This window comes from Pseudomonas sp. Tun-23181, from assembly GCF_057415455.1.
The window spans coordinates 3,875,434-3,987,041 of record NZ_CM171630.1 but is presented as its reverse complement, the minus strand read 5'-3'; the positions used below and the strand labels follow the sequence as shown (position 1 = coordinate 3,987,041).

The window sequence follows — 111,608 nt, the reverse complement described above, 5'->3', positions numbered from 1 at the left end:
CTTGATGCTGGCCGAGCTCGGCATCGACCGCCAGAACCCGGACTGGGCCGCCCTCTCCTTGGGCAACCAGATCCTTGGCGGCGGCGCCTTCGGCACCCGCCTGATGAGCGAGGTCCGCGAGAAACGTGGCCTGACCTATGGCGTCTATTCGGTGTTCAGCCCGATGCAGGTGCGCGGGCCATTCATGATCAACCTGCAGACCCGCGCCGAATTGAGCGAAGGCACCCTCAAGCTGGTCCAGGATATCCTCGCCGACTACCTGGAACATGGCCCGACCCAGCAAGAGCTGGACGACGCCAAGCGCGAACTGGCCGGCAGCTTCCCGCTGTCCAATGCCAGCAACGCCAGTATCGTCGGTCAACTGGGGGCGATAGGCTTCTACAACCTGCCGCTGACCTGGCTCGAGGACTTCATGCAGCAATCCCAGGACCTGACCGTCGAGCAGGTCAAGGCGGCCATGAACAAGCACCTGTCGGCAGACAAGCTGGTGATCGTCACGGCCGGCCCGAAGGTGCCGCAGAAACCGCTGCCACCGCCCACTGACAAACCCGCCGAGCAACCGCTCGGCGTACCGGAGCACTAATGGCCAAGCCATCCAGACCCGCCCACCCGGGCCAAGGGCCCAGCAAGGGCCCGGGCCACCTGCGCATCATCGCCGGCGAGTGGCGCAGCCGCCGCCTGACGGTACCCGAAGGAGACGGCCTGCGCCCGACCCCCGACCGGGTCCGCGAAACCCTGTTCAACTGGCTGGCACCGTATATCGAGGGCGCCCAGGTGCTGGATGCCTTCACCGGCAGCGGGGCGCTGGTCCTGGAGGCCCTGTCGCGTGGAGCCGAGGACGCTGTGGCCCTGGACAGCAACCCGGCAGCGATCGCCAACCTCAAGCACAACCTGGAGGTCTTGCGCTGCCCCCGCGGCCAGATCCTGCAGACCGACGCGCTGCGCTACCTGCAAGGGCCGGCCAAGCAGCGGTTCGACGTGGTATTCCTCGACCCGCCTTTCCATCAGGACTTGCTGGCCAACACCTGCAACCTGCTCGAAGACGGCCAGTGGCTGCGTGAACAGGCCTGGATCTACACCGAGAGCGAAGCTGCGCCCTCTACCCTGCCGATGCCTGGCAACTGGCGCCTGCACCGGGAAAAGAAGACCGGCCAGGTGCACTACGCGCTCTGGCAGCGCGGCTGACGTCCAGCGGCAGGCACGGCTGCGACCAATAGCGCAGGTACAGTGGCGACGATTCATGTCAAGCTAGGCAGGCACAACAGGGGTCACCCAGCATGCCTAGCCTCAACGCCACTTTCCGTCCGGCCACCGGCCTGTCCAACCCCCACCTGCAGACCCTGTGGGGGCCGCTGTGGCGCAAGCTCCCCGACCTGCAGCGCACCCGCGAGCGCCTGTGGCTGGCCGATGGCGACTTCCTCGACCTGGACTGGCATGGCCCACACCAGCCCGCCGCCCCGCTGGTGCTGGTGCTGCACGGCCTGACTGGCTCGTCCGCCTCCCCCTACGTCAAAGGCCTGCAGCAGGCGCTGCAGGCCCGTGGCTGGGCCAGCGTCGCCGTCAACTGGCGCGGTTGCTCCGGCGAGCCGAACCTGCTGCCGCGCAGCTACCACTCCGGCGCCAGCGAAGACCTGGCCGAGACCATTCGCCACCTGCGCGCCCAGCGCCCGCTGGCGCCGCTGTATGCGGTCGGTTATTCGCTGGGCGGCAATGTGCTGCTCAAGTACCTGGGCGAGAGCGGTACGACCAGCCAACTGGAGGCCGCGGTGGCGGTGTCGGTGCCGTTTCGCCTGGATCAGTGCGCCGATCGCATCGGCCAGGGTTTTTCCAAGGTCTACCAGGCGCATTTCATGCGCGAGATGCTTGCCTATGTGCAGCAGAAGCAGCGGCACTTTCGCGAGAGCGGCCATCACGAAGGGTTGGCGGCGCTCGAGCGCCTGGGGCCGTTACGCAACCTGCGCACGTTCTGGGATTTCGACGGCAAGGTCACCGCACCGTTGAATGGTTTCAGCGATGCCCATGACTACTACCGGCGCTCGTCGAGCCGCTACTACCTAGGCGAGAACCGGACGCCGACACTGATCATCCATTCCACCGACGACCCGTTCGTGTCCGGCCACAGCCTGCCCGCAGCCAGCGAGTTGGCGGCACAGACGCATCTGGAGCTACATGAGCGAGGCGGGCATGTGGGGTTCGTCGATGGCAGCCTGCGCAATCCGGGGTATTACCTGGAGCGGAGGATTGCGCAGTGGTTGGCAGAGGGCGCCTAGAACAGCCCTGACACCCCACTGCCTGCCAGAACTACCTGCTTTCACAGATGACGAAGACCTCGAAAGCTCAGTCCCCTTTCGCCACGCCATGCTGTGGATCATTGATCCACTCGCTCCACGACCCGGCATACAACCGCCCCAGCGGGTACCCCGCCAGCGCCAGGGCGAACAGGTTGTGGCAAGCGGTCACCCCCGAGCCGCAATAGGCTACTAGCTGTTCCGGTGCCCGCCCTGCCAGTGCCTCGTCGAAACGCTGCTTGAGCTGCGCGGCCGGCAGGAAGTGGCCATCCGGCCCCAGGTTGTCGGTGAACGCCAAGCACTGGGCCCCCGGAATATGCCCGGCCACCGGGTCGATCGGCTCGACATCGCCACGAAAACGCGGCAGCGCGCGGGCATCGATGAGGGTCAACTCCGGTTGCCCCAGGCGCTTGGCCAGACGCTCGGCGTCGATCAGCAGCTTCATGTCCGGCTCACCGGTGAAACTGCCCTCGCGCTTGACCGGTGGATCGAGGCTCAGCGGCAGATGGGCGGCATGCCAGGCCTTGAGGCCACCATCGAGGATGAAAACGTCATCGCGCTTGCCCAGCCAGGCCAGCAGCCACCAGGCGCGGGCGGCAAACGCGCCGGGGCCATCGTCGTACAGCACCACCTGGCTGTCGTTGTCCATGCCCCATTCGCGCAGGCGCTCGACCAGCCGTCGCGGATCCGGCAGCGGGTGGCGCCCGGTGCGGCCCTTGACCACCGGCCCGCTCAGGTCCCGCTCCAGGTCGGCGAAGTGCGCCCCCGCGATATGCCCCTCGGCATAGCTGCGTTGGCCGTAATCCACATCCTCCAGGGCAAAACGACAGTCGAGGATCACCAACCCCGGCGACTCCAGGCGGTCGGCCAACTGCTGCGGGGTGATCAATTGCGCAAGGGGCATGACAATCTCCTGATCGATGGCACGAAAGGCCCTGGAGTCACTGCTCCAGGGCCTGGTTGAACGGTACGTGGAACTCCTCGCAGAGCGTATCCACGGCAGCGCGCGAACTGGCGGTGACGAACCCCAGTTCCAGCACCAGTACCTGGTAGACGCCGCGCTTGAAGGCTTCTTCACCCAGGTGCGCGGAATGTTCGCGCGTGGTGCTGAGAAAACGAACCCACGAGGTCAGGACGATCCAGGCGTTGATGGTCAGCGATTCGATCTGCGCCGCATCCATGGCCAGGATCCCGGCCTCGACGAAGCCCCGGTAGATCGCCTGGCCCTGCTGCAGGCAACGCTGGGAGAAACGCCGGTAACGGGCGGCGAGTTCCGGGTCGCTGTCGAGCAGGTGCTCCAGGTCGCGGTGCAGGAAGCGATAGTTCCACATCGCCGCCAGCAGGGCCTTGAGGTAGAAGCGCTTGTCCTCGACCGTCGCGGTGCGCCCCTGGGGAGGCCGCAGGAAGCTGTCCACCAGCGCTTCGTACTGGCTGAAGAGCACGGCGATGATCGCCTGCTTGTTAGGGAAGTGGTAGTACAGGTTGCCAGGCGAGATTTCCATGTGCGCGGCGATGTGGTTGGTACTGACGCTGCGTTCGCCCTGCTGGTTGAACAGCTCCAGGCTGTTCTGCACGATGCGCTCACGGGTCTTCATGCGCGGGGCCATGCTCAGCTCCAAGTCTGCGTACTTCAATGATCGCCCATCTTAAGGTGTATCTGCCAAGGGATGCACCGTTCTGTGCCAGGGCGCAAAAAACTCGCGCCAGCGCGCAAATTAGAGTATAGGCTCTAGTCATAACAGCCCCCTTTCGTGGAGCCGCCATGACTTCGCCGATCGCCTTGCCTCCTGTGTATTCCGACCCCGACCTGGCCGCGACGTTCGCTGCCCAGCGCCAGGCGTTCGCCAGCCACCCCATGCCCGAGGCGGCCCAACGCCGGCAATGGCTGAAAAGCCTGCGCGAGGCCTTGCTGGCAGGGCAGCAACAGCTGGTCGAAGCCATCGACCAGGACTTCGCAGGCCGCAGCGCCGACGAAACCCTGCTGGCCGAGTTGCTGCCATCGGTACAGGGCCTGCGCCATGCCGAGCGTCACCTGCAACGCTGGATGCGACCTTCGCGGCGCAGGGTCGGCCTGGCCTTCCAGCCGGCCAGCGCCCGGGTGCTGTACCAGCCGCTGGGGGTGGTGGGCATCATCGTGCCGTGGAACTACCCGCTGTTCCTGGCCATCGGCCCGTTGACCTGCGCCCTGGCCGCCGGCAACCGGGTGATGCTCAAGCTCAGCGAAGCCACGCCGGCCACCGGGCAAGCGCTCAAGGCATTGCTGGAGCGAGTGTTCCCCGGCGACCTGGTCAGTGTCGTGCTCGGCGACATGCAAGTCGGCCAGGCCTTCTCCCGCCTGCCGTTCGACCACCTGCTGTTCACCGGCTCCACTGCCGTCGGCCGCCACGTGATGCTCGCCGCCGCACAGAACCTGACCCCCGTGACCCTGGAGCTGGGCGGCAAGTCGCCGGCCATCGTCTCGGCCAGCGTGCCGCTGGACACCGCCGCCGAGCGCATCGCCTTCGGCAAGACCCTCAACGCCGGCCAGACCTGCGTCGCCCCCGACTATGTACTGGTCCCACGCCAACGCCTGGGAGCCTTCGCCGATGCCTACCGGCGTGCCGTGCGCCGCTTGTACCCACGCATCGGCGACAACCCGGACTACAGCGCCATCGTCAACCCGCGGCAATTGCAGCGCCTGGAGCGACTGCTGGAGGATGCCCGCGACAAAGGTGCCCAAGCGCTCGACCTCTACCCTGACGAACCTCGCCAGGGCCGGCGCCTGCCGCCCCATGTGCTGCTGGATGTGAACGATGACATGCAGGTGATGCAGGAGGAGATCTTCGGCCCCTTGCTACCGCTGGTGCCCTACGACAGCCTCGACGACGCCCTGGCCTACATCAACGACCGTCCGCGCCCCTTGGCGCTCTATTACTTCGGCTACGACCGCGCCGAGCAGGACCATGTCATGCGCCATAGCCATTCCGGCGGCGTCTGCCTCAACGACACCCTGCTGCATGTGGCCCAGGACGACCTGCCCTTCGGTGGCATCGGCCCATCCGGCATGGGGCACTACCACGGGCACGAGGGTTTCCTGACCTTCAGCAAGGCCAAGGCGGTGCTGGCCAAGCAGCGCTTCAACGCCGCCCGATTGATCTACCCGCCTTACGGCAAGGCCTTGCAACGCCTGGTCTACAAGCTGTTCATCCGCTGAGCGAGGCGCCCCCATGCACCGCCGCGACCTGCTCCAGTTCAGCCTCGGCGCCAGCGTCTTCCTGGCCGGCGCCAGCCTGGTCGGTTGTTCGCCACAGGCCAGCGCGCCGGGCTTCAGCACGCTGCGCGACGACGACCTGCCGCTGCTGCATGCCCTGATTCCCGTGGTGCTGGCCGGCACCCAAGCGTCGCCGACGCTGGTCCTGCACAGCCTGGACCACAAGCTGGCGGCGCTGTCGCCGGCGATGCTCAAGCTCACCCGGCAACTGTTCGACGTGCTCAACCTGCCGCTGACCCGCGGGCCCTTGACCGGTGTCTGGGGCCGCTGGGAGAACGCCAGCCCCGCACAGGTCAGCGCCTTTCTCGCGCGCTGGCAGGACAGCTCGCTGAACCTGCTGCGCATGGGCCACGCCTCGCTGCTGCAACTGCTGCTCATGGCCTGGTACGAGCGCCCCGAAGCCTGGGCGGCCTGTGGTTACCCCGGCCCTCCGAACATCTGATCCCACAAGAGCCTCCCCGATGCCCGTAGCCGACCCGTTTCGCCAAGGCCTGGAACAAGGCTGGATCACCCATGATGCCTCGCGCCTGGAGCAAGACCTGACCCTGCAAGCCGACGTCGCCGTGATCGGCAGCGGCGCAGGTGGCGCCACCACTGCGGAAATACTCAGTGCCGCCGGCTTCAAGGTCCTGCTGATCGAGGAAGGCCCGCTCAAGACCAGCAGCGACTTCCACCTGCTGGAGAACGAGGCCTACGCCAGCCTCTACCAGGAAGGGCTGGGGCGCATGAGCAAGGACGGCGCCATCACCATCCTCCAGGGTCGAGCCGTGGGGGGGACGACGCTAGTCAACTGGACCTCGAGCTTCCGCACGCCGCCACAGACCCTCGGCCACTGGGCCAGGGAGCACGGGGTGAAAGGCCTGGGCAGCGAAGACCTGCAACCCTGGTTCGAACGCCTGGAGCGACGCCTGGGCATCAGCCCCTGGGCCGTCCCGCCGAACGCCAACAACGAGGTACTGCGGCGCGGCTGCGAAGCCCTCGGCTACCACTGGGCGGTGATCCCACGCAACGTGCGCGACTGCTGGAACCTCGGCTACTGCGGCATGGGCTGCCCGGTCAACGCCAAGCAGTCGATGCTGGTGACCAGCATCCCGGCCACCCTCGACAACGGCGGCGAACTGCTCTACCTGGCGCGGGCCGAGCGCTTCCTGCACGACGGCGAGCGCATTGGCGAACTGCTCTGCCAGGCCCTGGACAGCCAAGGCGTACATCCCAACGGGCGCCAGGTACGGGTCCGCGCTCGCCACTACGTGCTGGCCGGCGGCGGCATCAACAGCCCTGCCCTGCTGCTGCGCTCGGCAGCGCCAGACCCTTACCAGCGCCTGGGCAAGCGCACCTTCCTGCACCTGGTCAACTTCAGCGTGGCGCGGTTCGCCGAACGGATCGACCCTTTCTACGGCGCGCCCCAGTCCATCTACAGCGATCATTTCCAGTGGCTGGAGGGTGTCGACGGCCCGATTGGCTACAAGCTGGAGGTGCCGCCGCTGCACCCGGCCCTGGCCAGTACCCTGTTGGGCGGGCATGGCCTGGAGAATGCCCAGCGCATGGCCGAGCTGCCCCATACCCACATGATGCTGGCCTTGCTGCGCGACGGTTTCCACCCGCAGAGCCAGGGCGGCCAGGTGGAGCTGCGCAGCGACGGCTCGCCCGTGCTCGACTACCCGCTCACCGACTACCTGCGCGACGGCCTGCGCCGGGCCTACCACAGCATGGCGCAGATCCAGTTCGCCGCCAGCGCCGCCCAGGTGATGCCGGTACATGGGGATGCACGCTACGTCGACGACCTGCGCCAGGCCCAGGCACTGATCGAGCGCCTGCGCCTGGAACCCTTTCACACCCGCCTGGGCAGCGCCCATGTCATGGGCGGCTGCGCGCTGGGCGAGGACCCGCGTCAAGCGGTGTGCGACAGCCTGGGTCGGCATCACCAGTTGCAGAACCTGTCGATCCACGACGGTTCGCTGTTCCCCACCAGCATCGGTGCCAACCCGCAACTGTCGGTCTACGCCATCAGCGCCCGGCTCGGCGAGGCGCTGGCTACCCGCCTGGCGCGTGGCGCATGACAACGATTATCCGCACTGTCTATAGTGCCATCATTCGGCCGCGTGACTTGGCCGGGCGCAGTCCCTGCGCTACCATCCGACTCCCCAACGCACTCCAGCCAGGATGACGCGATGAACCGAGTGTTGTACCCGGGTACTTTCGACCCCATTACCAAAGGCCATGGCGATCTGGTCGAACGTGCGTCGCGCCTGTTCGACCACGTGATCATCGCCGTGGCGGCCAGCCCGAAGAAGAATCCGCTGTTCCCCCTGGAGCAACGGGTCGCGCTGGCCCGCGAGGTCACCAAGCACCTGCCCAATGTCGAAGTCATCGGCTTCTCCACCCTGCTGGCGGCGTTCGCCAAGGAACAGGGCGCCAATGTGCTGCTGCGCGGCCTGCGCGCGGTATCGGACTTCGAGTACGAGTTCCAGCTGGCCAACATGAACCGCCAACTGGCACCGGATGTCGAGAGCCTGTTCCTCACGCCGTCGGAGCGTTACTCCTTCATCTCTTCGACCCTGGTCCGGGAGATCGCCGCGCTGGGTGGCGACATCAGCAAGTTCGTTCATCCGGTGGTGGCCGACGCCCTGAGCGAACGCTTCAGGAAGTGATGCCCCCTGCCTGAACGTCGCGCCCGCGTGCACTGCGGGCGCGAATGCGGCACAATTGTGCCCATTGGTTTGAAACATGCCCGGGCCTCGAGCCCCGGCCGGAGTCCCCATGTCCCTGATCATCACCGACGATTGCATCAACTGCGACGTCTGCGAACCCGAGTGCCCGAACGCCGCCATCTCCCAGGGCGAAGAGATCTACGTGATCGACCCGAACCTGTGCACCCAGTGCGTGGGCCACTATGACGAGCCCCAGTGCCAGCAGGTCTGCCCGGTCGACTGCATCCCCCTGGATGAAGCCCACCCGGAGACCCACGACGAACTGATGGCCAAGTACCGCCGGATCACCGGCAAGGCCTAATGCCGCTCGTCGCCGCGTTTCGCAGCGTATGCCTCGGCACGCTCCTGGCGCTGCTGGCCAGCGCCGCCCTGGCCGACGGGCCCGGTCGCGCCGCCATCGCCAGCCCCCATGGCGAGGCTACCGCAGCTGCCCGGCAGATCCTCGCGCAAGGTGGTAACGCCTTCGACGCGGCCATTGCCATCAGCGCCGCGCTGGCGGTGGTCGAGCCCTATGGCTCCGGGCTCGGCGGCGGTGGTTTCTTCCTGCTCCGCGAAGCCGGCGACACACCACGCTATGCCTTTCTCGACGCCCGCGAGCGCGCCCCTGGCGCAGCGACGCCAGGCATGTACCTCAAAGACGGCAAGCCCCTGCCCAACCTGTCGATCAACGGACCGCTGGCCGCCGCCATCCCCGGCCTGCCCCAGGCCCTGGCCGACCTTGCGCAGGCCCACGGCCAACTCCCCCTCAAGGACAGCCTGGCCCCGGCCATCCGCCTGGCGAACCAGGGGTTCGCCGTCGATCGCATCTATCGCGACCGCGCGACCATGCGCCTGTCTGCCCTGCGCGACAACCCGGAAAGCGCGCGGCTGTTCCTGAGCGACAGCCAGGTGCCAGCCCTTGGCACGGTGATCCGTCAGCCGGAGCTGGCCGACACCCTGCAACGCCTGGCCGATCACGGTCGCGATGGCTTCTACCGTGGCCCCCTGGCGCGTCAACTGGTCGATGGTGTACGCCAGGCAGGCGGGATCTGGACCCTCGACGACCTCGCCAGCTACCACACCGCCTGGCGCGAACCGCTGCGCTTCGCACTGGCCGAGCGCCGCGAGCTGATCAGCAGCCCGCCCCCCTCGGCCGGCGGCGTGGCCGTGGCCCAGAGCCTGGCCATGCTCCAGCGCCTGCCGTGGCAGCAGGCCGAGCCGGTCCAGCGCAGCCACTACGTGGTCGAAACGCTGCGCCGCGCGTACCGCGACCGTGGCTCGCTCGGCGACCCGGACTACGTCGCCAACCCCATCGACCGCCTGTTGGCCCGTGGCTACCTGACAGGTCTGGCCGACAGCATCGATGTCCACCAGGCCACGCCCAGCAGTACCCTGCCACCGGCCAGCGCCTGGCGCGAAGGCGACCACACCACGCATTTCGCGGTGATCGATGCCCTGGGCAATGCCGTGTCGGCCACGCTCTCGGTCAACCTGCCGTTTGGCGCAGCCTTCAGCGTGCCGGGCACGGGTGTGGTGTTGAACAACGAGATGGACGACTTCGCCGCCGACCCTGGCGGCAGCAACAGCTATGGCCTGGCCGGCAGCCAGGCCAATGCGGTGGCGGCGGGCAAGCGGCCGTTGTCGAGCATGAGCCCGAGCTTCATCGAAAGCCCGGAGCAGTTCGCCAGCTTCGGCACGCCGGGCGGCAGCCGCATCCCGAGCATGGTGCTGCTGTCGATGCTGGGTTATCTCGAAGGTCGCCCGGTGGCCGAGTGGCCGGCCATGCCCCGCTACCATCACCAGTACCTGCCGGATGTGCTCGAACACGAACCAGGGACCTTCAGCCAGGCGCAGAAGGAGCAGTTGCAGGCACGCGGCTACCGCCTGAAAGACCTGGGGCGCACCTATGGCAACCAGCAGGTGCTGTACTGGGACAAGGCTGCCGGCACACTGGAGGCCGCGAGCGATCCGCGTGGGGTCGGCGAGGCCATGGTATTCGAATAGCCTGCGAGAGGGGCCGCTTTGCGGCCCTATCGCGGGCAAGCCCGCTCCCACAAGGGGCGCGCTGCTCTTGAGGTCAACGCCAAAGGCGATGGGCTGCAAAGCAGCCCCAAGAGGGATGTCAGCGCTGGCAACGCGGGCAGTAGACGCTCGCCCGCTGCCCCAGCTTCACTTCACGCAGGGTGGTGCCACAGACCTTGCACGGCTGGCCGCCCCGGCCATAGACGAACAGTTCCTGCTGGAAATACCCCGGTTTCCCATCGCCCCCCACGAAATCGCGCAGCGTGGTGCCGCCCTGTTCGATGGCCGCCGCCAGCACCCGCTTGATCTCGATCGCCAGCTTCAGGTAGCGGGCTCGGGAAATGCCGCCGGCCTCGCGGCGCGGGTCGATGCCCGCGGCGAACAGCGCTTCGGTGGCGTAGATGTTGCCCACCCCCACCACCACGGCGTTGTCCATGATGAACGGCTTGACCGCCATGGCCCGCCCCCGGGAAAGCTGGAACAGGCGCTCGCCGTCGAACAGGTCGGTCAGCGGCTCCGGCCCCAGGCGCACCAGCAGTTCGTGGTTGAGCGGATCGAGGCTCCAGAGCATGGCGCCGAAACGGCGCGGGTCGGTGTAGCGCAGGGCCAGGCCCGACTCCAGCTCGATATCCACATGCTCGTGCCTGGCAGCAGGCAAGCCCAGCTCCACCAGGCGCAGGTTGCCCGACATGCCCAAGTGGCTGATCAGGGTGCCGACCTCGGCATTGAGCAGCAGGTACTTGGCACGCCGCTGCACCGTGACGATGCGCTGCCCCGACAGGCGCACGTCCAGGTCCTCCGGGATCGGCCAGCGCAGGCGCCCGTCACGGACCACCACGCGGCTGACCCGCTGGCCTTCCAGGTAAGGCGCGATACCGCGCCGCGTAGTCTCGACTTCTGGCAATTCCGGCATGGATCAGTGCCCACCCAGTTCGCGAATGGTCTGTTTGAGGTTCTCGAAGTCGTACTCCGAAAGGCCGATGTAGTCCAGCACCAGCGGGCCGACCACGTTCCACTCATGGTCAACGCCCTGGTTGCCCAGCACCCGGTAGGAGGCACAGATGTGCTCGGCCATCTTCAGCACCGCCAGCAGGTTCTTCAGTTGGGTCTGGGTATTGCGCGACGACTCGTCGCGGAACACCGCCAGGGCATTGTGGTGGTTGGCGATGGCCGCGCTCAGGTGCTCCGGCAGGCGCCAGGACTTGGCAGTGAAGTAGCCGACCACCGAATGATTGGTGTTGAAGGCACGGTTCTCGGTATCCACCACGCGCCGGTCCTCGCCGGCATTGGCATAGGCCTCCTCCAGCACCTGCATGTAGTCGGGGAAACGCTTGAGCATCAGCGGCACGCCGCAGTCGTGGAACAGGCCCAGGGTGTAGGCCTCGTCCACCGCCTGGAGCCCGGTGCGCTTGGCCAGGGTCAGACAAGTCATGGCCACGTCCTGGGCGGTGTCCCAGAAGCGGTTGAGGGTGACGATGGTCTCGTCGCTCATCTCGCCCTTGATCGACTGGGCGTTGATCAGGTTGATGATCGAACGGCTGCCCAGCAGGTTCACCGCACGCTGGATCGAGCCGATCTTGTTGGCAAGGCCGAAGTGCGGCGAGTTCACCAGCTTGAGCAAGGCACCGGACAGGCCGGGGTCCTGGGCGATCAGCTTGGCGATGGTCTCCAGGTCCGGGTCGGGCATGTATTGCTCGAACTGCAGGTCGACCATGATCTGCGGTTGCGGCGGGATGGTGATGCCTTGCAAGGCTTGCTGGATCTGTTCGGGGCTGAGTTCCTGGGGCATGGACACACACTCGGAAAGGACGGCGAATTCTAACCCTGGATCCCATCGGCGTACCAACCACTGGCACCTTTTCCAGGAACTTTGCCACAGCCCCGCCAGCCTCCTTCTCAGGCCCATCCAGAAAAGGAGCACAACCCCATGAGCGCAGAACTGAACGGCAAGCGCGTGGCCTTCCTGGTCACCGACGGTTTCGAGCAGGTGGAGCTCACCGGCCCCCGCGAAACCCTGGAGCGGCACGGTGCGGTGGTGGATATCCTGAGCGACAAGGAAGGCACCGTGCGTGGCTGGAACCATGACAAACCGGCAGACACGTTCCCGGTCGACGCCACCTTCGAAAGTGCCAGCCTCGACCTGTACGACGCCCTGGTGCTACCTGGCGGCGTGCAAAATTCCGACACCATTCGAGTGATTCCGGCCGCGCAAAAACTGGTCAAGAGCCATGACTCGGCCAGCAAGCCCCTGGCGGTCATCTGCCACGGCGCCTGGCTGCTGGTGTCCAGCGGACTGGCCCAGGGACGCCGGATGACCAGCTACAAGACCCTGCAGGACGATATCCGCAACGCGGGCGGCAACTGGGTCGACGAGGAAGTGGTGGTGGACGGTAACCTGATCACCAGCCGCAAGCCGGACGACATCCCGGCCTTCAACGAACAGTTGGTCAGGGCGCTGGCGAGGTGAAACCGGCAGCCCATTCGCGGCGGTTCGGGGCGCCGAACCGCCGTAAACAGGCCGGACCAGCCCCCCGGAACCCGATCCACGCTTTATCGTCAACCGCCCCGGCCCTATGTCCAACGCGCTATAATCCCGCTCTTTTTCCCGGAGCGACGTCATGTCCCTGCCCAGCCTTCGCCTCAAAGCCAATGCCGACCGCCGCCTGCGCGCCGGCCACCTGTGGGTCTACAGCAATGAAGTCGACGTCGCCGCGACCCCGCTGCAAGGCCTGCGTGCCGGCCAGCAGGCGATCCTCGAGGCCGCCAACGGCAAACCCCTGGGCGTGGTGGCGGTGAGCCCCAACAACCTGATCTGCGCCCGCCTGCTGTCGCGCGATGCCAAGCTGCCGCTGGACAAGTCGCTGCTGGTGCACCGCCTGAACGTCGCCCTGTCCTTGCGCGAGCGCCTGTTCGACAAGCCTTGCTACCGCCTGGTCTACGGCGACTCGGACCTGCTGCCAGGCCTGGTGGTCGACCGCTTCTTCGACATCCTCGTGGTACAACTGGCCTCGGCCACCATGGAGCAGCACAAGGACGAGGTGATCGCCGCCCTGGTCCAGGTGCTCAAGCCCAGCGGCATCCTGTTCAAGAACGACTCCGCCGCCCGCGATGCCGAAGGCCTGGGGCGTTACGTCGAAACCGTCTACGGCGAAGTGCCCGACTGGGTGCCGCTGGAAGAGAACGGCGTGAAGTTCGAAGCCCCGGTGCGCGACGGCCAGAAGACCGGCTGGTTCTACGACCACCGCATGAACCGCGCGCGCCTGGCGCCCTACGTCAAGGGCAAGCGTGTACTGGACCTGTTCAGCTACATCGGTGGCTGGGGCGTACAGGCCGGCGCGTTCGGTGCCAGCGAAGTGTTCTGCGTCGATGCCTCCGCTTTCGCACTCGACGGCGTGGAGCGCAATGCCACGCTCAATGGCATCGGCGAAAAGCTGACCTGCATCGAAGGTGACGTGTTCGAGGCCCTGCGCGAACTGAAGGCCGCCGAGGAACGTTTCGATGTGATCATCGCCGACCCGCCCGCCTTCATCAAACGCAAGAAAGACCTGAAGAACGGCGAGGCAGCCTACCGTCGCCTGAACGAGCAGGCCATGCGCATGCTCACCAAGGACGGCATCCTGGTCAGTGCCTCGTGCTCGATGCACCTGCCGGAAGACGACCTGCACAGCATCCTGCTGACCAGCGCCCGTCACCTGGACCGCAACCTGCAACTGCTTGAGCGCGGCGGCCAGGGGCCGGACCACCCGGTGCACCCGGCGATCGCCGAAACCCGCTACATCAAGAGCATCACCTGCCGGCTGCTGCCCAACAGCTGACCGTCACCTGGGGCCGCCTCGCGGCCCCAGGTCGCATCAGGTATCCAGCAGTGCAAAGCGATCCCGAAACACGCCAGCGGCACGGCCGAAAGGCCAACTGCCCGCATTCGGGAGTGCTGCCTACAAAGCACCTGCCAGGTGAAATCATCGCCGAACCCCGTCCCAGATAGCCGCCGGCCATCCACATCGCCATTCCCTCGCCGCGCCAGCGGTGTAGAATCGGCCTATTCATCGCCAGACATCCCCGGCGGGTTTATGAGCTCTGGTCGAGCACGCGGCGATCCCGCGCTGTCTTCGACCTCATCCGTGCCAGTGGCAACCGGCCTCGGCGCAAAGGACAAGAGAAGCTCACTCCCCTTTTTGTGACCTGATTCAGCCGCCAGGAGTGCTTCATGCCTGCTTACCGTTCCAAGACTTCCACCCAGGGCCGCAACATGGCCGGTGCCCGTGCCCTCTGGCGCGCCACCGGGATGAAGGACGAAGACTTCAAGAAACCGATCATCGCCATCGCCAACTCGTTCACCCAGTTCGTCCCAGGGCATGTGCACCTGAAGGACCTGGGCCAACTGGTGGCCCGCGAGATCGAGCGCGCCGGTGGCGTGGCCAAGGAATTCAACACCATCGCGGTCGACGACGGCATCGCCATGGGCCACGACGGCATGCTCTATTCGCTGCCGAGCCGCGAGATCATCGCTGACGCCGTGGAATACATGGTCAACGCCCACTGCGCCGACGCCATCGTGTGCATCTCCAACTGCGACAAGATCACCCCCGGCATGCTGATGGCCGCCCTGCGCCTGAACATTCCGGTGATCTTCGTCTCCGGCGGCCCGATGGAAGCCGGCAAGACCAAGCTGGCCAACCACGGCCTGGACCTGGTCGACGCCATGGTCATCGCCGCCGACTCGTCCGCCAGCGACGAGAAGGTCGCCGAGTACGAGCGCAGCGCGTGCCCGACCTGTGGTTCGTGCTCCGGCATGTTCACCGCCAACTCGATGAACTGCCTGACCGAAGCCCTTGGCCTGGCCCTGCCAGGCAACGGTTCGACCCTGGCCACCCACGCCGACCGCGAACAACTGTTCCTCAGCGCCGGGCGCACCATCGTCGAGCTGTGCAAGCGCTACTACGGCGAGAACGACACCTCGGTCCTGCCGCGCAGTATCGCCAACTTCAAGGCGTTCGAGAACGCCATGATGCTCGACATCGCCATGGGTGGTTCGACCAACACCATCCTGCACCTGCTGGCTGCGGCCCAGGAAGCCGAGGTGGACTTCGACCTGCGCGACATCGATCGCCTGTCGCGCAAAGTGCCACAGCTGTGCAAGGTGGCGCCGAACATCCAGAAGTACCACATGGAGGACGTCCACCGCGCTGGCGGCATCTTCAGCATCCTCGGTTCGCTGGCCCGTGGCGGCCTGCTGCACACCGACCTGCCGACCGTGCACAGCCGCAGCATGGAGGAAGCCATCGCCAAGTGGGACATTACCCAGACCGATGACGAGGCGGTGCACACCTTCTTCAAGGCCGGCCCCGCCGGTATCCCGACCCAGACCGCCTTCAGCCAGTCGACCCGCTGGCCGAGCCTGGACCTGGACCGCGCCGAAGGCTGCATCCGTAGCGTCGAGCACGCCTACTCGCAAGAGGGTGGCCTGGCCGTGCTGTACGGCAACATCGCGCAGGATGGCTGCGTGGTGAAGACCGCCGGTGTCGACGAGTCGATCCTGGTGTTCGAGGGCAGCGCGAAGATCTTCGAGAGCCAGGACAGCGCCGTGCGCGGCATCCTCGCCGACGAAGTGAAAGCCGGCGACGTGGTCATCATCCGCTACGAAGGCCCGAAAGGCGGCCCAGGCATGCAGGAGATGCTCTACCCGACCTCGTACCTGAAGTCCAAGGGCCTGGGCAAGGCTTGCGCCCTGCTCACCGATGGCCGCTTCTCCGGCGGCACCTCGGGCCTGTCGATCGGCCACGCCTCGCCGGAAGCCGCCGCAGGCGGTGCCATCGGCCTGGTGCGCGATGGCGACAAGATCCTCATCGACATCCCCAACCGCTCGATCAACCTGCTGGTCAGCGACGAGGAACTGGCCGCTCGCCGTGTGGAGCAGGACAAGAAAGGCTGGAAACCGGCCGAAGCCCGCCCACGCAAGGTCAGCACCGCCCTGAAGGCCTACGCCCTGCTGGCCACCAGCGCCGACAAGGGCGCGGTGCGCAACAAGGCGATGCTCGAAGGGCTGTAAGGCTCGCGGCAAATAAAAACCGGCGCCCTGTGCGCCGGTTTTTATTCTTGAGAGTGAACGACTAATTTACTGCACTGACAGGGATTGGACTCGTCCTGAATACAGACAGCTTATTCAAGGCGATGCTGAGGGATTCGTCGTCGAACAGTTTGCTTTTTCGGGCTGCAGCACCTGCCCCCCCGGACCAGGCTTTCAATCCTCGGCGAATCGAGGACACATCCGGCTCAATACCATCTCGATGCAGTAGCCAATCCACGGTGGCGAGAAGCTCCATGCCGAAAGGCGATTCGAAACCGTCAATCAGGCTGGTAGTGAACTCCAGGGCTGGCAGATATGCTTTGGCCTCACTGTTCAGGTACGCCTGGACAAAAGCCTTTCGGCCTTCGTCGAACCAGATGACGTCCATCGGCCCCGCATCGCTGATGCGCTTGCCGCAATGGAGATAGCTCCCATCCAGATTGTCCAGCAGGTGCTCAAGCCGGTTGGCATAAGGACCGTACTTATGGGCAGAAAACTTCAGATCCAGAGGATTATCCTCAGGCGTGAACCGCTCTATCGAACGCTCAAGGAACCAGGCCAACTTCTGGATCTCTAGCAAACTGCACTCCATACCGAGAACCCAGTAGCGGCGCACAAGCTCCGCAATCAGCGCCCGGGCCGGCGTCAGCTTTTCTACACCGCTGCGCTTGGAGACGTTCTGATACTTGCCCGTGGGTTCGAAAACCAGGACATCCGCCTCCAGATCCCCCAGGATCGCTTCGATCTGCTCACGTACGGACGCCCAAGGTAATCCTCCATTACCTGCACCCAAGGGAGGAATGGCGATGGAAATCACCTTGTTCTCGATAACGAATCTGCGCAGATCGTGCAGGCCTTCGATGATCCAGGCGATCTGTGAGGGAGAGCGCCAATGCCGTTTGGTTGGGAAGTTCACGATCCATCGCGGCCCTTCCAATTCTCGGACCTCGGTGACGAACATCTTCCCGGTGACCACCTCGTCCGCTTTGCAGGCAGCCGCGTACAGGCGATAGTTCTCGGCAAAGCGTTCCTTGAACATCAACGCAATGCCTTTTCCCATCACCCCTACGGTGTTGACTGTGTTAACCAGCGCTTCAGCCTTCGCCTCCAGCAGGTTACCTTGTGTAAAGCGGATCATCAGAAGTACCACCCGGGTCGAGCATGCACGGGAAGGTTCAGCTGACGCTGCTGAACCTCCATGTCAACACGACGTTTCAAAGCTTCGTTGTAGCAGACAATACCCAAAAGACCAGCTGTCGGAACATGCCTGTGGATCAAGGCCTCAGCCTGGTAGCGCTCCATTTTTCTTGGATCGTCAGGATCGCGCTTAAAGTCCCTGCGCTGCAGGATCCCCCAATCGATCTTGTCCAGATGCTGCAGCTCGCTGTAGTAGCCTGCCCAATGCGGGTAGGCATGGGCGTCGGTGAAGACGAAGCGCAGGCCAAGAGATCGCGCATGGTACAGGCTTGAGACCAAGATCACGATCTCTTCGTTCCGGCGCTGCTGTACGCTCCAGCCCGAATGGATGTTCTTCATCATCACCGAAAACGGGGTGAAATAGAACGGTACGTAGTCGGCCAATGTACCTCGTGGCTCGATGGGCACATAGCGCTGCGCCCGCTTGCTGATCAGATCTGGATTACCGATACCGACGTAGGCGCTGGAAAGCCTCCCGGAAGAAACCGAGTGCAAACCGTTATCCAAAAGCCAAGGAAGATTGTCGCGATGGACAATTCGCCAAATGAGCGCTTTGGAGGGGTTGAGGCTGGTATAGATCATCGAGGTGGAAACATATTCGGATTCGAGTCAACCCACAGGCGGCTATACCCCGACTGCCGCGCCGCTTGAAGCACGGTTCGCTCGATCTCTGCCGATGGGGTATAGATCTTTGCAAACTGCGCTGCGGGCACGGGCCCAGGAGATAGACATTCCGCCATGCAGACGTGTTTGCAAAGTGGGTCACGGTAATCTCGGCGATCCATCATATCCCAATCTATCGCCGCGAACCCCCTCTCGTAGTCGAGTAACTCGAAAGCCCCACCCGCCAGTGGATGCCGTGGAATCACCCACCAATTGCACCGACGCGCTAAAGATCTTTCCACTGCAATCAGCACAAAGCTCTCATCTGGTCTGTCCTGATGCACCCTGCCATCAAAGGGGTTCCTGGCAAACCAGTGAAATGGCACAAACTGTTCCAGAGCCTCACTACACCGCCCTTCAATGATCTCAGGATCAGCGATATCCGCGAAATCTCCATTCAGCTGAGCTCTAGGGATCAGCCCTCGCTGCATGATTGAAGGCACATTGTGGACACTGGTCAGGTGATAAATGAATTGCTGATCTCGAATAGCCACTGATGACCTCACGCAGAAATGGTAGCCAGTAGCTATCAACCATAGCCATTGGATCCACTTCTGCCAGCGGTCGTAGCTGTCGCTCAGTTTTCATCTGAAACAACCCTACTGGATCTGCTCCGGCGTCACGATCACCCAGTTCTTGTCCGCCGTCACCGGCACTCCTTCCTTCGCCTGGGCCGCGGCCTGCTTGGCGATCATCCCGTTCATCTGCGCCATGTACTTGGCCTTGCGGTTTATCCACAGGTGGATGCCACCCTTGCCCACGTCGACACCATGAAACTGCATGTAGCCATCGCTGGTCGGCGTATCGCCTCCCACCAGCACCGGCTTCTTCCACTCGTCGATGTAGGTGAGGATGGCCGCCTGCTTGCCAGCCATCCAGGTGGCCGGGGTCCATAGGTAAGGGGTCAGCTCCAGGTCCTGGTTGGCCTTGGGATCGTAGCGGCCTTCGCTGATCTGCTTGCGCGCGGTGGTCAACTGACCGGTGGCGGGGTCCTTGAGCAGCAGGCTGACGCCGATGACGTTCTCGGGCTTCACGTTGTAGCCGTACCTGGGGTCGGAGGCGACCATGCGTACCAGCTCCTCCGACGCAGCGGAGATCACATAGACGTCGATGCCATTCTCCATCAGCTTGTTGAACAGCTCGGTCTGCCCAGTGAACACCTTGGGCGGCGGCACCTCCATGCGCTTGACCTGCTCACCGTCGTAATAGGTGGCGGGGACGGGCTTGCCGGACGCCATCAGTTCATCGACCTGGGCCTTCAGCGCCTTGAGGCTGAAGCCGGAGAACACCTGGGCCACCCAGGGGTAGCAGACCATGTCATCGATCTCGCACAAACGGTAGTAATAGCTGAACAGGCTTTCCTTGTGCTCGGCAGTGTCCTTGAACGGGATCAGCTTCAGGGAGGGGTCGAGCGTGTCGCGGCTGATCAGCCCTTTGTTCTCCATGAAGGGCAGCAAGGCTTCTTCCAGGTCGAAGCGATAGCTGGTGTTGTCCATGTCGAAGACGGCGTAGTTGCCCTGGTTGGCATTGGCCGCGATCATCTGGTCGAGCTGCCTGGCGGCATCCTGCGGCCAATGCTTGAGCTCGACGGCCCAGGTAGTGAAGCTGAGCGCCAAGGCCAGGCCGCCGGCGAGGACTTTCGGAGCGATCATGTGCGAATCTCCTGAAAAGTGGCCTTGGAACGCTAGCCAAACAACCCTGCCATCGCCCCCCTGACAACGACCTCCACGCAGCTGCAAACGCCGTGTTCATTGCCAGGAACGACAAGGTGTTATTCCATTTACGACTATCCAAATTCCATTTGGATATAAATTCGTTTGTTTTCAGACTGTTAGCATTTATGTTCGCAATCGCTCACCAGAGGCGACGCCCTTTCTGCTTTATCCTGGAGCTTCAATGAACCTGCCGCTGTCACTCAACCTGCTGGTGTTCCTGGCTTTGCTGCTGGGCCTGGCGCAAACCCGCCGTACCGACTGGAGCCTGGCGAAGAAAGTCCTGCTGGGCCTTGGCCTGGGCGTGCTGTTCGGCCTGGCCCTGCACACGTTCTATGGCGCCGGCCACCCGGTGCTCAAGGCCACCATCGGCTGGCTCGACCTGGTCGGCAACGGCTACGTGGGCCTGCTGCAGATGATCGTCATACCGCTGGTGTTCGCCTCGATCCTCAGTGCCGTGGCGCGCCTGCACAACGCCTCGTCCCTCGGGCGGATCAGCGTGCTGAGCATCGGTATCCTGCTGCTGACCACCGCCATCGCCGCGCTGATCGGCATCGCCCTGACCAACCTGTTCGGCCTGAGCGCCGAAGGGCTGGTGGCCGGAGCCCAGGAAACCGCGCGCCTGCAGGCGATCCAGAGCGACTACGCGGGCAAGGTCGCCGACCTCAACGTGCCACAACTGCTGCTGTCGTTCATCCCCAGCAACCCTGTCGGCGACCTTGCGCGGGCCAAGCCGACCTCGATCATCAGCGTGGTGATCTTCGCCGTGTTCCTGGGCCTGGCCGCGCTGCAGTTGATCAAGGACGACAGCGACAAGGGCGGGCGCGCCCTGGCGGCCATCGACACCTTGCAGGCCTGGGTGATGCGCCTGGTACGCCTGGTGATGAAACTCACCCCTTACGGCGTGCTCGCGCTGATGGCCAAGGTGGTGGCCAGCTCCAACCTGGAGGACATCCTCAAGCTGGGCAGCTTCGTGGTGGTGTCGTACCTCGGCCTGGGGCTGATGTTCGTGGTTCACGGGGTGATCCTGACGATCTCCGGCGTCAGCCCGCTGCGCTTCCTGCGCAAGGTCTGGCCGGTGCTGACTTTCGCCTTCACCAGCCGCTCCAGCGCCGCCAGCATCCCGCTGAACATCGAGGCGCAGACCCGCCGCCTGGGCGTGCCGCAGTCCATCGCCAGCTTCAGCGCCTCGTTCGGCGCGACCATCGGCCAGAACGGCTGCGCCGGCCTGTATCCGGCCATGCTGGCGGTGATGGTGGCCCCGGCGGTGGGCATCGACACCTTCGACCCGCTGTGGATCGCTACCCTGGTGGCCATCGTCACCCTGAGCTCGGCGGGCGTCGCCGGCGTGGGCGGTGGTGCGACCTTCGCCGCGCTGATCGTGCTGCCGGCCATGGGCCTGCCGGTGGAACTGGTGGCGTTGCTGATCTCGGTCGAGCCACTGATCGACATGGGCCGCACCGCGCTGAACGTCAACGGCTCGATGACCGCGGGCGTGGTGACCAGCCAGTTGCTGAAAGAGACCGACAAAGAGGTGCTGGCCGATGACCAGCATGCCGAGCTGAGCCACTCCTGAGCGCCTGGGGCCGCTGCGCGGCCCCAACAGTCTCAAACCTTGTCCCAGACCTCGAAGCGATACGCAGGCCCCTCACCCTCGCCCGCCTGCGGCACACTCGACGTCAACGCCCACTGCGCCTGGTCGAACTCCGGGAACCAGGCATCCCCCTCCGGCGACAGCTCCACGCGGGTCAGGTACATACGGCTGACCAGCCCTTTCTCCAGCGCCTGCCCATACAACTGCGCCCCACCGATCAGCATCAGCTCGTCGACACCCTGCTCCCGGGCCCACTGCTCGGCACGCACCAGCGCCTGCTCCAGCGAAGCGAAGACCTCGGCCCCCGCAAGCGCAAGGCCCGGCTGGCGGCTGACCACGAGGTTCAGGCGGCCCGGCAATGGCCGGCCCAGCGAATCCCAGGTCTTGCGCCCCATGATGATCGGCTTGCCCAAGGTAGTGGCCTTGAAGTACTTGAAATCCCCTGGCAGGTGCCAGGGCATGGAGTTGTCGATGCCGATCACGCGGTTCTCGGCGAGGGCCGCGATCAGGCTGAGGGGAAGTGATGTATTCATGGGGGCGAGGATAGCACTCGTCGCCTGGGTTATGCTTTGCCCTGACTTGTGCAATGGAAGACCTTGTGACTGCACCGACCCCATTCGACAAACGCTGGCTCACCGAAGCGGTGCGCCTGCGCGAGGAGCACGCCGGCCCCCTCGAGGACCAGGAGGCCAACCGCCGCGCCCGACAGCAGGGCGGCGAACTGGCGGCGCGTATCGAAACCCGCGCCCTGTGGCTGGCCGAACGCGACGGCATGACCGCCGCCCTGCACCACTGGAAGCAGGGCGCGCGCCTGGCGCTGCTGGCCCTGCTGGTGCTGGCCGTGCTCAGCGGCGCCGGCCTGGGCCTCGCCGCCCTGGGCGACGGCCAGCGCTCGGTGAACGTGTTCTGGGCCCTGGGCAGCCTGCTCGGGCTGAACCTGCTGATGCTGCTGGGCTGGGCAATCGGCTTCGCCTTGAGCGGCGAACACGGCGCCAGCCTCGGACGCCTGTGGCTATGGCTGAGCGAACGCTTCGCCCGCGACGCCAAGGCTGCGCACCTGGCCCCGGCATTGCTGGTGATGCTGCAGCGCCAGCGCCTGAACCGCTGGCTGCTCGGCCTGCTGGTGCATGGCCTGTGGTCGCTGGCGATGGCCGCGGCGCTGGGCATGCTCCTGGCGCTGCTGGCCGCCCGCCGCTATGGCTTCGTCTGGGAGACCACCCTGCTCGCTGCCGAACCCTTCATCACCCTGACCCAGGCCCTCGGCGCCCTGCCCTCGCTGCTCGGTTTCGCCGTGCCTGACGAAGCCATGATCCGCGCCAGCGGCGATACCCTTCCCGCACTCGACCTGGCGCGCCAGGCCTGGGCCAGCTGGCTGCTCGGCGTGGTGCTGGTCTACGGCCTGCTGCCGCGCCTGTTGCTGGCGGCCATGTGCCTGTGGCGCTGGCGCCAGGGCCGAGCGCGCCTGGCCCTGGACCTGAGCCTGCCCGGCTACAGCCAACTGCGCGACGCCCTGATGCCCAGCAGCGAACGGCTTGGCGTGCAAGATGCCGCCCCGGCTACCCTGCCGCATTTCGAATCCGGCCAGGTGGATGCACAGCACGGCGGGGCGTTGCTGGTGGGCCTGGAGCTGGACGACCAGCGCCCCTGGCCTCCGGCCCTGCCGAAGGCGGTGATGGATGCCGGTGTACTGGACAGCCGCGAGTCGCGCCACAAGCTGCTGGAGCAATTGAGCCGCTTCCCCCCGGCGCGCCTGGCCATCGCCTGCGACCCCCGCCGTTCGCCGGACCGCGGCAGCCTGGCGCTGCTCGCCGAACTGGCGCGCAACGCCGGTGCCACCCGCATCTGGCTGCTCCAGGCATTGCCGGGCCAGGCGCTGGATGCCGCCCGCCTGGGCGACTGGCACGACGCCCTGGACCGCCTCGGCCTGCCGCACGCCGACACCTCGCCGCTGACCTGGCTGGAGCATGGCCATGACTGAGCCGCTGAAACTGGCCGTGGTCGGCCACACCAACGTCGGCAAGACCTCCCTGCTACGCACCCTGACCCGCGATGTCGGCTTCGGCGAGGTCTCTCATCGCCCCAGCACCACCCGCCACGTGGAAGGGGCACGCCTGTCGGTGGACGGCGAGCCCTTGCTGGAACTGTACGATACGCCGGGCCTGGAGGATGCCATCGCCCTGCTCGACTACCTGGAACGTCTGGAACGCCCCGGCGAACGCCTGGATGGCCCGGCCCGGCTGGAGCGCTTTCTCCAGGGCAGCGAGGCGCGCCAGCGTTTCGAGCAGGAGGCCAAGGTGCTGCGCCAGTTGCTGTCCAGCGATGCCGGGCTCTATGTGATCGACGCCCGCGAACCGGTGCTGGCCAAGTACCGTGACGAACTGGAAGTGCTGGCCGGCTGCGGCAAGCCGTTGCTGCCGGTGCTCAACTTCGTCGCCAGCAGCCAGCACCGCGAGCCGCAATGGCGCGAGGCCCTGGCCCGCCTGGGCCTGCATGCACTGGTGCGGTTCGACAGCGTGGCCCCGCCGGAAGATGGCGAGCGGCGCTTGTACGAAAGCCTCGCCCTGCTGCTCGAAGACGCCCGCCCTGCCCTGCAGCGGCTGATCGACGACCAGCAGGCCCAGCGCCAGGCCCGCCAGCAAAGCGGCAAGCGCCTGATCGCCGAGCTGCTGCTCGACTGCGCCGCCTGCCGACGCAGCGTCGAGGCCGAGCCAGCCGCCGAAGCCAAGGCCATCGAAGCCTTGCGCCAGGAGGTGCGCCAGCGCGAGCAACGTTGCGTCGAGGCGCTGCTCAAGCTGTACGCCTTCCGCCACGACGACGCCAACGCTGGCGACCTGCCGCTGCTGGACGGGCGCTGGGGCGACGACCTGTTCAACCCCGAGACACTGAAACTGCTTGGCGTGCGCCTGGGTAGCGGGGTCGCGGCCGGTGCCGCTGCCGGGGCGGGGGTCGATCTGCTGGTGGGCGGGCTGACCCTCGGCGCTGCGGCGCTGGCAGGCGCCATCGCCGGTGGTGCGCTACAAACCGCGCGCAACTATGGCGCCAGGTTGATGGGCAAGCTGAAGGGCCAGCGCGAGCTGACCGTGGACGACGCGGTACTGCGTTTGCTGGCGTTGCGCCAACAGCAGTTGATGGCAGCATTGGATAATCGCGGGCATGCCGCACAGGACAGGGTGCGCCTGGGCGAGCTGGATGAGAAGACCTGGCGCGAAGGCAAGCTGCCCGAGGCGCTGAAACGGGCGCGGGCGCATCCGCAATGGTCGTCGCTCAATGCCGGGGCGCGGATCAACCAGGCAGAACGTCAGGAGCAGCTCGAAGCCTTGGTGGCAGAACTCTAAACAAGCCCCCAGGCCAGTCAGCCAAGCGGTATTGGGGCTGCTTTGCAGCCCCAGATGACAACTGAAGACACTTACTGCTGGGCAACCTTCTCCGACTTGCCGTCATAGCGTTTGCGCCACTCGGCCAGGATCTGGTCACGGTTCTGCGAGGCCCAGTTGAAGTCGTTCTTGATCAGGCGCTGCTCGTAGTCCGCCGGCAATTCGGTCTGCGGCTTGGCGATACCCGGCGCGGCGAGCACGGCGAAGTTTTCCTTGTACAACTCCATGGCAGCGGGGCTCGCGGAGAAGTCGGCCAGGCGCCTGGCGGCCTCGGCCTTGGGCGTGCCCTTGATCACCGCGGTCGCCTCGATCTCCCAGCCCAGGCCCTCCTTGGGCAGGACGATGTCCAGCGGTGCGCCCTGGCGCTTGAGCTGCACGGCCGGGTATTCGAAGGAGATGCCGATCGGGAACTCACCCGCAGCCGCCAGCTTGCACGGTTTGGAACCGGAGTGGACGTACTGGCCGATGTTCTGGTGCAAAGCGTCCATGTAGGCCCAGCCCTGGGGCTCGCCGAAGGTCTGCAACCAGGCGCTGACATCCAGGAAGCCAGTACCGGACGAGGCCGGGTTGGGCATGACGATCTTGCCCTTGTATTCAGGCTTGGTCAGGTCCTGCCAGCTCACCGGCTTGCTCAGGCCCTGCTTCTCGGCCTCGATGGTGTTGAAGCAGATGGTCGCGGCCCACACGTCCATGCCGACCCAAGCCGGCGGATTGGCCGCATCACGGTAGTGTTCGCCGATCTTCGCCAGGTCCTTCGGCGCATAGGCTTCGAGCATGCCGTTCTGGTCGAGGATGGCCAGGCTGGAGGCGGCCAGGCCCCACACCGCGTCGGCCTGCGGGCGATCCTTCTCGGCCAGCAGCTTGGCGGTGATGATGCCGGTGGAGTCGCGCACCCACTTGATCTCGATGTCCGGGTTGGCCTTCTCGAAGGCCTGCTTGTAGCTCTTGAGCTGCTCGGCTTCCAGGGCGGTATAGACGGTCAGTTGGGTCTCGGCGGCCGAAGCCTGCAGGCTGAACACGGCGGATACGGCAGCGGCAAGTACCAGGGGCTTGAACATGGTGCGGTTCCTTACAGGGTTGGCAGTCAGTCAGTGGTCGGCGGCGCGCTGGCGCCAGGCCTGGGAGCGGCGCAACAGGCCGCGGGAAGCACCGGCCAGCAGCAGCGAGGCGGCCGCGCTGGTCAACAGGATCAGGGTCGACATGGCGGCGGCGCCGCCCACGTTGCCGGCGTCGTCCATGTTCAGCACGGCGACGGCGGCGAGGATGGTGTCGGGGCTGTACAGGAAGATCGCCGCCGATACCGTGGTCATCGCCGAGACGAACAGGTAGCGGACGATGTCCAGCAGCGCCGGCAGGCAGATCGGCACGGTGACCCGCAGGAAGTGCCGGTACAGCGGCGCCTTGAGCGACAGCGCGGCAGCCTCGAACTCGCCGTCGAGCTGGCGCAGGGCGGTGGTCGCGGTCATCTGCGCGGTGGTCAGGTAGTGGGCGATGGTGCATACCACCAGCAAGGTCATGCCACCGTAGAACACGTGCAACGGGTTGCCGCTGAGGTTGAAGAAGAACACGTAGCCCAGGCCCAGGACCAACCCCGGTACCGCCATGGGGATGAAGCTCAGCAGGCGCAAGGCCTGGTTGAGCAAGCGCTGGCCCTGGGTCTTCTCCATCAGGTAGGCGCAGGTGAAGATCACGATGCTGCCGACCAGCGCCGTGCCCAGGGCCATGGTCACGCTGTTGCGGTAGGCCAGCCAGCCGCCGCCGGCGGTGTCCTCGAACATGTAGTGCTTGAGCGACAGCGACAGGTTGTAGGGCCAGAACTTGACCAGCGAGGAGTACACCGCCATACCGACGACCAGCAGCAGCACTGCGCAGACCAGCAGCACGATGGCCAGGAAGCAGGCATCGCGGCGACGCGACGGCTTGGGCTGGAACACCTGGGCGCGGCCGCTCATGGCCTCGCCCTGACGGCGGCGCAGCCAGGCGTCGACGGCGAAGCTCAGCAGTGCCGGCACCAACAGGACCATGCCGATCAGCGCGCCACGGCCGAACTGCTGCTGGCCGACTACAGCCTTGTAAGCTTCCAGCGCCAGAACCTGGTAGTCGCCCCCCACCACGACCGGCACGCCGAAGTCGGTGATGGTCAAGGTGAACACCAGACAGAAGGCAGCGAACACCGCCTGGCGCGTGGCCGGCCAGGTGATGCTGCGAAACGCCCGCCAGGGGCCGGCGCCCATGCTCGACGCGGCATCGAACAGACGGGCATCGGCCAGCGACAGTGCCGAGAGCAGGATCATCAGGGCATGCGGGAAGGTGTAGATGGCCTCGCCGAGGACGATGCCCCAGAAGCCATAGATGTTGTCGCTGAGCAAACCGCGCAACAGGCCCTGGTTGCCGAACAGGTACACCAGGGCGATCGCCGGCAGCATCGACGGCGCCAGCAGCGGCAGCAGGGAAATGCCCCGCCACAGGCCCTTGGCTGGGATCAGGGTACGCTGCAAGGCATAGGCGAACAGGTAGGCCAGCGGCACGACGATGGCCGCGACGCTGAAGGCCACGCTCAGGCTGTTGCCTAGCAACCAGTGGAAATTCGCGCTGGCGAACAGCTCGCGGGCAGCCAGCAGGCCGCCACCCTGGCCGGCGTCGCCACTGAAACCGCGCCAGAAGATCGCCAGCAAGGGCATCAGCACGGCGAGGATGAGCAAAACCAGCAGCAGGCTCTTGCCGCCGACGACGAAGAGACGGTCCCCCAGGGCGACACCACTGCGTGGCACGGCCCTGGCCTGGGCGATCGATACGGACATTGGCGCGGCCATCTCAGGCAAAGACCTGCAGGCTGCGCGGCGGCAGGGCCACCCAGATATCCTGGGAACCCAGGCGCGGCATGGCTTCCGGCGCCAGCTCGGCGAGCAGGGCATGACCCGGCAGGGCCTTGAGCTCGAAGCTCATGCGGCAACGGTTACCGAGGAAGGTGATCTCGCGGACCATGGCCGGGAACAGGTTTTCCTCATGCACCGGCGGGTTGACCGTGATCGCCTCCGGACGGCAGAACAGCCGGCCACTGCTGGCGCGCACCGCCCCGGACGCCAGGCGCATGCTCATGCCACCGACCTGGGCATGGCTGTCACTGCTGCGCTGGAACGGCAACCAGTTGCCCTGGCCGACGAACTCGGCAACGAATGGCGTGGCCGGCTGGTCGTAGATTTCCTGGGGCGTGGCGTACTGCTCGACCTGGCCGTTGTTCATCACGGCGATGCGGTCGGCCATGAGCATGGCTTCGTCCTGGTTGTGGGTGACCATCAGGGTGGTGATGCCCAACTGCCGCTGCAGTTGGCGCAGCTCGGTGCACAGGTGCTCACGGACCCGCGCATCGAGGGCCGACATCGGCTCGTCGAGCAGCAGCAGCGACGGCGATGGCGCCAGGGCGCGGGCCAGGGCCACACGCTGTTGCTGGCCGCCGGAGAGCTGGCCGGGGTATTTCTTTTCGCTGCCCGACAGGCCGACCAGCTCGAGCATCTCGGCCACGCGCTGGCGGGCCTCGTCGCGGCTGCTGCCGGTCAGGCCGTAGGCGATGTTGGCCTCGACGGTGAGGTTGGGGAACAGCGCGTAGGACTGGAACAGGATGCCATAATCGCGGGCCTGGGGCGGCAGGTCGGAGATGTTGCGCTCGCCGATGTACAGCTCGCCACGGTCCTGGCGCTCCAGGCCGGCGATGCAGCGCAGCAGGGTGGTCTTGCCGCAGCCCGAGGGGCCGAGCAGGCAGACCAGCTCGCCGGCGGCGATGTCCAGGGAAACATCGTTCAGCGCCGTGAAGGCACCGAAACGCTTGTGGATACCGCGCACTTTCATTTGTGCGCCCGGGGTTGCGATGGCGTTGTTCATGACAGGGCCTCATCGAAGAGATGGAGGCCATGCTAGGGAGGCAATACGAAGGTTATGTGGCTGAGAGGCAAAAGCTGCCGATAGTGATATTCATGGATTTTGGATTGGCCCTGCCGGCGATGGGCTGCAAGGCAGCGCCAGCCGCTTGGACAGACGCCACCGATAGAACGATCAGAACTGCGACCCCGCCACCTCCTGCGCCACCCCCAGGAATGCCGCCGGCAATCGCGCCTGGCGCCGCTCTTTCAGGCAATACAGGTACTCGTGCATCACCGGCGCATCCTCCAGCTCCAGCACCCGCAGCTCCGAGTTATGCGGCACCTCGTGGCGGGCAATGATGCTGATGCCGATATTGCGCAGCACCGCCTCGCGGATCGACTCGCGGCTACCGATCTCCAGCAGCGCGCCCATCTGCACCTTGGCTTGCGAAAGCATCCGCTCGGTCAGCTTGCGTGTGGTCGAGCCCTGCTCGCGCATCAACAGGCAATGCCCGGCCAGGGCGTCGATGGCAACCACCTGGCGATGGGCCAGGGGATGGTTGCGGTGCACCGCCACCACCAGTGGGTCGCTGCCCAGCACCCGACGCACCAGCCGGGTGTCTTCCACCAGTTGCGACGAGGCGGCGATGTCGACCCGGTAGTCCTCGAGCATTTCCAGCACTTGCTGGGAATTGCCGATCTCCACCGCCACCTCGACCTGGGGCAGGCGCTCGCGAAAGATCTTCACCAGGTCGAGGACGTAGTACGGCGCAGTGGCGGCGATGCGCAAGCTGCCCTGGGCCTGGCCGCTGTTGCGCAACTCGAACTCGATATCGGCCTCCTGCTGCAGCAGCGCCTTGACCATCGGCAGCAGGCGCGCGCCTTCGTCGCTCAGCACCAACCGCCGCCCGCCACGGTAGAACAGCTCCACCGCATACTGGTTCTCCAGGTTGCGGATCTGCGTGGTCACCGTGGGCTGGCTGAGCCCGAGCTTCTTCGCCGCCAGGGTGATACTGCCCAGCCGGGCCACCATATAGAAAGCCTTGAGTTCGGCGCTCAGCATGGTTTGGGGCCGCAGCGGCAAGCTTCAAGCGGCAAGCTGCAAGTAAAAGCAGGGCCGTGCACATTCATCCAACTCACTGTCACCTCGGTCAACTTGAAGCTTGCAGCCGCTACTTGCGCAACAGGCGCAAGCCGTTGAACACCACCAGCAAGCTCACGCCCATGTCGGCGAACACCGCCATCCACATGGTGGCCATGCCGGCAAAGGTGATCGCCAGGAAAATCGCCTTGATGCCCAGGGCCAGGACGATGTTCTGGGTGAGTATCGCCGCGCTTTGGCGCGACAGCCTGACGAACGCCGGGATTTTCCGCAAGTCGTCGTCCATCAAGGCCACGTCGGCGGTCTCGATGGCCGTGTCGGTACCGGCGGCGGCCATGGCGAAACCGATCTCGGCGCGGGCCAGGGCCGGTGCGTCGTTGATACCGTCGCCCACCATGCCGACCCGGTGTCCCTCGGCGTACAGGTCCTCGATGGCCGTGAGCTTGTCTGCCGGCAGCAGGTTGCCTTCAGCGCGGTCGATGCCGACTTGGCCGGCGATGGCCTGGGCCGTGTGCGGATTGTCGCCGGTCAGCATGACAGTCCTGATACCCAGCTCATGCAGCTCGGCGATGGCCTGGCGGCTGCTGTCCTTGACCGTGTCGGCCACGGCGAACAGCGCCAGAGGCCCCGTGCGGCCAATCAGCAGGACCACGCTCTTGCCCTGGCGCTCCAACTGGTCCAGCTCGGCTTCCAACTGCGGCGAGCACAGGCCCAGTTCCTCGACCAGGCGGTGGTTGCCCAGGTGATACAGCTCACCGTCCACCTCACCGCGCACGCCGCGCCCGGCGAGGGCGGCGAACTCACCGACGTCGTCGAAGGCCAGGCCTTGCGCCCTCGCATACTGGGCAATGGCCCCCGACACCGGATGGTCGGAACGGGCGGCGAGGCTAGCGGCCAGCGCCTGGGCGCGGCCTTCGAACAGCGGATCGAGCACGTTGCTGTCAGTCTGCACCGGCTTGCCGTGGGTGAGGGTGCCGGTCTTGTCCAGGGCCAGGAAGTCCAGCTTGCGCCCACCCTCCAGGTACACCCCGCCCTTGATGAGGATGCCTTTGCGCGCCGCGGCAGCCAGGCCGCTGACGATGGTCACCGGGGTGGAGATCACCAATGCACAGGGGCAGGCCACCACCAGCAGCACCAGGGCGCGGTAGATCCAGTCGAACCAGGCACCGGCCATGAACAACGGCGGGACGATCGCCACGGCCAGGGCGACGGCGAACACTGCCGGGGTGTAGATGCGCGAGAAGCGGTCGACGAAGCGCTGGGTCGGCGCCCGGGCGCCCTGGGCCTGTTCCACCGCCTTGATGATCCGCGCCAAGGTCGATTGCCCGGCAGCGGCAGTGACACGGTACTCCAGGGCACCGGCCTGGTTGATGGTGCCGGCGAACAGCTTGTCGCCGGGGGCCTTCTCCACCGGCAGGCTTTCACCAGTGATCGGCGCCTGGTCGACACTGGACTGCCCCATGACCACCTCGCCGTCCAGGCCGATGCGCTCGCCTGGGCGCACCCGCACCAGGGCGCCGATGGGCACCGCGCGCACCTCGACCTCACGCCACTGGCCATCGGCCTGCCGCACCGTGGCCATGTCCGGGCTGAGCTGCATCAGCCCGCTGATGGCATTGCGCGCCCGGTCCAGGGAGCGGGCCTCGATCAGTTCGGCGACGGTGAACAGCACCATCACCATGGCCGCCTCCGGCCATTGGCCGATCAGCACCGCACCCGTCACGGCAATGCTCATCAGCGCATTGATGTTGAGGTTGCGGTTCTTCAGGGCGATCCAGCCCTTCTTGTAGGTACCCAGGCCGCAGCCAAGGATCGCCGCCAGCGCCAATGCAGCCACGACCCACTCAGGTGCCAATGCGCCGAAATGCACGACCTCGGCCATGATCGCCGCCAGGCCGGACAGGGCCAGCGGCCACCACCGGGTCTTGCTGGCGTGGGGAGCGGTGCTGGTGCCATCGTCCTCGTCGGCCAAGGGCTCGGCATGCATGCCCAGGCTGTCGATGGCACGCTCGATCGCAGCGGTACCGTCCAGGGTATGGCGCACGCCAAGCACCCGGTTGATCAGGTTGAATTCCAGTTGCTCGATACCGGCCAGCTTGCCCAGCGTGTCCTGGATCAGGCCCTGCTCGGTGGGGCAGTCCATGGCCTCGATGCGAAAGCGGCTGAGCCGCGCGCTGTCGCTGGCCGATTCGCTCAGTTGCACCAGGGCAGGCGCTGGCGCAGCGGCGCAGCAGCTGTGCGCAGGATGGTCATGGCAATGGCCTTCCTGGCCGTGGTCATGCTTGTGTTCGTGGCTGACAGGCTGGTTCATGGTTTCAATCCTTAGGTGAGCCTGTTGCCAAGTGAACACCCTGTAGCCACTATAGGGTCAAGCCCACCCGTGGAGATTGCCAATGAAGATCGGAGAACTGGCCAAGGCCACCGACTGCCCCGTCGAGACCATCCGTTACTACGAGCGCGAGCAACTGCTGCCGGCACCGGCTCGCACCGAAGGGAACTACCGGCTCTACACCCAGGCCCACGTGGAGCGCCTGACGTTCATCCGCAATTGCCGCACCCTGGACATGACCCTGGACGAAATCCGCAGCCTGCTGAGCCTGCGCGACAGCCCCGAAGGCGCGTGCGGCAGCGTCAATGCGCTGATCGACGAGCATATCGAGCATGTGCAGGCACGGATCGATGGCTTGATGGCGCTGCAGGCGCAACTGGTGGAATTGCGTCAACGCTGCAATGCGCAGGGGTCGGAGTGCGCGATCCTGCAGCGGCTGGAGACGAACGGCGCGGTGACCGTACCGGAGGCGGAGCATTCGCACGTGGGGCGCAGTCACGGGCATTGAGCCCTGGCCTGCGAATGTAGGCGCGGGGCACGCCGATCAGTCGAGACTTTCTGCCGCCAGTGGGCTGCCTTGCAGCCCCAATGCGATCCGTCAGACCGCCATCGGCGCCGTCATCGGCGCATGGTGCTCATACCCCTCGAGGCTGAAATCGCTTGGCTCGATCTTCTCCAGCCACTCAGGTTCGTACTTGCCCGTCTCGGCGAACGCCGGCACGCGATCGCTGATCACCAGCTTCGGCGCCGCCAGCGGCTCGCGCTTGAGCTGCTCGTTGAGCATCTCCAGGTGGTTCTCGTACACATGGGCATCGCCGATGAAGTAGGTGAACCAGCGCGGCGTGTAGCCGGTCAGGCGGCCGAACAGCGACAGCAATGCCGCACCCTCGGTGAGGTTGAACGGCGTGCCCAAAAAATTCTTCCGACACCATACATGCACATTTCACCGTAGATTCTGGCTTTCACGCCGCAAGTGCTTGTGTGCAAAACAAATATCGCACAGTACGACACGAATAGCAAGGCATATATGCAGCAATCACATGCGGCTCAAGCCCAATGTTTACGTGGCCTAGCGGCCAACCAGCGTTCGTCGGGTCAACCACGTCCACATCCCCTCCCTCTCGCTATACTTCCTACTAAATGGCACAGTGCCTCCATGGCATTTATTGCCGTGAATTGCCTCTCTATCGCGAGCGCAGGAGCTCACCGGAGAGCTGATTCTTGGCTGCCAAATCCTCGAGTCCTGTCGCCTCCGGCGATGGGGAAAGCAAAGGCTGCGGCCCCTTTGGAAAGATCGTGTTATGGATGGCGTAATCTTCAAGCAAACCGGTCAGTACGCAGTGTGCTGTGTTGAAAACTTTTCTGATGAGCTAAAGACCACGATACGAGACAACCTAACGCGTATCTGCCATGGCGCCGATCTCGCCAGCCGCAGCTCGATCATGTTCAAGTATGCAGCCACCCTCAAATCATTCTGGGATCGCTATTCGACTAAAGATGATAAGACGCGCATTGGTATGCTTGGAGAACTCCTGGCACACGTGATCATTCTTAAAAAGCTTGATAGCTTCGATGTCATTTCCCCGTTCTTCAACATGGAAGAAAAACACATCAGGAAAGGCTTTGACCTCGTCCTGTACGAATCCGCTTCGAATGAAGTGTGGATCACCGAGGTGAAGTCGGGCGGAGCAGGCACAAGAACCTCTTGCGCAGCTACTAGTGCCTTGCTGGCCAAGGCTCGAGATGACTTAAAGGGTCGACTTGCCGAGGCCGAAACGAACCATTGGCACAACGCGATCAATGCCGCCCAGAAATCAATCAGTGAAAGTAAAGGCTACAAAGAATCAGTTCTTGAGATTCTAGGTCTAGAGGGTGACAACGCCTACCTGAACACTGCTGTTGCCTCAGACAACAATGTCGTTCTGGTATCTGCGCTATTCAACGATGCGACGCGAAAAGTAGAAGAGAAGACAGTCGAACATTTCACAAACAAGCTGATAGCCAACCCGATATTCAAAACCGTTCTAGTGCTATCGCTACAGAAAGGAACGCTTCAGAAACTAGAAGATTTCCTCCGCACAGAGGCAGGATGCTAAATGCAAGAGATCACCATTAAGGAACTAGCAAAAACCCGTTTCAAAGACATCTACATGAACCTTCTGCGCGGTCACGAAATGTCCGACGGGGAAACTGTAAAGCTGCTCGCTATTGCTGTATTACTACTTAATCACAGCGCGGCAGAGATTAAGCGTCTAGGTTATCGAATCACCCTATTTTATGGAAACCTTACTGGCCGATACGAGCCTCTTTACGACGTAGCCGTGAACAGCGGCCTTCTTCCAGTTTCTGCCGCTATCGGAAAGTCGTTTGAACAAGATGAACGGCTGAGTAACTCTTTTATCCAGAATATCGTGAGCAGCTATGTAGATACCTTCCGCGACCAAGGAATGGTGCTTACAGAGCAGCAGGATATTTTGAGAACTTTCGTACAAGCCGAGTATGAAAATTCATCAGTTGTAGTAGCTCCGACCTCCTACGGCAAATCAGAGCTGATCATCAAGTCCGTTAGAGACAATCCTGAAAAACGTGTACTCATTCTTGTACCGTCAAAAGCCTTACTAGCTCAGACAAAAAAGCGGTTGATTTATGCTGACATCAACGACATGGGCAAAGTCATCACGCATCCCGAGATGTATTCTCCTGAACGAAATAGCCGCGTTTTTGTGCTGACTCAAGAACGACTGAATCGCATGCTTAACGAGCATAGTTATTTAAAGTTCGACATGGTGTTCGTGGACGAGGCACACAACCTCCTCCAAGGCGATAGCCGAAACGAACTATTGGCCACAATGCTATGTATCTTGGGTGCTCGTAACCCCGACGCTTCCTTCAAGTTTCTAACCCCGTTTCTTTGCAACGAGCTTAATGTCCGTGTTCGCTACTTGGACATGACACCGAAGGGATTCAGGATTGATGAGTATATTAAATCCGAGCGCTTCCTTGTCAGAGACTTCAGAACGGGAAAAAATGATGGAAAGCTTAAGCTCTATGACCACTTCCTTAACCACTGGATTGACCTAGATCGCAAGCACAATAATTGTTTTGATCTTATAAAAAGTGAATCACTAGCCAAGAACATTATATATGGGAACACCAAAAAACGGATTGAGCAATTTGCGCTTGAGCTAGCCCGGATTTCTCATGACCGCATAAACAAAAACGGCTGAAAGCCTTATGATTCTTGTCGCCAAACAAAGCCCCATAAGTCTTCAGCCGCGCACAAAATGCTACCAGAAAAACTCCACTTTTCACCCCTCTCTCGCCGCCTCGTCGAGGCCTCTTTCACCGGTGGTCACATCACCTCGGATGCGGGCTTGTTGCTGCTGCGCGAGGTCGACCGGCAACATGGCTTGACCCGCCGCCTGGCCAAAATCGTTCCCGATCGGCGTGATCCTGGGCGTGTCCAGCATGGACTGCAGACACTGCTCGCCCAGCGTATCTATGCACTGGCCGCCGGCTACGAGGATCTCAACGATCATGACGGCCTGCGCCATGACTACGCGCTGCAGACTGCGGTCAACCGCCTGCAACCGCTGGCCGGCAAATCCACTCTGGGGCGCCTGGAACAGCAAGCCGATCGCGAAACGGTGGTGCAAGCCCATCGCCTGCTGTGGGAGCACTTCATCGCCCAGCATGACCAGGCGCCGGCTGAGATCGTGCTCGACTTCGATGCGACCGATGTGCCGGTGCATGGAGATCAGGAAGGGCGCTTCTTCCATGGCTATTACGACCATTACTGCTTCCTGCCGCTCTATGTGTTCTGTGGTCGCCATCTGCTGGTGAGCTATTTGCGCCCGAGCAACATCGATGGCGCCCGACACAGTTGGGCCATCCTGGCACTGCTGGTCAAGTTCATTCGCCGCTTCTGGCCAGAGACCCGCATCGTGTTCCGCGGTGACGGCGGTTTTTGCCGACATCGCATGCTCGACTGGTGTGACCGCAAGCAGGTGGATTATGTGGTGGGTCTGGCCCGCAACACCCGCCTGCAGCGGATGGCGGCGCCGGCCATGCAAGCGGTCGCCGAGGCCTACCAAGAAACCGGGCAGAAGATGTCCGGCGTGTATCGCTTCCTCTATCAGGCCGGTAGTTGGCGTAGGCGCCGCCTGGTCGTGTCGCGCCTGGAACATGGCGAGCAGGGTGCCAATCCACGCTTCATCGTCGTGTCCCGCTTTGCCGAGGATGCTGCCCAGCAGTACTACGAAGACTACTGCGGCCGTGGCGACATGGAGAATCGGATCAAGGACCAACAGTTGGATCTGTTCGCCGACCGCACCTCCAGCCCACGCTGGTGGACCAACCAGTGGCGGCTGATGCTGTCGGCCTTTGCCTATGTGCTGTTCGAACGGCTACGCGATCATCTCCAGGGCACCGCATTGGCGCGCATGAGCATCCATAACCTGCGCTTGAAACTGCTCAAGATCGGTGCGGTGATCATTCGCAACAGCCGGCGCATCCGCGTGCTGATCAGCGAGGCCTATCCGCATCAGGAACTCTTTGCGGGGCTGGTTGCCCGCCTCAAGCCGACCTGAACAGGCGGGCGCCCCCGGCCCGGCTCAATGGGGGAAAGGGGGCAGTGCGCCCCATACGCGGGAATTGAATAAAAAACGATCAATTTTTAGCGGTGGAAGGCAGGTTGTTGATACGCCGAGGCTTCACCGGCCACGCCTGCCGGCCTCATGAGAAATCCGGGCTAGCCGAAAGCTTGCCAAACATTGAATGCCCACTGATTCAAACAGCTTGCGACGAACTCGAAGAAACGTTCGACAAGCGCTATCGACTCATCGCCTGCCTACGAAAGGGTGTGATGTATCATCACGGTTCAATCCCAGACACCATCCGCCTTTATCTTGAAAATTTGTTCAACCAGTCCAAGGCAATGAAATACCTGGTATGCAACTCAACGTTGCTTGAAGGTGTAAACTTACCAATCGAACGACTGTTTATATTTGACTATTCCAAAGGAAAAGGAAATCTGACCTCATCACAGTTCAAAAATTTGATTGGACGGGTAAACAGATTCAGTGAGGTATTTGACCCCAAGGCGGGTTCTGCACTGCAAAAGCTTGAGTCCAGCATTTACCTTTTGGGTGTTGATGAGTACACCCACAAGAGAGCGAATCTCAAGACCTTCTACGAAAATTCCGTAAACGTCTCGCAGGAAGACGAAGACACGGTCAACAATGTTCTCCTCGAAGCATCAGACATAAGTGATGACAAGGCCGCCCTACGCCACAAGGACGCGGTATCTAGACTTGAAAATCTTCAGCCAGGCGTTGTCACTGGCGAAGAATGCAAATATGTAAAGACAGAGGTTGGCCGTTTAATGATCGCCAACAGCGTCAGCGAAATCGACGTATTTGCTTCAGAAGAAGAAGTGGACGAAGCCATTAGCCTATCACTCGAGGCGAATGGGCCAATCAATACCGCAGACCGGCTCTTAACCGACATCAAGACTTGTTTCATCGAAAAGTTTCATGCAGGAACAAAAAATAGCGACATGCTGCGCCTAAAAAATCAGGCAGCCTTGGACTTTTACGCAATGTTCCTGGATTGGAAACTAAAAAAGCGCACTACAAAACAAATTATCAGGCACACGTTAAAGTACTGGGAAGATCTCCCCCAAACGAAAGGCACCGACTATGTATACGTGTCAAGCTGGGGCGACACCAAGTACAGAAATAGCCATAGCGCTCACTATGTAAGAATTTCACGGAAGAACGACGTAGAACGAGTCAATCTCGCAATTGTAAGGCTTAAAGACGAAGATGACTTTTTTGATAATAAGATCTTCAGGTTCCTTGAAATCCTTAACGGGGTGGGAGCCGTCGAGCCTAGCTTCTACAAGCGAGTCAAATACGGCACCGATGATGAATCAAAAATCAAATTGATTCGCGAAGGCTACAGTCGCGGATTATCCGAACTGTTGCTTGATCGATACCCTCGGTATGTGCGCATGAATGCGAATGGTGAGATTGAGGTCAGTTCCCATGTAATCGCACTGATGAGAAAGAACGAAGAAAGTGACCTGCTGATTTTCGAGGCCCAGATGAACCTTAAGCCTGTGCCAGCGCAATCGTCGTAGCCCCACAGAGAGCTGAAGGATGATGCCCGCTCGCCTGGTTGATATCGGGAGGGCGGGCAGGACTCGGAGGCGGCCAGCAGAACACCTATCAGTCAGCCTGGAGGGTATAGACCGCCTTCCGCTTTCCATACACCGCGATTTTCATAACCTCATTGCCAGCGCTTGCAGCCTCTGCAACCTTGATGAGCTTGACCATGCTGTTGACCGTGCTCGTCTTAGACTGGTACTTGAACCGTTCGATTTCGGCCACGGAGCAGGCACGGTAGGCCGTTCGGATCACCCCGGATCTCTCTAGAAGGTCGATCTTTTCGGGCGAAATCCATGAGATCAGCTCAGTGATTTTGCTGATTTTCTCGTGCAGGTGGGCCACTGCTTGGTGCTCATCATTGACGTTGAAGCGCTTCCAAGCGGGTTCGTGGTGGAACACTCGATTTCGGAACTTCCTTACCAGCGCAACCTGATCTTTGCACCCGGCCAGCATGGCGCTCGCCTGACTCGTTGGCCACTGGCCCTTGAAAACCCGCCCAAGATTCTTCGGCCAGATAAGGTTGTTGCCCATATATTCGTTGTCCAGAACGAATTCCCACGTGGAGAATTCCGTTTTGGATACGACCTCTTGGTGGTCTGGCTGCCCACTGACCTGCCGGTTTTTGCGCTCGTACCAGGCGGTGTTGAAGGCCGACCCGAAATTTTTAGTCAGTTTCGCGACCGCATCGGGCACCTGGCCTCCGGGAGTAAAGCTCTTGTACTTAAGCGTCTTTGCCTTCCACCAAAATTTCCCAAGATCAGCCGTCAGGGCGGTGTCAATCGAGTTCCGCAACGTGACCTCCGCCGCGCTGAGTAGGGGGTAGAGAACGCCACATACGTGCGAGTTCCACAGGTAGGCCCCCACTAGCTCAGCGTCATTGCTGGTCGAAAATACCTTGCTGTAGCTGGCGATTCGGTGAGAGCTGATGAGGTGGTCGATCAGCTGGGGTCTATACTGGATGGTATGCGGCATGCTCGGCTTCCTACTGGCCAGGTGCCTGTATAAAGGGGGTTGACATCAGTGTCAACCGCTCGTAGGATTGAAAAACGGTTGGCATTGAGCTCCAATGAGCGAAAGCTTACGACTCCTTGCAAAGACCACGAAACACCCGCCCCGGCCTTGAGCCGGGGTTTTCGTTTCTGGAATATAAATACTCATTTCGCCCCCTCGTACACGTCGCCTCCCCCGTTATCATCCCGCCTCCAAACCGCCATTCCTGCACCTGAGAAGCGCCCGAAGTCGTTCACGTATTCCTTGCTAATCAGCCGTTAGGCTACCATCGAGCTGCCACCATCTAGCCATCACCTTGGTAACGCTCGTTTAGGCCTTCAGGCTCAGAACTGGATGATCAGAGGGAACTCATGCCGAATATTTGGCTCAAGCTGTCGGACGTTCTCGGAGCCTGGATCGTCTGCGCGGCTTTCCTGCTCATAGCTCCACTGCTCTTTTTCCAATCACTGTGATGGGCTGGCTGGGATCCGGATGGGCATCGCAGGCTGCCATCTACTCCTTCATCTACGACAGGGATCACATGGCCATCGGAGGCGTGCTTCTGCTGCTGCTCCTAGCTTGGAAGGAAGGCTTCAAGGCATCGCTGAGCGACGCAGCTGCCTTAGCAAAATACGAGTACGAGACGGATAACCCAGGGTGGCTCGGGCGATATTACCTTCGACGAAACAGAGATCTCGTCGAGGCATACTGGCGGGTGTACAACTTCGAGGTGGTGGAGGACTCGCTAGAGGAGTACCTGAAGAAGTACATGCCTGAGGTCTATCGGTACCATACCCAGCCGATCTCATTCCTACCCGATTGGCCGATTTTCCAGCATGTCAGCGGCCACCTCCGCAGCGGACATGTCCGAAACACACGCAACGGCCCTGTAATTGTGAGATCGCACCTTGTTTCGAGCCATTCGAGGACGAGGCGCCGGTGAGCTAGCCGCTGCGCGGATGGCGATGCATTGAGCCCCCTTCACGGATGCGTCTGGCCAGCTGGGTACGTGTGAATACAGCGTATCGCTGAGCGCTACCACAACTGCCTGTCTGACCGATGATCCGAAGCCCGCACGGCCTTGTTAGCCATCACTCTTCGTCAAAGCTGAAAGTCCTCCGCCGCTCACCAGACTTGCTCTTCAACTTCGTTTTAGCCCCCGCCTTAGCCTTCGCCCCTTCTTTAGCGGCACTCCGCTCCTCCAGCAGCACCGTGAACCTCTTGACGCCTCGTTCTTTGAGGAAGGCCGCAGCCAGAGTTAGATTTTTGAAGATCCGTGGGCTACGACGCTGGGTAAAGAGGGTGTGCTTCAGACCCGAATGCTCAACTTGGAGCGTGAAGCCGTTTGCCTGAGCCAAAAACCGTACTCGACGGTCGGAGGCCGCTAGATGGTCATTGAGCTGCCCTTCAAGGATCGAAAATTCAGCGACGGACACGTCAATTCTCCAGAATGAATATCAAAATAGCTTTTCTTGAAATCAAAACATCAATTTTGATCGTTCACAAGTACTCTGGAAAATACTAATAATTTTTCGGAAAATCCTTTTCAAGCTCTGGAAATTCAAGGCCTCTGTCGATTTGACAAACTCCGCCTATATCTAGATACATCCGGCCGAGCTCGAGTAAATTTCGGCTCATCGAAGGAAACGGAGCTTATTTCCATGACTGAATTGATCCTCCTGGTCGACAAAGCGATCACGACCGCCCCACTAAACCTCTCCCTGTGCATCGCACTGGTGTTGAGCCTGGCGTTGATGAGGAACCACTAATGAGCGAATCGGAGAAACCCAAGCCTCGCTGGGCCAAGATGCCCAATCGGTGGGCGATGTCCGGGGGCTTGAAGAAATTTGGCGAGGTGGATGACCAGGGCAAGGTCGACACGGTCGCGATAAATGCCTCGCTGGCGGCGCTGAAGGTGTACCTCGCTATCTGCACACGGGCCGACTATGCCAGCGGGATAGTGAAGACGACCTACCCTGAGCTCTGCGCTTTGGTAGGTCATTCGCGGAACTTAGTGGCACGCTCGCTGCGGGTACTCGAGGAAGGGGGGCATATCCGCCGCGATACAACTCAGCCACGCGGTGGATCGCGGATCTACGTTGAGCGCTGGACAGAAGATAAAGGCTTCGCGAAGATCCCAAAAAGCTGGCTGTACCAGGGTCGGGGGTCGAAAGATGATCGGGCGAGCAATCCGCCCGAGAAAACCCTGATCAAGCTCAAAGCTTTCACCTTCGGCAAACGCCTTTCGTTGCAGGCATTGAAGATCTATGTGCTGCTGCTGGTAATGCGCAACCGTGACTATCCGAACGGGGACGGCTTAACCGTCATCACCTATGACAAGATCTCCGAGTACACGGGCGTGAAGCGCCATTCCGTGAGCCTGGCCATCAATCTACTGATGGAGATGAACATGATTTCGTTCCGCTCGGGCGATACGAACACCGACTACTCTCTGGACTTTGACCGGACGAACCGTTACCTGATTAAAGGCCTAGCACTACGGTATCGAGAGCAGGCTGCGTCCAAAACCGCCCGCACCTCGGAGCAGCCTGATCCGGCGCAACCGTCGCCGGCTGCAGCGTAGAGCCGGAGGCTACCCAGTTATGGCATATTGGCACCCTTTGAACCAACCGCTGGCACCAGGGAAAGGCATGGACACAATCGTCATCCGGTACTTTGAGCAGATCAAAGACCTCGCCACAGGGACAGTGAACGTGTCTCCCCTGGGCAAAGAAACCTATGAGTCGATCTCTGAGGCCCTGATGCCTGGAGACGGCGAACATAAAATCTTTTGCATCAAGAAATTCACTGGTGTTGCCAACTACCGCTGGTACGTCGAAGGGGTTGCGCAGCTCACTGCTCCAGGCGTGGTTCCCGCAGAGTTTTCGGTCACGCTAAGCGAGATCTTCAATACCGTACCCGAAGAGTATCTTCAGCAAACGCTGAAGAAGACTGGCTACAAACTGAACAACGTCCTCCAGTTCGGTACGTTGGTCGAAGTCGACTATGGCTTCATCCAGACCATTGGACGTGAGGATGGCGAGCTTCGGACGAACAAGCGCTACTGCGATACTCTCCAGAAGGGAGAGATGCACAAGCGCCGCCTCGCCATTGTTGTACGTGCTAACCGAGGTGTCTGCCAGGTTGTCCCGCTAACATCTCGCACTCAAGGCAGCTCGGATAAAACGAGCTTCCAGCTTACGCGGGCGACCTTGGATCAGCTGACGTTCTGGGGATCCAGCGGGAAAGACAGCTGGGCAATTTCCCAAATGATCGAATCGGTATCAGTCAGCCGCATCCTGCCTCCGGCCACCGTGTACCAGGTTCGTGGGCAGACCCGTAGAGGCCGTAACACTCACTACGCGCTGCGTCTGACGGAACCGGAAAAGGCACTGCTGAGAAATTCACTCCTTCATAGCATCGGCGTCACAGACTACCAGCAGACCAAAACCAAGCTGAACGAAACACGTGATCAGCTTCAGCAGCTCACCAATGTCGCCACAGATCTGGAAGCTGCCCATGCTCGGATTGCCGCCCTAGAGGCGGAGCGGCGCGAGCTGGAGCTTTACAAAGAGGTCGCCCAGGATTGGGGGAAAGGCATGGGAGATGGCCAGCTGGAAGCGCGGATCGTTGAGTTGAAAGAGCTCTACGAGGACATGGCTGCAGAGGATTCTCCTGAGAAATTGATCGCCTAATCGGAAGCCGAACAGCCAATCTGTTTGACATAGTGATTCGCTGGCGATAACATTTTCATCACTGGCGGGGAATGCTGGAGCAGTACCGGAACCTCGCGACGGCCTTAGGGCATATACTGCAGAAGAAAACGTTTCACAGAAAACCGCCTATTTGGCGGTTTTTTGCTTTCTGGGCTCCCCCACGTTTACCCACGTTTCTTGATCAGATCCAGCAGTAGCTGACCTTCCGGCATCGGAGACATCGTCCGGAGGAGCACGACGTTCTTCTGAACCGTCTTCTTGATCTCCGCAGCCGAGATCGGTTTTTCCAGGCGCTCAAACCCTTCAAGCTCTTGATAATGGCATTCGTCGATATGGCCATCGTGCATGCGCTTTTTGGTAACGCCTGTGCCCTTGCCGTAAGCAACGATGCCCTTGCCGTTCTCGTACAGGAAGACGACGTCACCTTGGTTGATGCGGTCAATGTTGAGTTTCCAGGGCGCATAAAATGCAGCCGCACAGCCCTCGCTTAGCATGCGCTCATGATCCTCGACGCTATGGCGCTTGTTCGTGTTCAGGATGTGGAAGCTTGAGACCGGTAGGGACTCAATTTCTGCTGCAGCTTCCACTTCGTCATCGAGCTTCAGCGCGACCTTGGCTAGCTCAACGCCTTTTTCAAGAAGCTTGAGCATAGTCTCCTGACGGCTCATATCGAGATGGTCAGCCAGCCCTTCAATGAAGGAATAGAGCTCTTTGGGCATCCGAATAGATGCGGAAGCTAGGTCGCTCTTGGTCTTAGCAACGTTCTCGATCAAGGAAATGATGTCGCTCATGGGAGACTCCTTTTCAGATTGCGAAAAGCATCCCATGGAACATTCTCAAAAGCAACATATGCTTTTTTAAAAAAGCATTCAGAGAATTACACCCTCAACTGCAGCAACCCGGATGAGCTCTCAAGGGCGAGGCGGATTGGACGAAATCGACGGTTACACGCAGTGCATTCCGAGAATGCCTTCATAGATCGCTTTCCCCTTTGTTAGCTCTAAATGTCAGGCACTCAGCAGCGGAAAAAACTCACCAACAAGCCTACCGCTGTCCTAGCCTTTCACTTGCAGTAGACAGTCCATAGCTCGTCAACTCGTGTGGTGAAGCTTTGGCTCATCATCTCCCGGCGCATGCCCCATGAGGGATCCACTGGCACGCTTGCCAGCCGCATCGTCCCCTTGCCCCACCTGCCGTTCACCGCATCGAGCACACCCATGAGCTTCTCGGTCGCCACCGGCTGAGCAGCCGCAAACAGGTCACCCGTGATTTCGTTCGAGTGGCTGAGGTCGAGCAGCAACACCTCTGCCTTGCTGTAGCGGAAACCTTCACGGAATACTCGCTCCACGCCCTCCTGCGCTGCCTTTGTCAGCAAACGCGTATCGTCCGTTGGATATGGCAACTCGACCAGGACGCCGTTGGCATACTTCGCCTCGTCCGGATTGAACATGCCCGTGCGGATGCTCACCCGTAGCCGTTTGCAGAGCGAATGCTGGGCACGAAGCTTCTCGGCAGCCCTGGACGTATAGGTGGCCACCGCTTCTTTAATCGGAGCTAGCTCGGTCAGTCGGGTACCGAACATACGGCTGCAGCAGATCTCCTTTTTAGGTGGGGCAGGCTCGTCCAGCTCGAGGCACGAAGTGCCGGCCAGCTCCCTGGCGGTCTTCTCCACCACCACGCTGAACTGCTTTCGGAGCGACCAGGCGTCGGCATGAGCCAGCTCCCAAGCAGTGCGGATATCCATAGCCGCCAGGTGGGCGGAAAGGCGACGACCGATACCCCAGACGTCTCCCGCATCGCACTTCTTGAGCACCCAGTTGCGCTTCACGTCATCGCGCAAATCGACGACACCACCGGTATGGTTCTGCCATTTCTTGGCAGCGTAGTTGGCCAGCTTCGCCAACGTTTTTGTCGAGGCAATGCCGACTCCAACGGGGATACCTGTACGCCGATAGACCTCCGCTCGGATCTGCCGGCCCAGGCGCTCGAGGTCTCCAGGGATGCCCGTGAGCTCAGCGAAGGCTTCGTCGATGCTGTAGACCTCGGCAGCGGGCACCATGGACTCGATAACCGACATGACCCGCTCACTCATATCGCCATAGAGCGAGTAGTTCGACGAACACGCCACAATGCCGTGCTTACGGAGCTTGTCTTTGATCTGGAAGTACGGTTCGCCCATCTTCACAAATGGCTTCGCGCACGCGCTTCTTGCTATCACACAGCCATCATTGTTGCTGAGCACTACGACGGGCTTGGTGCGAAGGTCGAGGCGGAACACCCGTTCACAGCTCGCATAAAAGCTGTTGCAGTCGATGAGGGCAAATACGCGATCAGAGCTTGGCATGGCTACGCACGCTGTAGGTCACCACACCCCAGATCTCGAGCTCCTCTCCCTCCAGGAGATACCTGGACGGGTAACGAGGGTTCTCGGAACGCAGCACTACCTGGGTGCCCTCACGACCTAAGCGCTTGCACAGCGGTTCGCAGTTCACCGCAGCGATCACAATATGACCTGGCTCTGGCGGTATGGAGCGGTCGACCAGCACAAGGTCTCCAGGGTAGATACCAGCACCGATCATGCTGTCGCCTTCAACCCTGACGAGGTAGATGTGTGGGGCTCGGATGTCGAAGAGCTCGTCCAGGGAGAGCCGCTTCTCCATGTGGTCTGCAGCAGGAGACGGAAAGCCTGCCGGCACTTGAAATGAGTACAGAGGGAGCTCTGTGGTGCTGGGGTCGAGCGAGCCAAGGAAAGTGATCATGACGAAAACGCCTTTACTGTATATGCGTACAGTTAAACGGTTTGATGGCACCTGGTCAACGCCACCTGGTCAGCTCATGAAAGCTGAGGAAAATTCAGGGCGATTTTCTGAGGGGATCTGTGATGGTTTCAGCCATGCCCTGCATAGCTCGCCCCACTCGCGGCCTGCTGATTGTTTCTGCAGGAACATTCGTAATCAGCTTCGGCGCGTGTTGAGAAATTGCAGGTGAGCCGAGTTTTCTGATGGGTATCGTAAAGGTCGTAGCCTGCTCCAAGAGCGGTGGGAAGGCCGGTGCGACGAGGGAAGATTTCTTTCTCCACTGGTACAGCAGGAACCACAACAAATCGCGTCTGCATGATCATCCCTCTTCCGGCAGTACCTTAGTATTAGTACCGATATGTGAAAGCATCAAGACCGCTCATGCTGTGGCTGCCGGACATACCTGGAATCATCTACAGGCGGCAACCCAGACCTGCCGAGCTAGGCTTGTTGATTGGAGATTCAACAGGATGGGTGGGTGTCGCGTACAATAGGCACAACGTGCTGAACGGGGTTGTTCATACCCATGGATGCAAGGCAAAAAAATGCCCCGGCAGTACCTCACCGGGGCCAAGTTCCATATGCAACCTTTAATGGCTCCGTGCCGTTTCCAGCTCGGCTCGCAGCGAATCCACTGCCGCGACGATCACTCGCGCTGTGGATAACACTTTCGCGCCTGCAGGACTGAGCAGCGTTCGCCGTGATGCACTAACGAACAACTCGACGCCCAGTTCTGCCTCCAGCGCGTTCAGATGCTTGGTGACAGCCGGCTGACCAATGCCGAGCTGTGCCGCAGCGGCGCTCACTGTTCCCAGGTCAACAGTCGCCAGAAAGCTTTCCAGCTTGGTGACGTTCATGTGTTTCACCAGGCCTACAGGTCAAGCACGAGAAGCTTGGACTTCGCACGCGAAACGCACGCGGTCAGGCAGCTACCTTTTTCGGAGTCGTCGAGGATGTAGTCCTGATGGTCGACTTCTCCTTCCAGATAACGAATCTTGCAGGTGCCACACAGCCCCGACTGGCATGAAGTCTCGACTGGGTAACCCGCATCCTGAAGCACCTGCGCGAGATTCTCGTGGGCCTGGACGACGATCTCTTCGCCATTGCTGGCTATGCGTGCGACGAACGAACCATTGCTCTGCTCCGCGCTTGCCGGCTCAGGTGCTTTCACGGGTGCCTTGAAGTGCTCAAAGTGAACTGTGCCAGCAGGCCAATGAGCAGCGGCTTCCTTGCACGCGTTCATGAAGCCTGCAGGCCCGCAGTAATACACGTGGCAACCTTCGGGGGCGTCTTTCAGGAATGACTGTAGGTCGAAGCTCTTGGAGGGATCCCCGCCATCGAAATGAAGGACGACCTTTCCTTCCCCGATCAGCTCTTCCATCTCCTCTGAAAACGCAGCGAACTCGGGGCCTTTGCAACAGTAGTGGAGCTCATACTCCTGCTTCGCCGACTCCAGTGCATGCATCATCGATTTCATGGGCGTGACGCCGATGCCACCGGCCAAGAGGATGGACTTGCGAGCTTCCTTGCTCAGCATGAAGTTGTTACGCGGCACACTGACCCTCACGGTTTCGCCGACATGCAGCTGATGAACCGCGATGGAGCCGCCAGTCCCTCGCTCATCACGCAGTACACCGATCACGTACCGATGAGGCTCGGCGGGCGAATTGCTCAGCGAATATTGTCTGACCATTCCATTGGGCAGATGGATGTCGATGTGTGAGCCGGCTGTAAATGGTGGAAGCGCACCACCATTCGGATCAACGAGCTCGTATGAGTTGATCCCCTGGGCTTCGCGGGTAACGCGACGGATCAACAGTTCCAGCAACGCTGGGTTGGGATTTGCTAAAGATGTCATCGTCATCACCTCTCACCAAGGCACGGGAGCCCTAGGTAGCCCAGGGCCCGCGCTTTCTTCTTATTGTTCTTTGAAGCTCTGTTCCAACTGCTCGAACCGTGCCGTGACGAAATCCGCACGCTCCTTGCCCTTGAGCTTGTCAGCTTCGGTGAGGATGGCCACTGCCTCCCTTGCGAGCTTGCGGCGATTGATAACCTCTTGTTCCGGAGTCGCGGCTCTGGGCATGTTGAACACGTTGCCGGTGCAGTAGCTGTTCGGCTCACCGCCCATGTCACGCAACCACTGGGCGAAACCAGCTGCCGCAGCTTGCGGGTTGGTGCCACGGATGCCATCGCGCAGCATTTTGCGGAACGCATACAGGCCGGCGTCGAACTTGGTCGGGTTCTCCAGCGAGTGCACCGCAATTGGACGTTGGCTGATGATGGCCTCGTAGTCCCCTGGAGCGTACTGAGCTTCCTTGTAGTTGTGACGTTCACGGTGGTTGGACGGAATCGGTGGAATGTCTTCGAGCTTGTATTTGCCGAAGCGCTCTGGACGACGCATGGCCACTTGGCCTTCCAAGAAGTCGATGGTCTCGTAGCCGACCATGCTCTTGTCACCGACGCCACGGGTGTCGATGCCTGGGCCCATGACGCGCCATCCAATCATCTTGGAGTTTTCGTCATCCACAGGAACAGTCCAGCGGACGATGTGGAAGCGGCTGAACAGCTTCTTCGCCGAACCGTCTTCCGACGTGTAGGCATGCAGGCTGAGGTTCGGCAATACCTGATGCTGAATACGCAGGAACATGCGGTCGTCGTTCACGCGACGAGCGCCCGCACAGGCCAGACTACGACCCTGGTGAACCGGGATGAACTGCATGTCCGGAGCGACTTCCATCGAGGCGGCGCCGACTTCGTCGAAAGTGGTGCCCTGGAACTGACCGCCCACAACGTTTTTCGCAGAGTGCAGGGCCGTGGGGTGGAAGTTGTCAGCCGCGTTGTCCTGCACCTGCAGCCAGTTGCAGTGCTGGAAGTTGCTGTATGGAACCAGCTCGTCGCCTTCCATCACAGTGAAATTCTGCTCCCATTCTGGGAACGGTGGCTCTTCATCAGGCGGGCCCATGTAGGCGAACACCAACCCGTGACGCTCGAACGCCTTATAGGCACCCTGGCGGATAGAGCAGGCATATTTCTCGCCTTCCTTTTCCTCGCCGGCAGGGAACGGGACATGGAGGCAGGCACCATCCACATCGAAGACCATACCGTGATAGCAGCACTTGATGCCCTTCTCCTGAATGGCACCGTACTCCAGCGAAGCACCACGGTGGCAGCAGTGGGCATGCAGCACACCTACTTGGCCGCTACCGTCGCGAAATGCCACCAACTCTTCGCCCATGATCTTCAGGAAGCGAGGCGTATCGGTGAGCTCCAACGACATGCAGACCGGGTGCCAGAAGCGACGTAGGTACTCGCCAGCTGGCGTGCCGGGGCCGGTTTCGGTCAGCTCTGGGTCATGGTTCGGAGTGTTGTTGGTGTAGTAGCCACCGTAAGCGATCAGCTTCTTGGGAACGGCAGCGCCGTTGCCGCCTGCACCACGTTGATCATCATGCTTATCAAATTTCTCAGTCATTTTCATTGCCTCAGGCTTATTGTTAGATACGGGATACGGTATTCGTACTCTGTATACATATTGTTCGAACGCAATGTTGCTACGGGTACTGTTTGTGTTCCTTGGGGTATCAGTTGATGGATTTGTCGACCAGAGCGCCTGCCTGGATCCACGGCATCATGCCGCGCAGGCGCTCACCGACCACTTCGATCTGGTGACGTTGCAGCAGGCTACGCCGGGCAGTGAGCGTGGGATTGCCTGCCTTGTTTTCCAGGATGAAGTCCTTGGCGTATTCGCCATTTTGAATACTGGTGAGCAGCTCACGCATTCTGTCCTTGGTCTCAGCCGGCACGATCCTCGGCCCGCTGACGTACTCGCCGAATTCGGCGTTGTTGGAGATGCTGTAGTTCATGTTGCCGATGCCGCCTTCATAGATCAGGTCGACGATCAGCTTGAGTTCGTGCAGGCATTCGAAGTAGGCGAGCTCAGGCGAATAGCCGCCTTCCACCAATGTTTCGAAACCGAGCTTGATCAACTCGACGGTGCCACCGCAGAGCACGGCTTGCTCACCAAAGAGGTCAGTCTCGGTCTCCTCGCGGAAGTTGGTTTCGATGATGCCGGCCTTGCCGCAACCAATGGCAGAGGCGTAGGCCAGGGCCAGTTCGACTGCATGGCCGGAGGTGTTCTGCTCCACGGCGATCAGTGCCGGGACACCATGGCCTGCTTGATAAGTCGAACGCACGGTGTGACCGGGCGCTTTAGGCGCGATCATGATCACATCAAGGTCGGCGCGAGGCTTTACCTGACCGTAGTGAATGTTGAAACCGTGGGCGAAGGCCAGGGTGGCGTTGCGGCGCAGATGCGGCTCGACGTCGCTGCGGTAGACATCCGCGATCAGCTCATCAGGAATCAGCATCATGACCAGGTCTGCCTGGGCAACGGCCTCAGCAACAGTGCTCACCGCGAGACCGGCATTCAGCGCCTTCTTCGACGACGCCGAACCCTGACGCAAACCGACGATGACATCAATGCCACTGTCACGGAGGTTCTGGGCGTGAGCATGCCCCTGAGCGCCATAGCCGATGATCGCCACGCAGAGCCCCTGCAGCAGGCTCAAATCAGCATCTTTATCGTAGAACAGCTTCATGTCAGTCAGACCTTCTTGTTTTTGTGTTCGGGGTTTCGTGTTCTGTACTCTGTATACAGAGTTCACAGTCTTGACCTACACTGAACGGGAGTCAAGGAAAATTTGAATGACACGGGAGAAAGTGGACAATGCAGCTTTCAGTGGGGGAAGCCGATCTTCGGCGAGGTCAATCAATGACAAGCACGCTCAAGCGTATCCAGTCGCGCACGGACTACGTGGATGAGGTTTACAAGGCTCTGCTCGATGCCATCAGCGACGGCTCGCTGGCACCCGGCGCACGCCTGACGCAGGAAGAAATCGCCGAGCAGATGAACATCTCCCGGTCACCTGTGCTGCAGGCGCTGAGGTTGCTCAAGAAGGATGGCCTTGTTCAGGATGCGCCGGGGCGAGGCCTGCTGGTGACCCCGTTGACGACGGACTCGATTCGTAACCTCTACCTGATTCGAGGAGCCCTGGATAACCTCGCGGCAAAAATGGCCGCAGAGCAGAAATTCCAGATGGATCCTGCGTTGATCAAAAGAGGCCGCAAAGCCTCACAGGGCAAAGATATCAAGGCAATGATTGATGCTGACATGGCATTTCATACGGCAATTTACGAAGCCTCTGGCAATCCGCTGATAGCTCAAAGCGCCCAGGTCTACTGGGTACACTTGCGCCGCGCAATGGGGGCTGTGCTGCAGTCATCAGAGCAGCGTGAGGCGATCTGGAACGAGCATGAAGCGATAGCGAAAGCAATTGCTGCCGGAGATGTGGTAGCCGCAGGCGAACTAACCGACGTGCACACAACCCATGCTAGAAAAAACCTGCTTGAGCGCCTCAGCCATCTACTAATGACATGACTGCAAAGGTGCCCGAGCTCTCGGGCACCAAAGTAGGTTTTCTACTGAGGTGTCTATAGGGGTTCGGTTACTGAGCGGTAGCTCAATACTCGGCCCTTGTCGGCTTCAGCCATTCCTACCTGCTTTACTCGATAGCAATCGCTCCGTCTGCATAAGCTGTGCCCACACACCGGATCCGTTGTGGAATGGTCTCCCATCAATGGGGAATCCAACGCCTGCTTATTTACAAAATGAGTCCCTAAAACTGATGATCTTGGCCTTCCATCTTTAATGGCACTGGGCTATCGTCTATGGCAACCTAAATCCATGAGTTGCAAAGGGATTGACCATGCGTTTGAGTAAGGTACGAGTTCAGAATTATCGAAGTATTATCGATACCGGCGAATTTGAGATCGAACGGTTAAAAACGATTTTGGTTGGCCCAAACGAAGCAGGTAAAACTGCAATTCTACAAGCGATCCAGCAAATCAACGCACCAGAGGGTGTTAAAGGATTTAATCCACTTCGCGACTATCCAAGAGCAAACTACACACAGATCAGTCGAGGCGAGCTAAGCGCCGAAGATATCGAAGTAGTAAAAGCGACCTTTGTACTGGAAAAGGCCGAGCTAGATCACGCCCCCGAAAAAATCAAAGGACAGCCACTCAGCTACACTTTCACAAGGTATTTGGACAATAGCTGGCGGCACAGTTTAATTGGAGTCGCCACCCCCTATTTGAAAGACATCAAGAATGACCTGCTCCGACTCGCTGCTCATCTGGATCGGGATATTGCAGAGGGCTCGTCTAAGGCCCGAACAGAAGCACTCAACAAATTGATCAATAACGTGTCTCAGTTCAGATACTTATGGTCTGTGGCTGAGATCTTGAAGCCGTGGCTTGACGAAATGCTACCCTACGTAGATGAGGAGAACGAAAAAGAGGTTGCCCGTTGGGAAAGCATCGTCACCGCCTTGGATGATGATGTAGAGATCAACAAATTCCGCTTACACCTCCACAAAAACCGCCCAGTTTTTGTGCTTTACAGCAACTACTTCCGCGTTAAACCGATCATCCACCTGGGAAACCTAGCTAAACGGTTGGAAACCAATAACCTAGATGACGAAGCCTATGACTACGGTAATGTCTGCTTGCTAAAGCTACTTGGATTCACAGCCCAAGAGCTCTCTGACCTCGGCAAAGCATCTGACCCCAGCCATACCACTACTGACCTTGAAAATTACCGGGCAAAACTTGATCAGCGGGGGTATGAACTGAATGCCGCGAGCGTAGAACTGACCCAGCAAATCGTTAAGGTGTGGAATCCTGATGACACAAAAGCCGAGGCCAGTAGACTTAAGTTGAGTGCAGATGGCCAGTACCTGAAGGTTGTAGTAGAGGACAATATCGGAGTAGAGGTGGAGCTCGACCAACGTTCCGAGGGCTTCCAATGGCTGGTCTCGTTCTTCATCGTATTCTTTGCGGAAGCGAAGGGTAAACACAAGAACACCGTCCTACTCCTGGACGAGCCTGGGGTGAGCCTTCATGCGCTGAAACAGAGAGAATTTAGAAAAACCATTTCGTTGCTCGCCGATGAAAACCAGACGATATACTCAACTCACTCCCCGTTCCTGGTTGGCCCGGACGAACTAGACTTAGTAAGAGTGGTAGAGCTGACAGATAGAACTGTAGGTACCCAGGTTCACACAACTGTTTCCTCCAGCGACCCTGCAGCCTTGCTGCCGCTCCAAGAAGCGCTAGGTTATGACTTAGCTCAAAGTCTTTTTGCTAGCCAAAGGAACCTAATTCTTGAAGGGCTCACAGATTACTGGTACGTCGAAGCGATTGCCAATCTGCTCAAGGAGGGAGGAAAAGCGGCTCTGCACGACAAAATTTCGCTAGTGCCAGCTAATACCGCGAGCAAGATTGTATACTTCGCAACCATCCTAACCTCACATAACCTTAAGGTGGCGGCGCTGCTCGATTCGGACAATGCGGGGGATCAGGCTGCCCGTCAGGAAACGTTGGTGCATCGCCTTGGCAGTAAAAGAATTCTCCGAACGTCAGACTACACAGTACCCAAGATCGAACATGCAGAGATCGAGGACTTATTGCGAGAGACATTGGCAGCGGTCGCTAAAACCGATCTCAATTGGGACATCGACAGTGCCTTGGCTAAAGCCTCCGACAAACCCATCATTGACGTTTTCCAGAGAACAATCGGCAAGGACTTTTCCAAATACAAGCTGGCAAAAGCCTTCCTCAAATGGTCGCGCGACCACTCTGTATCTGATCTGGCACCACATGAGATCGAAGGCTGTACAAACCTCATAAACGCTATCAACGCTGCGCTCAAATAACCACGGCAAACGAAGGGCGCCCGTCGACCGGGTGCCCTTGGCAAGTAGTTATCGATTGACGATGGACTTCGGCATGATGAGGCAGATGAACGCCGCGAAGATCAACGAGCCTGCGATGCAGTACAGCGCCAGGTCAGTGGATGAGGTGACATCTTTCACCCAACCAATCATGTAGGGGCTGATGAAGCCTGCTAGGTTACCGACCGAGTTGATCATGGCGATACCCGCCGCAGCCGCAGCCCCACCCAAAAATGCGGGAGGCAGGCACCAGAACTGGCAAAGTCCGGTCATGATTCCCATGGTAGCCAACGACAGGAAGACAAGCGAAACCGTAGGGTTGCCCGACGTCAGGGTGCTGAGCACCAGTCCTGTCGCACCGAGCACTGCCGGCACGGCGGCATGCCAACGACGCTCCTTGCTGCGGTCAGCGCTACGACCGGTGAAGATCATCGCTGCGGTAGCGAACGCATAAGGGATGGTGGTGAGCAGCGACACCGTGGAGGCTTCCTGGATGCCCGAGCTTTTGATCAGCGATGGCAGCCAGAAGCTGACACCGTACAGCCCCATCATGAAGCCGAAGTAGCCTGAGCTCAGTACCCATACTCGCTTGTTGCGGAATGCGCCGAACACCGAGTGAACTTCCTTCGTCCCACCCTCTTTCTCCAAGTTACGCTTCAGCGTTTCTTTCTCGCTCGCAGACAGCCACTTGGCATCGTCGATCTTGTCCTGCAGATAGAACAGCACGACGACACCTGCAATGATCGATGGCAGCGCCTCCAGGAAGAACAGCCATTGCCAGGCGGAGTGGCCCATCCAACCATGCGTGGAAGCCATGATCCATCCAGACAGAGGGCCGCCAATGACGCCTGCCATCGGTATGCCGGTCATGAACATTGCGGTGATCTTGCCCCTGCGGGAAGGCGGGAACCAGTAGGTCAGGTACAAAATGATGCCGGGGAAGAAGCCAGCTTCTGCTAGCCCGAGCAGGAAGCGCAACACGTAAAACTGCGTCGGCGTTTGAACGAAGATCATGCTGGCCGAAAGGATGCCCCAGCTGATCATGATCCGGGCGATCCAGCGTCTCGCACCTACCCGGTGCAGAATGATGTTGCTCGGAACTTCAAAGATGAAATAACCAAGAAAGAATATCCCGGCACCCAGACCATAAATTGTTTCACTGAACTTCAACTCATCTAACATTTGAAGTTTAGCGAAGCCAATATTCACTCGATCAAGGTAGGCAAACACATAGCAGATAAAGAGAAACGGAATAAGTCGCAAGGCCACACGGGTATACAATTGGGACTCAGCTGCTGAATCCTGGACGGCATAGGGTGCCTCTAGAGTATTAGACATGATGCCAATCTCCGAATGATTTTGTAGTTGTAGGCGTCGAATCGTGCAGCAGCGCCTTTCCAGGTTCGGCGCTGCTGCAGAGAGGGTCAGGAGAACATGTCCGGCTGTTCTGCCACGAGTTGGTCGTAGATGGGTTGGAAATGGAGCCAGCCAATGAAAGGGCTGCCCACGTTTTCACGGCTGTAACGGCAGCGCGCAGGCGATACCAGCTTCGGCGTGATGCCGCTGGCTTCGATCAGCAGTTGCTGCTGGCAGCACCGCTCCAGCGCAATGAACCAGAATGCGGCTTCGTCGATGCTATGCCGGCTGGCGGTGAGCAGGCCGTGGTTCTGGTGAATGGCCGCACGCACATCCTTGAAGTATTCGCTGACCGACTTGCCGGCCTTGGCCTCGACTGCAACGGCGCCGGCCTCTGCAGTGATGACGACGTGGTCTTCAAAGAAAACTGCCGCATCCTGGGTGATAGGCGGGAGTGGTCGCCCGGTTGCGGCCCACGCCCCACCATAGATCGTATGGGCATGGCACATGGCGACGATGTCGGGATGCGCTTCGTGAACGGCGGCGTGCAGAACGAAGCCGGCCCGGTTGATCGCGTAGGTGCCCTGTACCACTTTACCCTCGTGATCCGCGAGGATCAGATTGGACAGCTTGACCTGGGAGAAGTGGACGGCCATCGGGTTCGTCCAGTACAGCTCCGGGAATTCCGGGTCGCGTACTGTCAGGTGACCAGCGAAACCGTAATCGAGACTGTGTTTCGCGAATGCACGGCAGGCTGCAACGAGATGTTTCTTACGATACTGCCGCTCTTCTTCGTAACTTTTAAAGTCAGGAATTTCCGGAAAGATCAGACCCTGCTGTTCAGGTTGATAAACCGAAATGCGGCGCTTTCCGTTAGATGCTGGTTCAATCCGCAGCAAGGGATCCATAGTGCCAACCTCATCTTTTATTGTTTTTGGAGACCCATAGTTGACTTTAGGCGTATGGATTGACAAACGAAGGCTTTTCACCCAAGGTTGAATTAAATTTAGCCTAACCTAATAATAATGAGAAAGATTCCTAACTTCGCCGCAATCAAAGCATTTGAAGCTGCTGCGCGCCTGGAAAGCTTCGTTGCCGCCGCCGATGAGCTCCATCTATCCGCCTCGGCAGTTAGCCACCAGGTCAGAAAGCTGGAGGCCACTCTGGGCATGGAGCTGTTCAAACGTCAGCCTCGCTCGGTGGAGTTGACGATCCAGGGGCGGGCGCTTGCCCAGCGCTTGACCGTCGCGCTCGACGGCCTGGAGTCTGCACTTTCTATGTGGATGCCGAGCGCCGAGCAACTGCACCTGGCCGTTCATTGCTCGCCAAGCTTTGCTTCCAAATGGCTTTCACCACGCCTCGCTCGCCTCGTCAGTGAACCCAATCCGCTTCATATCCGCCTCACTTCCAGCGCCACGCCGCCTGAGCTCACCCGACACGAGGAGATCGACATTGCGATCACCTACGGGGCGCCGATCCAGCGGGTGGGCGTGATTGCCGAACCTCTGGGGTTGGAGACTATCGCCCCCATGAGCTCGAAGCAGTTCTTCGACGCTTCCCAGACGCTCGAACCGCACCTGCTTAAGCCTGGCTCACTTATCGACTCCCAACTGAGCCCAGTGCGCTGGAGCGACTGGTTCCGCCATGAAGGGATTGCCGAACGCGCAGACTTGGGCGGTTTGTCGTTCGACCGTGCCGCGCTCGTCCTCTCCGCCGCAGCGGATGGGCTGGGTATTGCCCTGGAGTCCACCCGTCTGGCAGAGACAGAGTTGCGCCAAGGCTCTCTGGTCGTACTGAATGGACATCAGCCTCCCTTGCAGCGGGAGATGCATTTCCTCTGCTACCGTGGCTCGATGAAAGGGAGCCGCAAAATTGAGCGGTTCAAGGAATGGATCATGAACCAGATCCATGAAGCTTGATGCTCGCCCTTCACCGCTCCACTGTCAGCAACAACGGCTAACCCTAGGCCCCTGCAATACCCGTATTCATCCAGATCATCAGCCCGGTTAGGGTAGCCAGGGAACCCAGGGTGGAGATCAGGATGGTGCGGGAGATAAGCCCTGCCTCCCGACGATAGAATTCAGCCAGCATGAAGGGCCCAGTACCGGTGGGCAAGGCGCTGAGCAACAGCGCGGAATTGGCCCACATCGACTGCAGAGCGAAGACTTTGAACGCCAGGAACCAGGTCAGTAGCGGCTGTCCCACGAGCTTGATGGTGACCAGCGGCCAAGGGTTGCTCTTCCCTCCAGTCGACTTGACCGTTTTCTGGCCCAAGAACAGGCCAAGCGAAACGAGAGCACAAGGCGTGGTAGCCGTAGCGAGCATGTCGAGGAAGCTCATGACTGGGTGAGCCAGCGGAATACCTGTCATTGCCCATACAGCCCCAGCGATGGGCGCAATCACCAGAGGGTTTTTGGACAGCGCCTTCACTACGACCCCTACTGCTCTGCCGAGATGCCGCTCTTCCTGCAAGCCGATTTCGATGCAGATCACCGCAATGGCGAAGAGCAGGCACACAACGATGATCGTCGAAATGAGCGCCGGTTGAAGACCTGGATGGCCGAAGACAATCGCACACAGCGGAATGCCGATGTAGCCAGTGTTCGCATAGCCAGCGCTCAAGCCGTCGATGCTTGAAGTGGCAAGGCTGTGGCCGGTACTCAACCGCCAAATCAAAGTAGCGACAAAAATGGCCAGCGTGCCGGCTCCGAAGGAAATGATGAAGCCAGGCTGCCAGATTTCAGCCCACGACGCGGTCGCGGTCACCTTGAACAGCAGCGCGGGTAGGCAGAGCCATACCACCATCTTGTTGATCTCGGAGGCGGCCTGGTCTCCGAGTCGGTTGGTCTTGCGGCAGATGAAGCCTGCGAGGATGAGGGCAAAGATCGGCAAAACGATTGCAAGGACGGTGTACATGACTTCCACGTTTGGAGGGGATTTTAGCCCGGATTTCTCATGACCGCATAAACAAAAACGGCTGAAAGCCTTATGATTCTTGTCGCCAAACAAAGCCCCATAAGTCTTCAGCCGCGCACAAAATGCTACCAGAAAAACTCCACTTTTCACCCCTCTCTCGCCGCCTCGTCGAGGCCTCTTTCACCGGTGGTCACATCACCTCGGATGCGGGCTTGTTGCTGCTGCGCGAGGTCGACCGGCAACATGGCTTGACCCGCCGCCTGGCCAAAATCGTTCCCGATCGGCGTGATCCTGGGCGTGTCCAGCATGGACTGCAGACACTGCTCGCCCAGCGTATCTATGCACTGGCCGCCGGCTACGAGGATCTCAACGATCATGACGGCCTGCGCCATGACTACGCGCTGCAGACTGCGGTCAACCGCCTGCAACCGCTGGCCGGCAAATCCACTCTGGGGCGCCTGGAACAGCAAGCCGATCGCGAAACGGTGGTGCAAGCCCATCGCCTGCTGTGGGAGCACTTCATCGCCCAGCATGACCAGGCGCCGGCTGAGATCGTGCTCGACTTCGATGCGACCGATGTGCCGGTGCATGGAGATCAGGAAGGGCGCTTCTTCCATGGCTATTACGACCATTACTGCTTCCTGCCGCTCTATGTGTTCTGTGGTCGCCATCTGCTGGTGAGCTATTTGCGCCCGAGCAACATCGATGGCGCCCGACACAGTTGGGCCATCCTGGCACTGCTGGTCAAGTTCATTCGCCGCTTCTGGCCAGAGACCCGCATCGTGTTCCGCGGTGACGGCGGTTTTTGCCGACATCGCATGCTCGACTGGTGTGACCGCAAGCAGGTGGATTATGTGGTGGGTCTGGCCCGCAACACCCGCCTGCAGCGGATGGCGGCGCCGGCCATGCAAGCGGTCGCCGAGGCCTACCAAGAAACCGGGCAGAAGATGTCCGGCGTGTATCGCTTCCTCTATCAGGCCGGTAGTTGGCGTAGGCGCCGCCTGGTCGTGTCGCGCCTGGAACATGGCGAGCAGGGTGCCAATCCACGCTTCATCGTCGTGTCCCGCTTTGCCGAGGATGCTGCCCAGCAGTACTACGAAGACTACTGCGGCCGTGGCGACATGGAGAATCGGATCAAGGACCAACAGTTGGATCTGTTCGCCGACCGCACCTCCAGCCCACGCTGGTGGACCAACCAGTGGCGGCTGATGCTGTCGGCCTTTGCCTATGTGCTGTTCGAACGGCTACGCGATCATCTCCAGGGCACCGCATTGGCGCGCATGAGCATCCATAACCTGCGCTTGAAACTGCTCAAGATCGGTGCGGTGATCATTCGCAACAGCCGGCGCATCCGCGTGCTGATCAGCGAGGCCTATCCGCATCAGGAACTCTTTGCGGGGCTGGTTGCCCGCCTCAAGCCGACCTGAACAGGCGGGCGCCCCCGGCCCGGCTCAATGGGGGAAAGGGGGCAGTGCGCCCCATACGCGGGAATTGAATAAAAAACGATCAATTTTTAGCGGTGGAAGGCAGGTTGTTGATACGCCGAGGCTTCACCGGCCACGCCTGCCGGCCTCATGAGAAATCCGGGTTAGGCCTGCATAGATTAAAATCGCCGACCAATGCAGTCCAATGACTATGAAGTATCAGATCGATACCTCTGGAGCATCAATGATCGAACATCGCCACTTACGCTACTTTCTTGCCTTGGCCGACCACCTGCACTACGGCAAAGCATCAGCGCAGGTAAACGTAGCGCAGCCCTCGCTGAGTCGGCAGATTGCTGATCTTGAATCTCAGCTAGGCTGCCGGCTGTTCGCTCGCACCTCCCGGTCGGTGGAGCTCACCGCAGCAGGTTCCGAGTTTCAACGAAGCGCGCAACTAGTCATACAGGCTATGGACTCGGCGATTCGCTCCACTCAAGCTGTCGCTCGGGGCGAGAAGGGGGAGTTGCGTATCGCATTTACGTCCATGATCGCCTGGTCTGGCCTACCCAAGATGATCAAGTCCTACGCTGTAAACGCTCCCGGTGTGAACCTTGAACTGAGCGAGCTGATACCTGGCGCCTTGATGAAAGCTGTCGAGACCGGAGAGTGCGATATTGGCCTGACCTTCAAAGCCACGGTTCAGCCACCGTATCAATATCGGGAATTGCAGCGTGAGTCCCTGAGTATCGCGGTGCCGGGAGATCATCCGCTGGCACGCAAAAAGTCGGTAACAGTCCAAGACCTCATTGATGAGCCCTTCATCTTGAGCCCTCGCGACACCGCCTCCGCCCTGCACGACACAATCTTCAAACTATGTCGAGACAGTGGATTCGAACCTCGCGTGCGGATGTACACCCAGCTGCAAGGGACGATAGTCAATCTGGTTGGTGAAGGTCTCGGCGTCTCGATCATTCCAACGTCCATGTCGAAATCGAATCCAGACTCGGTTCTGTTCATTCCAATTACCAACGCACCCGAGATCACCTTGGGGATGGTCTGGAACATGGAGAACTCCAACCCATGCCTCTCCGCCTTCATTCAATCGGTCGGCACCCGCCTCGATCCGCCATGATCGCTCGGCGGGTATCGACATTTGTTTGCTAGCGATTCACCACCGATTTGGGCATCGCCAGGCAGACCACCGCAGCACACACCAGCGCAGCCGCGATGCAGTAGAGCGCGATGCTGGTAGAACCAGTGGTGTCTTTCACCCAGCCGATCAAGTAGGGGCTGATGAACCCCGCCAGGTTGCCAATGGAGTTGATCATCGCGATTCCTGCCGCCGCCGCTACACCGCCTAGGAATGCAGGCGGATAGCACCAGAACTGGCTCATAGCAGTCATCACGCCCATGGCACCCACCGAGAGAAATGCCACCGTCAACATGGGGTTTTGCGCTGTTGTGGTGGCGAGCACCAACCCCAAGGCGCCGATCACCGCAGGCACCGCCGCATGCCAGCGACGCTCTAGTACATTGTCCGAATGACGCCCGGTCATGACCATGGCAATCGTCGCCAGGGCATACGGGATAGTGGTTAGCAGTGAGACTTCCGCCGCATTCTGAACTCCCGAGTTTTTGATCAGCGACGGAAGCCAGAAGGTGATTCCGTTCAAGCCCATCATCACGCCGAAGTAGCCTGCACTCAGCAGCCACACCTTGGGATTGGTGAAGGCGCTGAAAGCAGAGTGTCCATGGTGCGACTGGTCTTCTCCCTGAAGATTACGCTTTAAAACGGCCTTCTCTTCTGTAGTGAGCCACTTGGCATCGTCCGGATTGTCCCGCAGGTAGAAGAGGACGACGAAGCCGGCGATGATCGAAGGTATTGCTTCAAGGGCGAACAGCCACTGCCAGGCTGAATAGCCATGCCACCCGTGGGTGGTCGACATGATCCACCCCGAGAGTGGCCCGCCCAGGACACCCGCCATGGGGATGCCAGTGAGGAACATCGCAGTAATTTTCCCGCGCCGGGAAGACGGGAACCAGTAGGTCAGGTAAAGGATGATACCGGGGAAGAATCCGGCCTCAGCAACCCCCAGCAGGAATCTCAGCATGTAGAACATGGCGGGCGTTTGTACGAACACCATACAGGCTGACAGTACACCCCAGCTGACCATGATGCGGGCGATCCACCGACGAGCGCCGATCTTGTGCAGCATCATGTTGCTCGGCACCTCAAAGATGAAGTAACCGAAGAAAAAGATCCCGGCCCCAAGACCGTACACGGTCTCGCTGAACTTGAGTTCGTCGAGCATCTGCAACTTGGCAAAGCCGACGTTCACCCGATCCAGGTAAGCGAACACGTAGCACAGAAAGAGAAAGGGGATCAGTCGAAGGGTTAAGCGCGCGTACAGCTTTGACTCGTCCGGAATGGAACGCGAATCGGGGACGCAGGCAGCATCAAGAGCATTAGGCATCTGCCTATCTCCAGTCATTGTTATTGTGCGGTAAGGAAGAGGCGCCGCCCGGACGGACAGCGCCAGAGGGCGTTACGAGAACATGTCAGGCTGCTCAGCCGCGATCTTGTCGTACAGCGCCTGGAAGTGCAGCCAGCCAATGAAGGGGCTGCCCACGTTCTCACGGCTGTAGCGGCAACGTTCTGGCGACACCAGTTTTGGTGTGATGCCAGAGGCCTCGATCAGCAACTGCTGCTGGCAGCAGCGTTCCAGAGCGATGAACCAGAATGCGGCTTCGTCGATGCTGTGGCGGCTCGCGGTCAGCAGGCCGTGGTTTTGGTGAATAGCAGCGCGCACGTCTTTGAAGTAATCGCAGACGGCGTTACCAGCCTTGGTCTCCACCGCAACGGCGCCGGCTTCTGCAGTGATGACGACGTGGTCTTCAAAAAACACGGCAGCATCTTGGGTGATCGGCAGCAGCGGACGCCCGGTGGAGGCCCATGCGCCACCGTAGATGGTGTGAGCGTGGCACATCGCAACGATGTCCGGGTGCGCTTCGTGGACGGCAGCGTGCAACACGAAACCGGCACGGTTGATGGCGTAGTCACCCTGAACCACTTTGCCCTTGTGGTCGGCCAGGATCAGGTTGGACATCTTGACCTGTGAGAAGTGAACGGCCATCGGGTTCGTCCAGTACAGCTCAGGAAACTCTGGATCACGGACAGTCAGGTGACCAGCAAAGCCGTAATCGAGGCTGTGCTCGGCGAATGCGCGGCACGCAGCCACCAGGTGCTTCTTGCGGTACTGACGCTCTTCTTCGAAGTTCTTGAACTCAGGGATCTCGGGGAAGATGAGCCCTTCCTGTTCAGGCTGATAAATCGAAATGCGCTTCTTACCGCCTGCGGTTGGGTCAAGTTTGAGTACCGATTCCACGATTACCACCTCTGGATATTGTTTGGGGTGACGTCATGGTCTCGATCTGGCGTGGGGGTGACAAACGATCCGTTTTCAAGCAAGGCTCAATAAAATTCAGTCTTCGCTGTTTGGCATCTACGGCATGAAGCCGGCACTACGAAAGCTCTCGAGGGCCTGATTGTAATTCAGCCCTTGAAACGCAAAATGCCCTGGAGCGAGTAAACGCCAGGGCACATTGCACTGATGCTGCGATGCAGCATTGGAAGGTTGTCAGGCGTTTTGCATAGCTCTGACTTTGTCAGTGGTAATGAGCTCACCACCGATGCCCCAGTCACCGCTCTTCACCTCTTCGAAGATGACCCAGGTCACACCACGCATTTTCTCGCCTTCAACCGAGACCATGGCGTCGGTGATCTTGCTGATGATCTCTGCCTTCTGCTCCGCAGAGAAAACACCTTCGATGCCTTTCACAGTTACCAATGGCATAACCGCACTCCTTCAGTTATTGGGTATTCCGATGATCAACACGCCTGATCAAGCCTGGTAAGGCGCGTAGTCCGTGTAGCCTTTTGCCCCGATCACACCGTAGAACGTGGAATGATCGCTGGGGGCCAGAGGCCAGCCGTTTTGCATCCGCTCCACCAGATCGGGGTTGGCGATGTAGGAGGTGCCGAAGGCGATCAGATCGTGATTGCCGTTCTGCAGCTCCGCTTCTGCCAGCTCAGCGGTGAAGCCACCTGCGCCAATGACCGTGCCCTTATAGAGCGAGCGGAACTGCTTGTAGAAACCATCCGGGAATGGAACCGCGTCCAGTGTTGGCTGGTAGTTCAGATGGACGAAGGCCAATTCGCGCTCGTTCAATTCGGCAGCAACACTGTTCCAGGTTGCTTCCTCTTCCGGGTACGGGCGAAGGTCATACAGGCGCCCAAACGGCGAGATACGAACACCGACACGGAAGCTGCCAATGGCATCAGCAATCGCGTCGACCGTTTCCAGCAAGAAGCGCTGTCGGTTTTGAATCGAGCCGCCGTACTCATCGGTACGCGTGTTGATTTGGCTGCTCAGGAACTGGTCGAACAGGAAAGCGTTAGCCGCCATGAGCTCCACACCATCGAAGCCCGCATCCACCGCTCGCAGTGCGGCGGCAACGAAGTCTTCGGTCACGCGGTGGATCTCATCCACAGTTAAAGCACGCGGGACACTCGGTGCGACCGGGCCAGCCACACCGGGTGCAGTCCAGGCGTAAACCGTAGTGCCCACAGCAGGCTCGGCACTTGCCGAAACAGGCGCTGCGTTGCCAGGCTGCAGCGATTCGTGAGACATCCGGCCTACATGCCACAGCTGGGCGAAGATCTTGCCGCCTTTAGCATGAACGGCATCAGTTACCTCGCGCCAAGCGCGGGTCTGCTCGTCGGTGTAAATGCCGGGGGTGTACAGGTAACCGCGCCCCTCGTCGGAGATCGGCAGGCCTTCAGTGATAATTAGGCCCGCCGAGGCCCGCTGCGCGTAGTACAGAGCGGTCAGCTCGGACGGCACATTGTCTTCCGTCCGGGTGCGGGTCATTGGGGCCATCACAACGCGGTTGGCGAGTTTGAGGCCTTCCAGGTCGTAAGGAGTAAACAGCTTTTTCATGATCTACCTCTGCAAACAACTTCGTGAATCAGGCGGTTGGTTGACCAGCGATAACTTCCAGCTTGGGCACCATGCGGATGGCCTTCGAGAAGTTGGCGAGGTTCACGGAAGTCTTGGTGACGATGCGATGCAGCTCTTCCACTTTTTCTGCAGGTGCATCGGTGTGGATGCGCACCACGTAGCTCATCTCGTCAAAGCCTGGGTTGACGCTTTCGTCCAGGCCCAGGAAGCCACGCAGATCCAGCTCGCCACTGGTTTCGATTTCCAGACTGTGGATAGTGATGCCCATGGCCGACGCGTTCACCACATAGCCAACTGAGAGGCAGGCGTTCAGGCCAGAGATGAGTAGCTCCTGCGGGTTGGGGGCAGAGTTGGTACCCAGCAGCTCCAGCGGCTCATCAGCCGCGATCTGGACGTTTCGTGGGTAGTCGGTGCCGCTCAGGTGGAAGCGGTCAATGGTCGCCACGGTGCGGGTCTGATGTTCCCACTTGGTGTTGATTTTGAAGCGTGCGTGACGCTTGGCTGGATCTTCAGCGACGCCCTGTGCAAAGGCTTGCAGAGCAGCGACATCGATACCGTTGAGATGCTTGTCCATTTTCAGTTCCTCTCAAAATCGTGGATAAAAAATCAGAAATAAAAAACAGGTGAAGGCGATGGCCTGGTCAGCTCTCGCAACCAGAAATCGAGCAACTTGCTCCACTCACGCTCTCTCCATCGTTCGAAAGATCCTCAACAGCTGATTTCAGCACCTTGGAGAACACCTCAATCTCTTGGGCCCCTGAGAGATAGCGGTTGCCATTGACAACGAACAATGGGATGCCGGTGCCAAGGCCCTTAACGGTTGCTTCATCGCTGAGAATCGCTGCTTCCGAAGAATCGAATCCAAAGAGGTCAGCAGCACCAACTTCAGCTGCAAGATCTCTAAGTGTTCGCTCATCGAAAATGTCGCGCCCCTCTGTAGTTCCAGCTGCGTAGAGTCGCTCTACATATTTCGCCTGTAGCGTCGGACTCGAAATGGCTTTCACGTACTGATGCGCCGCACTGGTGTCCCCGAAACGCATCACATCGAAGCGGTAGTCCAAGCCCTCAAGAGAGGCGACTTCCTGAATAGCTTCCATGAAGACCTGTGCACGAGCCCGGCTACCTGTCTTCAGCACCAGTGCCTTCTCGAATGCGATGGGCTGCATGCCTTTGGCCAAGCGGTAGGCCCTGGGTACAACTTCAACCTCTACGTCGCTCGGAAGAGCGCCGATTGCCTGCTCCAATCGCTTCTTTGCTATCCAGCACCAGGGACAGACAAAGTCGGAATAGACTTCAACCGTGATCTTTTTCATAACTTTCCTCTGCACCTTTGCTGTCACAAAGAACGGCCTGGGCTATCAGCTACGATCCATGGCATCCAGCACGTGGGTGCTGTAAACAACCGCCGCGCCGGCATTCAGGTTCACTGCTACTCCAAGTGCCTCAGCGACTTCCTCGGTCGTGATGCCAAGCTTCTTGGCTTCCGCTGCATGGAACGCGATGCAGCCGTCACAGCGAGTCGTTACTGCCACCGCCAGCGCGATCAGCTCGCGAGTCTTCGCGTCCAGGTGATTGGTTTTGTTGCCGGCGTTACCGAGCATTGCCACGCCCCGCAGGGTGTCAGGCGAATGTGCGCCGAACTCTTTCAGGCGGGCACTGACGTCGGTGATGGTTTGTTCCCAATTAGGCATGCTAGACATGATTACCACCCTACTAGTTGATAGGTAAGATTAGCCAAAAAATGGGCCGACACGGACAGCGCTTCGACCCTGTGCTCTTGCAGAGATCAGTACTCTGCGATCATCCAAATTACTGCCTTGTTCACATGGTCATCTTCGTTGGTGGCCCAGTTAATGAAGCTGGAACCTTCAAGGATGCTCAACAGCAAATAAGCCTTCTCTCTGGAGCCCCTACCTCGGGTGATTTCTCCTGAGGCGATTCCTTGCTCCATGACTCCGGTCAACCAGGACAGCTGCACATCGAAAAACCTGCGCGTTTGTCGCTGCAGCCCCTCGGGCAACGCAGCCATTTCAGCGGCCAGCGCACCACACAGTGGTAGAAGCCCACCTTCAGTACTGGCATGGAACAACACGAAAAACGCATGAAGTCTGTCCAGTGCACTTGGGTGATTGATTTCGATACGTTCGAACTCAGCCTCCACCCGAGATACATATTCTTCAACGATCGCAATCCCAAGGTCTTCCTTCGTCGGGAAGTGGTAGTGAATGCTCGCCTTTCGAATACCTACCGCATCGGCAAGATCTGCATAGCTGAATGCCGCATACCCCTTGGTACGCATCAGCCCTTCAGCGGTTTGAATCAATGCGTCCCGTGTTGCCAGTGTCATAAATTCTCCTGCCACAATCGCTCGACCAGAAAAGAGCGATTCCGGCCACTACCAGTATGTTACTTGCCTTGCTTACGACCGGCCATGACCCCGCCGTCAACATCCCACACCGCGCCAGTTACCCACGACGCCTTGTCCGACAGCAGGAAGACGATCGATTCAGCGACATCACGCGGAGTGCCGTTGCGGCCCAGCGGGTGGAAATTGTTGAAGTCCTTCAGGGCACCATCCAGCTGATCACCAGGAATGAAGCGTTCGAAAATCTTGGTTTCCACAATGCCAGGGCTTACCGAATTCACGCGGATACCATGCTCTGCCAACTCTGCACCTGCGTGGCGAGTGAGCGTGTCCAGGCCGATCTTGGCCATTGAGTAAGCTGATGCGGGTACACCTTCAACGGCCTGGCGGGCAGCAGCAGCAGTTACGTTTACGATCGAGCCATGCTTTTTCTGCGCGACCAATTCTGCAGCTACGTGACGGGTCAGGAAGAAAATGGCGCGATTGAGGTTGAGGAAGTTGTCGTAGTCCTCCAACGAGTGCTCAACGAAGGCCTTTGGATAATAGATGCCGGCGGAGTTGACCATCAGATCAATGTCCTTGTGCTCGGCAGCCAGTTTCTCGATCAATCCCTTCACGCTAGCGAAGTCGGTGAGGTCAGCCGAATAAGCAATGACCTTATTCTCACCTACCAGAGCTGCCAGCTCTTTACGGGCCGCTTCGGCCTTTTCGGCACGGTTACCCACGATCACGACTGAGCCGCCTTGTTCCGCCACCATACGTGCGGTTTCAAGACCGATGCCGCTCGTACCACCTACAACCAGAAGCTTACGACCTTTGAACTGCATGAGTAGTACCTCCTCGCTTGTCTATCTACTGGTAGGTAGATTAGGCCTGCGTGATTTGGGTGTCAAGCTACCGCCTGTCGTGATCGGTCAGAGGGAGTGGATGACGCCGCGAGGGGGCGCTAACCCGGGCGGATCAGAAACCGGTACAACTAAAGGAAGCTAGACCAGCTAATGACCAGCACGAAGACACCCTTCATTTGATCGTTCTTGGATTGCCCAAGCCAGGTCGAGACGGAAACAAAAAAACCGCCAACAGGCGGTTTTTTTAATGGTGTAGCTCGGGGTCTCCGACTCTCCGCGACGGGGGATTGATTTACCGCTGAAGGGTTCATTTCCTCGTCGGCGATTTACCAGATGAGGCTATCTATCGGGCCCACACCTCATCAAAACGCGATGATTACTGGCGCCACGACTCCACAGTCTCAGCACCATGTTCAGCTTTCCAAGCTTTCAAAACAGCGTGGTTACCGCCTTTGGTCTGCACTAGCTCACCATTGTGCGGGTTTTTGTATACCTTGATTTCACGTGGTTTGCGAACGGACTTCTCTTGAGGCTGGGGAGCTTGACGGCGGCTGCCTGCTTGCGGATCCAGGATGTTGATGACATCCCGAAGGGTGTAGCCATACTCGCCAAGTAAGGCGCGCAGCTTCTCCTCAAATTCCATCTCCGCCTTGATTGCGGAATCACCTTTCATAGCTTCCAGCTCTGCGAGCTGTTGAGCGAGTTGCTGCTCTAAGCGTCGGAATTCGGCGAGACGAGACATATGCTTCTTCCTAGATGGTTGTTTCAACAAGAGGATAGTTTGTCATATTCGACTGCTACATCGAAGTGAAAAAGTACTGCCCAATTGGGCCTAATTCGAAACTCATACTTAAGAGTGCCAGTTGACTAACCAGTATCATCGTTCAATGACTGGTCACTGCCGGGCCGCCCAGAGCCTGAAGCTGATAGTCCGTGACCGCCTGGAAGCGGTGATCAGTGAGCAAACGCAGCCGCTCAAGCTCAGCACCAGTAATACCGCCATCCTGCGCCTGGTGATACGCCTTCAACGCCTCGACGGCTTCCGCGTACATCGGATGATCATGAGGAAGCATTTTGCTGAGGTCTTTCATGACTGCTACTCCAATGGACAAAGGTTCCGGGTGGCGTGAGCTCAAGATTACTCAGGCTTGAGGGGCGTTGAGTATGTCGATCATCCCTCTCTACCACCTCCTGTATTCTCGAGGATGCAGCTCACGACCCCAGCCAGTCCTGGGTGTTGACCGGCTGCCTGAAGCTCTTTGGCCAGCCGTTTCAACTCAGCAGATTCTTGGCTCGTGAAGATCAAATCGCAGTAGTGAAGATCTGCGGTGGCCTCATTCAACCTGGCCTGATAATCCTTCATGGAAGATACCTGGGCTAGCCAAGAGCTATCGGCCGCGACGCCAACCTAAACCGCCCATTGGTGCCTTCAAATTGACCACGAACGGGCTCGGAAACGGCGTCACGGCCACCGAGGTGTGGTAAGGGCTGCTCAAAAAAAATCTAAGCCGCTCTGCATTTGAGGTCAATAGAAAAGCTAGCCGGCCTAGCGGCCGGATAAGCGATTACCACTACGACGGCTCAAGGCAGGAGACATCGTAGCCTTTGATAAAAAAAGCATCAAAAGCCAGTCGACCTTCCTGTTAATAGCGAATAGCCATGGACAAAGAAAAAGCAAAGCAATAGAAGCAGCTGAAGGGTATTCGATGAGTGACGGGGGAAAGGTGGGAGAGAGCAGCTTATTTTTGATTACAAATAATATACTCCGTCCCGCAAAAAAAATTTCAAGGGGGGTCTTTGAAAATATTTTCGGAAGTCGCCTTTCAATGGCTCATGGCCATCAACCACCTGCAGGATCTACCGAAGAGCAAAACCTCATCGATCCCGCTTCAATCCCTGCCCCTCGTGAAGTTTTCTATCCGCCCAAAGGCTTCATCGGCCAGGAAGGCGTCCGCTTTTTCTTCGAACATCATGCCGAGCCACCGCGCTCGCTTGATGCCTGATAGCTGAGTGAAGAAGCAGCTTTCACAGAGGTGCAACTCGTACACCTCACTCTGGTGTGTCGCCCCGTTACCCCATGCTCCGTGCAGTGTTCCAAACTGAAAATCGCCCTCACTCCCACGCGTAGAACACCCACAGCCGTCACAAGTGACGTCGACAATTTCGTTAGGTTCATCTAATCGCGAGAGCTTCATTCCTTATCCCACTCTTTAACTCGCTCATCAGGACTCAAGCCATACACTCAGTGCCTGGTTTCCGAATTCTCACGAGCGCATTCGCCAGCCCAATCGCACACCACATAGACACTGCGTAAGGTTCGTACAACCAAGAAGCCCTGAAGCTCTTGGAAGTCGAGGACGATTGATGTGATGATCGACGATCCATCCTCGAAGCGACGCTCGCGATCACCGAAAACGATCCCTTTGAGGGATAGCTCACCGGCCCCATATCGCACACTCGACAAGTACCCCGTTATCTCGACCCCAAAGGAACGTTCCATTGCGTTTGCGACGCTGCTTGGGATGGTGATCGCTGGAGTTTCCTCGATTGGACAGCTAGAGAGCGGTATGCGGCTTTTGACCATTTCAATCTCCTTGCGTGATCGTTGCTACGTCTGAACTGAGCGCTCCATGGCCGGACTGTTAACAGGCGAATGAATAAACGCGTGATAGCCTTGCCATCCCCATTCCCTAGGAGAACCCTCCTTGAGCACCACCTCGCGTCCTGGCTATTACGCGTCCCTTATCCATGCGCCCGCTTTCGCCGCCGATGCCACCGGCAGGCGTCAGAGCGAGTGCTGGAAACGCCTCGTTGATGACATTCACAGCTGCACAACCGAGCAAGACCTTTGCGTGGCAAGAGCCAAGGCAGAAGGCTTCATCTTCGGCCTGGTCGAAGCTGGCCATCTCCGCCCAGACGGCGAAAGGGACTACGTAATCCTGAGCAGCATCCAGCGCCGAAAAGATTTCCTGCGGACGCTGCTTTCGACGGTCAGTTGATGAACCATTCGCGTCTTCAGGCGCCCGTCAAGGCGCCTGGCTGCCTTGCTGAACGCGAATCCGGCTCGTCGGCTGTTGCGATCAATGCTCGAAGGCTGTCACGGCCTGTGCCGCGCCTGAAGGTCGTCAGCACGTAATTCCCGCATTTCGAGGAGATCACCCAATACCGCCCTATCTTCGACAGGGTGTAGATCGGCTCCGTCCTCAGCGTGTAGCCACGCATGTGCGACCCATGTCCTTGAACCATCTGACCAAAAACAACACCGAGCGCGCAGTCGGACGAGATGACCACATCACTCAGGTAAGCCGTGATGGGCATAGGGTACTTCTGAGCCATTGCCCGGATGACCCGTTTGAGTTGAAAAGTAGAGAGCTCTTCACCGCAGTATTCCTTGATTTGATCTGCCATTCACACATCCTGTTAATGCGTCTAAACCATACCAATGCACTTGGTGCTGACCGCTTAAGCGGCTTTCAAATATCGACGGTGAACTCCGGAGAAAACCCCGTACGCTCACCCGGATATCCTTTCGGATTGGAGACCACACGGCAGCCAAAAACGACTTTGTCCACCGCGTGATGCGTATGACCAAAAATCCACACGTCGGCCTGCGCTACCAAGTCGTGCCAAGCATTGAAATAAGCAGCCCCCAAGTGACCCTCATGACCACTCCCGGCGACCTCAGGGATAGGGCAATGGTGCGTGACCACGACGGTCGAACCGTCAAAGCTCTTGGCGAGCTCTGAGGCCAGGTAAGCACGAGCAGCAATGTTCCGGGCAATGAGGTCGACTGGGCGAAGCTTGCTGTAGCCGGTACCGACGCGGATCCGTTTGAAGTCAGTCATCCACTCTGCGCACTCCCGCATCGCGGCCCTGTAATCACCGGTTGCGGTGTAATCCGTCCAAGCCGTAGCGACCAAAAAACGGACGCCGCCAATGACGATGCTCTGGTTGTCCAGCACATGCACGTGGTGCGCAGCAGCCTCACACATTTTGGCCAACGTCCGGTCAACGTTTCCGCCGTAATGCTCGTGGTTGCCGCAGGCATAAATCACCGGGCAATCGAAGACCTCATTTGCCCAATGCACACCCCGGCTACGCACTGAAATGTCGCCTGCAAGTACAACGAGATCCGCGTCTACTGAAGGTGGCTGGAAGTCAGCAAACTCCAAGTGCAAATCAGAAAAAACCAAAACCTTCATACGGAACCCCGTACTCCACGCTGCGGAAGGCTACGTCGCCCATCCAAGGCCACCCAGAGGGGGCCGGGCTCAAAAATCTGGAATGCTCTACGGCTGCAACGACAAAACCAGCTCGAGCTTCGCCTGCTTCCTGTAACCATCTCCGACGAGAAGGTAGACCGTGCTTTTCGTTTCAAACATGCACGGGTGCTCGAACGAAACCGCATACGTGGATCTCACCCAGGAGCGTGGCGCAAAGCGCCTCCGGCTGTCATGGATCACGTCATGGGCAAAGATCACCATGGGCGCTATTCCATTCGGTAACGTCTCAACCTCTTCCGGAGGCAGCTCTACCAGAATCCAGCGCTGCACCAGGCAAAACGCTTTACCTGAAAAGCGTTCGTGCGCAGCTTGAACTAGGTCAACTCTCGTACCTGTCCAACCCTCCAATAGCTCCCCGGCGCCGTAAAGAAACTCCGTTATCTCATCCAACGAGATGACCATGATTCAGCCTCTCGCGCTCGAATAGACGTGGCCATCACTCGTGACAAATTCGTACACCGGGGTCGGCTGGGTACCTTCCTTGATCCGAATTTCGGAGAGCAGCTTCATCGAGAACTCGGATTGATTGGTCATCGCTGGAGGGGCGAGTAGCTGGACTTTATTAACGCTTAAAAAATCCACTGCATCCCCTTTGCAGAGGGAATCTACAACCTCAACGCTCGACACCAAACGCACGGAGGGGCCTAAACAGCCATTAACGAAGCCACTTCCTTCAACGACAAAGTAATAGCAATCAGGATTGAGGCTTGCTGAATCCCAAAACAAATTCAGGCTGTCCAGAGCTAAAAACTGCCCTCGTAGTTCGGTTCTTTGGGTGACCAGCACAACACACTCCACCTATCAATCGCGGGCATCTAGCTAGCACTTCGCCCTTAAACAATTCATATAAATTGACAATCTCGCGCCCACGGATGATCGTGCTTTGAGAACAAAAGCCACATGCGGGAACGGATGGCGCCACCATAACACCATTCTACATTCACTGCCTATAGTACGTGGATGTAGAATTTTCAGTGTGGCCTTATGCTTCCCTTTGCGGGAAGCTCTACCATGCCAACGCGATACACCCTGGCAGCCGTGCTCCGCACCACTCGTGCCGCTCGCGGCCTGTCCCAAGAACAGCTCGCATCCACGGTGGAGCCTCGGCATTTGCACAGGATCGAGCACGCGAAATCCAACATCAGCTTCGAGATGCTCGAAGACATCAGTAAACGCTTGGACGTCGACTCGGTAGCACTCCTCGCAGCTGCCGCTTGCTACGAGCGCCAAGAACAACTTGAAGAGTTCATGACGCACCTCTGGACAGAGCTGAGTAAGCTTCGTGAGATGCGTGTGATGGAAAGCCTGCCTGCGCAATTCTCGAATGGGAGTCTGATAGCAGCCAAATCCGGCAAGCCGCCGACTCCTCCAGACAGGATCAAAGCAATCCTCGACTGCAAGGCTGAAGGCCTCAGCCAGAAAGCGACCTCAGTGAAGCTGGGGATGCCTTATTCCACCGTCCACAAGTTCTGGCACATGCCAGCGGGGGAGCGGAAGGCCTGAGCAGTTGAGCCTTCAAATTCTCACCAGGGGGCGCTGTAGGCTCCCCGAGTTGTACTGCCGGCGGGAAGTCAGCTGAACACGACAACCGACCCATAGGGCCGGTAATCGTATGCCAGGTCAATCAGACCGAGACGGCTGCCGCGATGTGAGGGTGCGGGTCGTAGCCAACGAGTTCGAAATCTTCGAACTTGTAATCGTAAATCGATGCCGGCTTGCGAAGCAGCTTCAACTCAGGCAGCTGCCGAGGCTCACGAGCGATTTGAGTTTTCACCTGCTCCATGTGATTGGAGTAGATGTGGACATCACTCAACGAAATCACGATCTCACCTACATCCAGGTCGCACTGCTGAGCCAGCATGTGGGTCAAGCACGCCAAGGACGCCGTATTGTATGGCAGGCCGAGGAAGCTGTCGGACGAACGGATGAATAAATGTGAAGACAGCTTGTTGTTCACAACATAGAACTGGTACAGCAGGTGGCACGGAGGGAGTGCCATCTTGCCGTTTTTGGCGTTCTCTTTCGGGCTCACCTTCTCATCAGGGAGGAACTCGACATTCCACCCATGGAACAAGATCCGTCGGCTATTAGGGTTCGTCTTCAGCGCATTGACGACATAGTCGATCTGATTGATCGTCTTGCCGTCCTTGGTAGGCCAGGCTGTCCACTGTTTGCCATAGACCGGGCCTAGATCACCGTCTTCGGTGGCCCACTCATTCCAAATCTTCACGCCATTCTCATTGAGCCACTTAATATTGGTATCACCATTAAGGAACCAAATCAGCTCATTAACAATACTCTTGAAATGCAGCTTCTTAGTTGTAAGTAATGGAAAGCCTTTCGACAAGTCATGGCGAAACTGACGACCAAAGACACTCACAGTACCGGTACCAGTGCGATCATCTTTGACCGCACCGTTTTCTAGAACATCTGTCAGTAGTTCCAGGTAGCTTTTCATGAAATTTTCTCCGCCTGGGCAGCTTCCAGGATACTGATAACCTGCTTGAGTCTATCAATTTCCTTCTGCGAGTCCAAGAGCCGCTTGTTAGCATCCGCCAGAAGGTTTTGATAAGTATCTCGAGAACTTACCATGTTAATATATTTTCTTTCGCTCTTCTGATGCTCTTCCTCCGCATCCCTGCACTTAGTGAACCAATGAAGAATCTCAACCCTTGCGTTCTCCAGCTTTTCAGTCAGAAGCACCACAGGATCAACTGGTTTCTTTTTTGTGACCTGTTGGCGAAGAACTTCAATGCGCCGGTTTTCTTTGATGGTCTCCAGCCGTTCCAGAGGCCATACACGCTGCCTGATAGTATTGCGGTGAATACCCGTTAGCCGGCTCAGTTCCGCCGCCGTTGCTTTCAGTGAGTCATTCGCCGCGATATCCAGAAGCGCTTGCGCGAGCAGCTCAGAATAACGATCAAAATCTTCTTTGTTTTTCTGATCGAAAGCGTGGGAATCCGTCATCAGAGTTCTTCTCCCAGCAGCTCAAGCACCCCGTAGGCCTCTTCCATTGCAGCTTTGCTTTGGGCATGCAGATGGGCGTACTCAAGGTTCTCCAGCAGCTTCTTGTTTTGATAATACACATCTCGCCAGGCAGGGGCGTTGGCCTTGCTGACGACAGCATTTTCGCAACGGTTCGGGTTGCAGCGAAGCCCGCCGATGCAGGGGATCGATTCATCGAACTCCATGGGCCCGCCACCGTAGCAGAAGCCCTGGCCCACGCTGATGACAGCGATGTGCTGTTCAGCCATGGCCTCGAAGATATCGTCCTTGGTGTGTCCGGATGCCATGTATCCTTTGAAGACCCTCTGCAAACGCTCCTTGTGGGCTGCAGCGTTCACACCGGCATAACTGCCATCAGGATCGAATCGCTGCTTAATGCTCTCCACCTCGGCGTCATGGCGGAAGGACTTGCCGCTTACGCCCCTACCGCCACTTTTCGTCAGCATTTCAGCGATTTCACCGTACCCCAGAGTCGTCTTACTGAAGCCCCGCTCGGAATGGCCAACCCCTACGATTTCGCCAAAGTGCTTCAGCTGGTGAGAGATGAAAGGCAGGCCCACATCAGCACGATAGAGCTGATAGGCTAGCGTGTGCCGCATCATGTAAGCATTGAATTCAAGATCTGAAAACTGCTCAGCAGTCAGAACTCTTTCGAAAAATTTATCGAGTGTAGCCTTGGTTCCCACACTACTCAGCGGCCGACCCAGCATACCAAAGAGCACCGTATCGACGTTCGAGAAGATAAAATCATTATTCTTATATTTGGCAAGCAGTTGTGCAACACGCACAGCATCTCGAACTATCGGAATAGCCAACCAGAAGTCGTCGAAAAGTTCTACAAGGTTGTCTTCATGCTTGCTGACATTGCTTCTCAAAACCCAGTACGAACCATCGAAAATAAGGCACGAACTAGCCAGAAGCTCGGTATACTCCGAAGGACGCATGCCGGTATACTGCCCAATGATATACAAGCAAGCGTAGTTCACGTAATTCAAATAACGCCTGAAATCATCATCAATTGGGGAGCCTGTGTCCAACAAGTAAAGCTTAAGAGCATACGGTGCTACCACGCTAAAATAACGACTTGCTCTAAAGTCATCGCAACCAATTATTCTTGAAATCTCGTGCTTAGGAAAACCTTTCTGCTCAAGCCGCTTGTAGACGTACAAATTAAACTTCAGCCGACAGGCACCTTGCTCTCTCGCAAGATAAACACCTTTACTGTTTCGCCGATTAAGAGTAGCAGTATCAATAACTTCCTCGCCCATAGCATCCAAAAAATCAACGATAGCCAGCGAGGATGCGCACGAGGATAATTCGAACACATCATTGGGAAGCACCTGCCGTTTATTATTCTCTTCTCCCTCAGGACGCTTAGCTTTACCAAGCATCTTCCATTTGAGTACGGAAAGATTTACAACCGGCAAACTGGAACCGAAGACATTTTCTACAAGATATCCAGAGCGAATTAATTTAAAGAAATCCTCTAAAGCATTATCAAAAACATACTCGAAGTCTTTCGCAGCTTCCTCGTACAAGTGGGAAGGCAGCATGTAAACTGAAAGCAATTCGCGTTCAACATGCTCCCGCCCCAACTCTTGGACTGCAGCCGAATAGATTTTATCTAAGAATCGCAATCCAGCTTCGAATCTAGCTATCACTGTATTAGGTTTTGGAAGCGCCTTGGATACTCGTATGGATTTTCCCTGCCCAGGAATTCCACTAATCCCTTTCAGAACGAGCATGAAGGCAGTTCGCAACTCAAGCATCGCAAACTCAGGGATATTCGGGTATTTGGTAAAGTCCAACCGATGCTTCGCGCCACGAGTATGCCGAGATGCATTCGGATAGTCAGCATTAAAATCCCAGACCGGCGAAACAAAGGCGGAAAGCTTGGATACCTGTAATGACTGGATATAATTCAGAAAGCTCAGTGCTTCACTCGAAGCAACACTATTATCCTCTGACTTTAATTGGAGCAAGGTCGCAGATACGACTTCACGGTATTTAGCGAAAGACAGAAGAGTTGCAAATTCGACCTGCTCCATATATTACAACCCCACGCCATCAATAAGAATAGTAGTATCTACAAACTCAGCAAATCGACGCCCCTCGGCAAGCTCTTCAGCAGTAAAATCAGATTTATCACCAATGATACTTTCGAGCAGCGACAAGTTCTCATGCACTACATGCCCATAAGGGGTATCCATGACTCGGCTGACCTCAGCGAGTTTTCGATAATCCCGCTCCATGGCAAATAGCTCAGGCAGGTTGGAAGCAGTGAGCAGGACGTTCTCACAGCCCAAGCACATGTTGTACATGGAGCATGGTCGCCCAGGTACATAAGTGCTCAACCTCTTGATGAAATCTGGGGGGTTGAAGATGTTTTTGCAACTTGCCAAGGGTGTCTTGAAGATCACCGCTGGCGCATCGATCTGTACGACCTCGACAAGATTTTCGAATTGTGTCTCGTGCTGCTTGGGCGCAATAGCCAGATCTGCCGCCTCAACCGCACGATCGTGAAGCTCCCGTAGCGCTACATCGAGCTTGGCACGCGCGACGGTGTTGAAGTCCATGCGATCGAGGTAGGCTTGGGTGGTCTTGATGTTTTTGTGGCCCAGGATCAGCTGAATCTCACGAATCGGTACGCCACGCTCTACAAGCTCGCTGATAAAGCTCGGACGAAGGCGCGCAGGTGTCAGATTCAGCGGGGTGCCTTCATCGCTGAGGATGCCTTTACGTTGCGCGTAGCTGTTGAAGACAGACGTTACGAACCCGTTCTTACCCGTGGTAAACGACTTAACCTCAAGGAAAGCGCCGGGCGAACTCGATTGCCAGATGAATAGGCTGTTTCTCGCTTTCTCAGGCGCAGCGCCACGGAACCCCTCAGTGAGGGCCTCCACGTCCTTGAAGACTTTCGCTACCGCTTCAGCCTGAGAAGTGGTGAGCCAAGTGATATCCGCATCAAAGAGATCAACGGGCATCACCTTTCCGCCACCTGAGCGCTCCTTCCAATATTTCAAGCAGGCACGCCCAGTCAGCTCATGCTGCGGCTCGAAGTCGCCTAAATTCAGATATTTTAGCGAATCCGCATTAAGACCCGTTATTTGTCCCAATTTAATCGCAAACGGTGCGATAACTTGGGAGTCGATAACATAATGCGTACCCCAGCTTTCTAGGAGCTCACGCAGGCCTACACCAGAACGACTAACGATGCCCCAGAACGCATCAGTGTATAAATCACCCTTAGTTCTCGATCTCGTACCTACCACATTGCAGTTCAGTTTGTTTTCGAAAATCCACCGGGCATTGTCGAGCGTACCGAATCCCTTTTTCACTTGGCCATTGGAGCCGATAGGATCTTCACCAACACCGGAAAACTGATATGGCTGCGCGAGCGCGTTGTTGCGCAAAATGTCTTCATCTACGCATGCGGCGATCCGTCGACGCTCGGAACTGGTGTACGGACGATACTGATCCGTGACTCGATCAGCATCGAACCCCTGACAGTTCATAAAGTCAGGCCCAGCGTAGCCCTTAAGATTCTTGATGGTGGTGAGAGTTTTTCGGAGCGCACTGAGCAAGGTATTGGCAAAGGTTGGAGACAACTCTCCACGAACTATCATCTGCTCCAGATGGCTGTAGACACGGGGAAGGATGAAGGCATCCAAGGTGACAGCTATGGGCTCGCTTCCGGTGAGCCCCCGCTCAAGGAAAAACCGCGACACAAGGTTGAACGCGTCGAGGTAGTTGCGCTCGCCCGAATCGCTCGCCGTTTTCAACGAAGCAATTGCAAATGCGTGCTTGAGATCATTGAATGGCTTAACCTCTGAGGCTGCCTCAAGGTCGGCTATGGTCACGAACTCTTTCATTCGCAGGCGCTTAAAATCAACGAGGATAGGTTCCTGAGGAACATATTCTTCTTTGTTTTCGCGCCGCTCTTTGACAGTTTGGTAGTCGCTGGAGATTACTCCAAGGCGCTGAAGGTCTTGGTTGATTTCATTATAAGCGCTGGCAACGCTGGCGTAGCGACTCAGCTGGGACTCAATGCCCTCTAAGCCTGGCACCAATGTAAGACCGCGACGAATGCTCAGCTTGTTGCCGAAAATAGGAAGCTTGCGCTTATCCTCCTCTGGAAGGCTCTTGTACCAACCCAAGACCTTGAGGCGCCAATTGCACCCCGCAGCAGACTCACCAAGATGGATTGCTCCACTGATGCACATATCCAAGATGATTTTCTGTTCCGCCAACTCGAATACCTCAAGTGACGGGTTAAGATCTTTGCTTGCAATATAAGAAGCACTTAGCGTGAGCGGAGCATACATTCCGCTATCATTATCACTAAGTTCGATCTCGTAGTAACCGTGCGGATCCTCTTCCAGCTCCTTCAACCAGCTGTATACCCGCATGCCTCCGATGGCGCGCTCATGAGTAGTCATTTTTTATCTCCCAAACGGATTTTGAGCGCGGTCTCGGCAACGAGGGCCGCCATGCTACTTTCCTTAGTTGCTATCTTTCCATTAGAGGAATGGCAGATGCGGAAGACTTCTTGCGGAAGTTGAAGGTAATGCCTTTCGGTAGTGGCGCTGCTGCTATGCCCCAACGACAACTGAGCCGCGACCAGATTATCCAAATAGGTCTTACCCAAGTCAGGGCTGGTCATGATTTCGTACCCATGTCCATGGCGAAGCTTGTGCGGAGAGACACTGCGATCTAGCCGCTTACTTTTTATAGCTCGCTCCGATACCCGCTCAAGCAGTTTGCTGACAGAATCTGCGTTGAATGGAGAGCCCTCTGAGTTGAAAAAGCAGGGAGTGACATCGGCGGACTCATACTGTCTCGCGTATTTTCGGTACAAAGGAGTAGCATGATAGCGCTTGATACGTTCAAGCGTAGACTTACTCACAATTGCATATCGCTCTTTAAGCTCTTGCCCGCGCCCCTTGCTACCCTCGATGAAAAGTGGGCAATAATCGGGATGTATCCACTCAATATCGTTTTCACCGATGAAGTTAGCGCGGGAGAATTCCAGGGCTTTGTTGACCGCACCAAGAGTAATCCTGCCAACCTCGCTCCGACGAATACCCGCATCAAAGATTGTCTGCAGGAGAACCCGTTCCCTTTCACTTTCAGTGCTCAAGATGAGTGCCTTCAGATCTTTGAGCGAACATGGCTCGATCAGTTTCTTCTTCGGCGGCGGGGAAATGAATCCAGCTGCATACGGATTATCTTCTCGCAGAGCGGGTTGATGATTGCGGCCAACACACAAGAAGTCGTTGAATAGGGCAGCGTAACAACCATCTCTGTTCCGGATAGTTACCGACGACAAACCTTCAACCTCGCGCAGATGAATGAAGTATCTGGCGATTCCCTGCTGGCTTACATTGAGGAGGATTTCATCCCAAGATGAATTGTGGAACGTGGTAGTTCCTTTAAGGTTTTCGAGCAAGTAGCCGATATTTCGCCCATATGTTTCAGCAGAAGCAAAGGAGAGATTCGCGGTTTTAATAGCTTGGGTGAGGTACTCACTTACAAGCGGAACGAGCCTCTCTTCTGAGTCAAAAAGCCCCACCGCCGTCACGGATGCCAGGCCAGCTGCGTGTGGCCCGTCTTCGTTGAGCATCGACCCGCCTAGGTCGATCATTTGATTTTGTGTGACTACAACCTTCACCGACTACCCCCTTTTGAAGGCCGCCCATCCTATGCAGAATGTGCAACTTGTCAAGGTCAAGATAAAGTCGGGAGAGAGGCAAATTTTTTTACGCTGCTAGCACGTACTGTGCGTTATTAGCTGCGTCATATAAAAGGCCCAGGTCGTTGGAACGGATGTAGAGGGTCAGGGAAATCTCCTTCGTCTCGACATTCGGGTGGAACTGGTACAGCAGGTGGCACGGCGGCAGGGCCATCTCGTCGAGCTGGGCGCAGTTCCAGCCATGGAACAGGATGCGCCGGCTGCCCGGGTCGTTGGCGATGGTGTCCAGGCACTGGCGCACCTGGTCGATGGCCTTGTACAGGATGACGAACGCCTGGCCGTCTTCCTCGTCCTGGGCGATCTTGCGAAAGCCCTGCCCCTCGGCCATCGCGATGGCCGCCGGATTGCTCAGCGGAATGCGCTTGTAGCCCGGCCACTGGCGCCATTGCACGCCGTAGATCTCACCCAGGTCGTCATGCCCCTGGCGGAACGGGTTGGCCAGCCACTGGGCATTCTCGTTGGCATTCTGGTCCCAGACCTTGCAGCCCAGCTCACGGAACTGCCCGGCGTTCTTCACGCCGCGCAAGAAACCGACCATCTCGCCGATCGCCGACTTGAACGCCAGCTTGCGCGTGGTGATGGCCGGAAAGCCCTTCTGCAGGTCGAAGCGCAGCATGGCGCCCGGCAGGCTGATGGTGCGGATGCCGGTGCGGTTCTCCTGCAGGGTGCCGTTCTCGATGACGTCACGGACCAGATCTAGATACTGTTTCATGGCTTACCTGTAGCAAGGACGGCAGGGGGATCGCCCCTGCCGCATGGATTCAAGCGGCGGCCTTGGCCGTGGGTGTACGGTGATAGGCCCACCAGATCAGGCCGATGCCACCAAGGATCATCGGCACGCAGAGCAACTGGCCCATGGTCAGCCAGCCGAAGGCGATGTAGCCGAGCTGGGCATCCGGTACCCGGACGAACTCGACGATGAAGCGGAAGATGCCGTAGAACAGGGCGAACATGCCCGACACCGCCATGGTGGGACGCGGCTTGCGCGAGAACGCCCAGAGAATCAGGAATAGTGCCACACCTTCCAGGGCGAACTGGTACAGCTGCGACGGGTGGCGCGGCAATTGGGCGGGGTCGCTGAACGGCGGGAAGATCATCGCCCAGGGCACGTCGGTCGGCTTGCCCCACAGCTCGGCGTTGATGAAGTTGCCGATGCGCCCGGCCCCCAGGCCGATCGGCACCAGCGGGGCGACGAAGTCCATCAGCTCGAAGAACGACTTGTTGTGGCGCTTGCCGAACCACAGCGCCGCCAACATCACGCCGATGAAGCCACCGTGGAACGACATGCCGCCCTTCCACACTTCGAGGATCAGCGTCGGGTTGGCCAGGTAGGCGTGCAAGTCGTAGAACAGCACGTAGCCCAGGCGCCCGCCGACGATCACCCCCATCGACAACCAGAACACCAGGTCGGAGAGCTTCTCGCGGTTCCAGGTGGGGTCGAAGCGCTTCAGCCGGCGCGAGGCGAGCAGCCAGGCACCGCCGATGCCGATCAGGTACATCAAGCCGTACCAGTGGATTTTCAGCGGCCCGATGGCGATGGCCACGGGGTCGATCTGCGGGTAAGGCAGCATGTAGGGTCCTCTCGGTTCGAATCAGGAAGCTAGATCAAGAAGCTCAGGCCAACGCAGAACAGCAGCGCGGCGAACAGGCGCTTGAGCAGCCGCGGCGACAGCCTGTGCGCCAGGCGCGCGCCGAAGCGGGCGAAGAACATGCTGGTCACGGCGATGCCGACCAGCGCCGGCAGGTAGACGTAGCCCAGGCTGTGGGCCGGCAGGTGCGCCTCGTGCCAGCCGAGCCACATGAAGCCCAGGGCACTGGCCAGGGCGATCGGCAGGCCGCAGGCCGAGGACGTGGCCACCGCCTGCTGCATCGGCAGGCTGCGCCAGGTCAGGAACGGCACGGTCAGCGAGCCGCCACCGATGCCGAAGATCGCCGAGGCCCAGCCGATCACCCCACCGGCGGCGGCCAGCATCGGCTTGCCGGGGATACCGCGGCTGGCCTTGGGCTTGAGGTCGAGGGCCATCTGCGCGGCGATGACCAAGGCGAACACGCCGATGATCTTCTGCAGCATGGGGCCCTGGATCAACGAGGCGGTCTTGGCACCGATGCCGGCACCGATGAGGATGCCCAGGGTCATCCAGGCGAAGATCGGCCAGCGCACCGCGCCCTTGCGCTGGTGCTCCAGCACGGCGTTGATCGAGGTGAAGACGATGGTCGCCAGCGAGGTACCGACCGCCAGGTGGGTCAGCACGGCGGGGTCGAAGCCCTGCAAGGTGAAGCTGAACACCAGCACCGGCACGATGATGATGCCGCCACCCACGCCGAACAGCCCGGCCAGCACGCCGGCGCATGCGCCCAACAGCAGATAGAGTACGAACTCCATTCGTCGCCCCCCAGGAAAACAATCCGGCATGGTAACGGAAGCCGACCCCAGGGCTCTAGTGAAGTCTGTGTCAGATGATGGATAGAGGCAGGCGCAATGGGTAGAGTGGCGGAAAACAACGAGGCCATGCCATGTGCCTGATCGTATTCGCCTGGCGGCCAGGGCATGCCCTGCCGCTGATCGTCGCGGCCAACCGTGACGAGTTCTATGCCCGGCCGACCCAGGCCCTGGCCGCCTGGGAGGACGCCCCGGGCGTACATGCCGGACGCGATCTGGAGGCCGGCGGGACCTGGCTCGGCGTCGGGCCCGGCGGGCGCTTCGCCGCCCTGACCAACATTCGTGACCCCAGTTCGCCCCCGGGGCCTCGTTCACGGGGCGAGCTGGTGGCGGGCTACCTGCGCGGCGACTCGGGCATGGAGGCGTATCTCGATCAGGTGGCCAGCCGCAGCACCCAGTATTCCGGCTTCAACCTGCTGGTGGGCGATGGCGAACGCCTGGGTTACCTGCATGCCCGCGAGGCCGCGCCGCGCTTGTTGGGCCCTGGGGTGTACGGGCTGTCCAATGCCGGGCTGGATACGCCGTGGCCCAAGCTGCTCAAGGCACGCAGCGGGCTGGAGGGCTTGCTCGGGTCGCCCGAGCCGCAGCGGCTGCTGGCATTGCTGGCCGATGCTGAGCCTGCAGCGGAGACGGAATTGCCGGAAACCGGGGTGGGCCTGGCCACGGAGAAGCTGTTGTCGAGCGTGTTCATCGCCAGCCAGAACTATGGGACGCGGGCCAGTACCGTGTTGATCGTCGATGACCAGGGGAAAAGACGGATCATCGAACGCAGCTTCGGGCCCTTTGGCGGGCACCTCGGGGAAGTGGAGCTACTGGTCTGAGCCGGTGCCGGTCAGTTAGCTTTTCTGCTGCCATTCGGGGCCGCTTCGCGCCCCATCGCCGGCAAGCCGACTCCCACAAGGTCGAGTCGATCACGAATGATGCGGTTTGCACGTCCCTGTGGGAGCCGGCTTGCCGGCGATGGCTGCAAAGCAGCCCCAGCATACAGAGCCCCAACGATGCCTACAGCGTCTTGTTGGCCCCAGGCCCGATCATTCGCGCCAGCCCCAGGTTCTTCAGCGCCAGTTGCAATGAACTGTGGATGACCTGCGGGTTGTCATGGGCCAAGGCTTCGGTCAGCAGCTCCTTGGCCTTGCTCATGTTGATCTGGCGCAGCATCCACTTGACCTTGGGCAGGTTGGTGGCGTTCATCGACAGGCTGTCGAACCCCATCGCCATCAACAACACGGCCGCCGCCGGGTCGCCGGCCATCTCGCCACAGATGCTCACCGGCTTGCCTTCGCCGTGGGCCTCGCGGACCACCGTCAACAGGGCCTGCAGCACCGCCGGATGAAGGTAGTCGTACAGGTCGGCGACCCGTGGGTTGTTGCGGTCGACGGCCAGCAGGTACTGGGTCAGGTCGTTGGAACCGACCGAGAGGAAGTCCACCTGCCGCGCCAGTTCCCGGGTCTGGTAGACCGCGGCGGGGATCTCGACCATCACCCCGACCGGCGGCATCGGCACGTCGGTGCCCTCGTCGCGCACCTCGCCCCAGGCACGGTGGATCAGGTGCAGGGCTTCTTCCAGTTCGTGGATGCCGGAAATCATCGGCAGCAGGATGCGCAGGTTGTTCAGCCCCTCGCTGGCCTTGAGCATGGCGCGGGTCTGGACCAGGAATATCTCCGGGTGATCGAGGGTGACGCGGATACCACGCCAGCCCAGGAACGGGTTCTCTTCCTTGATCGGGAAGTACGAAAGCGCCTTGTCGCCGCCGATGTCGAGGGTGCGCATGGTCACCGGCAACGGGTGGAACGCCGCCAGTTGCTCGCGGTAGATCGCCAACTGCTCCTTTTCGCTGGGGAAGCGCTGGTTGATCATGAACGGCACTTCGGTGCGGTACAAGCCGACGCCCTCGGCGCCACGCTGCTGGGCGCGGGCCACGTCAGCGAGCAGGCCGGTGTTGACCCACAGCGGCATGCGATGGCCATCCGGGGTGACGCACGGCAACTCGCGCAGGGCGTCCAGGCCCTGGGCCAGCTGGCGCTCCTCCTCGACCACGTCGCTGTACTGCTTGCGCAATACCTCGCCCGGGTTGGTGAACACCTCGCCCTTGTAGCCGTCGACGATCATCTCGATGCCGTCGACCTTCGAATACGGCAGGTCGACCACGCCCATGACCGTGGGGATACCCATGGCCCTGGCCAGGATCGCCACGTGGGAGTTGCCCGAGCCGAGCACCGAGACCAGGCCCACCAGCTTGCCTTCCGGCACCTCGCCGAGCATGGCCGGGGTCAGCTCCTCGCTGACCAGGATGGTATTGTCCGGGTACACCAGCGACAGCGAGCGGGCTTCCTGAAGATAGGCTAGCAGGCGCCGGCCCAGGTCCTTGACGTCCGAGGCGCGCTCGCGCAGGTAGTCGTCGTCCATCAGCTCGAAGCGGTTGACGTGCTCGCCAACCACCTGGCGCAGGGCGCCTTGGGCCCACTGGCCAGTCTTGATGACCTCGATCACCTCGCCACCCAGGGCGGCATCGTCGAGCATCATCAGGTAGACGTCGAACAGCGCCCGTTCTTCCGGGCGCAACTGGGTGGCGAGCTTGGCCGACAGCTTGCGCATGTCGGCACGCACACCCTCGAGGGCGTTGTTGAACAGCTTGAGTTCGGTGTCGATGTCATCGACGGTCTTGTCCGGGACCACCTCCAGGTCGGCCGGCGGCAGCATGACCAGGGCCCGTCCGACGGCCGCGCCCGGCGAGCCCGGCACGCCGACGAAGCGCGCCTCCTGGATGCCCTTGCCCTGGCGACCGAGGCCACGGATCGAGCCTGTGGCCTCGGCATGGGCGATGACGCCGGCGAGCTGGGCGCTCATGGTGACCAGGAAGGCTTCCTCGCCCTCGTCGAACTGGCGGCGCTCCTTTTGCTGGATGACCAGCACCCCGACCACACGGCGGTGGTGGATGATCGGCGCACCCAGGAAGGAGGCGAAGCGCTCCTCGCCGGTCTCGGCGAAGTAGCGGTAACGGGGGTGGGCGGCGGCGTTCTCCAGGTTCAACGGCTCTTCCCGGGTCCCGACCAGGCCGACCAGGCCCTCGTTGGGGGCCATGCTGACCTTGCCGATGGAGCGCTTGTTCAGGCCCTCGGTGGCCATCAGCACGAAACGGTTGGTGTCCGGGTCGAGCAGGTACACCGAGCAGACCTGGCTGCCCATGGCTTCCTTGACGCGCAAGACAATGATCCCCAGCGCCGTCTTGAGATCTTTGGCGGAGTTCACTTCCTGGACGATCTTGCGCAGCGTATTGAGCATGGCTCGGGGTCGGACTCCGTCTTCAGTCGCGCGTCAGCAGGCGCGGGGCTAGCTCTTTCAGGGCGCGCCGGTACACCTCGCGCTTGAAGGTCACCACCTGGCCCAGCGGATACCAATAGCTGACCCAGCGCCAGCCGTCGAACTCCGGTTTGCCGGTCAGGTCCATGCGCACCCGCTGCTCGTTGGTCACCAGGCGCAGCAGGAACCACTTCTGCTTCTGGCCGATGCACAGCGGCTGGCTGTGGGTGCGCACCAGGCGCTGGGGTAAACGATAACGCAACCAGCCACGGGTGCAGGCAAGTATTTCCACATCCTCGCGTTCCAGGCCAACTTCTTCGTTCAGCTCGCGGTACAGGGCGTCTTCCGGCGTCTCGTCAGGGTTGATGCCACCCTGGGGAAATTGCCAGGCATCCTGGTTGATCCGCCGAGCCCATAGCACCTGCCCGGCATCATTCGTGAGAATGATCCCGACATTGGGGCGAAAACCATCCGGGTCGATCACGGCAGCAACCTCGCAAACGCATGTCAACGCATTGTTCCACAAAGCTCACGAGCGCAGCAACGCGCCCGCCGAGCTTATGTGCGGCGAGGTGGAAGGTCGGTGTTGCACGGGCATCCCCGGGATGCCGAACAGGTGGCCGGAATGTGTCTGGGGCATCGGATCATCGAGCATGGCCTTGGGGCGGCCTGGCAGCCCCAAGGATCTAGACCGGCTTGGCGCCCATCAGCCCGGCGATGGAGAGGAAGCACACCCCGCTGAACACCGCCAGCGCCAAGGTGAAGCGCAACCCGGTAGGCTCAGCCTTGCGCAGCCGGTTCAGCCGCACCAACAACCACCAGGCGCTGAAGGCTCCGAGGGTGTAGATGACGCTGGACGCCAACACCCAGGTCTGCCCCAGGGGCCAGCCGATCAGGTGCACCAGCCACCAGCCGGTGAACGGCATGCTCACCAGGCACACCCCCATCACCAACCAGACGAACAACAACGGCCGGCGCAGCAACTTGCCATAGGCCTCGACATCGCCGCGCCGGCGCGCACGCCAGGTCCAGACGGCCAGCCCCAGGCCACCGAGGAGCAGCAGCACGGTGCTGAGAATATGCAGGGTCTTGAGCGTGGTCAGGTATTCCATGTCTTCACGTCCTTGAGCGTTACGCCAAGCTTAGCTACTCAACCCAGGAACAGCGTATAAGCCGGGTTGTCGGTCTCGTCCCAGTATGGATAGCCGATCTTGGCCAGGGCCGCCGGTACCAGGTGGCGTTCGTCGTCCGGCACCTGCAGGCCCGCGACCACACGGCCATCGGCCGCGCCGTGGTTGCGGTAGTGGAACATGGAGATGTTCCAGCGCCCGCCCAGCTTGTTGAGGAAGTTGAACAGCGCACCCGGCCGCTCGGGGAACTCGAAGCGCAGCACGATTTCGTCGCTGACGCTGGCGGAGTGGCCGCCGACCATATGGCGGATGTGCAGCTTGGCCAGTTCGTTGTCGGTCAGGTCGGTGACGGGGAAACCCTGATCGATCAGGTGCTGCACCAGCGCCGCCCGCGGGTCGGTTTCCGGGTGGGTCTGCACGCCGACGAAGATATGCGCCTCCTTGTCGGCGTGGTAGCGGTAGTTGAACTCGGTGATCTGGCGCTTGCCGATGGCCTCGCAGAAGGCCTTGAAGCTGCCCGGGCGCTCGGGGATGGTCACGGCGATGATCGCTTCGCGCTTTTCGCCCAGCTCGGCGCGCTCGGCCACGTGGCGCAGGCGGTCGAAGTTGACGTTGGCCCCCGAGTCGATGGCCACCAGGGTCTGCCCCGTCACGCCGTGGAGCTCGACGTAGCGCTTGATGCCGGCCACGCCCAAGGCGCCGGCAGGTTCGGTGATCGAGCGGGTATCGTCGTAGATATCCTTGATTGCCGCGCAGATCTCGTCGGTACTGACGGTCACCACCTCGTCCACATGGTGCCTGCAGATGTCGAAGGTGTGCTGGCCGATCTGCGCCACCGCCACGCCATCGGCGAACAGCCCCACCTGCGGCAGCACCACGCGCTCGCCGGCAGCCATGGCGGCCTGCAGGCAGTTGGAGTCGTCCGGCTCGACGCCGATGATCTTGATGTCCGGGCGCAGGTACTTCACATAGGCGGCGATACCGGCGATCAGGCCGCCACCGCCGACCGGCACGAAGATCGCGTCCAATCGGCCCGGGTGCTGGCGCAGGATTTCCATGGCCACGGTGCCCTGCCCGGCGATGGTGTGTGGATCGTCATAGGGATGGATATAGACGTAGCCCTTTTCCTCGACCAGCTTCAGCGAGTAGGCCAGCGCCTCGGGGAAGGAGTCGCCATGCAGCACCACCTTGCCGCCCCGGGAGCGAACGCCCTCGATCTTGATCTCCGGGGTGGTCTTGGGCATCACGATGGTCGCCTTGATACCCAGCTCGCGCGCCGCCAGGGCCACGCCCTGGGCATGGTTGCCAGCCGATGCGGTGACCACGCCGTGGGCCAGTTCCTCCGGGCTCAGTTGCGCCAGCTTGTTGTAGGCCCCGCGGATCTTGAAGGAAAACACCGGCTGCAGGTCCTCGCGCTTGAGCAGGACCTGGTTGCCCAGCCGCTTGCTCAGCTGGCTGGCGCTCTGCAGCGGGGTTTCGACCGCGACGTCGTAGACGCGCGAGGTGAGGATCTTCTTGACGTACTGTTCGAGCATCGGGAAAGCATCACTGGGCCGCGGGACAAGGCCAGGGAGTCTACCCCAGCGCTGCGTCGGGCGACCACAGCAAAGCCGTACGAGCCGTTATACTAGGCGAATTTCCAACCGCCCCCGCCCCTCCCGGAGCCCGCATGACCCAGGACCAACTCAAACAGGCCGTCGCCCAGGCCGCCGTCGACTTCATTCTGCCCAAGCTGGATGAGAAAAGCGTCGTCGGCGTCGGTACCGGTTCGACCGCCAACTTCTTCATCGACGCCCTGGCCAAGCACAAGACCGCCTTCGACGGCGCCGTCGCCAGCTCCGAGGCCACCGCCGAACGCCTGAAGGGCCATGGCATCCCGGTCTACGAGCTGAACAGCGTCAGCGAGCTGGAGTTCTACGTCGATGGCGCCGACGAAAGCGACGCGCACCTGAACCTGATCAAGGGTGGCGGCGCGGCCCTGACCCGCGAGAAGATCGTCGCGGCGGTGGCCAAGACCTTCATCTGCATCGCCGATGCCAGCAAGCTGGTCCCGGTACTGGGCGCCTTCCCGCTGCCGGTCGAGGTGATCCCGATGGCCCGCAGCCATGTGGCGCGCCAACTGGTCAAGCTGGGGGGCGATCCTGTGTACCGCGAAGGCGTGGTGACCGACAACGGCAACGTCATCCTCGATGTGCACAACCTGCAGATCACCGACCCGGTAGGCCTGGAGCGCCAGATCAACGCCATCGTCGGCGTGGTGACCAATGGCCTGTTCGCGGCACGGCCGGCCGACCTGCTGCTGCTGGGCACCGCCGAAGGCGTGAAGACCCTCACGGCCGAGTAAGCCAGTCACTTGAATTAGGGCTGCCTTGCAGCCCATCGCCGGCAAGCAGCCCCACACAGGTTCACCGTTGCCCTCGAGCCAGTAGGGGCTTGCCGGCGAATTGGCCAGCCCAGGCCCCGCCTCAATCGGCCGGCTGGCGGAACACGTAGAACAGGTTCGGTTCACTGACCAGGTAGATGGTCCCGGCATCGTCCATGGCGATCCCCTCCGCCTGCGGCACGCTGCGTTCCAAGCCCTGGAACCCCTTGTTCAGCGACAGGGTGCTCAACGGCTTGCCCTTCACATCCAGTTCCACCACCAGCCGAGACTCGTCCGACAGCGCCAGCAGGTGCCCGCTGCGCTCGTCGAACTGCAGGCTCGACAGGTCCCGCACGAACAGCCGCGAATCACGCTTGCGGTCCTGCACCACGTGCACGGCATAGGGCTGCCCGGCATTGTCGTGGGGAAAACCATGGATCTCGTAGATCATCATCGGGTCGCGCTCCTTGGCCACGAACAGGCGCTTGCCCGCCGAATCGTAGGCCAGGCCCTCGAAGCCCTTGTTGCCGCTGCGACCGATAGCGAGGGTCAGTTGCTCGGCATCCTTGGCGTCGAGAAACAGGGTGTCGTCGTCCAGATGCACTCGGATCAACCGCTGCTGGCGCTCATCGGTGATCACGTAGCTGTTGGGTCCGACATACTCCACCGCCTCCGGGTCGCCAAACCCCGTCAGCGGCACCCGGCGCAGGATGCGCCCGTCCAGCGACAGCTCGATCAGCTCCGCGCGCTGGTTGGTAACGGTGAACAGGGTCTTGCGATCAGGGTCGTAGGTCAGCGCCGAGATATCGTCGTCCAGCCCTTCTATGGGCTGGGCCTGGATCACCGCGCGATAGCGATCCAGACCGATGCTCTGCTCGGCAGGCTGCCACCAGGTCTTGAGATTGAACCAGCCGCGCTCGAACAAGCGAAACTCATGGGCCGCCACGCCCAGCAGAAGCAGGACGGCCAGGGCCAGGAAAACAACCAACCGGGTAAGACGTGATGGACGGCGCATGAAGGCAGACTCGACAAAGGAGGCACGAATCTAACCACGAACAGCTGAAGTAAAGCTTAAATGCCAGCATCGAAAACCGGATGATGGCGTCAGTGCTTCCTGAAACGATAGAAAAGATCGGGTTCGCTCACCATGTACAGGTTGCCCCGGTCGTCCATGGCGACGCCCTCGGCCCGTGGGATAGTTTCCTTAAGGCCGTTGAAGCCACCCAGCACCGTCATGAAGCTGACTTGCTCGCCCTTCTCGTCCAGCTCCAGCAGCATGTTGGAATCGGCCGACAACACCAGCAGGTGGCCCGTGCGCGGATCGACGCTCAAGGCAGAAAGATTGCGCAGGTCGAGCTCGTCATTGGGCAGCACCTGTTTCTCGCCCTTGAGCGCACCACGCTCATCCACACCCCAGGTGAACAGCTTCGGCGGCCGCTCCTCGCCGATCACCAGGCGCCGCTGCTGCGGGTCCCAGGCGACCGCTTCGAACCCTTTGTTGCTCTTCACCGACTCGCCCAGGTCGTAGTGCTGGAAATCGGCGTACTTCAGCGACGTGGTGTGGGCATCCACCGTCACCAGGGTGAGGTCGTGCTCACGCTCGTCGACGATCGCCAGTTGCCCGTCTTGCATGACGGCGACCCCTTCCGGATTGCTCCAGCCGACCAGCGGCATCTTGCGCAGCACATCGCCGTCGAGGCTCAGCTCGACCAGGAAGGGGTTCTTGCCCATGACCGCGAACAGGGTACGGGTATGCGGGTTGAAGGCCAGGTCGGAGGCCTCGTCGTCTTCCATCCCCGGCAGGACCTTGGCGTCGATGTCCGCCACGTAGTCCGGCAGCCACACGCTTTCGCGGCGCTCGAGCGTGCTTTCGAAACGTTCCTGCACCCACAGCAGGCCACGATCGTCCCAGTGCATGGCCACGGACAAGCCATAGCCCACCACCACGGCCAGGAGCAGCCAGAATTGCCAACGCAGGAGAACGCCACGCTTGCGCAGCGGAGGAAGGGAAGCACTGGAAGAAAATGCCATTTAAGGTAGTTCCTGGAGGCTGGCCGAGTTCTCCCTAACACCGGCGAATGGACGTTATCGCGTGCATTATCCGGATCATTTGTGAAAAAAACGGCAAAACACCGCCAGGCGGGCACGGCGCACGATGGCAGCCCTAGGGCTGCCGTCGCCACAAGATCAGAGCACGCGGCTTTCGAACCGGCTCGCGCCCGGAAGTTCCAGCACCAGCTCATCGCCCACATTCAGTGGGCCGACGCCGGCCGGGGTACCGGTGAGAATCACGTCGCCCGGCTGCAGGGAAAAGTGCGCGGCGATGTGCTGGATGATCGGCACGATAGGGTTGAGCATCATCGCGCTGTTGCCATCCTGGCGGACTTCACCGTTGATCGACAGGCGGATGCCGATGTCGGCCAGGTCCTCGAAGCAGTCGGCGACCACGAAAGGCGGCAACACACAGGCGCCATCGAAACTCTTGGCCAGCTCCCAGGGCAGGCCCTTTTCCTTGAGCTTGGCCTGGACCTCGCGCAAGGTCAGGTCCAGCGCCGGGGCGAAGCCGGAGATGGCATCGCGCACTTCCTCTTCGGTCGGGTGCGTGGACAGCGGCTTGCCCAGCAGCACGGCGATTTCCGCCTCGTAGTGCACCGCGCCCCGGTCGGTCGGGATCTTGAAGCCATCGTCCAGGGGCACCACGCAACTACCCGGCTTGATGAACAGCAGCGGCTCGCTGGGAATGGGGTTGTCCAGCTCCTTGGCATGTTCGGCATAGTTGCGGCCAATGCACACCACCTTGCCCAGGGGGAAGTGGATGCGTGTGCCGTCTAGGTACTGGTGCTGGTAACTCATGGCCGACTCCTCACTGCTTTTTATTCAGGAGCGAAGATCTTACCCGGATTCATGATGCCGTTCGGGTCGAATACCGCCTTTATCGCCTTCATGCAGGCGATTTCCGCCGGTGAGCGGCTATAGCCCAGGTAGTCGCGCTTGGTCATGCCCACGCCGTGCTCGGCGGAGATCGAACCGTTGTAGCGCTCGACGATCTCGAACACCCATTTGTTGACCGTCGCGCAGCGGGCGAAGAACTCGTCCCTGGCCATGTCGTCGGGCTTGAGGATGTTCAGGTGCAGGTTGCCGTCGCCGATGTGGCCGTACCAGACCACCTCGAAGTCCGGGTAGTGCTCGCCGACGATAGCATCGATGTCGCGCAGGAACGCCGGCACCTTGGACACGGTGACTGAAATGTCGTTCTTGTAGGGCGTCCAGTGGGAGATGGTCTCGGAGATGTACTCGCGCAGCTTCCACAGGTTCTTCAGCTGGGTCTCGCTCTGGCTCATGACGCCGTCGAGCACCCAGCCCTGCTCGACGCAGTGCTCGAAGGTGGCGAGGGCTTCATTGGCCACCTGCTCGGTGCTGGCCTCGAACTCCAGCAAGGCGTAGAACGGGCAGGCGGTGTCGAATGGCGGCGGCACGTCGCCGCGGCCCATGACCTTGGCCAGGGCCTTGTCGGAGAAGAACTCGAAGGCGGTCAGGTCGAGCCGGCCCTGGAATGCATGCAATACCGGCATGATCGAGTCGAAGTCCGGCGTGCCCAGCACCATGGCGGTGAGGTTGCGCGGGGTGCGCTCCAGGCGCATGGTCGCCTCGACCACGAAGCCCAGGGTGCCCTCGGCGCCGATGAACAGCTGGCGCAGGTCGTAGCCGGTGGCGTTCTTGATCAGGTCCTTGTTCAGCTCCAGCAGTTCGCCCTTGCCGGTCACCACCTTGAGGCCGGCGACCCAGTTGCGGGTCATGCCATAGCGAATGACCTTGATCCCACCGGCATTGGTGCCGATGTTGCCGCCGATCTGGCTCGAACCGGACGAGGCGAAATCCACTGGGTAATAAAGGCCGTTGTCCTCGGCGAACTGCTGCAACTGGCGGGTGACCACGCCCGGCTCGCACACCACGGTGCGGTCGAAGGCGTTGAAGTCGAGGATCCGGTTCATGTAGTCGAAGGCCACCACCACCTCGCCATGGGCGGCGACCGCGGCTCCCGACAGGCCGGTGCGCCCGCCCGAAGGCACCAGCGCCACCCTGTGCCGGTTGGCCCACAGGACGATGGCCTGCACCTGCTCGATGGTCTTGGGGAAGACGATGGCGCTGGGTGCGGGCGGAAAATGCTTGGTCCAATCCTTGCCGTAGGCCTCCAGCGAGGCCGGGTCGGTGAGGACCTTGCCAGGGTCGACCAGGGTCATCAGCTCATCAAGTACCGCGGCTTGGGTCATCGGTAGAACTCTCGAACTATTCATAGTCACCCTGAGCACTCTTCACCTGTCGGGATAAGCTCAGATTGTGTCGCGTATGCTAGCATAGCCCTCCCGCTGTTCGTGCTAAGGCCGACGCCGCGCCGCTTCACCCCCTGCCATTTTTTCTCCGGGATACAGGTTTACGCAGATGAGCAAGACTTCTCTCGAAAAGAGCAAGATCAGGTTCCTTCTTCTTGAAGGTGTCCACCAGAATGCGGTCGATACCCTCAAGGCTGCCGGGTACACCAACATCGAGTACCTCACTGGTTCCTTGCCGGAAGCCGAGCTGAAGGAAAAGATCGCCGATGCCCATTTCATCGGCATCCGCTCGCGCACCCAACTGACTGAAGAGATCTTCGACTGCGCGAAGAAACTGGTCGCGGTCGGCTGCTTCTGCATCGGTACCAACCAGGTCGACCTCAACGCGGCCCGCGAGCGCGGCATCGCCGTGTTCAACGCGCCCTACTCCAACACCCGCTCCGTCGCCGAGCTGGTGCTGGCCGAAGCCATCCTGCTGCTGCGCGGCATCCCCGAGAAGAACGCCTCCTGCCACCGTGGCGGCTGGATCAAGAGCGCGGCCAACTCCTTCGAGATCCGTGGCAAGAAGCTGGGCATCGTCGGCTACGGCTCGATCGGCACCCAACTGTCGGTCCTGGCCGAAAGCCTGGGTATGCAGGTCTACTTCTACGACCCGCTGACCAAGCTGCCGCTGGGCAACGCCACCCAGGTGACCAGCCTGCACGAACTGCTGGGCCTGGCCGACATCGTCTCGCTGCACGTGCCTGAGCTGCCCTCCACCCAGTGGATGATCGGCGAGAAGGAAATCCGCGCGATGAAGAAGGGCTCGATCCTCATCAACGCCGCCCGTGGCACCGTAGTCGAGCTGGACCACCTGGCCGCCGCGATCAAGGACAAGCACCTGATCGGCGCTGCCATCGACGTGTTCCCGGTCGAGCCGCGCTCCAACGACGAGCAGTTCGAAAGCCCACTGCGTGGCCTGGACAACGTGATCCTGACCCCGCACATCGGTGGTTCCACCGCCGAGGCCCAGGCCAACATCGGCCTGGAAGTGGCCGAGAAGCTGGTCAAGTACAGCGACAACGGTACCTCGGTATCGTCGGTCAACTTCCCGGAAGTGGCCCTGCCGGCGCACCCGGGCAAGCACCGCCTGCTGCACATCCACCAGAACATCCCGGGCGTGCTCAGCGAAATCAACAAGGTGTTCGCCGAAAACGGCATCAACATCTCCGGCCAGTTCCTGCAGACCGACGAGAAAGTGGGTTACGTGGTCATCGACGTGGATGCCGAGTACTCCGATCTGGCCCAGGAGAAACTCCAGCACGTCAAGGGCACCATCCGCTCCCGCGTACTGTTCTGATCCCAAGGGCTGCGTTGCAGCCCATCGCTGGCAAGCCAGCTCCTACAGGTTGGGCGCCGATCTCAAGAGTGGCGCCACCTTGTGGGAGCCGGCTTGCCGGCGATGGGGCGCTCAGCGGCCCCTAATACCGCCGAGCGCCCCCATCAGCATTATTTGACGTCGACGGTGATCTTCTGCGATTCCACGCTCGGCTTGAACGGCACGTGGTACAGATCCCCCAGCACCAATTGCAGGGTGTGCTTGCCCGGCGCCAGGGTGATGGTCGCTTCGGTCTGCGCCTTGCCGAAGTGCAGCACTTGCGGACCAGCCGGCAGCGGCTGGTTGTTCTCCGGCATCAGGCTGGTGGGCAACGGCTGGTCGGCGGCAGGCGCCTCGTTCACGTCCACCAGCAGGTGATGGTGGCCAGTATGAGGGGTCGCATCACCCGCAGGCTTGAGGTCCATGCCCTCGATACCGAACTTGACCGTGAAGGTCTTCTCGACCGTCGCACCGTCGGCGGGGGAAACGATGAAGACCTTGGCGCCCTCCGGCGGCTCCTGGCTCTTCAGGGCATCCGCGGCGCTGGCGAACACCGACGCCCCCATCAGCAGGCCGGCAACGGCAGCACGCGAAAATAGGCTGTTCATTCACTTCTCCTGTGATTCACTTCATTGACCGCTACCGGTTTAACGAATGGCAGCGGTAGTTCAACATAGTCCAATTGTGGCCAAAGGTGTCCTTCGGCGCCGCCAGAAATATTTCCGCAAGGCCTAAACATCGCCAAGGTGTCGAGGTCATAGCCTGCGTCGCGGCGAAGGCCATTCACCCACCGCACAGGAAAGGGAGCATCCATGCGTTTGACCATTGGCGTACTGCTGGCAGCACTGATCAGCCCATTGGCCCAGGCCGAACTGATAGACGAGGTCAATGACCGGGGCGAGCTGCGCATTGCCGTACAGGCCGACACGCCGCCCTATGCCTACAGGGAAAACGAGCACCTGACCGGTTTCGAGATCGAGCTTGGCCAGGCCCTGGCCAACGAGCTGGACGTGCGCGTGGAGTTCATCGAAACGACCGCCGATGACATGCTGCCGGGCGTGGAGAACGGCAAGTACGACATCGCCCTCAACCAGACAGGCGCCGAACAGAAAACCGACGGCGCACTGGACCTCAGCCAGCCCTATGGCCGCGAGAGCCTGGTGATTCCTTTCCAGAAAGACAACCCGGCCTTCGAGAGCGCGGTGAACAACGCCCTGCAGCGGATCGAGGCGGATGGACGGCTGGCGGCGCTGGAGCAGAAGTGGCTCGAGGGGCGGGCAGCGAATGAACCGTAGGCTTTCGGCGTTCCAGCGCTGGGGCTGCAAAGCGGCCCCAGCTACAGGGCTATCCCATCCAGCACCTGCTGCGCCGCTTCCAGCTCCAGCTCGCTGAACACCTGCACCCCTTCCCGTCGCAACAACGCCGTGGTCACCCCTTCACCCGCCACCTTCACGCCGCTGAAGCTACCGTCGTAGGTCAGCCGATTGCCACAGGACGGACTGCCGGACTTGAGCACCGCCACCCGGATCCCATACCGGCGCACCAGCTCCAGGGCCTGCCGGGCACCGGCGAGAAAGGCCTCGCTGACATCCTCGCCACCGACCGTCAGCACCTGTACCTGCCCCTCCAGCACTTGCGCGCCCTGCCCGCCCAGAATCTCCGCAGGCGGACGCGGCGTCGGCAAGCCGCCCGCCACCTCCGGGCAGAGCGGCACCACGCGCCCCTCGGCCTGCCAGCGTTGCAGCAGGCCCGGATGGCCACTGTCACGCCCGTCGTAGCGCACCGGCTGGCCCAGCAGGCACGCGCTGACCAGGACCTTCGGCAGGTCAGAACGGATCGTTGCCACGGCGGCGGAACCAGCCGGTCAGCGACAGGCGCTCACGCCCGGCCGGCAGGACTTCGTGGGGGATGTCGCCGGAGAGGAACACCACCAGGCACCCGGCCTGCGGCTGCACGTCGTGCACCACCTCGTCGGCGAGGAACATGCGCAACTGGCCACCGTCCTCGGGCTGCCAGTCTTCGTTGAGGTAGAGGATCGCCGAAACGGTGCGTCGGTCGTCATCGCGGAAGCGGTCCAGGTGCCGACGGTAGAACGCACCCGGCGGATACAGGGCGAAATGGCACTCGAAGTCCTCCAGGCCCAGGTACAGGCCCTGGTTCAGCGCCTGACGCAGATCGTCCATGGCCGCCAGATACTGGTCGCAGGCCTCGGACTGGCCCGCTTCGAGCCATTGGATGCGGTCGCCACGGATCGCTTCGCGGACCTCCTGGCCGGCGCCACGGCCGACGCTGGCCGGGCTCAGTTCGCGTTGACGGCACTCGGCGGCAAGCTGGCGCAGCAGGCCTGGCGGCAGGACGGCGTCCTGCCGGCTCCAGCCACGGGACGCCAGGTCGTCGACGATGGCCCAACGCAGGGGATGTTCGGATGAAGTGTGCATGGCGCGCATGATAGCCACTCGCCCCGAAGCCCTCCAGCGCCACTTGGCCGACGGTCGCCATTGCGTCTCGACAAAGCCCCGCTACGCCAAGGACAATAGCGACCTGCCGACAGGAGTCCTGAATGCGCCGCTTGTTTTCCCTGCTTCTGCTGATGATCTGCACCATGCCTGTCTGGGCAGACACCCTCGACCAGTTGTACAAGGCCGCCGGCTGGCCCGACCAGCGCGCCCATTTCATCGATGCCGTGAACGCCGCCCAGCAGCGCTACCGCAACAGCCTGCCGCCTGCGGTCTACCAGGCGCTGGTCAGCAACAGCAACCAACGCTTCCAGCCCCAGGCCATGGACCGTCGCGCCCAGGCGCAACTGCGCGCCAACCTGGCGAATCCCACGCCCGCCCTGGCGTTCTTCCAGTCGCCGCTCGGCCGCAAGGTGGTGGCCGCCGAGCTGCTGGCCACCCGCAAGGACCAACTGGCCAAGCACGCCAAGGGGCTGCCGAAGGTCCAGGCCAGCGACGACCGCCTGCTGATCATCGGTCACCTGGCCCAGGCCCTGCCGGCCCGCGAAGCCGGTGCCGAGGTCAGCCTGGCGATCGCCGGCGTGGCGGCCGACAGTCTCAGCTCGATGATCCCCGGCCTGTTCGGCGCAGGCCAGGCCCAGGGCCTGCTCGATGGCCAGCGTCAGCGCTTGATGCAGCAGATCGGCGAAGACCTGAACAATACCCTGCTGTACGTCTACCGGGATCTGTCCGATACCGAGCTGGAGGCGTTCGCCACCTTTGCCGAATCCACGGAGGGCCAGGCCTACTACAAGGCGGCCCTGGCGGCGGTACGCGCAGGCCTGGCGGTAGGCCAGAGCACCGCCGACCTGCAGTGATCAGCCCAGGCGCTGGTCGATGAAACTGAAGTAGCGCTGGCGGATGCCCGGCAGCTCGTTGGCCAGATGGTGGCGTGCCTCGGGCAGCATGAGGATCTGCGGTTCGGCGAACTTGGCCTTGAGTACCTTGAGGTTGTAGGGCCAGTCCACCGTGGCGTCCGCTTCCCCTTGCACGATCAAAGGCCGGCGCAGGCTATGCGGCGCCGCCTCGATACGCTTGACCCAGGCCACCAGCGCCCCGACCCAGGCGGTCGGCAGGCGCCTGGGCTGCAGCGGGTCGGCCTCGAGGAAGGGCAGGAAGGCCGGGTCGCTGCTGTTGTCGGTGAAACGCCGCTCGATGCCATTGACGAAGTGGCGCAGCACGCAATAGCTGAATTTCGACCAGTACCAGGCCCGTGGCCGCACCAAGGGGGCCAGCAGGATCACCTGGCCATCGACCGGGCTCTGTTCGCCACGGTGCAGGAGATGATCCACCGCGATCGCGCCGCCGGTACTCTGCCCGCACAGGTGCCAGGGGCGTGGCAGGTCGAGGTCGCGTGCCTGTTCGAACAGGGCATCGAGCGTCTGCTGGTAGAGGCCGAAGTCGGCGATGCTGGCACGCTCGCCGCTGGACAGCCCATGGCCTGGCAGGTCGCAGCTGATTACCGCGAAACCTTGCTGCAAGGCCCACTCGATCACATGACGGTACAGGCCCATGTGATCGTAGTAACCGTGCAGCAGGAACAAGGTCGCCACCGGCGCCTCAGGCAACCAGACTTGCCCGACCAGCTCGAACCCCGCGGCCCGGAAGCTGCCCAGCCAGCTCTGTGCCGGCAGGTCCAGGCCGTAGTAGCGCTGGTAGTCGCCGGCCTGGGCCGACAGGGGTTGGCGATGCGCGAGGGGAGACAGGCTGGCGCGCAGCAGATCGGGGTGGAATGAGGCGGGCATCGGTACATCCGGAGCGAGTATTGATCTGCGATATTCAGCTCTGGGCCTCGTCGTGGCAAGCTGGAGCACCTTTGCAACGGGCAAGACAGGCCGGGCCCCAGGCCCTTGCGGACAACTCATGGCTCCACGACCCCTCAAACGACTGCTGACCCTGCTCGCCGTTCTGCTCTGCGCCGCCGCCCTCTGGTGGGCCTACGACAGCTTCCAGTCCCGCTACCTGCGCCCTTTCGACAGCCAGGCCACGCTGTTCGACGGCAGCCAATTGCGCCTGCCCGCCGAGCTGGCCGGCCCAGGCCCGATCCGCGTGGTGCACTTCTGGGACCCAGGCTGCCCGTGCAACGTCGGCAACCAGCAGCACCTGGGCGAGTTGGTCGAACGCTTCGCCGCCCAGGGTGTCACCTTCCACGTGCTGTCCAAGCCCGGCAGCCATGGCCAACCACCGGCCGACCTGGGCGCCTTGCAGCCCCTGACGCAACTGCCCGGCAGCGAGCGCCTGCCCGCCAGCCCCGCCGTGGCCATCTGGGATCACCAGGGTCGCCTGGCCTACTTCGGCCCCTACAGCGAGGGTGCCGTGTGCAATGCCAGCAACAGCTTCGTCGAGCCAATCCTCAAGGCGCTCATCGACGGCCGCCAGGTCAATGCCTCCAACACCCTGGCGGTAGGCTGCTACTGCCCCTGGGCCGGCTGACGCACCCGTGCGGGGTTGCCCACCACGACGGCTCCGGCCGGCACATCGCGAGTGACCACGCTCCCTGCGCCGACCACGGCGTTGTCGCCGATGGTCACACCCGGCAGGATGATCGCCCCGCCACCGATCCAGACGTTGTCGCCGATCGTGACCGGCCGCCCGCTTTCCAACCCTGTGCGGCGTACCTCAGGGTCGAGCGGGTGATCGGCGGTGTAGATCTGTACGGCCGGGCCGATCTGGCAGTCGGCACCGATGCGCACGGGCAGCACGTCGAGGATCACGCAGTTGAAGTTCATGAAGGTGTTGGCACCGACACTGATGTTGTAGCCGTAGTCGCAATAGAATGGCGGGCGGATCACCGCCCCTTCGCCAACCTGGGCGAAATGCTCGACCAACAGGCCATGGCGCGCGTCGTTGAGCAGCTCGACGCTGGCGTTGTAACGGTGCATCCAATGCTTGTTGGCGATCTGTTCTGCCTGCAGTTCAGGACAGCTGGCGTGATAGAGCTGGCCGCTGAGCATCTTCTGTTTTTCGCTGAGAGCCATGCAAACTCCTTTCAGGACTAGTCTCAGTTCGCGATTGCGCCGATGATCGGACCACAATTTCTGCCCGAATGCACAAGGAGTTTCAATGAAGCGCAGCCTGACCCTGCTGGCGGTGGTGATCGCAGTGGCCGCCGGCACCGGTTACTGGTACGTGCAGGGCAAGCTGCCACAGCGGGATGGCGAGGTGGCGCTGGCGGGGCTGCAAGCGCCGGTCAGCGTGCGCTACGACGATCGCGGCGTGCCGCATATCCAGGCACGCAACGAACCTGACCTGTACCGCGCCCTGGGCTACGTGCACGCCCAGGATCGCTTGTTCCAGATGGAGATCATGCGCCGCCTGGCCCGGGGCGAGCTGGCCGAGATCCTCGGCAGCACGCTGTTGCCCACCGATACCCTGTTCCGCAGCCTGCGCATCGGTGAGCAGGCCGAACGCATGCTGGCGCGCCAGGACCGGCAATCCCCCGCCTGGCTCGCCCTGCAGGCCTACCTGGAGGGCGTCAACGCCTGGCAGGCCAGCCACCCCAAGCCCGTGGAGTTCGATCTTTTGGGCATCGCCCCGCGCCCTTTCACCGCAGAGGACACCCTGAGCATCGCCGGCTACCTGGCCTACAGCTTCGCCGCGGCCTTTCGCACCGAACCTGCACTGACCTACATCCGTGACCGCTTGGGCCCTGAATACCTGGAGATCTTCGACCTCGGCTGGCAACCCGACGGCGCCCTCTCCACGCCCCTGGCCGATGCCGACTGGCGCAGCCTCGAGCACCTGGCACGCCTGAGCCACGAAGCCCTGGGCAATGCCGCCCTGCCCCAGTTCGAAGGCAGCAACGCCTGGGCGGTGGCCGGCAGCCGGACCCGCAGCGGCAAGCCCCTGCTGGCTGGCGACCCACACATCAGCTTCGCCGTGCCGGCGGTGTGGTACGAGGCCGAGCTGTCGGCGCCGGGCTTCGAGCTGTATGGCTACTTCCAGGCCCTCAACCCCTTCGCCCTGCTGGGCCACAACCGTGACTTCGGCTGGAGCCTGACCATGTTCCAGAACGACGACGTCGACCTGGTCGCGGAACAGGTCAATCCACAGGACCCCGACCAAGTCAGGGTCGATGGCCAATGGCGAACGCTGGAAAAGACCACGCAACGAATCGCGGTAAAGGGCGAGGCGCCGGTCAGCATCACCCTGCGCCGCTCGCCCCATGGCCCTGTCGTCAACGAGGTGCTCGGCGAGACGGCCGGCCCCACGCCGATCGCCATGTGGTGGGCATTCCTGGAAACCGAGAACCCGATCCTGGACGGCTTCCACCAGCTCAACCGCGCCGACACCCTGGACAAGATGCGCGAGGCCGCGGCGAAGATCCAGGCACCTGGGCTCAACCTGGTCTGGGCCAACGCCCAGGGCGACATCGGCTGGTGGGCCGCGGCGCAACTGCCGATCCGCCCCGATGGGGTCGATCCGGCGTTCATCCTCGACGGCAGCAGCGCCCAGGCCGACAAGCTCGGTTTCTACCCGTTCAGCGTCAATCCGCAGCAGGAGAACCCAGCCAGTGGCTATATCGTCTCGGCCAACTACCAGCCGCCAGCCGTGATCCCGGTGCCGGGCTACTACAACCTGCCCGACCGTGGCCGCCAGCTCGATCGTCACCTGGCCGACCCGCAAGTGAAATGGGACACGCAGAACAGCCAGGCCCTGCAACTGGATACCGCCACCGACTATGGCCCCCGCACCCTGGCACCACTGCTCGGCACCCTGCGCACGGTCGCCGCGAACGACGAGGAGCGCGAGCTGGTCGAGCAACTGGCAGCCTGGCGCGGCGACTATCCACTGGACTCCACCAGCGCCACACTGTTCAACCAGTTCCTCTACGAGCTGGCGTTCGCCGCCCTGCACGATGAGCTGGGCGATACCTGGTTCCCGGTGTTGATCGGCACCCGTGCCATCGATGCCGCCCTGCCGAGGCTGGCCGCCAACCCGGATTCGCCCTGGTGGAACCTGCGGGGCGCCAACGAGCGAAGCGATCGCCAGGCCATCGTGCGCCTGGCCTGGCAACGCAGCCTCGCCCACCTGCGCGACAGCATGGGCAAGGACCCGACCCGTTGGCAGTGGGGCAAGGCGCATACCCTCACCCACAATCACCCGCTGGGGGCGAAGAAGCCACTGCACCTATTGTTCAACGTCGGCCCCTTCGCCGCGCCGGGCACCCACGAGGTGCCGAACAACCTGTCGGCGAAGATCGGCCCGGCGCCCTGGCCGGTCAACTATGGCCCCTCGACCCGCCGCCTGATCGACTTCGCCGACGCAGGCCAGGCACTGACCATCAACCCGGTCGGGCAAAGCGGTGTGCCCTTCGACAGGCACTACGACGACCAGGCCGAGGCCTACATCGAAGGGCGTTACCACAAGGCCCGACTGGGGCCGATCCCGGCGCACAGCACCTTGCGGCTGGTGCCGACGGCAGGGGCGGCGTCCGGGCAGTGAAGCCTTACCCTGGGAATCGCCTGACGATGACTGTCATTTCTACCAGTAGCCGTGGCGCAGCGGTACGGCTACTTTTCCTTCTTCCCCTCTCTCGGTAAGGAAGCGTCCATGCGCAAGCAATTCGTAGAAATCGACGGAGCCAGGATGAGCTACGTCGACCAAGGCCAAGGCTTCCCCGTGGTGCTAGGCCACAGCTACCTGTGGTCGGCCGCCATGTGGGCGCCGCAGATCGAACAACTGTCAAAGCACTTCCGGGTCCTGGTGCCTGAACTCTGGGGCCATGGCGACTCGGAGGCGCCACCGGCCACGACCACCGACATGAGCGCGCTCACCCGTCAGCACGTGGCCTTCCTCGATGCGTTGGACATCCAGCGATGCCACCTGGTGGGCCTGTCGGTCGGCGGCATGTGGGGCGCGCCATTGGCCATCGAACATGCCGAGCGGATCGATCGACTGGTGCTGATGGACACCTACCTGGGTGCCGAACCGGAGGAGACCCGGCAGAAGTACTTCGCGCTGCTCGACATGGCCAGCGCGGCGGGTGAGTTCACCGATCAGTTGCTCGACATCATCGTGCCGATCTTCTTCCATGCCGGTGGGCAGACCGTTCCACACATCCGCGAACGCTTCCGTGCCGAGCTCAAGGCCAGTAGCGCCGAAGCCATCCGCAACAGCCTCGATCCGCTGGGCCGGGTGATCTTCGGGCGCCCGGACCTGTTGTCTCGCTTGGGCGAGCTAGCGGCCGAGCGTACCATCGTGCTCTGCGGCGACCAGGACATTCCAAGGCCGGCGCATGAGTCCAACGAGATGGCGCGGCTCATCGATTGCCTGGCGGCGCAAATTCCATGCGCCGGGCATATCTCCTGCCTGGAGAACCCGCAGGTCGTGAGTGATTTCCTGCTGAACTGGTTGCCACGCAATCGCTAGCGGTTGATCCACTGGGGCTGCTTTGCAGCCCCCGGGGAACATCCCCTGTCTCCGGCCCTACGCTCCCAGGCTTGGTACCCTCGCTCAATTCCTTGCATATGCATGTCGAGCGCCTGCACCGACGGGTAACCGCAAATTTCCTTTGTTTGCTCGGGATTTTTCCTGCAAAAGCCGCCTCAAACAGTTTTCGAACTGTGGCCTGCATGGCCCATCCAAGAGCAACCAGGACGATAGCGATGAACAGCCCCAGCACACCGGCTTCGAACGAACAACTCCAGTGGTTGCTGGCCTTGCGCAAGGCCCTTGGGGAGCAGCGCTGAACGGGGGCTGCGTTGCAGCCCTGCTGTTCTGTGCACTGCACAAACGAAAACGCCGACGCAAATGCGTCGGCGTTCTTTGATGGGCAATGCCGTGGCGATCAGAACGCCGGCAGTACCGCACCGCTGTACTTCTTCTCGATGAATGCCTTCACTTGCGGACTGGTCAGCGCCTTGGCCAGCTTCTGGATGGCGTCGCTGTCCTTGTTGTCCGGGCGGGCCACCAGGAAGTTCACGTAAGGCGAGTCGCTGCCTTCGATCACCAGGGCATCCTTGGCCGGGTTCAGGCCGGCTTCGAGTGCGTAGTTGGTGTTGATCATGTCCAGGTCGACCTGGTCCAGCACGCGCGGCAGCATGGCCGATTCCAGCTCGCGGAACTTCAGCTTCTTCGGGTTCTCGGCGATGTCCTTGGGCGTGGCCAGGGCATTCTTCGGATCCTTCAGGGTGATCAGGCCAGCCTTCTGCAGGAGCAGCAGGGCACGGCCACTGTTGCTGCCTTCGTTGGGGATGGCGACGGTGGCGCCTTCCTTCAGCTCGTCCAGGCTCTTGACCTTCTTCGAGTAGCCACCGAAAGGCTCGACGTGCACGCCGATCACGGTTTCCAGGTGGGTGCCCTTGCCCTCGTTGAAGTTCTTCAGGTACGGCAAGGTCTGGAAGTAGTTGGCGTCCAGGCGCTTCTGGTCGACTTGCACGTTGGGCTGGACGTAATCGGTGAAGACCTTCACTTGCAGGTCCACCCCTTCCTTGGCCAGGGTCGGCTTGATCAGCTCGAGGATCTCGGCGTGGGGTACGGGGGTGGCAGCCACCACCAGTTTCTCGGCCGCCTGGGCCAGGCCAGTCAACGACAGGGCGGCAGCCAGGGCGGTGGTCAGCAGGGTTTTCTTCATGGCGATCCTTGTATCAAGCTGGGGCCATCGGGGATGGCGAAGTCGGTTGCTCACCGCTATCTGCAGGAGCGTGAAGCGGACGATACCGGGAATTTTTATTCCGTAACAATATCTTTTGCTTAGCTGCTTATTCCAAAAACAAAAAGCCATTACGGCTTTTGCTTATGACCGACTTCGCGCCGCTCTAGCGCGCGGGTTCCTCCAGGCTGGCCAGGGATGCCAGCAGGATCTGGCGCAGGGTCGCCAGGGTTTCCGGTTCGCGGCTGCGCCCCAGTTGCGCCAGTTGGCCGGCCAGGCTGGCCAAGGGCGTTGTGTCCGGCAGGTCCAGGTGCTCGGGCAGGATCTGCTCGCCGTCGCTCACCAGCAGGGCGAAATGGATGACGTTTTCCAGCTCGCGGGTATTGCCTGGCCAGGCATGGGCTTCCAGGGCCTGCTGGGCCGGCTCGCTGATCAACGGCACCGCGCGGCCCAGGCGCGCACTGTAGATGCCGACGAAGTATTCGGCCAAAGGCAGGATGTCGCCCACCCGCTCGCGCAGGGCCGGCAGTTCCAGTTCGCCTTCGCGCAGGTAGAGGTATAGTCGCTCGTTGAAACGCCCGGCACGCACGGCCTGGGCCAGGTCGATGCTGGTGGCGGCGACCAGCCGTACATCCACCGGCTGCGGACGCTGGGCGCCTACCCGGGTGACTTCACGGTTTTCCAGCGCCGCCAGCAGCTTGCCCTGGATCACCAGTGGCAGGTCGGCGATCTCGTCCAGGTACAGGGTGCCGCCATTGGCCGAGCCGAACCAGCCAGCCCGGCTGCTGGCAGTACCGCCGTGGGTTCCGGCGCTGTAGCCGAACAGTTCGGCGTCGGCATAGGTCGGGCTGATCGCCGCGCAACTCACCGAGACGAACAACCCGCTGCGGTCGCTGGCGCGATGCACCTGGCGGGCCAGCAGCTCCTTGCCGGTGCCGGTCTCGCCGCGGATCAGCACCGGCAATGGCTGCGGCGCCAGGTGCTCGAGGGCCTCGCGCAGTTGCTGCGAGCGCGGATCGATGAACACCAGCGCCTTGGCACGGATGCTCAGGGGGCTTTTATCCAGTTCAGGAAAGGTCAGCAAGGGCTGGCCGAAGGTGTTGTGAAATGTCATGACGAACTCCCGCCCAGGGCCGTTGCCGGCCGGGCGTCAAGGCATTCGATGGATAATCGCCGGATCAGGCGCGACGCAGCGCGCGCTGTTCGATCCGACCCTGCAGGCGATAGAGGTAGGCGAAGCCCTGCTCCCAGCGTTCGTGGCCGGACTTGACGTTGATATGCCCAGCGTTGGCCAGCAGCCCCGCCTCGGCGCCCCAGGCCCGGGCCAGGTAAAGCGCCCGCGGTACGCTCACTGCCGGATCGTTATCGGAACTGACCACCTGGCAGGGGAACGGCAAGGCCTGCAGCGGAATAGGTGCGAAGTTGCGCAGGGCCGGCGCGCAGGTTGGCCGCTCGACATCCGCCGGCGCCACCAGCAAGGCCCCGCGTACACGGCGCAACAAGGCTGGGGAGGCCTGGGCAGCCCAATGGGCAACGGTGACGCAGCCCAGGCTATGGGCGATGAGGATCACTGGCGAGCGTTCGGCGGCAATCGCCTGCTCCAACGCCTGCACCCAGTCGTGCCGCTGCGGTGTCAGCCAGCCCTGCTGCTCGACGCGCGCACTGTTGGGCAACGTACGCTGCCAGTGACTCTGCCAATGGTTGTCTGGCGATCCTTGCCAGCCCGGCACAATCAGGTAACGAATCGACTCATTGCGCATGGGGACGCCTCCTGGAAGTTTGCGTGCTTGGGACCAGTATAGGGAGGCGAATATATTCGTAAAGGAATAAGAAGCTATTTATTAATAACTTTTTATCTGAAAGCTTGCAGCTAAAAAAGAAGGGCCATCCCCTGCCAAGAGATATGGCCCTGAAGCACTTGCCTGAAGAGGGGTGGGCGGATCAGCGCGCGGTAATCACCGCCAGCTTGGTGATCCCGGCGCGTTCGATGGCCGCCATCGCCCGCGCCACCTCGCCGTAGTTCACGCCGTCATCGGCCTGCAGCTGCACACGCAGCTCGGCGTCCTTGCCCTTGGCGGCCTTGAGGTGGGTTTCCAACAGATCGGGCTGGATCTCGTCCTTGTTGATGAACAACTTGCCATCGCCGTCGATGCTCACCACCAGCGGGTCCTTCTGCTCCACCGGCGCCACGGCCTCGGTCTTGGGCAGGTTGATGGGGATAGCGTTGGTCAGCAGTGGCGCCGTGACGATGAACACCACCAGCAACACCAGCATGACATCCACCAGCGGCGTGACGTTGATTTCACTGAGGACTTCGTCGCTGTCCTGGGTCGAGAACGCCATGTCAGGAGGCCTCCTTCACCGGCTGGGTGAAACCGGCCTGGGGCTTGTGCGCGGTCGGGTGCACCAGCACGCGGAAGGCGCTCTTCTGGGCCAGGCTGTAGAAGTCGTGGGCGAAGTCGTCGAGGTCGGCAGCGGTCAGCTTGAGGCGCCGGAGGAAGTAGTTGTAGACCAGCACCGCCGGCACCGCGACGGCGATCCCCACGCCCGTGGCCACCAAGGCTGCGCCGATCGGGCCGGCGACGGTCTCCAGGCTGGCCGAGCCTGCCGCGCTGATGCCCTTGAGCGCTTCCATGATGCCCCACACGGTGCCGAACAGGCCGATGAAGGGCGAGGTGCTGCCGATACTGGCAACCACCGCCAGGCCAGTCTCCAGAGAGCGACGCTCGCGAACGATCTGCTGGCGCAGGGCACGCTCGAGGCGGTCCTGGTGATTGATGGCGTGGCTCAGGTCGTTGGCCTGGCCCGGCTCGCCAACGGCGATGGCAGCGTAGCCGGCCTGGGCCACACGGGCGGCAGGGCCTGGCAGTTCATGACTGGTCGGCGCAGCCGAGTCCAGGCTGGAGGCCGCCCAGAACTGCGCATGGAAGCGCCTGTCCTGGTTCTTCAGGCGCACGAACTGCGCCACCTTGACCAGGGCCAACGCCCAAGTGACGACGGAGAAGCCGACCAGCAGCCAGATGACTGCGCTTTCAACGGATTCGAGGGGGGATGCCAACAGGCTCATGATGATGTCTTCCTATGTTCGGCCGAGGGACGCGGGTTAACGAAGCTTGAAATCGATGGGCACGCTGACCCAGCCGGCCTGGGCCACATCGCCCTGCTTGGCCGGCACGAAGCTCCAGCGCTTCACGGCAGCCAGGGCGGCGGCGTCCAGTGCCTGGCGACCACTGCTCTTTTGCACCTGGATTTGCCCGGGCTTGCCGCTGGCCAGTACCTCGACGCGCAGCAGCACGGTGCCCTCCCAACCACGACGCAAGGCCATCTGCGGGTATTCCGGCGCCGGATTCTTCAGGTAGGCGGCGTTGGCCGACGGCGGCGTGACCGGTGCCGGTGCGGGCGGCGCCGGCGGCGCGGGGGCCGCCACGGGCGGGGCAGGAGGTGCCTCGACCGGCTTGGGCTTGGGTTGGGGCTTGGCCACCGGCTTGGGTGCAGGCTTCGGTTTGGGCTTGGCTGCAGGCTTGGCCGCCAGCTCGTCGACCACCGGCGGTGGTGGCGGTTCGACGACCGCCGGGGCCGGTGCGGGCGGTGGTGGTTCGACCACGGGCGGCGCAGGTGCGGCGAACTCGATGGTCATGGGGGGAACCTGCGGCGGCACCACCGGCAGCTGCGTTATCGGCTTCTGGCTGATCCAGTAGGCGGCGGCACCGTGCAGGGCCAGGACCAGCAGCCCCAGCGCCAGCTTGTCGCGACGCTTGAGGCCGCTGACCGGTGTGCGTTGCAGGCGCGCGTGCGCCAGTGGCAGACGAAGCGCCCGTCCAAGCTCGACCAGGTCGCCTGGCGCCGGGCGCCACGGCTGGTCGTAGGCCCTGACGGCCGTCTGGACATTACCCATCGATAACACTCCTGGGGTGTTGATTCATGGCTGAATCATCGGTGCCAGAGGCTTATCTCTGAAAGTAATGTTTAAACTTAAAAATAGAACTTTATTGAATATTAATTTTCATGATTTACCGCTGAGCCGCGTCATTCAAGGGCTGCAGCGGGGCAGCGGAATCGCGATGCAGCGTGGGCATGCGAAATATTCATGCAAGGCATCGATGCCGGCGAGAGGAACTGGTGAGGAGCTGGCTTGCCAGCGAAGGGCTGCAAAGCAGCCCCTAGCCCTCTCAACCTGACGGTCGATCAAATATCCACCACCTTCTGCCAGACCTTCGGCCGGAAGAACAAGGTCTCTCCGCGCGCCAGCCCCGTCAGGCTGTCATGGTCCTTGACCACCTCGGCTTCGATCAGCTCGCTCTGCCCCGGCACCTTGAGGGTGACCCGGGTAGTCGCCCCCAGCGGGCGGATGTCGCGAACCTCGGCGGCATGGTGGCCTTCGGTCTCATGGCGCGACAGCGACACCTCGTGGGGACGGAACAGCACATGATGGTCGTCGCTCAGGCTCAACCGGTTGGAATCGCCCAGGAAGTGATAGACGAAGTCGTTGGCCGGCTTCTCGTACACCTCGCCGGGCGAGCCAATCTGCTCGATCACGCCCTTGTTCATCACCACGATACGGTCGGCCACTTCCATCGCCTCTTCCTGATCGTGGGTCACGAACACCGAGGTCAGGTTGATGTCCTCGTGCAACCGCGCCAGCCAGCGGCGCAGCTCCTTGCGCACCTTGGCGTCGAGAGCCCCGAACGGCTCGTCGAGCAGCAGTACCTTGGGCTCCACCGCCAGGGCGCGGGCCAGGGCGATGCGCTGGCGCTGGCCACCGGAAAGCTGCTCGGGGTAGCGGTCGGCGAGCCAGTCGAGCTGGACCATGTTCAGCAGCTCATGCACCTTCTCGGCGATCTTGCGCTCGCTCGGGCGCTCACCCTTGGGCTTCATGCGCAGGCCGAAGGCGACGTTGTCGAACACGCTCATGTGGCGGAACAAGGCGTAGTGCTGGAACACGAAACCGACGTTGCGGTCACGCACGTCATGGCCGGAGACATCCTCGCCATGGAACACGATGTTGCCCTGGTCCGGGGTCTCGAGGCCGGCGATGATGCGCAGCAGGGTGGTCTTGCCGCAACCGGAGGGGCCAAGCAGGGCCACCAGCTCGCCACTGTTGATGTCCAGGTTGATGTTGTCCAGGGCCTGGAAAGTATTGAAGCGCTTGCTGACGTTACGAACTTCGATCGACATGAATTATTCCTCCGCTGCGCCGTGGCGCAGGCGGTCAATACGGGATTCGCTCCACTGCTTGAGCAGCAGGATGAACAGCGCCAGGATCAGCAGCAGGCTGGCCACGCTGAAGGCCGCGACGTGGTTGTACTCGTTGTAGAGAATCTCGACGTGCAGCGGCAAGGTGTTGGTGACGCCACGGATATGCCCGGATACCACCGACACCGCGCCGAACTCGCCCATGGCCCGAGCGGTACACAGCACCACGCCGTAGATCAGGCCCCACTTGATGTTCGGCAAGGTCACGTGCCAGAACATCTGCCAGCCGTTGGCGCCGAGCAGGCGTGCGGCTTCTTCTTCCTGGGTGCCCTGCTCCTGCATCAGCGGGATCAGCTCGCGGGCGACGAAGGGCACGGTGACGAAGATGGTCGCCAGGACGATGCCCGGCAGGGCGAAGACGATCTGGATGTCGTGGTCCTGCAGCCATGGCCCGAGCAGGCCCTGGGCGCCGAACATCAGCACGTAGACCAGGCCGGCGATCACCGGCGAGACCGAGAACGGCAGGTCGATCAGGGTGACCAGCACGCTCTTGCCGCGAAAGTCGTACTTGCTCACGCACCAGGCGGCGCAGACACCGAACACCAGGTTCAACGGCACCGAGATGACCACCGCGAGCAAGGTGAGCCTGAGCGCCGCCAGGGCGTCGGGTTCGAAGATCGCCTCGAAGAAGGTGCCAAAGCCGTTCTTCAAAGCCTGGGACACCACGATGAACAGCGGCAACAGCAAGAACAGCGCGAACACCAGCCAGGCCAGACCGACCAGTACGCGCCGCGAAGTGGCGCTGCTACGGCGGGCGGCATTGGCC

General features: G+C 60.6%; 109 protein-coding genes and 3 pseudogenes (2 of these 112 only partly in view). 39 read left to right on the top strand and 73 right to left on the bottom strand.

The window, feature by feature from the left end:
* The 3 genes from ACDI39_RS18960 to ACDI39_RS18950 form a co-directional block, all read left to right on the top strand.
* Positions 1-583: the 3' portion of a M16 family metallopeptidase gene (locus ACDI39_RS18960; protein WP_225787566.1), read on the top strand. It extends 914 nt beyond the left edge of the window; 583 of the gene's 1,497 nt are visible here — the last part of the coding sequence; its start codon lies off the left edge, out of view; the stop codon is at positions 581-583.
* Positions 583-1,185 carry a 16S rRNA (guanine(966)-N(2))-methyltransferase RsmD gene (rsmD, locus tag ACDI39_RS18955; protein ID WP_225787567.1) on the top strand — a complete coding sequence of 201 codons (603 nt, stop codon included), beginning with the start codon at positions 583-585 and terminating at the stop codon, positions 1,183-1,185. Before ACDI39_RS18960 ends, rsmD begins: the two co-directional genes overlap by 1 nt.
* A gap of 92 nt (positions 1,186-1,277) precedes the next feature.
* A complete protein-coding gene (locus ACDI39_RS18950; RefSeq protein WP_253100287.1) occupies positions 1,278-2,270 on the top strand; it encodes a hydrolase in 993 nt (330 codons plus the stop codon).
* A 67-nt stretch (positions 2,271-2,337) separates the two neighbouring features.
* Here ACDI39_RS18950 and ACDI39_RS18945 read toward each other — a convergent pair whose 3' ends face one another.
* Entirely contained in the window at positions 2,338-3,192 is an 855-nt protein-coding gene (locus ACDI39_RS18945) for a sulfurtransferase (RefSeq protein WP_253090976.1), read from the bottom strand.
* 37 nt (positions 3,193-3,229) lie between these two features.
* Positions 3,230-3,895 (bottom strand): TetR/AcrR family transcriptional regulator, encoded by a 666-nt coding sequence (locus tag ACDI39_RS18940; RefSeq protein WP_225787570.1) that lies wholly within the window; start codon positions 3,893-3,895, stop codon positions 3,230-3,232.
* 155 nt (positions 3,896-4,050) lie between these two features.
* Here ACDI39_RS18940 and ACDI39_RS18935 point away from each other — a divergent pair, with 155 nt between their 5' ends.
* From ACDI39_RS18935 to ggt, 6 genes are all read left to right on the top strand, one after another.
* Positions 4,051-5,481, top strand: a complete 1,431-nt coding sequence (locus ACDI39_RS18935) for a coniferyl aldehyde dehydrogenase (RefSeq protein ID WP_253079854.1) — start codon at positions 4,051-4,053, stop codon at positions 5,479-5,481.
* A gap of 13 nt (positions 5,482-5,494) precedes the next feature.
* Positions 5,495-5,980 (top strand): twin-arginine translocation pathway signal protein, encoded by a 486-nt coding sequence (locus ACDI39_RS18930; protein ID WP_225787572.1) that lies wholly within the window; start codon positions 5,495-5,497, stop codon positions 5,978-5,980.
* 19 nt (positions 5,981-5,999) lie between these two features.
* The gene (locus ACDI39_RS18925; protein WP_225787573.1) at positions 6,000-7,598 is read left to right on the top strand and encodes a GMC family oxidoreductase; all 1,599 of its coding nucleotides are present in this window, start codon (positions 6,000-6,002) and stop codon (positions 7,596-7,598) included.
* Positions 7,599-7,709: 111 nt separating this feature from the next.
* Positions 7,710-8,189, top strand: a complete 480-nt coding sequence (gene coaD, locus ACDI39_RS18920) for a pantetheine-phosphate adenylyltransferase (protein ID WP_225787574.1) — start codon at positions 7,710-7,712, stop codon at positions 8,187-8,189.
* Positions 8,190-8,298: 109 nt separating this feature from the next.
* The gene (locus ACDI39_RS18915; RefSeq protein ID WP_225787575.1) at positions 8,299-8,550 is read left to right on the top strand and encodes a YfhL family 4Fe-4S dicluster ferredoxin; all 252 of its coding nucleotides are present in this window, start codon (positions 8,299-8,301) and stop codon (positions 8,548-8,550) included.
* Positions 8,550-10,232: a gamma-glutamyltransferase gene (ggt, locus tag ACDI39_RS18910; RefSeq protein ID WP_225787576.1), complete on the top strand. Its 1,683-nt coding sequence runs from the start codon at positions 8,550-8,552 to the stop codon at positions 10,230-10,232. Before ACDI39_RS18915 ends, ggt begins: the two co-directional genes overlap by 1 nt.
* 118 nt (positions 10,233-10,350) lie before the next feature.
* Here the strand turns inward: ggt and mutM are convergent, their stop codons facing one another.
* Positions 10,351-11,163, bottom strand: a complete 813-nt coding sequence (gene mutM, locus ACDI39_RS18905) for a bifunctional DNA-formamidopyrimidine glycosylase/DNA-(apurinic or apyrimidinic site) lyase (protein ID WP_225787577.1) — start codon at positions 11,161-11,163, stop codon at positions 10,351-10,353.
* Between the two features lie 3 nt (positions 11,164-11,166).
* On the bottom strand, positions 11,167-11,985 hold the full coding sequence (locus ACDI39_RS18900) for an HDOD domain-containing protein (protein WP_225787716.1): 819 nt from the start codon (positions 11,983-11,985) through the stop codon (positions 11,167-11,169).
* A 192-nt stretch (positions 11,986-12,177) separates the two neighbouring features.
* On the opposite strand from ACDI39_RS18900, the gene ACDI39_RS18895 reads away from it, so the two are divergent.
* From ACDI39_RS18895 to ilvD, 3 genes are all read left to right on the top strand, one after another.
* The gene (locus ACDI39_RS18895; RefSeq protein WP_225787578.1) at positions 12,178-12,717 is read left to right on the top strand and encodes a type 1 glutamine amidotransferase domain-containing protein; all 540 of its coding nucleotides are present in this window, start codon (positions 12,178-12,180) and stop codon (positions 12,715-12,717) included.
* A gap of 151 nt (positions 12,718-12,868) precedes the next feature.
* The gene (locus tag ACDI39_RS18890; RefSeq protein WP_225787579.1) at positions 12,869-14,065 is read left to right on the top strand and encodes a class I SAM-dependent rRNA methyltransferase; all 1,197 of its coding nucleotides are present in this window, start codon (positions 12,869-12,871) and stop codon (positions 14,063-14,065) included.
* Between the two features lie 392 nt (positions 14,066-14,457).
* Positions 14,458-16,299 (top strand): dihydroxy-acid dehydratase, encoded by a 1,842-nt coding sequence (gene ilvD / locus ACDI39_RS18885; protein WP_225787581.1) that lies wholly within the window; start codon positions 14,458-14,460, stop codon positions 16,297-16,299.
* Between the two features lie 61 nt (positions 16,300-16,360).
* On the opposite strand, the gene darG is transcribed toward ilvD, so the two are convergent.
* From darG to ACDI39_RS18865, 4 genes are all read right to left on the bottom strand, one after another.
* Positions 16,361-17,455 (bottom strand): type II toxin-antitoxin system antitoxin DNA ADP-ribosyl glycohydrolase DarG, encoded by a 1,095-nt coding sequence (darG, locus tag ACDI39_RS18880; RefSeq protein WP_225787582.1) that lies wholly within the window; start codon positions 17,453-17,455, stop codon positions 16,361-16,363.
* Complete coding sequence (gene darT, locus ACDI39_RS18875) at positions 17,455-18,096, bottom strand: type II toxin-antitoxin system toxin DNA ADP-ribosyl transferase DarT (protein WP_225787583.1); 642 nt, start codon at positions 18,094-18,096, stop codon at positions 17,455-17,457. Before darT ends, darG begins: the two co-directional genes overlap by 1 nt.
* On the bottom strand, positions 18,093-18,608 hold the full coding sequence (locus ACDI39_RS18870) for a DarT ssDNA thymidine ADP-ribosyltransferase family protein (RefSeq protein WP_253079872.1): 516 nt from the start codon (positions 18,606-18,608) through the stop codon (positions 18,093-18,095). The genes darT and ACDI39_RS18870 overlap by 4 nt, the downstream gene beginning before the upstream one ends.
* A gap of 168 nt (positions 18,609-18,776) precedes the next feature.
* Positions 18,777-19,829: an HAD family hydrolase gene (locus ACDI39_RS18865; RefSeq protein ID WP_225787585.1), complete on the bottom strand. Its 1,053-nt coding sequence runs from the start codon at positions 19,827-19,829 to the stop codon at positions 18,777-18,779.
* Between the two features lie 244 nt (positions 19,830-20,073).
* On the opposite strand from ACDI39_RS18865, the gene ACDI39_RS18860 reads away from it, so the two are divergent.
* Positions 20,074-21,465, top strand: a complete 1,392-nt coding sequence (locus ACDI39_RS18860) for an L-cystine transporter (protein ID WP_225787586.1) — start codon at positions 20,074-20,076, stop codon at positions 21,463-21,465.
* A gap of 32 nt (positions 21,466-21,497) precedes the next feature.
* Here ACDI39_RS18860 and ACDI39_RS18855 read toward each other — a convergent pair whose 3' ends face one another.
* The gene (locus ACDI39_RS18855) at positions 21,498-22,016 is read right to left on the bottom strand and encodes a dihydrofolate reductase (RefSeq protein WP_225787587.1); all 519 of its coding nucleotides are present in this window, start codon (positions 22,014-22,016) and stop codon (positions 21,498-21,500) included.
* Between the two features lie 53 nt (positions 22,017-22,069).
* Between ACDI39_RS18855 and ACDI39_RS18850 the strand changes: the two genes are divergently transcribed.
* Positions 22,070-23,461 carry a DUF2868 domain-containing protein gene (locus tag ACDI39_RS18850; RefSeq protein ID WP_225787588.1) on the top strand — a complete coding sequence of 464 codons (1,392 nt, stop codon included), beginning with the start codon at positions 22,070-22,072 and terminating at the stop codon, positions 23,459-23,461.
* Entirely contained in the window at positions 23,454-24,818 is a 1,365-nt protein-coding gene (locus ACDI39_RS18845) for a GTPase/DUF3482 domain-containing protein (protein ID WP_225787589.1), read from the top strand. The genes ACDI39_RS18850 and ACDI39_RS18845 overlap by 8 nt, the downstream gene beginning before the upstream one ends.
* 71 nt (positions 24,819-24,889) lie before the next feature.
* Here the strand turns inward: ACDI39_RS18845 and ACDI39_RS18840 are convergent, their stop codons facing one another.
* The 5 genes from ACDI39_RS18840 to ACDI39_RS18820 form a co-directional block, all read right to left on the bottom strand.
* A complete protein-coding gene (locus ACDI39_RS18840; protein WP_225787590.1) occupies positions 24,890-25,915 on the bottom strand; it encodes a putative 2-aminoethylphosphonate ABC transporter substrate-binding protein in 1,026 nt (341 codons plus the stop codon).
* 30 nt (positions 25,916-25,945) lie between these two features.
* Positions 25,946-27,670, bottom strand: coding sequence for a putative 2-aminoethylphosphonate ABC transporter permease subunit (locus ACDI39_RS18835; protein WP_225787591.1), 1,725 nt, complete (start codon positions 27,668-27,670; stop codon positions 25,946-25,948).
* 1 nt (position 27,671) lies between these two features.
* Complete coding sequence (locus ACDI39_RS18830) at positions 27,672-28,736, bottom strand: putative 2-aminoethylphosphonate ABC transporter ATP-binding protein (RefSeq protein ID WP_253079846.1); 1,065 nt, start codon at positions 28,734-28,736, stop codon at positions 27,672-27,674.
* A gap of 171 nt (positions 28,737-28,907) precedes the next feature.
* Positions 28,908-29,777: a LysR family transcriptional regulator gene (locus ACDI39_RS18825; RefSeq protein WP_225787593.1), complete on the bottom strand. Its 870-nt coding sequence runs from the start codon at positions 29,775-29,777 to the stop codon at positions 28,908-28,910.
* A 109-nt stretch (positions 29,778-29,886) separates the two neighbouring features.
* The gene (locus ACDI39_RS18820) at positions 29,887-32,127 is read right to left on the bottom strand and encodes a heavy metal translocating P-type ATPase (RefSeq protein ID WP_253079845.1); all 2,241 of its coding nucleotides are present in this window, start codon (positions 32,125-32,127) and stop codon (positions 29,887-29,889) included.
* Between the two features lie 82 nt (positions 32,128-32,209).
* On the opposite strand from ACDI39_RS18820, the gene cadR reads away from it, so the two are divergent.
* Positions 32,210-32,653: a Cd(II)/Pb(II)-responsive transcriptional regulator gene (gene cadR, locus ACDI39_RS18815; RefSeq protein ID WP_225787595.1), complete on the top strand. Its 444-nt coding sequence runs from the start codon at positions 32,210-32,212 to the stop codon at positions 32,651-32,653.
* 90 nt (positions 32,654-32,743) lie between these two features.
* On the opposite strand, the pseudogene ACDI39_RS18810 reads toward cadR, so the two are convergent.
* Positions 32,744-33,058 (bottom strand): annotated as a pseudogene (locus ACDI39_RS18810) (thymidylate synthase); the annotation flags it as partial.
* A gap of 388 nt (positions 33,059-33,446) precedes the next feature.
* On the opposite strand from ACDI39_RS18810, the gene ACDI39_RS18805 reads away from it, so the two are divergent.
* The 4 genes and pseudogenes from ACDI39_RS18805 (at position 33,447) to ACDI39_RS18790 (ending at position 38,287) form a co-directional block, all read left to right on the top strand.
* Positions 33,447-34,241 carry a Hachiman antiphage defense system protein HamA gene (locus ACDI39_RS18805; RefSeq protein WP_047596034.1) on the top strand — a complete coding sequence of 265 codons (795 nt, stop codon included), beginning with the start codon at positions 33,447-33,449 and terminating at the stop codon, positions 34,239-34,241.
* Positions 34,242-35,336, top strand: a pseudogene (locus ACDI39_RS18800) (DEAD/DEAH box helicase); the annotation flags it as partial.
* 93 nt (positions 35,337-35,429) lie between these two features.
* A complete protein-coding gene (locus tag ACDI39_RS18795; RefSeq protein WP_010793081.1) occupies positions 35,430-36,734 on the top strand; it encodes an IS1380-like element ISPa33 family transposase in 1,305 nt (434 codons plus the stop codon).
* Between the two features lie 104 nt (positions 36,735-36,838).
* A complete protein-coding gene (locus tag ACDI39_RS18790) occupies positions 36,839-38,287 on the top strand; it encodes a hypothetical protein (protein WP_486536984.1) in 1,449 nt (482 codons plus the stop codon).
* A gap of 88 nt (positions 38,288-38,375) precedes the next feature.
* On the opposite strand, the gene ACDI39_RS18785 is transcribed toward ACDI39_RS18790, so the two are convergent.
* Positions 38,376-39,287, bottom strand: a complete 912-nt coding sequence (locus ACDI39_RS18785; RefSeq protein WP_047596032.1) for a CAAX protease — start codon at positions 39,285-39,287, stop codon at positions 38,376-38,378.
* A 559-nt stretch (positions 39,288-39,846) separates the two neighbouring features.
* On the opposite strand from ACDI39_RS18785, the gene ACDI39_RS18780 reads away from it, so the two are divergent.
* A complete protein-coding gene (locus ACDI39_RS18780; RefSeq protein WP_235366128.1) occupies positions 39,847-40,248 on the top strand; it encodes a hypothetical protein in 402 nt (133 codons plus the stop codon).
* 148 nt (positions 40,249-40,396) lie between these two features.
* Here the strand turns inward: ACDI39_RS18780 and ACDI39_RS18775 are convergent, their stop codons facing one another.
* The gene (locus ACDI39_RS18775; RefSeq protein WP_047596031.1) at positions 40,397-40,741 is read right to left on the bottom strand and encodes a hypothetical protein; all 345 of its coding nucleotides are present in this window, start codon (positions 40,739-40,741) and stop codon (positions 40,397-40,399) included.
* A 332-nt stretch (positions 40,742-41,073) separates the two neighbouring features.
* Here ACDI39_RS18775 and ACDI39_RS18770 point away from each other — a divergent pair, with 332 nt between their 5' ends.
* Both ACDI39_RS18770 and ACDI39_RS18765 read left to right on the top strand, forming a co-directional pair.
* Positions 41,074-41,889 carry a hypothetical protein gene (locus tag ACDI39_RS18770; RefSeq protein ID WP_486536983.1) on the top strand — a complete coding sequence of 272 codons (816 nt, stop codon included), beginning with the start codon at positions 41,074-41,076 and terminating at the stop codon, positions 41,887-41,889.
* A gap of 67 nt (positions 41,890-41,956) precedes the next feature.
* A complete protein-coding gene (locus ACDI39_RS18765) occupies positions 41,957-43,000 on the top strand; it encodes a type II toxin-antitoxin system PemK/MazF family toxin (protein ID WP_052110580.1) in 1,044 nt (347 codons plus the stop codon).
* Positions 43,001-43,185: 185 nt separating this feature from the next.
* On the opposite strand, the gene ACDI39_RS18760 is transcribed toward ACDI39_RS18765, so the two are convergent.
* The 8 genes from ACDI39_RS18760 to ilvC form a co-directional block, all read right to left on the bottom strand.
* Positions 43,186-43,812: a hypothetical protein gene (locus tag ACDI39_RS18760; protein ID WP_028686717.1), complete on the bottom strand. Its 627-nt coding sequence runs from the start codon at positions 43,810-43,812 to the stop codon at positions 43,186-43,188.
* A 272-nt stretch (positions 43,813-44,084) separates the two neighbouring features.
* Positions 44,085-45,365 (bottom strand): translesion error-prone DNA polymerase V subunit UmuC, encoded by a 1,281-nt coding sequence (umuC, locus tag ACDI39_RS18755; protein ID WP_486536982.1) that lies wholly within the window; start codon positions 45,363-45,365, stop codon positions 44,085-44,087.
* Positions 45,352-45,780, bottom strand: a complete 429-nt coding sequence (locus ACDI39_RS18750) for a LexA family protein (protein ID WP_021783616.1) — start codon at positions 45,778-45,780, stop codon at positions 45,352-45,354. Before ACDI39_RS18750 ends, umuC begins: the two co-directional genes overlap by 14 nt.
* Positions 45,781-45,908: 128 nt before the next feature.
* Positions 45,909-46,142 (bottom strand): hypothetical protein, encoded by a 234-nt coding sequence (locus tag ACDI39_RS18745; protein WP_021783615.1) that lies wholly within the window; start codon positions 46,140-46,142, stop codon positions 45,909-45,911.
* A 267-nt stretch (positions 46,143-46,409) separates the two neighbouring features.
* The gene (locus tag ACDI39_RS18740) at positions 46,410-46,676 is read right to left on the bottom strand and encodes a LysR family transcriptional regulator (protein WP_021783614.1); all 267 of its coding nucleotides are present in this window, start codon (positions 46,674-46,676) and stop codon (positions 46,410-46,412) included.
* 14 nt (positions 46,677-46,690) lie between these two features.
* The gene (locus ACDI39_RS18735) at positions 46,691-47,683 is read right to left on the bottom strand and encodes a PDR/VanB family oxidoreductase (protein ID WP_046784302.1); all 993 of its coding nucleotides are present in this window, start codon (positions 47,681-47,683) and stop codon (positions 46,691-46,693) included.
* Positions 47,684-47,737: 54 nt separating this feature from the next.
* Positions 47,738-49,288 (bottom strand): Rieske 2Fe-2S domain-containing protein, encoded by a 1,551-nt coding sequence (locus ACDI39_RS18730; RefSeq protein ID WP_009681437.1) that lies wholly within the window; start codon positions 49,286-49,288, stop codon positions 47,738-47,740.
* A gap of 109 nt (positions 49,289-49,397) precedes the next feature.
* Positions 49,398-50,414, bottom strand: a complete 1,017-nt coding sequence (ilvC, locus tag ACDI39_RS18725) for a ketol-acid reductoisomerase (protein ID WP_009681438.1) — start codon at positions 50,412-50,414, stop codon at positions 49,398-49,400.
* A gap of 173 nt (positions 50,415-50,587) precedes the next feature.
* On the opposite strand from ilvC, the gene ACDI39_RS18720 reads away from it, so the two are divergent.
* Both ACDI39_RS18720 and ACDI39_RS18715 read left to right on the top strand, forming a co-directional pair.
* On the top strand, positions 50,588-51,253 hold the full coding sequence (locus ACDI39_RS18720) for a GntR family transcriptional regulator (protein WP_031322396.1): 666 nt from the start codon (positions 50,588-50,590) through the stop codon (positions 51,251-51,253).
* A 328-nt stretch (positions 51,254-51,581) separates the two neighbouring features.
* Positions 51,582-53,591, top strand: coding sequence for an AAA family ATPase (locus ACDI39_RS18715; protein ID WP_021783611.1), 2,010 nt, complete (start codon positions 51,582-51,584; stop codon positions 53,589-53,591).
* A gap of 48 nt (positions 53,592-53,639) precedes the next feature.
* Here ACDI39_RS18715 and ACDI39_RS18710 read toward each other — a convergent pair whose 3' ends face one another.
* Both ACDI39_RS18710 and ACDI39_RS18705 read right to left on the bottom strand, forming a co-directional pair.
* A complete protein-coding gene (locus ACDI39_RS18710) occupies positions 53,640-54,947 on the bottom strand; it encodes an MFS transporter (protein ID WP_031322394.1) in 1,308 nt (435 codons plus the stop codon).
* Positions 54,948-55,033: 86 nt separating this feature from the next.
* Entirely contained in the window at positions 55,034-55,873 is an 840-nt protein-coding gene (locus ACDI39_RS18705; protein WP_247846689.1) for a class II aldolase/adducin family protein, read from the bottom strand.
* 117 nt (positions 55,874-55,990) lie between these two features.
* Here ACDI39_RS18705 and ACDI39_RS18700 point away from each other — a divergent pair, with 117 nt between their 5' ends.
* Positions 55,991-56,884, top strand: a complete 894-nt coding sequence (locus ACDI39_RS18700; protein ID WP_021783607.1) for a LysR substrate-binding domain-containing protein — start codon at positions 55,991-55,993, stop codon at positions 56,882-56,884.
* A gap of 43 nt (positions 56,885-56,927) precedes the next feature.
* Here the strand turns inward: ACDI39_RS18700 and ACDI39_RS18695 are convergent, their stop codons facing one another.
* Complete coding sequence (locus ACDI39_RS18695; protein ID WP_021783606.1) at positions 56,928-57,881, bottom strand: AEC family transporter; 954 nt, start codon at positions 57,879-57,881, stop codon at positions 56,928-56,930.
* A gap of 122 nt (positions 57,882-58,003) precedes the next feature.
* Between ACDI39_RS18695 and ACDI39_RS18690 the strand changes: the two genes are divergently transcribed.
* Together ACDI39_RS18690 and ACDI39_RS18685 are read left to right on the top strand one after the other, a co-directional pair.
* A complete protein-coding gene (locus tag ACDI39_RS18690) occupies positions 58,004-59,308 on the top strand; it encodes an IS1380-like element ISPa33 family transposase (protein ID WP_010793081.1) in 1,305 nt (434 codons plus the stop codon).
* 241 nt (positions 59,309-59,549) lie between these two features.
* Positions 59,550-60,437, top strand: a complete 888-nt coding sequence (locus tag ACDI39_RS18685; RefSeq protein WP_170033495.1) for a LysR substrate-binding domain-containing protein — start codon at positions 59,550-59,552, stop codon at positions 60,435-60,437.
* Positions 60,438-60,465: 28 nt separating this feature from the next.
* Here ACDI39_RS18685 and ACDI39_RS18680 read toward each other — a convergent pair whose 3' ends face one another.
* The 12 genes from ACDI39_RS18680 to ACDI39_RS18625 form a co-directional block, all read right to left on the bottom strand.
* A complete protein-coding gene (locus ACDI39_RS18680; protein ID WP_021783604.1) occupies positions 60,466-61,779 on the bottom strand; it encodes an MFS transporter in 1,314 nt (437 codons plus the stop codon).
* 72 nt (positions 61,780-61,851) lie between these two features.
* Positions 61,852-62,691 (bottom strand): class II aldolase/adducin family protein, encoded by an 840-nt coding sequence (locus ACDI39_RS18675; protein WP_009681448.1) that lies wholly within the window; start codon positions 62,689-62,691, stop codon positions 61,852-61,854.
* Between the two features lie 252 nt (positions 62,692-62,943).
* Positions 62,944-63,159 carry a tautomerase family protein gene (locus tag ACDI39_RS18670; RefSeq protein WP_009681449.1) on the bottom strand — a complete coding sequence of 72 codons (216 nt, stop codon included), beginning with the start codon at positions 63,157-63,159 and terminating at the stop codon, positions 62,944-62,946.
* Positions 63,160-63,207: 48 nt separating this feature from the next.
* Entirely contained in the window at positions 63,208-64,305 is a 1,098-nt protein-coding gene (locus ACDI39_RS18665; RefSeq protein WP_082044636.1) for an alkene reductase, read from the bottom strand.
* Positions 64,306-64,333: 28 nt separating this feature from the next.
* Positions 64,334-64,900, bottom strand: a complete 567-nt coding sequence (locus ACDI39_RS18660) for an OsmC family protein (protein WP_021783602.1) — start codon at positions 64,898-64,900, stop codon at positions 64,334-64,336.
* Between the two features lie 67 nt (positions 64,901-64,967).
* The gene (locus ACDI39_RS18655) at positions 64,968-65,639 is read right to left on the bottom strand and encodes a DsbA family oxidoreductase (protein ID WP_021783601.1); all 672 of its coding nucleotides are present in this window, start codon (positions 65,637-65,639) and stop codon (positions 64,968-64,970) included.
* A gap of 45 nt (positions 65,640-65,684) precedes the next feature.
* A complete protein-coding gene (locus ACDI39_RS18650; protein ID WP_009681453.1) occupies positions 65,685-66,017 on the bottom strand; it encodes a carboxymuconolactone decarboxylase family protein in 333 nt (110 codons plus the stop codon).
* Between the two features lie 95 nt (positions 66,018-66,112).
* Positions 66,113-66,673, bottom strand: a complete 561-nt coding sequence (locus tag ACDI39_RS18645; protein WP_021783600.1) for a TetR/AcrR family transcriptional regulator — start codon at positions 66,671-66,673, stop codon at positions 66,113-66,115.
* Between the two features lie 59 nt (positions 66,674-66,732).
* Positions 66,733-67,518: an SDR family NAD(P)-dependent oxidoreductase gene (locus tag ACDI39_RS18640; RefSeq protein WP_021783599.1), complete on the bottom strand. Its 786-nt coding sequence runs from the start codon at positions 67,516-67,518 to the stop codon at positions 66,733-66,735.
* Between the two features lie 397 nt (positions 67,519-67,915).
* Positions 67,916-68,281, bottom strand: a complete 366-nt coding sequence (locus tag ACDI39_RS18635; protein WP_021783598.1) for a histone-like nucleoid-structuring protein, MvaT/MvaU family — start codon at positions 68,279-68,281, stop codon at positions 67,916-67,918.
* A gap of 142 nt (positions 68,282-68,423) precedes the next feature.
* Entirely contained in the window at positions 68,424-68,630 is a 207-nt protein-coding gene (locus tag ACDI39_RS18630; protein WP_021783597.1) for a hypothetical protein, read from the bottom strand.
* 80 nt (positions 68,631-68,710) lie between these two features.
* Positions 68,711-68,902, bottom strand: a complete 192-nt coding sequence (locus ACDI39_RS18625; protein ID WP_021783596.1) for a hypothetical protein — start codon at positions 68,900-68,902, stop codon at positions 68,711-68,713.
* Between the two features lie 343 nt (positions 68,903-69,245).
* Here ACDI39_RS18625 and ACDI39_RS18620 point away from each other — a divergent pair, with 343 nt between their 5' ends.
* Together ACDI39_RS18620 and ACDI39_RS18615 are read left to right on the top strand one after the other, a co-directional pair.
* Positions 69,246-69,542 (top strand): hypothetical protein, encoded by a 297-nt coding sequence (locus ACDI39_RS18620; RefSeq protein WP_155249904.1) that lies wholly within the window; start codon positions 69,246-69,248, stop codon positions 69,540-69,542.
* Positions 69,543-70,244: 702 nt separating this feature from the next.
* Complete coding sequence (locus ACDI39_RS18615) at positions 70,245-70,538, top strand: hypothetical protein (RefSeq protein WP_021783593.1); 294 nt, start codon at positions 70,245-70,247, stop codon at positions 70,536-70,538.
* A 16-nt stretch (positions 70,539-70,554) separates the two neighbouring features.
* Here the strand turns inward: ACDI39_RS18615 and ACDI39_RS18610 are convergent, their stop codons facing one another.
* From ACDI39_RS18610 to ACDI39_RS18595, 4 genes are all read right to left on the bottom strand, one after another.
* Positions 70,555-70,947, bottom strand: a complete 393-nt coding sequence (locus ACDI39_RS18610) for a hypothetical protein (RefSeq protein WP_021783592.1) — start codon at positions 70,945-70,947, stop codon at positions 70,555-70,557.
* Between the two features lie 65 nt (positions 70,948-71,012).
* Positions 71,013-71,741: a metallophosphoesterase gene (locus ACDI39_RS18605; protein ID WP_047934421.1), complete on the bottom strand. Its 729-nt coding sequence runs from the start codon at positions 71,739-71,741 to the stop codon at positions 71,013-71,015.
* Between the two features lie 87 nt (positions 71,742-71,828).
* The gene (locus ACDI39_RS18600) at positions 71,829-72,224 is read right to left on the bottom strand and encodes a DUF6957 family protein (protein WP_021783590.1); all 396 of its coding nucleotides are present in this window, start codon (positions 72,222-72,224) and stop codon (positions 71,829-71,831) included.
* 3 nt (positions 72,225-72,227) lie between these two features.
* Positions 72,228-72,608: a hypothetical protein gene (locus tag ACDI39_RS18595; RefSeq protein WP_031322386.1), complete on the bottom strand. Its 381-nt coding sequence runs from the start codon at positions 72,606-72,608 to the stop codon at positions 72,228-72,230.
* A 225-nt stretch (positions 72,609-72,833) separates the two neighbouring features.
* On the opposite strand from ACDI39_RS18595, the gene ACDI39_RS18590 reads away from it, so the two are divergent.
* Positions 72,834-73,325: a helix-turn-helix domain-containing protein gene (locus ACDI39_RS18590; protein ID WP_021783588.1), complete on the top strand. Its 492-nt coding sequence runs from the start codon at positions 72,834-72,836 to the stop codon at positions 73,323-73,325.
* Between the two features lie 121 nt (positions 73,326-73,446).
* Here ACDI39_RS18590 and ACDI39_RS18585 read toward each other — a convergent pair whose 3' ends face one another.
* From ACDI39_RS18585 to ACDI39_RS18550, 8 genes and pseudogenes are all read right to left on the bottom strand, one after another.
* Positions 73,447-74,280, bottom strand: coding sequence for a thymidylate synthase (locus ACDI39_RS18585; protein ID WP_021783587.1), 834 nt, complete (start codon positions 74,278-74,280; stop codon positions 73,447-73,449).
* The gene (locus tag ACDI39_RS18580) at positions 74,277-74,789 is read right to left on the bottom strand and encodes a helix-turn-helix domain-containing protein (protein WP_021783586.1); all 513 of its coding nucleotides are present in this window, start codon (positions 74,787-74,789) and stop codon (positions 74,277-74,279) included. Before ACDI39_RS18580 ends, ACDI39_RS18585 begins: the two co-directional genes overlap by 4 nt.
* Positions 74,789-76,876, bottom strand: a complete 2,088-nt coding sequence (locus ACDI39_RS18575; protein WP_486536981.1) for a site-specific integrase — start codon at positions 76,874-76,876, stop codon at positions 74,789-74,791. The genes ACDI39_RS18580 and ACDI39_RS18575 overlap by 1 nt, the downstream gene beginning before the upstream one ends.
* Before the next feature lie 3 nt (positions 76,877-76,879).
* Positions 76,880-79,267, bottom strand: coding sequence for a tyrosine-type recombinase/integrase (locus ACDI39_RS18570; RefSeq protein WP_486536980.1), 2,388 nt, complete (start codon positions 79,265-79,267; stop codon positions 76,880-76,882).
* A complete protein-coding gene (locus ACDI39_RS18565) occupies positions 79,264-80,451 on the bottom strand; it encodes a tyrosine-type recombinase/integrase (protein ID WP_230684661.1) in 1,188 nt (395 codons plus the stop codon). The genes ACDI39_RS18570 and ACDI39_RS18565 overlap by 4 nt, the downstream gene beginning before the upstream one ends.
* A gap of 181 nt (positions 80,452-80,632) precedes the next feature.
* A pseudogene (locus ACDI39_RS18560) lies at positions 80,633-81,292 on the bottom strand (thymidylate synthase); the annotation flags it as partial.
* A gap of 49 nt (positions 81,293-81,341) precedes the next feature.
* On the bottom strand, positions 81,342-82,151 hold the full coding sequence (lgt, locus tag ACDI39_RS18555; protein WP_225787597.1) for a prolipoprotein diacylglyceryl transferase: 810 nt from the start codon (positions 82,149-82,151) through the stop codon (positions 81,342-81,344).
* Between the two features lie 29 nt (positions 82,152-82,180).
* A complete protein-coding gene (locus ACDI39_RS18550; RefSeq protein WP_225787598.1) occupies positions 82,181-82,963 on the bottom strand; it encodes a sulfite exporter TauE/SafE family protein in 783 nt (260 codons plus the stop codon).
* Positions 82,964-83,094: 131 nt separating this feature from the next.
* Here ACDI39_RS18550 and ACDI39_RS18545 point away from each other — a divergent pair, with 131 nt between their 5' ends.
* Positions 83,095-83,841, top strand: a complete 747-nt coding sequence (locus tag ACDI39_RS18545; RefSeq protein WP_225787599.1) for an NRDE family protein — start codon at positions 83,095-83,097, stop codon at positions 83,839-83,841.
* 181 nt (positions 83,842-84,022) lie between these two features.
* Here the strand turns inward: ACDI39_RS18545 and ptsP are convergent, their stop codons facing one another.
* From ptsP to ilvA, 4 genes are all read right to left on the bottom strand, one after another.
* Positions 84,023-86,302 (bottom strand): phosphoenolpyruvate--protein phosphotransferase, encoded by a 2,280-nt coding sequence (gene ptsP / locus ACDI39_RS18540; protein WP_225787600.1) that lies wholly within the window; start codon positions 86,300-86,302, stop codon positions 84,023-84,025.
* Between the two features lie 22 nt (positions 86,303-86,324).
* Positions 86,325-86,804 carry an RNA pyrophosphohydrolase gene (locus ACDI39_RS18535; RefSeq protein ID WP_225787601.1) on the bottom strand — a complete coding sequence of 160 codons (480 nt, stop codon included), beginning with the start codon at positions 86,802-86,804 and terminating at the stop codon, positions 86,325-86,327.
* 202 nt (positions 86,805-87,006) lie between these two features.
* Positions 87,007-87,432: a DUF2269 domain-containing protein gene (locus ACDI39_RS18530; protein WP_253079844.1), complete on the bottom strand. Its 426-nt coding sequence runs from the start codon at positions 87,430-87,432 to the stop codon at positions 87,007-87,009.
* A gap of 38 nt (positions 87,433-87,470) precedes the next feature.
* Positions 87,471-88,985, bottom strand: coding sequence for a threonine ammonia-lyase, biosynthetic (ilvA, locus tag ACDI39_RS18525; protein ID WP_253090973.1), 1,515 nt, complete (start codon positions 88,983-88,985; stop codon positions 87,471-87,473).
* 134 nt (positions 88,986-89,119) lie between these two features.
* Between ilvA and rpiA the strand changes: the two genes are divergently transcribed.
* Positions 89,120-89,794, top strand: coding sequence for a ribose-5-phosphate isomerase RpiA (gene rpiA, locus ACDI39_RS18520; RefSeq protein WP_225787604.1), 675 nt, complete (start codon positions 89,120-89,122; stop codon positions 89,792-89,794).
* A gap of 121 nt (positions 89,795-89,915) precedes the next feature.
* On the opposite strand, the gene ACDI39_RS18515 is transcribed toward rpiA, so the two are convergent.
* The 4 genes from ACDI39_RS18515 to ACDI39_RS18500 all read right to left on the bottom strand — a co-directional run bounded on the left by ACDI39_RS18515 (position 89,916) and on the right by ACDI39_RS18500 (position 94,083).
* Positions 89,916-90,827, bottom strand: a complete 912-nt coding sequence (locus ACDI39_RS18515) for an SdiA-regulated domain-containing protein (RefSeq protein WP_225787605.1) — start codon at positions 90,825-90,827, stop codon at positions 89,916-89,918.
* Between the two features lie 89 nt (positions 90,828-90,916).
* The gene (locus ACDI39_RS18510) at positions 90,917-91,843 is read right to left on the bottom strand and encodes an SdiA-regulated domain-containing protein (RefSeq protein WP_253079843.1); all 927 of its coding nucleotides are present in this window, start codon (positions 91,841-91,843) and stop codon (positions 90,917-90,919) included.
* A 156-nt stretch (positions 91,844-91,999) separates the two neighbouring features.
* On the bottom strand, positions 92,000-92,665 hold the full coding sequence (locus ACDI39_RS18505; protein ID WP_225787607.1) for a fumarylacetoacetate hydrolase family protein: 666 nt from the start codon (positions 92,663-92,665) through the stop codon (positions 92,000-92,002).
* 20 nt (positions 92,666-92,685) lie between these two features.
* On the bottom strand, positions 92,686-94,083 hold the full coding sequence (locus ACDI39_RS18500) for an FAD-binding oxidoreductase (RefSeq protein WP_253079842.1): 1,398 nt from the start codon (positions 94,081-94,083) through the stop codon (positions 92,686-92,688).
* Positions 94,084-94,252: 169 nt separating this feature from the next.
* Here ACDI39_RS18500 and serA point away from each other — a divergent pair, with 169 nt between their 5' ends.
* Positions 94,253-95,482 carry a phosphoglycerate dehydrogenase gene (serA, locus tag ACDI39_RS18495; RefSeq protein WP_225787609.1) on the top strand — a complete coding sequence of 410 codons (1,230 nt, stop codon included), beginning with the start codon at positions 94,253-94,255 and terminating at the stop codon, positions 95,480-95,482.
* Positions 95,483-95,631: 149 nt separating this feature from the next.
* On the opposite strand, the gene ACDI39_RS18490 is transcribed toward serA, so the two are convergent.
* Complete coding sequence (locus tag ACDI39_RS18490; protein WP_225787610.1) at positions 95,632-96,108, bottom strand: DUF4399 domain-containing protein; 477 nt, start codon at positions 96,106-96,108, stop codon at positions 95,632-95,634.
* A gap of 204 nt (positions 96,109-96,312) precedes the next feature.
* Between ACDI39_RS18490 and ACDI39_RS18485 the strand changes: the two genes are divergently transcribed.
* Positions 96,313-96,795: a transporter substrate-binding domain-containing protein gene (locus ACDI39_RS18485; RefSeq protein WP_253079841.1), complete on the top strand. Its 483-nt coding sequence runs from the start codon at positions 96,313-96,315 to the stop codon at positions 96,793-96,795.
* 41 nt (positions 96,796-96,836) lie between these two features.
* Here ACDI39_RS18485 and ACDI39_RS18480 read toward each other — a convergent pair whose 3' ends face one another.
* Both ACDI39_RS18480 and ACDI39_RS18475 read right to left on the bottom strand, forming a co-directional pair.
* Positions 96,837-97,337 carry a 2-thiouracil desulfurase family protein gene (locus ACDI39_RS18480; RefSeq protein ID WP_253079871.1) on the bottom strand — a complete coding sequence of 167 codons (501 nt, stop codon included), beginning with the start codon at positions 97,335-97,337 and terminating at the stop codon, positions 96,837-96,839.
* A complete protein-coding gene (locus tag ACDI39_RS18475; RefSeq protein WP_225787612.1) occupies positions 97,327-97,947 on the bottom strand; it encodes a 2OG-Fe(II) oxygenase in 621 nt (206 codons plus the stop codon). The genes ACDI39_RS18480 and ACDI39_RS18475 overlap by 11 nt, the downstream gene beginning before the upstream one ends.
* A 113-nt stretch (positions 97,948-98,060) precedes the next feature.
* On the opposite strand from ACDI39_RS18475, the gene ACDI39_RS18470 reads away from it, so the two are divergent.
* The gene (locus ACDI39_RS18470; protein ID WP_225787613.1) at positions 98,061-98,813 is read left to right on the top strand and encodes a DUF2059 domain-containing protein; all 753 of its coding nucleotides are present in this window, start codon (positions 98,061-98,063) and stop codon (positions 98,811-98,813) included.
* Here the strand turns inward: ACDI39_RS18470 and bipL are convergent, their stop codons facing one another.
* A complete protein-coding gene (gene bipL, locus ACDI39_RS18465) occupies positions 98,814-99,740 on the bottom strand; it encodes a phospholipase BipL (protein WP_225787614.1) in 927 nt (308 codons plus the stop codon).
* A 118-nt stretch (positions 99,741-99,858) separates the two neighbouring features.
* On the opposite strand from bipL, the gene ACDI39_RS18460 reads away from it, so the two are divergent.
* The gene (locus tag ACDI39_RS18460) at positions 99,859-100,428 is read left to right on the top strand and encodes a DUF6436 domain-containing protein (protein ID WP_225787615.1); all 570 of its coding nucleotides are present in this window, start codon (positions 99,859-99,861) and stop codon (positions 100,426-100,428) included.
* On the opposite strand, the gene ACDI39_RS18455 is transcribed toward ACDI39_RS18460, so the two are convergent.
* Positions 100,407-100,973 carry a sugar O-acetyltransferase gene (locus ACDI39_RS18455; RefSeq protein WP_225787616.1) on the bottom strand — a complete coding sequence of 189 codons (567 nt, stop codon included), beginning with the start codon at positions 100,971-100,973 and terminating at the stop codon, positions 100,407-100,409. The two genes, ACDI39_RS18460 and ACDI39_RS18455, sit on opposite strands and share 22 nt — an antisense overlap.
* 85 nt (positions 100,974-101,058) lie before the next feature.
* Here ACDI39_RS18455 and ACDI39_RS18450 point away from each other — a divergent pair, with 85 nt between their 5' ends.
* Positions 101,059-103,440 (top strand): penicillin acylase family protein, encoded by a 2,382-nt coding sequence (locus tag ACDI39_RS18450; protein ID WP_486536979.1) that lies wholly within the window; start codon positions 101,059-101,061, stop codon positions 103,438-103,440.
* A 108-nt stretch (positions 103,441-103,548) separates the two neighbouring features.
* Positions 103,549-104,367: an alpha/beta fold hydrolase gene (locus tag ACDI39_RS18445; protein ID WP_225787618.1), complete on the top strand. Its 819-nt coding sequence runs from the start codon at positions 103,549-103,551 to the stop codon at positions 104,365-104,367.
* A 418-nt stretch (positions 104,368-104,785) separates the two neighbouring features.
* Here ACDI39_RS18445 and ACDI39_RS18440 read toward each other — a convergent pair whose 3' ends face one another.
* The 8 genes from ACDI39_RS18440 to cysW all read right to left on the bottom strand — a co-directional run.
* Positions 104,786-105,571: a MetQ/NlpA family ABC transporter substrate-binding protein gene (locus ACDI39_RS18440; protein WP_225787619.1), complete on the bottom strand. Its 786-nt coding sequence runs from the start codon at positions 105,569-105,571 to the stop codon at positions 104,786-104,788.
* 184 nt (positions 105,572-105,755) lie between these two features.
* A complete protein-coding gene (locus ACDI39_RS18435; protein ID WP_253079839.1) occupies positions 105,756-106,703 on the bottom strand; it encodes a sigma 54-interacting transcriptional regulator in 948 nt (315 codons plus the stop codon).
* Between the two features lie 64 nt (positions 106,704-106,767).
* Positions 106,768-107,349, bottom strand: a complete 582-nt coding sequence (locus ACDI39_RS18430; RefSeq protein ID WP_486536978.1) for an alpha/beta hydrolase — start codon at positions 107,347-107,349, stop codon at positions 106,768-106,770.
* A gap of 181 nt (positions 107,350-107,530) precedes the next feature.
* Complete coding sequence (locus tag ACDI39_RS18425; RefSeq protein WP_225787622.1) at positions 107,531-107,932, bottom strand: ExbD/TolR family protein; 402 nt, start codon at positions 107,930-107,932, stop codon at positions 107,531-107,533.
* A 1-nt stretch (position 107,933) separates the two neighbouring features.
* Positions 107,934-108,656 (bottom strand): MotA/TolQ/ExbB proton channel family protein, encoded by a 723-nt coding sequence (locus ACDI39_RS18420; protein ID WP_225787623.1) that lies wholly within the window; start codon positions 108,654-108,656, stop codon positions 107,934-107,936.
* A 36-nt stretch (positions 108,657-108,692) separates the two neighbouring features.
* Entirely contained in the window at positions 108,693-109,484 is a 792-nt protein-coding gene (locus ACDI39_RS18415; protein WP_253090969.1) for an energy transducer TonB, read from the bottom strand.
* Positions 109,485-109,774: 290 nt separating this feature from the next.
* Complete coding sequence (locus tag ACDI39_RS18410) at positions 109,775-110,764, bottom strand: sulfate/molybdate ABC transporter ATP-binding protein (protein ID WP_368815381.1); 990 nt, start codon at positions 110,762-110,764, stop codon at positions 109,775-109,777.
* 3 nt (positions 110,765-110,767) lie between these two features.
* Positions 110,768-111,608: the 3' portion of a sulfate ABC transporter permease subunit CysW gene (gene cysW / locus ACDI39_RS18405; protein WP_253079837.1), read on the bottom strand. 32 nt of this gene lie beyond the right edge of the window; the window shows 841 of its 873 coding nt (coding positions 33-873); its start codon lies off the right edge, out of view — the gene reads right to left on this strand; it ends in the stop codon at positions 110,768-110,770.

Excerpts from the sequence above, each read along its gene's own strand:
- ACDI39_RS18585 (WP_021783587.1), bottom strand. The coding sequence starts at position 74,280 with ATGAAAAGCTACCTGGAACTACTGACAGATGTTCTAGAAAACGGTGCG.
- ACDI39_RS18505 (WP_225787607.1), bottom strand. The coding sequence starts at position 92,665 with ATGAGTTACCAGCACCAGTACCTAGACGGCACACGCATCCACTTCCCC.
- ACDI39_RS18930 (WP_225787572.1), top strand. The coding sequence starts at position 5,495 with ATGCACCGCCGCGACCTGCTCCAGTTCAGCCTCGGCGCCAGCGTCTTC.
- ACDI39_RS18475 (WP_225787612.1), bottom strand. The coding sequence starts at position 97,947 with ATGCGCGCCATGCACACTTCATCCGAACATCCCCTGCGTTGGGCCATC.
- ACDI39_RS18825 (WP_225787593.1), bottom strand. The coding sequence starts at position 29,777 with ATGCTGAGCGCCGAACTCAAGGCTTTCTATATGGTGGCCCGGCTGGGC.
- ACDI39_RS18500 (WP_253079842.1), bottom strand. The coding sequence starts at position 94,083 with ATGACCCAAGCCGCGGTACTTGATGAGCTGATGACCCTGGTCGACCCT.
- ACDI39_RS18750 (WP_021783616.1), bottom strand. The coding sequence starts at position 45,780 with ATGATCACTTTCCTTGGCTCGCTCGACCCCAGCACCACAGAGCTCCCT.
- ACDI39_RS18610 (WP_021783592.1), bottom strand. The coding sequence starts at position 70,947 with ATGGCAGATCAAATCAAGGAATACTGCGGTGAAGAGCTCTCTACTTTT.
- ACDI39_RS18925 (WP_225787573.1), top strand. The coding sequence starts at position 6,000 with ATGCCCGTAGCCGACCCGTTTCGCCAAGGCCTGGAACAAGGCTGGATC.
- ACDI39_RS18870 (WP_253079872.1), bottom strand. The coding sequence starts at position 18,608 with ATGCAGCGAGGGCTGATCCCTAGAGCTCAGCTGAATGGAGATTTCGCG.
- ilvC (WP_009681438.1), bottom strand. The coding sequence starts at position 50,414 with ATGAAGCTGTTCTACGATAAAGATGCTGATTTGAGCCTGCTGCAGGGG.
- ACDI39_RS18530 (WP_253079844.1), bottom strand. The coding sequence starts at position 87,432 with ATGGAATACCTGACCACGCTCAAGACCCTGCATATTCTCAGCACCGTG.
- ACDI39_RS18685 (WP_170033495.1), top strand. The coding sequence starts at position 59,550 with ATGATCGAACATCGCCACTTACGCTACTTTCTTGCCTTGGCCGACCAC.
- ACDI39_RS18735 (WP_046784302.1), bottom strand. The coding sequence starts at position 47,683 with ATGACGATGACATCTTTAGCAAATCCCAACCCAGCGTTGCTGGAACTG.
- ACDI39_RS18415 (WP_253090969.1), bottom strand. The coding sequence starts at position 109,484 with ATGGGTAATGTCCAGACGGCCGTCAGGGCCTACGACCAGCCGTGGCGC.
- ACDI39_RS18645 (WP_021783600.1), bottom strand. The coding sequence starts at position 66,673 with ATGACACTGGCAACACGGGACGCATTGATTCAAACCGCTGAAGGGCTG.
- ACDI39_RS18440 (WP_225787619.1), bottom strand. The coding sequence starts at position 105,571 with ATGAAGAAAACCCTGCTGACCACCGCCCTGGCTGCCGCCCTGTCGTTG.
- rpiA (WP_225787604.1), top strand. The coding sequence starts at position 89,120 with ATGACCCAGGACCAACTCAAACAGGCCGTCGCCCAGGCCGCCGTCGAC.
- ACDI39_RS18485 (WP_253079841.1), top strand. The coding sequence starts at position 96,313 with ATGCGTTTGACCATTGGCGTACTGCTGGCAGCACTGATCAGCCCATTG.
- ACDI39_RS18580 (WP_021783586.1), bottom strand. The coding sequence starts at position 74,789 with ATGACGGATTCCCACGCTTTCGATCAGAAAAACAAAGAAGATTTTGAT.
- ACDI39_RS18890 (WP_225787579.1), top strand. The coding sequence starts at position 12,869 with ATGTCCCTGCCCAGCCTTCGCCTCAAAGCCAATGCCGACCGCCGCCTG.
- mutM (WP_225787577.1), bottom strand. The coding sequence starts at position 11,163 with ATGCCGGAATTGCCAGAAGTCGAGACTACGCGGCGCGGTATCGCGCCT.
- ACDI39_RS18455 (WP_225787616.1), bottom strand. The coding sequence starts at position 100,973 with ATGGCTCTCAGCGAAAAACAGAAGATGCTCAGCGGCCAGCTCTATCAC.
- ACDI39_RS18915 (WP_225787575.1), top strand. The coding sequence starts at position 8,299 with ATGTCCCTGATCATCACCGACGATTGCATCAACTGCGACGTCTGCGAA.
- ACDI39_RS18575 (WP_486536981.1), bottom strand. The coding sequence starts at position 76,876 with ATGGAGCAGGTCGAATTTGCAACTCTTCTGTCTTTCGCTAAATACCGT.
- ilvD (WP_225787581.1), top strand. The coding sequence starts at position 14,458 with ATGCCTGCTTACCGTTCCAAGACTTCCACCCAGGGCCGCAACATGGCC.
- ptsP (WP_225787600.1), bottom strand. The coding sequence starts at position 86,302 with ATGCTCAATACGCTGCGCAAGATCGTCCAGGAAGTGAACTCCGCCAAA.
- ACDI39_RS18570 (WP_486536980.1), bottom strand. The coding sequence starts at position 79,267 with ATGACTACTCATGAGCGCGCCATCGGAGGCATGCGGGTATACAGCTGG.
- ACDI39_RS18835 (WP_225787591.1), bottom strand. The coding sequence starts at position 27,670 with ATGGCCGCGCCAATGTCCGTATCGATCGCCCAGGCCAGGGCCGTGCCA.
- ACDI39_RS18715 (WP_021783611.1), top strand. The coding sequence starts at position 51,582 with ATGCGTTTGAGTAAGGTACGAGTTCAGAATTATCGAAGTATTATCGAT.
- ACDI39_RS18700 (WP_021783607.1), top strand. The coding sequence starts at position 55,991 with ATGAGAAAGATTCCTAACTTCGCCGCAATCAAAGCATTTGAAGCTGCT.
- ACDI39_RS18730 (WP_009681437.1), bottom strand. The coding sequence starts at position 49,288 with ATGACTGAGAAATTTGATAAGCATGATGATCAACGTGGTGCAGGCGGC.
- ACDI39_RS18950 (WP_253100287.1), top strand. The coding sequence starts at position 1,278 with ATGCCTAGCCTCAACGCCACTTTCCGTCCGGCCACCGGCCTGTCCAAC.
- ACDI39_RS18605 (WP_047934421.1), bottom strand. The coding sequence starts at position 71,741 with ATGAAGGTTTTGGTTTTTTCTGATTTGCACTTGGAGTTTGCTGACTTC.
- ACDI39_RS18430 (WP_486536978.1), bottom strand. The coding sequence starts at position 107,349 with ATGCGCAATGAGTCGATTCGTTACCTGATTGTGCCGGGCTGGCAAGGA.
- ACDI39_RS18635 (WP_021783598.1), bottom strand. The coding sequence starts at position 68,281 with ATGTCTCGTCTCGCCGAATTCCGACGCTTAGAGCAGCAACTCGCTCAA.
- ACDI39_RS18510 (WP_253079843.1), bottom strand. The coding sequence starts at position 91,843 with ATGGCATTTTCTTCCAGTGCTTCCCTTCCTCCGCTGCGCAAGCGTGGC.
- rsmD (WP_225787567.1), top strand. The coding sequence starts at position 583 with ATGGCCAAGCCATCCAGACCCGCCCACCCGGGCCAAGGGCCCAGCAAG.
- ACDI39_RS18805 (WP_047596034.1), top strand. The coding sequence starts at position 33,447 with ATGGATGGCGTAATCTTCAAGCAAACCGGTCAGTACGCAGTGTGCTGT.
- ACDI39_RS18640 (WP_021783599.1), bottom strand. The coding sequence starts at position 67,518 with ATGCAGTTCAAAGGTCGTAAGCTTCTGGTTGTAGGTGGTACGAGCGGC.
- ggt (WP_225787576.1), top strand. The coding sequence starts at position 8,550 with ATGCCGCTCGTCGCCGCGTTTCGCAGCGTATGCCTCGGCACGCTCCTG.
- ACDI39_RS18845 (WP_225787589.1), top strand. The coding sequence starts at position 23,454 with ATGACTGAGCCGCTGAAACTGGCCGTGGTCGGCCACACCAACGTCGGC.
- ACDI39_RS18830 (WP_253079846.1), bottom strand. The coding sequence starts at position 28,736 with ATGAACAACGCCATCGCAACCCCGGGCGCACAAATGAAAGTGCGCGGT.
- cadR (WP_225787595.1), top strand. The coding sequence starts at position 32,210 with ATGAAGATCGGAGAACTGGCCAAGGCCACCGACTGCCCCGTCGAGACC.
- ACDI39_RS18690 (WP_010793081.1), top strand. The coding sequence starts at position 58,004 with ATGCTACCAGAAAAACTCCACTTTTCACCCCTCTCTCGCCGCCTCGTC.
- ACDI39_RS18780 (WP_235366128.1), top strand. The coding sequence starts at position 39,847 with ATGGCCATCGGAGGCGTGCTTCTGCTGCTGCTCCTAGCTTGGAAGGAA.
- ACDI39_RS18425 (WP_225787622.1), bottom strand. The coding sequence starts at position 107,932 with ATGGCGTTCTCGACCCAGGACAGCGACGAAGTCCTCAGTGAAATCAAC.
- ACDI39_RS18895 (WP_225787578.1), top strand. The coding sequence starts at position 12,178 with ATGAGCGCAGAACTGAACGGCAAGCGCGTGGCCTTCCTGGTCACCGAC.
- ACDI39_RS18590 (WP_021783588.1), top strand. The coding sequence starts at position 72,834 with ATGCCAACGCGATACACCCTGGCAGCCGTGCTCCGCACCACTCGTGCC.
- darG (WP_225787582.1), bottom strand. The coding sequence starts at position 17,455 with ATGATCCGCTTTACACAAGGTAACCTGCTGGAGGCGAAGGCTGAAGCG.
- ilvA (WP_253090973.1), bottom strand. The coding sequence starts at position 88,985 with ATGCTCGAACAGTACGTCAAGAAGATCCTCACCTCGCGCGTCTACGAC.
- ACDI39_RS18490 (WP_225787610.1), bottom strand. The coding sequence starts at position 96,108 with ATGAACAGCCTATTTTCGCGTGCTGCCGTTGCCGGCCTGCTGATGGGG.
- lgt (WP_225787597.1), bottom strand. The coding sequence starts at position 82,151 with ATGCTGCCTTACCCGCAGATCGACCCCGTGGCCATCGCCATCGGGCCG.
- coaD (WP_225787574.1), top strand. The coding sequence starts at position 7,710 with ATGAACCGAGTGTTGTACCCGGGTACTTTCGACCCCATTACCAAAGGC.
- ACDI39_RS18445 (WP_225787618.1), top strand. The coding sequence starts at position 103,549 with ATGCGCAAGCAATTCGTAGAAATCGACGGAGCCAGGATGAGCTACGTC.
- ACDI39_RS18695 (WP_021783606.1), bottom strand. The coding sequence starts at position 57,881 with ATGTACACCGTCCTTGCAATCGTTTTGCCGATCTTTGCCCTCATCCTC.
- ACDI39_RS18655 (WP_021783601.1), bottom strand. The coding sequence starts at position 65,639 with ATGAAAAAGATCACGGTTGAAGTCTATTCCGACTTTGTCTGTCCCTGG.
- ACDI39_RS18760 (WP_028686717.1), bottom strand. The coding sequence starts at position 43,812 with ATGAGCGACATCATTTCCTTGATCGAGAACGTTGCTAAGACCAAGAGC.
- ACDI39_RS18840 (WP_225787590.1), bottom strand. The coding sequence starts at position 25,915 with ATGTTCAAGCCCCTGGTACTTGCCGCTGCCGTATCCGCCGTGTTCAGC.
- darT (WP_225787583.1), bottom strand. The coding sequence starts at position 18,096 with ATGATCTATACCAGCCTCAACCCCTCCAAAGCGCTCATTTGGCGAATT.
- ACDI39_RS18435 (WP_253079839.1), bottom strand. The coding sequence starts at position 106,703 with ATGACATTTCACAACACCTTCGGCCAGCCCTTGCTGACCTTTCCTGAA.
- ACDI39_RS18680 (WP_021783604.1), bottom strand. The coding sequence starts at position 61,779 with ATGCCTAATGCTCTTGATGCTGCCTGCGTCCCCGATTCGCGTTCCATT.
- ACDI39_RS18420 (WP_225787623.1), bottom strand. The coding sequence starts at position 108,656 with ATGAGCCTGTTGGCATCCCCCCTCGAATCCGTTGAAAGCGCAGTCATC.
- ACDI39_RS18865 (WP_225787585.1), bottom strand. The coding sequence starts at position 19,829 with ATGATCGCTCCGAAAGTCCTCGCCGGCGGCCTGGCCTTGGCGCTCAGC.
- ACDI39_RS18460 (WP_225787615.1), top strand. The coding sequence starts at position 99,859 with ATGGCTCCACGACCCCTCAAACGACTGCTGACCCTGCTCGCCGTTCTG.
- ACDI39_RS18795 (WP_010793081.1), top strand. The coding sequence starts at position 35,430 with ATGCTACCAGAAAAACTCCACTTTTCACCCCTCTCTCGCCGCCTCGTC.
- ACDI39_RS18665 (WP_082044636.1), bottom strand. The coding sequence starts at position 64,305 with ATGAAAAAGCTGTTTACTCCTTACGACCTGGAAGGCCTCAAACTCGCC.
- ACDI39_RS18630 (WP_021783597.1), bottom strand. The coding sequence starts at position 68,630 with ATGAAAGACCTCAGCAAAATGCTTCCTCATGATCATCCGATGTACGCG.
- umuC (WP_486536982.1), bottom strand. The coding sequence starts at position 45,365 with ATGCCAAGCTCTGATCGCGTATTTGCCCTCATCGACTGCAACAGCTTT.
- ACDI39_RS18720 (WP_031322396.1), top strand. The coding sequence starts at position 50,588 with ATGACAAGCACGCTCAAGCGTATCCAGTCGCGCACGGACTACGTGGAT.
- ACDI39_RS18620 (WP_155249904.1), top strand. The coding sequence starts at position 69,246 with ATGAGTGACGGGGGAAAGGTGGGAGAGAGCAGCTTATTTTTGATTACA.
- ACDI39_RS18450 (WP_486536979.1), top strand. The coding sequence starts at position 101,059 with ATGAAGCGCAGCCTGACCCTGCTGGCGGTGGTGATCGCAGTGGCCGCC.
- ACDI39_RS18740 (WP_021783614.1), bottom strand. The coding sequence starts at position 46,676 with ATGAACGTCACCAAGCTGGAAAGCTTTCTGGCGACTGTTGACCTGGGA.
- ACDI39_RS18785 (WP_047596032.1), bottom strand. The coding sequence starts at position 39,287 with ATGCCGCATACCATCCAGTATAGACCCCAGCTGATCGACCACCTCATC.
- ACDI39_RS18625 (WP_021783596.1), bottom strand. The coding sequence starts at position 68,902 with ATGAAGGATTATCAGGCCAGGTTGAATGAGGCCACCGCAGATCTTCAC.
- ACDI39_RS18660 (WP_021783602.1), bottom strand. The coding sequence starts at position 64,900 with ATGGACAAGCATCTCAACGGTATCGATGTCGCTGCTCTGCAAGCCTTT.
- ACDI39_RS18670 (WP_009681449.1), bottom strand. The coding sequence starts at position 63,159 with ATGCCATTGGTAACTGTGAAAGGCATCGAAGGTGTTTTCTCTGCGGAG.
- ACDI39_RS18515 (WP_225787605.1), bottom strand. The coding sequence starts at position 90,827 with ATGCGCCGTCCATCACGTCTTACCCGGTTGGTTGTTTTCCTGGCCCTG.
- ACDI39_RS18600 (WP_021783590.1), bottom strand. The coding sequence starts at position 72,224 with ATGGTCATCTCGTTGGATGAGATAACGGAGTTTCTTTACGGCGCCGGG.
- ACDI39_RS18710 (WP_031322394.1), bottom strand. The coding sequence starts at position 54,947 with ATGTCTAATACTCTAGAGGCACCCTATGCCGTCCAGGATTCAGCAGCT.
- ACDI39_RS18470 (WP_225787613.1), top strand. The coding sequence starts at position 98,061 with ATGCGCCGCTTGTTTTCCCTGCTTCTGCTGATGATCTGCACCATGCCT.
- ACDI39_RS18770 (WP_486536983.1), top strand. The coding sequence starts at position 41,074 with ATGAGCGAATCGGAGAAACCCAAGCCTCGCTGGGCCAAGATGCCCAAT.
- ACDI39_RS18745 (WP_021783615.1), bottom strand. The coding sequence starts at position 46,142 with ATGATCATGCAGACGCGATTTGTTGTGGTTCCTGCTGTACCAGTGGAG.
- ACDI39_RS18850 (WP_225787588.1), top strand. The coding sequence starts at position 22,070 with ATGGAAGACCTTGTGACTGCACCGACCCCATTCGACAAACGCTGGCTC.
- ACDI39_RS18545 (WP_225787599.1), top strand. The coding sequence starts at position 83,095 with ATGTGCCTGATCGTATTCGCCTGGCGGCCAGGGCATGCCCTGCCGCTG.
- ACDI39_RS18550 (WP_225787598.1), bottom strand. The coding sequence starts at position 82,963 with ATGGAGTTCGTACTCTATCTGCTGTTGGGCGCATGCGCCGGCGTGCTG.
- serA (WP_225787609.1), top strand. The coding sequence starts at position 94,253 with ATGAGCAAGACTTCTCTCGAAAAGAGCAAGATCAGGTTCCTTCTTCTT.
- ACDI39_RS18565 (WP_230684661.1), bottom strand. The coding sequence starts at position 80,451 with ATGCTCAACGAAGACGGGCCACACGCAGCTGGCCTGGCATCCGTGACG.
- ACDI39_RS18940 (WP_225787570.1), bottom strand. The coding sequence starts at position 3,895 with ATGGCCCCGCGCATGAAGACCCGTGAGCGCATCGTGCAGAACAGCCTG.
- ACDI39_RS18860 (WP_225787586.1), top strand. The coding sequence starts at position 20,074 with ATGAACCTGCCGCTGTCACTCAACCTGCTGGTGTTCCTGGCTTTGCTG.
- ACDI39_RS18650 (WP_009681453.1), bottom strand. The coding sequence starts at position 66,017 with ATGCCTAATTGGGAACAAACCATCACCGACGTCAGTGCCCGCCTGAAA.
- ACDI39_RS18410 (WP_368815381.1), bottom strand. The coding sequence starts at position 110,764 with ATGTCGATCGAAGTTCGTAACGTCAGCAAGCGCTTCAATACTTTCCAG.
- ACDI39_RS18820 (WP_253079845.1), bottom strand. The coding sequence starts at position 32,127 with ATGAACCAGCCTGTCAGCCACGAACACAAGCATGACCACGGCCAGGAA.
- ACDI39_RS18705 (WP_247846689.1), bottom strand. The coding sequence starts at position 55,873 with ATGGATCCCTTGCTGCGGATTGAACCAGCATCTAACGGAAAGCGCCGC.
- ACDI39_RS18945 (WP_253090976.1), bottom strand. The coding sequence starts at position 3,192 with ATGCCCCTTGCGCAATTGATCACCCCGCAGCAGTTGGCCGACCGCCTG.
- ACDI39_RS18855 (WP_225787587.1), bottom strand. The coding sequence starts at position 22,016 with ATGAATACATCACTTCCCCTCAGCCTGATCGCGGCCCTCGCCGAGAAC.
- ACDI39_RS18935 (WP_253079854.1), top strand. The coding sequence starts at position 4,051 with ATGACTTCGCCGATCGCCTTGCCTCCTGTGTATTCCGACCCCGACCTG.
- ACDI39_RS18765 (WP_052110580.1), top strand. The coding sequence starts at position 41,957 with ATGGACACAATCGTCATCCGGTACTTTGAGCAGATCAAAGACCTCGCC.
- bipL (WP_225787614.1), bottom strand. The coding sequence starts at position 99,740 with ATGCCCGCCTCATTCCACCCCGATCTGCTGCGCGCCAGCCTGTCTCCC.